Here is a 114024-nt window from a genome sequence, read left to right as displayed (position 1 = left end):
GGCACACGCGAGACTGATCTTCTTGAACCGCACAACACCGTTGAAACCATCAATGCGCTGGTTCTTTCTGGTGGTTCCGCCTTTGGTCTGGATGCCGCCTCCGGTGTACAGGCGGCTTTGCGCGAAAAGCGTATCGGCTTCAAAGTCGGTGGCCAGCGCATTCCCATCGTTCCCGCCGCCATCCTGTTCGATCTGATCAATGGCGGTGACAAGGATTGGGGGCTTTACCCGCCTTACCGCGAGCTTGGCTATGAGGCGGTGCAATCCGCGTCGCGTGATTTTGCCCTTGGCAGCGTGGGTGCGGGCACGGGTGCGCTTGTGACCGGGATGAAAGGCGGGCTTGGTTCGGCCTCATCCATCCTGCCCAGCGGCGCCACCATGGGGGCGCTTGTTGCTGTCAATGCGCTTGGGTCGGTTACTGTTGGCAAAACCCGCCATTTCTGGGCCGCGCCTTTTGAGGTCGATGATGAATTTGGCGGGCTTGGCCTGCCCCATCCACTTCCCTCCGATGCGGCGGATATCAAAACAAAATTCAAGGAAGCGGCCAAGGACACCAATACAACCATCGGCGTCATTGCGACGGACCTGCAACTCACCAAAGCACAGGCCAAGCGTCTAGCCATTGCAGCCCATGACGGTTTTACCCGCGCCATCTGGCCGTCCCATACACCATTCGATGGCGATCTGGTGTTTGCCCTTGCAACGGGAACCGCCGGACGAGCACCTGAAATCGATGAGTTCATCGAGCTTTGCGCCGCCGCTGCTTCAACCATGGCTCGTGCCGTCGCGCGCGGCGTATTTGCGGCAACATCGGCGCCCAATGACCTGTTTCCTGTGTGGAGCACGCGCGCCTGACAGGGTTTTCATTGTGCCTGCCGGATACCCATGGTAACGGGCGCGCACAAAACCTCTACCGGAGAACGCCATGAGCCGTCCCCTTGTCATCGCCCCGTCCATCCTCGCTTCGGACTTTTCCAAGCTTGGCTGGGAAGTCACCACGGTCCTTAAAGCTGGTGCTGACTGGGTGCATATCGACGTCATGGACGGCCATTTCGTCCCCAATATCACTTTCGGCCCCGAAGTGGTCAAAGCGATCCGCCCGCTCACCGATGCCGTGTTCGACACGCATCTGATGATTTCGCCCTGCGATCCCTATCTTGAAGCTTTCGCCAAGGCGGGCTCCGATATTATCACCATTCATGCCGAGGCCGGTCCGCACGTCCACCGCTCGCTGCAGGCAATCCGCGCGCTCGGCAAGAAGGCGGGTATTGCCATCAACCCCGGCACACCTGAATCCGCCATCGAATATGTTCTGAACGATATCGATCTGGTGCTCGTCATGACCGTCAACCCCGGCTTTGGCGGGCAAAAATTCATCACTGAAACCTTGGGCAAGATTCGCAAGATCAAAGCCATGATCGGCGACCGTCCGATTGATCTGGAAGTCGATGGCGGAATTACCGCTGACACCGCCGGACTGGCGACAGAAGCCGGTGCCAATGCACTTGTTGCAGGTTCCGCTGTGTTCAAGGGTGGCTCGGAAGCCAGCTACCGCGCCAATATCGATCTCATCCGCAACGCAACGCTCAAAGGCTGATATAGGCTTTCCCGCCATCAGTGGTGCGCGGGTTCGTGGTTCGTGGTTCGTGGTTCGTGGTTCGACAAGCTCACCATGAGGGAGAGTGTGGATGCAAGGATGATCGCCAGCTTTGCAGATCACAAAGGTTGCAGAGCTTGACTCCCTTTCATCACCCCTCTCCCTCATGGTGAGCTTGTCGAACCACGAACCACGAACCACGCACCACAAACCACTCCCACCCCCTACTGAACTCAGTATTTCCCACCCATGCTGAAAAAGCCGCGTTGAGTACAGCGCCATGGTCTGTTAGAGCAGGTTTCACATTCATCCGCCCATCGATTGCCAATAGGAACACACAATGATCCCGCGTTATTCGCGGCCCGAAATGGTCGCCATCTGGTCCCCGGAAACGAAATTCCGCATCTGGTTCGAAATCGAGGCCTATGCCTGCGATGCGCTGGCGGAACTTGGCGTTATCCCGAAGGAAGCTGCTGCGACCATCTGGGAAAAGGGTGGCGCTGCCACATTCGATATCGACCGCATTGATGAAATCGAGCGTGAAACCAAGCACGACGTTATCGCGTTCCTGACCCATCTGGCCGAGATCGTCGGTCCCGACGCGCGTTTCGTGCATCAGGGCATGACCTCCTCCGACGTGCTCGACACCTGTTTCAATGTACAGTTGATGCGCGCCAGCGATATTCTGCTTGCTGATCTCGACAAGCTGCTCGTTGCGCTAAAGAAGCGCGCTTTCGAGCACAAGGATACGGTCACTATCGGCCGCAGCCATGGCATTCATGCGGAGCCGACGACTTTCGGCGTCAAGCTGGCACAGGCCTATGCCGAGTTCGAGCGCTGCCGTACCCGCCTCATCGCCGCCCGCGCGGAAATCGCCACCTGCGCCATCTCAGGCGCTGTCGGCACTTTTGCCAATATCGACCCTTATGTCGAAGAACATGTGGCCAAATCGCTTGGTATGGAGCCGGAGCCGGTTTCAACGCAGGTTATCCCGCGCGACCGTCACGCCATGTATTTCGCCACGCTCGGCGTCATCGCCTCGTGCATTGAGAGGCTTTCGGTGGAAATCCGCCATTTGCAGCGCACGGAAGTTCTGGAAGCGGAAGAATATTTCTCCCCCGGCCAGAAGGGCTCGTCCGCCATGCCGCACAAGCGCAATCCGGTGCTGACTGAAAACATGACCGGCCTTGCCCGCATGGTTCGTGCCTTTGCCCTGCCCGCCATGGAAAATGTGGCGCTGTGGCATGAACGCGATATTTCGCACTCATCGGTTGAGCGCATGATCGGCCCTGACGCAACAATCACGCTTGATTTTGCTCTCGCCCGTATGACGGGCGTTATCGACAAGCTGCTGGTTTACCCTGACAACATGTTGAAAAACATGAACAAGTTCCGCGGCCTTATCCATTCCCAGCGCGTATTGCTTGCGCTCACACAGGCAGGCGTTTCGCGTGAAGATTCCTACCGCCTTGTCCAGCGCAATGCGATGAAGGTCTGGGAACACGGCAAGGATTTCCTTGAGGAACTTCTGGCCGATACGGATGTGCGCGCCGCTCTGCCCGAGGAAACCATCCGCGAAAAGTTCGACCTTGGCTATCACACCAAGCATGTCGATACGATTTTCAAGCGGGTTTTTGGCGAGGCTTGATTGCTGCGCTGCTGATTAAGCTGTGGCGGGTGTTTTCACCCCCGCCACCAATCAAACATCCAATTTATCCAAAACTTTTTCCCGGCACGATTCGCATGACATTGCCCCAGGGATCAACGATCTCGCGTTCATCCTTGGCATCAACCGAAACAAACTCCGCCCAGGCAAGACCGGAGCGATCATTATCACGCTTGCCGGCACCCCTGCTCTGCCAGGAATTGGCAGCGACATGGTGGTGATAGCCACCTGTTGACAGGAACACGGCACTGCCGCCAACCCCGGCGACGGTCTGCATGCCAAGTTCCCTGTGCCACCATTCCTCTGCTTCACCCGCATTGCCGACACGCAGATGCAGATGGCCGACCATGGCCCCATCAGGCGCGCCAGTCCATTCCGCCGTATCCGGCTTCAGCTCGCCAAGCAGATTGCCGACATCAAGCGCAGCCGTACCCATCTGAACCGATGAACCGTTCCATTTCCAGCTTTCATGCGGACGATCCGCATAAATCTCGATGCCATTGCCTTCAGGATCGGTCAGATAGATGGCCTCGCTGACAACATGATCCGACGCACCGACAATAGGCGTGCGCTGATCGATGGCGCGTTTGGCCCAGCGGGCAAGGTCAACGCGTCGCGGCAGGAGAAACGCCGTGTGATAAAGCCCGGCGCTGCTGGGATCATCGGCGCGAATGGCTGATGCCTGCTCGATTTCGAGCAGAGGCGTATCGCCAGCGCCAAGCACAACCGTCTGCCCCTTGCGGGACAGTTCGCGCAGGCCCACCACATCCGTGTAGTATTTTGAAAGCTGATCAGCGTCCTTGGCCTTGATGCCCACTTTTGACACATGAGTCGGGGCCATTGCTGCAAAAGGTAGATTGTTCATATCTGTCTCCGCGCGGGCTGGTTCTCCGCCCGCAATCGCCTGAAAGGCAAGCACCCCGGCACCACCGACAACATCTCTGCGTGTAACCTTCATGTGCATCCCCGCGATTTCATCACCTGTTTCATTGGTGATAAGGTCGGCTCTCTCAGGCCAATATACAAGCCACGCAGCGGCGAACAGCATGTTCACTATTAGTGAACCGACCAATCGTCACTGTTTACAATCTTGCCACGTTGCGATCCGGCAGATTTTTTCCTAAATGGGGGATATGAAAGTCAAAGACGCTGATATTCTCATTATCCCCGGTTACACCAATTCCGGCCCCGACCACTGGCAGTCCCGTTGGGAAGCAAAACTTTCCACCGCGCGCCGTGTCGAGCAGAAGGAATGGTCAAAGCCTGTTCTTGCCGATTGGGTGGCCGAAGTGGTCAAGTCAGTCAATGAAGCGACACAGCCGGTTGTTATTGTTGCCCATTCGCTTGGCGTGCCAACCTTTGTGCATGCGCTGCCGCAGATTGCTGACAAGATCAAAGGCGCGTTTCTGGTCACGCCGCCGGATGTATCGAATCCAAAAATACGGCCAAAGCACCTGATGACATTTGGCCCCTACCCGCGTGAGCCTTTCACATTTCCGTCGGTGGTCATTGCCAGCCGCAATGATCACTACTGCGAGTATGCAGTCGCGGAAGATCTGGCCGCCGCATGGGGCTCGCTGTTTATCGATGCGGGTGAATCGGGCCATCTCAATTCCGAATCCGGCCATGGACCATGGCCGGAGGGTTCGATGGTTTTTGCGCAGTTTATCTCAAGGTTGTAAGCGTCGCTCTACTCCCCCACAGCATCCAGCAGGCTTTTGACACCGGCCTGCAGATAGCCAGTATCGACCGCGAGTGGAACATAGGTATAGCCGAGGCTGGTGAATCTCTTGGCCAGTTCCGCATTCGCCGCATAGATGCCGCAGAGCTTGCCCGCAGCGAGGGCCTTGGCTGCGATCTCCTTCAATGGCTCAATGATAGCTTGCGATCCCGCATCCACCTCGGCTCCATTGCTCCAGCCGATGGAAAAGTCCGAGGGGCCGACGAAAACACCGTCAATACCGTCAACGGCAAGGATACCATCCAGCGCCGCAAAGGCCGCGCGGGTTTCGATCATCGCAAAAGCCAAGGTCTTGCCGTTGACTTCACTGAGATAAGCGCCGGAGCCGCCAGCGCCATAACTTGCGGGCCGTCCGCGCAATTGGCCCCATGAACGCTCGCCAATCGGCGGATATTTCATCGAAGCCGCAAACCGCTTTGCATCTTCAATGGAATTGATCATCGGGGCGATAACACCCTCCGCGCCGAAATCCAGCGCGCGGCTTGCCATGTCGAAACGGTCAACAGGAATGCGCACCACCGTGTGCTTGCCTGCATTCTGGATGATGCCGACACTTTGCAGCACCGATTGCGTATCAAACGCACCATGCTGCATATCGAGCATGAAAGTGGTGAAATCCGTACGGCACAGGGTTTCCATAACCAGCGGATAAGGCAGGTTGCACCAGGCGGAATAAACCGTTTCTCCCGCCCTCAGACGTGACGCTAGCGACATGATTTCTCTCCCTGATGCTCTGCTGATGGTCGACTCGGCCTGCAGTGAAGCAAAAACGGCGGAGGTGCGCCAACAAAAAACCGCCCGTGAAGGGCGGTTTTTACGAAGCGCGTGCAGGTGAGATCAGGAGCCCTGAATCTGCTTGATAGCTTCCTGCAGCATCTCGTCCATCGTGCGGCGGATGCGGTGATCGGATTTGTCGACGCCAGCGGCATCGAAATCAGCCCGGATCTTGCGGAAAACATCGTCGTCGCCGGCTTCCTGAAAATCTGCCTTGATGACCTCAAGCACATAGGCTTCGGCTTCCGCGCCTGTTTTACCAAGCTTTTCCGCCGCCCACTGACCGATCAGCTTGTTGCGCCGTGCCTCTGCCCGAAAGCGAACTTCCGCATCATGTGCGAATTTGTTTTCGAAGGCATTTTCGCGATCTTCCATTGTCATCCTCTCTTGCTCCCGCAAAATGAATTGGTCATTCCGGTGAAAGATGCCTCCCGGGTCTTGGCATTTTTAGGGCAAGTCCCGATCAGCATGGTTTCTGAGGTCCATATAACTATTCTGCACAAAATCTAAAGTCTGAATTGAACCTCTTCAGTCAAACATGGGTCACTTTGTCGTGGAAAGTCCATATAACCCATAATTCGGGGGATCACATACCCCATAATTCAGGGGAACTCATAAAGTATCATTGTAGAATGCTTGCTTTTACGATAGTTAGCGCGCCAACATGATGGCTATGACCAAGGCCGACCGATAACTCCAATACCAGAGACCTGCAATGAATCGTCGCCGCCGTGTCTACGAAGGCAAAGGCAAAATCCTTTACGAAGGACCAGAGCCAGGAACACTTGTTCAACATTTCAAAGACGACACCACCGTGCTGCATCCCAAGAAGCACGAAGTCATTGATGGCAAAGGTGTTCTGAACAACCGGATTTCCGAATATATATTCACCCAGCTGAACCGCATGGGTATTCCGACGCACTTTATCCGCCGCCTCAACATGCGCGAGCAGCTGATCAAGGAAGTCGAAATCATCCCGCTACAGGTGGTTGTGCGCAACATTGCCGCCGGTTCGCTGGCAAAACGCCTTGGAATCGAGGAAGGCACGGTTCTGCCGCGCTCGATCATCGAATTCTACTACAAGGCCGATGCGCTGGATGATCCGATGGTCTCCGAAGAGCACATCACAGCCTTTGGCTGGGCAGCGCCGCAGGAAATCGATGACATCATGGCTTTGGCCATTCGCGTCAACGACTTCCTGAGCGGTCTGTTCCTCGGCGTCGGCATTCAGCTTGTGGATTTCAAGATCGAATGCGGACGTTTGTGGGAAGGCGACATGATGCGTATTGTCGTCGCCGATGAGTTTTCGCCTGATTCCGCCCGCCTGTGGGATAGCCAGACCAATGAAAAGCTTGATAAGGACCGGTTCCGCCGTGATATGGGCGGCCTGATCGAAGCCTATCAGGAAGTGGCCCGGCGCCTTGGCATCATGAATGAGAATGAACAGCTGCGCCCCACCGGGCCGGTTCTGGTTAAATAAACGCTGATTGAACAATCCCGGAGAAGACAATCGATGAAGGCACGTGTCACTGTAACCTTGAAAAATGGCGTTCTTGACCCACAGGGTAAGGCGATCGTCGGCGCGCTCGGCAGTCTTGGTTTCGAGGGCGTCGCATCCGTGCGCCAGGGCAAGATTTTTGATGTCGAGGTCAACACCACAGACCGCGCAACTGCCGAAGCCAACGTCAAGGCGATGTGCGAAAAGCTGCTCGCCAACACAGTCATTGAAGATTACGCGGTGGAGCTTATCTAAATGAAATCAGCTGTCGTACTTCTCCCGGGCCTTAATCGCGACCGTGACATGATTGCGGCGCTGACGAAAATCTCCGGCCATGCACCCCAGACCGTCTGGCAGACGGACACGGAAATCCCCGATGTCGATCTGATCGTCATTCCCGGCGGCTTTTCCTATGGCGACTATCTGCGGTGCGGCGCCATTGCCGCCCGTATGCCCGTCATGCAGGCGATCCGCGAAAAGGCCGACAAGGGCGTCATGGTCATGGGCGTGTGCAACGGTTTCCAGATTTTGCAGGAAGCTGGCCTTCTGCCCGGTGCTTTGATGCGCAATGCATCGCTGAAATTCGTGTGCCGCGAAGTGAAGCTTGAAGTGACCAACGCCAACACCGCCTTCACCCGCGGTTATTCGCATGGCCAGATCATTCGCTGCCCGGTTGCACATCATGAGGGCAATTTCTTCGCTGACGAAAAGACTTTGGCCCATATCGAAGGCGAAGGTCAGGTGGTTTTCCGCTATGCGGAAGGCACCAACCCGAACGGCGCCATGAATGACATCGCCGGCATTATCAGCGAAAAAGGCAATGTTCTCGGTATGATGCCGCATCCGGAGAACCTGATTGAAGCCGCCCATGGCGGTTCCGATGGCCGCGCACTGTTTGCGGGCATTCTTGGGATTGCCGCCTGAGTAAAATTCTATACGTTTGAGAAATGCCGTTTTGATCCGCAATGGATCGGAACGGCACTCAAATGGAGGAATTGAGACATGAAACTCTACTCTCGGCCACTATCCCCCTACTCCTCAATTGTTCGCTGCATCGCCTATTACAAGAACGCACCGATCAAGGTTGTGGCCCCACCCGCAGGTTGGCCGATCCCCGAAGAGTTTCGCAGTATTTCTCCATTCAATCGCATTCCGGTTCTGATCACCGGCTCGGGCCTCACGGTCCTCGAAGCCACCGTCATTTCGGAATATCTGGAAGAACATTTCCCCGAACCTGCCCTCCTGCCTGCGGACTCGCGTGATCGCGCCGTCGTGCGCATGACGGCTCGCCTTGCCGAACTGGAAGTGCTCGTGCCGGTGATGGAGCTTTTCGAACTCGTCCACACCAAATCGAAAGACGATGCCCGCATCACCAAGCTTTTTGCCCAGCTGGAAGCCGGTCTGCGCGAGATCGAGCATCGCATTGGCCACGGGCCTTATGCCCTTGGCAACCAGATGACGATGGCCGATGCATGGCTTACGCCAATCCGTTTCCTCTTCAACCATTTCCGGGTGATGACGCGCCGCTCGCGCCTCCTGGAACCATTTCCGAAATTTGACGCCTATGAGCAACTGATTGTTCAGGATCCGGTGCTATCGCTGGTCTGGTTCGAGATGGCGGATGCTTCAAAAGTGTTCCTCGCGGAACTTGAGGCAAGTTAGACCGTAAATTCATTGGAGATAGCTGGATGCATATGAAGACGATTGGCATGGCCATGATGATTTCGCTCGTGGCACTCGCCGGATGCCAATCGCCAAGCAAGCCGGGGCCTGGTTCCCTGGCTTTTGGCTCTGACAAGGCTGCCCTTGCCACCATGGAACGGGTGGCGCTGGCCGCCAATACCTGCTGGTTCAAATCAAAGGATTCGGCCTTCAAGCCCTATCATCTGGCACCGGAACTGAATTCCTATTCGGGACGTCCGCGCATTCTGGTGGTCCCGGCTGGTAATCCCGGTGGACGCCCGCTGCTCGTCGTTCACGCGGAGGGTAACCCGGCCAAGGTTGAAGCCTTTGGACCGCTGATGGGCCATTCCATGGGAAATCGCATCTCGTCAGACGTACAGCGCTGGGCTGCAGGAACGCCATCCTGCACCGCGCGCGGCTGATCGATTACAAACAGGAGGCCGGTGCGATCCGCACCGGCTTTCAAACCTCAAGCGGACAAATAGCGATCGAGATCGGCCTCGACATGATCGCGGGTCAAAGCAAGGTCTTTCAGCCCCTCATCGCTCAACCTGCCAAGTTGCAGTCGCGTGCGCCGTTTCATCAGGGCGCTTTCCACCCATCCGGCAAATTGCGACAGGAAGTCGGGCTGTGAGGCATAGGTCAGGCCCCGGATAGCAGGCTGGTTAGGTTCTACAAAAGTCGTACCCATATGCGCCTCCCTAAAACGGTTGAATATGTAATATATATGTAAATCACAAAAAATTCATTCAATATTACTGAGCGCAGGTATCAGCTATTCTGATTAATGCCCAAACAGCATTCGCCGCGCAACAATCGGCAATTTTGCCGATTGAGCACGGGGCAATCAATCCCAGAAAAACCGTTTGGATTCATGCCAGGCCTGCGATGGCGTCATGCCGATATCCTTCAGCTGATCCTTTGTCAGTTCGCGCAGTTCGATACGGGTGCGGCGCTTGACGGCTGCCTTGCTCATCCACGCAACAATGCGGCGCAGTATTGTCCCCCTGTCATGGGGCAGTTTTGGCAAAAAGACCGCTTTTACGCCTCTTGAACTCGCACATTCTCTTTCGATTGCATCAATTGTACTCATAATCTCCATCCTACCAAGCCGAAATGACTCGAATTGTATCGTTAATTCTAATGGATTGACTCAATTTGAATCGCAATATACATAATTGTCACCATGACAAATTGGCTTCCAGAACTGAAACACGGCAAAGGCCCGCTTTATCTGCAGCTTGCGGAGCGGATTGAATCGGATATTGCCGATGGTGTGCTTGCGCCGGGCACGAAATTGCCGCCGCAGCGCAACCTGGCCTTCGATATTGGGGTGACAATTGGTACAGTTGGTCGCGCGTACAATCTCATCCGCGAGCGCGGCCTAGTCAGCGGCGAAGTCGGTCGCGGCACCTATGTGATTGATCACCGGGAAGCCAAGCTGATCGAACTCCCGACGGCCCAGAATTCGCAGCCGTTCGGCGGCACGCGCGCCCACATTATCCCGCCGGGCAATATCCGTCTCGACAGCACTGCCGCCATTGATGTGGGCCAGTCGGTGATCATGGACCGCTTTCTGCAGGATATTACCAAAAACTACCCCGCTGAAATTGCCAGCTACTCCCGCACCCTGCCCCCGTCATGGCAATTGGCAGGCAGCCGCTGGCTCGGTTCATCCGAATGGCGGCCCGACGTATCATCCATCGTGCCGACCCTTGGCGCCCATTCCGCCATTCTGGCGATTATTGCCGCCGTCACGGTTCCGGGCGACCGTATTGCCTTTGAAGATTTGAGCTATTGTTCCGCCGCGCGCAGCGCCAATTTGATGGGCCGGCGCAGCATCATCATCAATACGGAAGATGGCAGCGCCACGCCTGATGATTTTGAGCGACTTTGCGCGCAACAGCACCCGAAACTGGTGTTCCTGATGCCATCGCTGCAAAACCCGACCGCCACCACCATGCCGGAGGATCACAGGCGCGCCATCGTTGAGACAGCCCGCCGTTACAATGTCTGGATCATCGAGGACGAGATTTATGGTTCGCTCGTCGGCCTTGATCACGTCAAGCTTGCGGAACTTGCCCCTGAGCGCACTTTCCACATTGGCGGCCTGTCCAAATCCGTGACCGCAGGCGTGCGCGGTGGCTGGGTTGCCTGCCCGCCGCATCTGGCTTCGCGCGTCGTCACCGCCCACAAGATGGTAACGGGTGGTATGCCTTTCCTCATGGCGGAACTTGGCGCGCAACTGGTCAATTCAGGCGAGGCGGACGCCATTCGCATCAAGGTGCGGGAGGAAACATCCGAGCGGGAATCACTGGCACGTTCGATCTTCAGCGGCTTTGAGTTCAACTCACACCCCTATTCCCCCTTCATCTGGGTCAAACTACCCGAGCCATGGCTTTCCGCAACCTTCAAGAGCGCCGCGCTCAACGAGGGCGTGCTGATTGATGATGAGGATGAGTTCAAAGCAGGCCGGACGGAAAAAACGTTTCATCGCGTGCGGTTTGGCTATTCCGTTCCCGGCACAAAACAGGAAGTCGCCAGCGGGCTGACAATCCTGCGCAGGCTCATGGAAACCGACAATGCGAGCTATGACAGTTATTCGTGAGCTGGCTCAAACAGCCTAATCCACCCTTCTCCGTCATCGTGGATATCTCTCTTCGTTATCCCAGACGCGCCTCTTCGTTATCCTGGAAAATCTCTCTCCGTCGTCCTCGGGCACCTCTCTCCGTCGTCCTCGTGCAGCTCTCTCGGTCATCCTCGGGCTTGACCCGAGGACCCACGGCTAAGAGGATGAAATCATCTGAATGTTCAGTGCTTTTAAGATATGGGTCCTCGGGTCAAGCCCGAGGATGACGGAGAAAGGTGGAGTGATGATCCGAATATCACCCCAGCTGTTGAAGAAACGCGGCAAGCGACATTTTTTCCGCGTTTGACGGTGTATTCCCCGCACAAATTGCTCTAAGAGAACCCAAGAAAAGCGCAATGGAATTGGTATTACCGATGGCTCTCTCCAATACAATCCAGATCACCCCGGAACTCGTTGCTTCGCACGGGCTGAAGCCGGACGAATATCAACGCATTCTCGACCTGATCGGACGTGAGCCGAGCTTTACCGAGCTTGGCATTTTCTCGGCCATGTGGAACGAGCATTGCTCCTACAAATCCTCGAAGAAATGGTTGCGCACGCTGCCGACAACCGGGCCGCAGGTCATTCAGGGACCGGGCGAAAATGCTGGCGTTGTTGATATCGGCGATGGCGATTGCGTGGTTTTCAAGATGGAGAGCCACAACCACCCGTCCTATATCGAGCCCTATCAGGGCGCGGCAACCGGCGTTGGCGGCATTTTGCGCGATGTGTTCACCATGGGCGCGCGGCCGATTGCAGCCATGAATGCCCTTCGCTTTGGCGCGCCGTCCCACCCCAAGACACGCCACCTTGTATCCGGTGTAGTGGAAGGCGTTGGCGGCTATGGCAATTCCTTCGGCGTGCCTACCGTTGGCGGTGAAGTCAATTTTGACGCCCGCTATAACGGCAATATTCTGGTCAATGCCTTTGCTGCTGGCCTTGCCAAGACCAATGCGATCTTCCTGTCCGAAGCCAAGGGCGTCGGCCTTCCCGTGGTTTATCTCGGTGCCAAGACAGGCCGCGACGGTGTCGGCGGTGCGACCATGGCATCGGCGGAATTTGACGAATCGATCGAAGAAAAGCGCCCGACCGTGCAGGTTGGCGATCCCTTCACCGAAAAATGCCTGCTTGAAGCCTCGCTGGAACTGATGGCCTCGGGCGCTGTCATCGCCATTCAGGACATGGGTGCCGCTGGCCTCACCTGTTCTGCCGTTGAAATGGGTGCCAAGGGCAATCTCGGCATCCGCCTGAATCTTGACGATGTGCCGGTGCGTGAAGAGCGCATGACCGCCTATGAAATGATGCTGTCGGAAAGCCAGGAGCGTATGCTCATGGTTCTGCGTCCGGAAAAGGAAGCGGAAGCCCAGGCAATCTTCAAGAAATGGGGTCTGGATTTCGCCATTGTCGGTTACACCACCGATGATCTGCGCTTCCGCGTCATCCATCAGGGCGATGAAGTCGCCAATCTGCCCATCAAGGATCTCGGCGATCAGGCACCCGAATATGATCGTCCATGGATGGAACCCGGCAAACATGCACCGCTGCCCGCCGCAAGCGTTCCCGATGTGGATGATTATGGGGCAGCACTCTTGAAGCTGATCGGCTCGCCTGATCTTTCCTCGCGCCGCTGGGTCTACGAACAGTATGACACGCTGATCCAAGGGAATTCATTGCAGGTGCCCGGCGGCGACGCCGGTGTTGTGCGCGTTGAGGGCCACCGCTCCAAGGCACTCGCCTTCTCCTCCGACGTCACTCCGCGCTATTGCGAAGCTGATCCCTATGAAGGCGGCAAACAGGCTGTTGCCGAATGCTGGCGTAACCTGACTGCCGTGGGTGCCGAACCGCTGGCCGCCACGGACAATCTCAACTTCGGCAATCCGGAACGCCCTGAAATCATGGGCCAGCTGGTCAAAGCCATTGGCGGTATCGGCGATGCCTGCCGCGCGCTCGCCTTCCCCATCGTCTCGGGCAATGTGTCGCTCTACAACGAGACCAATGGTCAGGCGATCCTGCCGACCCCGACCATCGCAGGCGTTGGCCTGATCCCCGATTGGTCGAAGACCGCCAAGATCGGCGGCATGCATGAGAGTGATGTGCTGATCCTCATCGGCGGCGATGGCACACATCTCGGCCAATCGGTCTATCTGCGCGATCTGCATGGCCGTGCGGATGGCCCGCCCCCGCCCGTTGATCTCAACATTGAAAAGCGCAACGGCAATTTCGTCCGCTCGGCTATCCGCAACGGTCAGATAACTGCCTGTCATGACCTGTCCGATGGCGGCCTTGGTATTGCGCTGGCTGAAATGTGCATGGCCTCCGGCAAGGGTGCCACCGTCAATGTTGGCGAAGGCCCTGCCCATGCGGTGCTTTTCGGCGAAGATCAGGCGCGTTACCTGATCGCTGTTGCCCCGGATATGGCGAATTTGATTTCGCTCAATGCTGAAGGCTCCGGCGTTCCGTTCCGCAAGCTTGGAACCGTGGCCGGCAATACATTGACGATCGAGCGTCTCGCCTCCATATCAGTTGCAGACCTGACAAAAGCCCACGAATCGTGGTTCCCTGACTATATGAGCGGTCAGGACAGCGAAGAAACACAGGCTGCGTGATCGCGAGAAGATTGGGAGACAGAATATGGCTATGGACGCGCACGACATCGAGAAAATGATCAAGGACGCCATTCCTGACGCACAGGTGACCATTCGCGATCTTGCCGGTGATGGTGATCATTATGCAGCGGAAGTCGTCGCCGAGAGCTTTCGCGGCAAGTCGCGCGTTCAGCAGCACCAGATGGTCTATGACGCCTTGAAGGGTAATATGGGCGGGGTGCTGCACGCCCTCGCCCTGCAGACCAGCGCTCCCGAATAATCCCTACTTCTTCCCGAATACGGCGATAATCGGCCCCACGGGGTCGGTGCCGCCAACCAGCGTTTTGCGATCATTGGCCAATGACGAGATCGTGCCATCGAAAAACAGCGCATTGGCACAGCCAAGCCCGTCCTTGAACAGGCGGGCAAAACTCCCCAAACTGACCGGCTCGATCGATATCGCCAGCACAACAGTGTTCGCATCACGAATGCCGACACCGTTGCGGATCAGACGTGACGTGCCGTTCGGCTCAAAGCGCGGATGGACCTGTCCGTTGATAACAAGCATCGGCCCCGATTGCGTTGCGATGCGCACATCGGGAGCGGCAGCCGCAAAAGCGCCCGTTTCAAGAATACCGGGCGTTCCGTTCTTTCCGATAAAGAAAACCCCGTTCGGCTTCAGGAAAAAATTGCCTTCGCCGTCATTGGTTTCCAGTTCCGACGTCTGGTTGCCCTCTTCGACATAAAGGCCAACGGGCGAAAGGTCTTCCTCATACATGCCGGCATTCATGGCGAGAATCGGCCTGACATCCTGCGGGCGGGATTCCATGAACGCCTTGAGCGAGCCATAGGCCTCCCCATCGGCATTCGCCCGTGCCAGATCGATCCGGTGGGTGCGCAGATCAATCTCGCACACGATGGAGTCGACCCCCTCGAATGTCATCTTCCGGCAGATATCGGGCAGATCGCCATCGGAGATATTGATTGGTGGATTGGGCGCAGGTTTAGGGGGCGGTGGAGGTCGCATAAACCAGAAAATGCCGAGGATAATGACCAAAACAACGATACTGATCGCGATAATGCTACGAGATGACACAATGACCAGCCTTGTTTTGCCAGAATTGAAGCGCTATTTGTTTAGAAGAGATCAATTTGGACCAATGATGACGATTCGTCGTGCATTGGTATGAAAGGTTTGCCCGAAATGAGCGGTATCAACGAATTTATCGACAATGAGGTCAAGAGCAACGACGTTGTCCTGTTCATGAAGGGTACTCCGGGCTTTCCGCAGTGTGGCTTTTCCGGGCAGGTCGTGCAGATCCTTGATTACATCGGCGTGGATTATAAGGGTGTGAATATCCTTACATCAAATGAACTGCGTCAGGGTATCAAGGATTACTCCAACTGGCCGACCATCCCGCAACTTTACGTGAAGGGCGAGTTCGTCGGCGGTTGCGACATCATCCGCGAAATGTTCCAGGCAGGCGAATTACAGACCCTGCTCAGCGAAAAGGGCGTCGCCACAAAGGCCGCCTGATCAGAGCAAAGCTTGCTCTAACGCTATAATTTCAAGTGGTTCCGGGGAAATCCGGAATCTTTTTCTCAAGGCGTCGGGCCCTCCGACGCCTTTGTCTTTGTTTTTGCAGGTCTCATAATGGATAGCACTACACAAGCATCGGCGCCGCGCCTGATGGGGATGGGGAAAGTCGAATTTATCGGGATGATGGCCATGCTCATGGCGATCAACGCGCTGGCAATCGATATCATGCTGCCCGGTTTACAGCAGATCGGCGCGAGTCTCGGGGTGACGAACGAAAACCACAGGCAATATGTGATCTCGGCCTATCTGCTCGGTTTCTCCATATCACAACTGTTTTACGGGCCGATCTCCGATCGTTTCGGCCGCCGCAAGCCGCTGCTGTTCGGTCTGGCTGTCTATGTCATCGCGGCCACCAGCGCCGCCTTCGTGCCAAGTTTCGCCTCGCTCCTGTTCTTCCGGCTGATTCAGGGCATTGGTTCGGCAGCAACGCGCGTTATCACCGTTTCCATCGTCCGCGACGTTTATGGTGGCCGTCAGATGGCTGAAGTCATGTCGCTGATCATGATGGTGTTCATGATCGTTCCGGTTATCGCACCGGGCACGGGTCAGGCCGTCATGATCTTTGGCGACTGGCATCTGATCTTCATATTCATGGCTGTGATTGCCGCTGCCGTCACGCTCTGGATGTATATCCGCCTGCCCGAAACCTTTGATCCGGCGGACCAGCGCCCGTTCACGCTGAAATCGGTTGCTCAAGGTTTTAAGATCGTGCTGACCAATCGCGTGGCGCTGTGCTACACGCTGGCAAGCGCGTTCCTGTTCGGGGCGCTCTTCGGCTTCATCAATTCGGCCCAGCAGATCTATATCGGCATCTATGAGCTTGGCATCTGGTTCCCGGTGGCATTTGCGTCCGTCGCGATCACCATGGCGTTTTCATCCTTCATGAATTCACGCCTTGTTGGCCGCTTTGGCATGCGCCGTCTTTCCCACGGCGCACTGCTCGGCTTCCTGACCATTAGTACGATCTGGGTGCTGCTGACCATATTCGGACCGCATCCGACACCCTTCCCGCTCTATCTCGTGCTCTTTGCGCTGGCAATGTTCCAGTTCGGCTGGATCGGCTCGAACTTCAACGCACTGGCAATGGAACCGCTCGGCCATGTAGCCGGTACAGCGTCATCCGTGCTCGGATTCATGGGTACGGCGGGCGGCGGTGCTATCGGCGCACTCATCGGCCAGTCCTTTGACGGGACGACCTTGCCGCTGGTCATGGGTTTCTTCGTGGTTTCGGTGATCGGTCTGATCTTTGTGCTGATTGCCGAAAAGGGCAAGCTGTTCCATCCACATAATCCGCGGGTTTAAACCTGCGGATTACGCCTGCCAGAGTATCTCACGCAAATCCTGCCAATTCGCCTTGTCAGGCGCGATCAGCAAGCCGCCATCCAGATGCTTGGGCAGATAGGCAGAACCATCAAAGCGGGCCGCATAGCCGCCCGCTTCCTGATGGATAAGCACACCGGCAAGGTGATCCCAAGGCATCAGCTTGTTGAAGATGGCAAAATGTGCATTTCCCGATGCTATCAAACGGTATTCATGCGCCGCGCAGCGGAAGCCGAATGACGCCTTGCACTTGGCATGGTTGCGCGCCAGCGTTGAACGCAAGGGATCGCTGAGGAATTGCCAGGAAATCGCGCCCAGCATTTCATTGACCGCCGCCGGTGGTGATACGGACACTTTGTGCCTGACATCAAAAGCCGAGCGAATATGGCTACCAGCGCCTTTGACGCCGATGATCCAGTCCTTGCCAACAGGATCATGAATAATCCCGGCCACCGTTTCACCATTGACCACAACGGCCAGCATCACACCGAAAAGCGGAACACCGGTGGCAAAATTATAAGTGCCGTCAACGGGATCAATGATGAAGGCCAATGGCGCGTCTTTCAGCTTGCCGAGCAACGATGCGTCAAGCTCACAGGCTTCCTCGCCGAGTACAAATGCATCGGGGTAGCGCGCGCGCAGACGTGCCGTGATCACGCGCTCTGCACTGGTATCGGCTTCTGTCACCAGATCAAGCGCTGACGTCTTCTGCTTGATATCGGCTGTGCCAAGCTGGCGAAAGCGCGGCATGATCTCCTGAAGCGCAACTGCACTGAGCAGATCACTCAACCAATCAATATCCTGATCATTAAACAGCACTGGCTTCTGCTCCACTTGTGACAAGACCGGCAAAATCAAAGATGTTGCGGTCAAGAAGATGGCTCGGGCGGGTGTTGGCCAGCGCCCGGATCATGATTTCCTTGCGGCCCGGCATACGCTTTTCGATATCGGTCAGCATTGCCTTCATCATATTGCGCTGCAGGCCGTCCTGACTGCCGCAGAGGTCGCAGGGAATGATCGGAAACTGCATGGCGGCGGCGAACTTTTCCAGATCATCCTCGGTGCAATAGCTTAAAGGCCGCAGCACCATCACATCGCCCTCATCATTGAGCAGCTTTGGTGGCATTGCGGCGAGCCTGCCGCCATGAAAGAGGTTCATGAAAAAGGTTTCGAGAATATCCTCGCGGTGATGGCCGAGTACCAGCGCCGAACAGCCCTCTTCGCGCGCCACGCGGTAAAGATGCCCCCGCCGCAGCCGCGAACAGAGAGAGCAATAGGTCTGGTTTTCCTGCACCTTGTCGGTGACAATCGAATAGGTGTCCTTATATTCAATCCGGTGCTCGATGCCGTTCTTTTTAAGGAACTCCGGCAGGATATGTTTGGGGAAATTCGGCTGCCCCTGATCAAGATTACAGGCGAGCAGGTCCACCGGCAGCATACCACGCCATTTCAGGTCCAGCAGCAATGCCAGCAGGGCGTAAGAGTCCTTGCCGCCTGACAGTCCGATCAACCAGCGCTCGCCCTGCCTGACCATGCCGAAATCATCCAGCGCCTGACGCGTATTGCGCAAAAGCCGCTTGCGCAGCTTGTTGAATTCGACATTGGACGGCACCCCGAGAAACATCGGGTGGCAACCCGCCGCATCCGCCAGATCCTGATCGTGAATGGTCATCTTCTCACCTCTGGCGCCTTCATTGCCCCGGTGCAAGCTCCAACGCAAGCAGTGTTTCGTCGCATGATGAGCCTAAGGTTGAATTGAATGCGGTTGCCAGACATGGCACCTCTATCTCTCCCCTTGCGGGAGAGAAAGGGTTTTCTTGGATTTGGCCTCTTTGCTAAATCCTTAGAAAACCCAAGTGAGGGGATTATTGAAATTCGCACCGACGTACCGCCCAGAATGCGAAGATTTGCGCGCGAAATGCGTAAAGACGCTACTCTGCCGGAAAACCTGCTGTGGCAGGTGCTCCGCAACAAGCAGTTGAACGGTTTAAAGTTCAGGCGGCAGGTTCCATGCGATGACTACATCCTGGATTTTGTTTGTCTGGAGGCTCGCCTGATTATTGAGATTGATGGCAGCCAGCACTCATGCTCGCAATCGGATGTAGATCGCGATACCCATTTTCAGCGCCGGGGTTTCAAAACAGTTCGGTTCTGGAATGGCGATATATTGAATAATCTTGATGATGTGTGCATGCATATTCTGCATGAGGCTGGCGTCAGAAGGTAATCCCCTCTCTTGCGATTTCTAGCACTTGAGCTTTGCTGCGCTACCGCTTGCTCGCTAAGTGCTGAAATCGCTTTCTCCCCCACAAAGGGGGGAGATAAAGCGGAGCACTACTGCCCGAACACCGACCAGCCCGTCCGTTGCGCCAGAAGCTCCAAGGCGGCAGATCCCAGCAGCGAATTGCCATTCTCATTCAGCCCCGGCGACCACGCGGCAATGGAGGCCCTGCCCGGTGCGATAGCCAGAATACCTCCGCCAACACCGCTTTTCCCCGGCAGACCAACCCGATAGGCAAAATCGCCCGAGCCATCATAGTGCCCGCACATCAGCATCAGCGCGTTGATACGCCGTGCCCGGCTTGAGGACACCACACTGCCGCCACTGAGCGGATTGCGGCCCGCGGAGGCCAGATAAAGCCCCGCATGGGCCAATTGCCGGCAGGACATGGCAATGGCGCAATGGTGAAAATAAACGCCAAGCACATGTTCAGCCGGATGATTGAGATTGCCAAAGGACCGCATGAAATTGGCAAGCGCCACATTCCTGTAGCCAGTATTGGTTTCAGATCGTGCCACATTGTGATCAATGGCAATGGTCTCATCATCGGCAAGATGCCGGATGAACTGAACGATCTCGCCGATTGCCTCTTTCGGCAGATGCCCGGCCAGTACCACGTCAGCGACAGCAATTGCCCCCGCATTGATGAAGGGATTGCGCGGCTTGCCTTTCTCCTGTTCCAGCTGAACAATCGAATTAAACGCATTGCCAGAAGGCTCGCGCCCGACACGCTTCCACAACCCGTCGCCGATCTTGCCGAGCGCCAGCGTCAGGGTGAAAACCTTGGAAATGCTCTGGATGGAGAATGATGTGTCGGCGTCACCAGCCGTATGCACCTGACCATCGACGGTGCAAAGCGCCAGTCCGAACTGCTTCGGATCAACCGTGGCAAGTTCGGGAATATAATCAGCCAGCTTGCCCTCGCCGATACGGCTGGCAAGATCCTGATAGACACTGTCGACGACATCCTGAAGATCGGTCATACGCGCTCCGGCAAGATAAGAGACAAAAAAAGCCGCCCGGATTTCTCGGGGCGGCTTTTCGTAAACTCAGAACTGATTAACGCGAATAGAATTCGACAACCAGATTTGGTTCCATCTGTACAGCGTATGGCACATCGGAGAAGGCCGGAACGCGTGAGTACTTGGCAACCATCTTGTTGTGGTCAACTTCGAGATATTCAGGAACATCACGTTCAGCAAGCTGGCTGGCTTCGAGAACGAAAGCGAGCTGCTTTGACTTTTCGCGCACTTCAATCACGTCACCTGCCTTGCAGATGTAGGACTGAATGTTGACGCGGCGGCCGTTGACGTTGACGTGACCGTGGTTGACGAACTGGCGCGCAGCAAAGATCGTCGCAACGAACTTGGCGCGGTACACCACTGCATCCAGACGCGACTCGAGCAGGCCGATCAGCTGTTCGCCGGTATCGCCCTTACGACGGGAAGCTTCTTCATAGGTCTTGCGGAACTGCTTTTCCGAGATGTCGCCGTAGAAGCCCTTGAGCTTCTGCTTGGCGCGCAGCTGTACGCCGAAATCGGAAAGCTTGCTCTTACGGCGCTGACCATGCTGGCCGGGACCATATTCACGACGGTTAACCGGGGATTTTGGACGGCCCCAGATGTTTTCGCCAAGACGGCGATCAATTTTATACTTGGACGATTCGCGCTTGCTCATCGCATTTCCTTTCAACCAAACCAAATCGAAGCCTGCGCCCCGATTCAAGGAAACGCGCCCTCCTCTGCCTCCTGTTTTTGAAGACTGACAGAATGATTCACGCACGCTTTGCGAAATCACTCACGGGACACGTCAAATGAAACGCAGAGCCGTTGAGCCCTGCGCTGGGGTGGCTTCTAGTGTGAAGGTTTGTTGATGTCAAGCCAGACCGAGCATTTCACCGGTTTATAAAGTTTGAAACCGATAGCCCGCATTAGGCGTTAGGTTAGACGCTCAACAGGAGTAGAGCCGATAATGACCCTATTCTCGCAGCAGCAGCGCTGTTTGACACTCGTCCTTTTATTCCTCACAGCATGTTTTGCAACAACGGCTTTGATCAGCACTGCCGATATCGCCGAAGCGCGCCAGAGACGGCACTCCACGGCAAACCGACCCGTACTGCCGGTTGTACCGCCAGTCCCGCAAACCAAACCAGGCAGTGAAGCCGCACCCGAAGCGCCCAGGCCCGAGGAAAAGCCCGCAGAGGATATTCAGAAGGCCGATCCGGAAACAACGCCGGTTCCCGAGGAGAAACCTGCGCCCGAAGCCAAACCGGCGGAGAAACCTGATGTTAAGCCCGCAGAACAGCTCGGACCCAATCCTTCCCCTGACGGAAAAGCCGCCGATAAGAATGACACGAAGTCCGATGATGAAGACACGGCTGAGAAATCCGATCCGGCCACTTCTCCCGATCGCGTCTATCAGAATGCCTGTCCGGCGCTGATGAACGGCGATGTTCAGGGCGAAATCATTCCGCCCTTGTCCGAAGGCATGTGCGGTGAGCGCTCGCCGCTCAAAATTACCGCCATCGGCAAGGATAAGCCGGTGAAATTTGCTGCGCCCATCACCACGAACTGCACCATGGCGGGAACACTTGCCGGATGGATCGGCGATGTGGAGCAGGCAGCGCAAAAATCATTTGGTGCGGGGATTGAGAGTATTTCCACGGGTTCCGACTATCAGTGCCGCAAGGTCAATAATGGTCATAAGGGCCGCGTATCGGAACACGCCTTTGCCAATGCACTCGATATCATGTCGTTCAAGTTCACCAACGGCAAAGCCACGGAACTTGGTTCCGGCTGGAAAGGATCACCGGAAGAACAGGAATTCTGGCGGTCGGTGCAAAAAACCAGCTGCGAGAAATTCATGACCGTGATTGGCCCCGATGGTGATGCCGCCCATCAGGGCAATCTGCATCTGGATCTCGGCTGCCACGGTAAGGCGTGCAAAGCGCGCATCTGTGAATGATATCTGGGGCGTTGCAGGTTTTGCCCTGATTAGTTCAATAGAATGTGTTGCATTGCTGGTTCGTGGTTCGTGGTTCGTGGTTCGTGGTTCGTGGTTCGACAAGCTCACCATGAGGGAGAGTGTGGATGCAACGCTAATCGCCAACGTTACAGATCAAAAAGGTTGCAGAACCTAGCTCCCTTTCATCACCTCTGTCCCTCATGGTGAGCTTGTCGAACCACGAACCACACACTTATTTCTTGGGCTTCACCTTCTGGGGCAGACCCTTGCGATCAGTCTCGGCAAATTCCTCAAGCTGCTTTTCACTCATCGAATCATACATGCTCTTTGATGCGCCCTTGAGTTCGCTTTTCTTCGTCTCACCACGCTTGGCTGACAAAGCGGCGCCCGCAGCTTTCTGCTGGGCCTGAGATTTTGCAGGCATTGTCTTTCTCCCTGTCAATTTCCTACAGAGGAAAAACGCAGGGCATGCGCGAGGGTTCCCAGTAGCGTGAGAGCGTGTGGTTCGTGGTTGTTATGTCGAACCACACACCACGAACTTCGCATCACCCTTTGCAGATCACCCCTCCTGCACCTCATCAAACACCTTGCGGGCTTGACGCAGATGATCGCGGTTTTTCACTGCCCAATCCCCGAGCGCACCGACCGGAACGGCAATCGAATGGCCAATCGATGTCAGCGCATATGTAACCTCAGGTGGAGACGATGGTTTGACCGTGCGCAATACCAGGCCGTCACGCTCCAGCGAACGAAGCGTCACCGTCAGCATGCGCTGCGAAATCCCCTCGACCATCCGGCGCAGTACATTGAACCGGCGCGGCCCGCCCTGAAGATTGATGATCACCAGCAGGCTCCAGCTGTCGCCGACAATATCCAGCACCTCGCGCATCGGGCAGGCACCGGCGCCATCAGCCACCATAGCTGCCGATGTGGACAGCAGGGGCACATCGCCATCGGGTTTTGAATGAATGCTCATCTCATGGTCCTCATCATTTTCAGGGGTGGTTACTTCCATGTTCCCTGAAACGGAAAAAGTGCGTTCTTCACAGGACGCGGCTTCTAGCATAGATGGTTATTAATAGTAACCAGAAAACAATCCGTACCCTCGCATATAGGAGATCAACATGAAAATCGCACTCATCGGCGCCACAGGCTTCGTTGGCAAGGAACTTTTGAAGGAAGCGGTATCGCGCGGCCATAGCGTGACTGCGCTGGTTCGCAATGTCGACAAGGTGGAAAAACTCGATGGCGTGAAGGCAGTCAAGGTCGACGTGCTTGATGCTGCTGACCTTACCGCAAAGCTTGGTGGCAGCGACATTGTTCTGTCCGCCTATAATCCGGGCTGGGGCGTTGATGACATTCAGGCCATTCACATCAAGGCGAGCAAGGCCATCACCGAAGCCACCAAAAAGGCTGGTATCAAACGCCTGATCGTTGTGGGCGGCGCTGGCAGCTTGTTCAATGCGGAAGGCAAGCAGTTTGTCGATGGTCCTGACTTTCCTGCGGAATGGAAGGAAGGCGCGCTCGGTGCTCGTCAGGCCCTCAACGACCTGAAGACTGAGAACGGCCTCGACTGGAGTTTTGTCTCACCACCCTTCGCTCTCGTGCCCGGCCCGCGCACTGGCACCTACCGGCTGGGCAAGGACAACCCGGTGTTCAACGCCGAAGGCCACAGCACGATCAGCGCATCTGATCTTGCTGTTGCGATTCTTGATGAAGCTGAAGCTGGAAAACACATCCAGCAGCGCTTCACTGTCGGCTACTGATAGCTCTGGCACTGATCGCCGGTCCTCGGGTTAAACCCGAGGATGACGGAGGGGGTGCAAGAGAGTCAAGTTCTGCGACGTTGGTGGTCAACATTGCAACCCACCCATCTCCCTCATCCTGAAAGCTTTCACCCCCCTCTGTCCTGTCGGACATCTCCCCCACAAGGGGGGAGATCACATTGGCATGAACGCCTTTGCACAACTGGAAACGTTTCAAATTGTGCAAGATAGCAGTGATCTCCCCCCTTGTGGGGAGATGTCCGACAGGACAGAGGGGGGGGTGACTACATCCACCAACATTGCAGTTGCGGAATATCATTTCCCATTACCACGCCCGCTTTTGCGTCTGGCTATTGATGAGGTGGCAAAGACGGGCGATCCAAAGGGGAACGCGGAAGTCTTGGTATTGGTAGTGTAGTCATGCGTTCCCCGGATATTTTCCTGTTTGAGCCAAGAAAATAACCGGATCACCCGTCCCGATGACTGGTTTTACCCTTGTGAGATAAAACCGCTTCCCCTGCAGGGTTAACAGCCCCGCAGGTGAAATCACCGATCCTTTCCTGACTTCAGAAGGTTTCCGGAGCATTCCCGCCGGAAAGGACACCATCAGAATAAGTGAGCTGGGATGGTGTTGGATAAGTTGGCACAGTTTTTTGAAAATGGGTGGTTGCAGAACCATTGTCGCGCCCTTCGACAAGCTCAGGATGAGGGAGAGAGAGGATTGCAGGGAGTCAAGTTCTGCAACCTTTTGCACTGCAATCTCTGCGACTAGCATTGCAGCCAACACCATCCCTCATCCTGAGCCTGTCGAAGGGCGCGACAGTGGTTGTGCAACCCACGCATCTCCCTCGAACCACGAACCACGCACCACCAGCATTCACCCCCATAAACACCTCCCCATCCCGGTTTCCTTTTGGTGCCTTGGCAACCGGAATGTGCGTTCTTCACAAGCCCCCACCCCGTGCTTAACTAAGCGGCAACGGAAATACGAAGGTGAAGATCATGGAACTCGGCATCTATACATTTGCAGGCATGAGCCCTGACCCCACGAGCGGTGTTGCCATTGATGCGCATCAGCGCATGCTGAATCTGCTCGAGGAAATGGAACTGGCCGATCAGGTCGGTCTTGATGTTTTTGGCATTGGTGAACATCACCGGCCGGATTTCGTCATTTCAACGCCCGCTGTGGTTCTGGCCGCTGGTGCCGCACGTACGAAAAACATTCGCCTGACCAGCGCCGTCACGGTTTTAAGCTCCGAAGATCCGGTTCGCGTGTTTCAGGAATATGCGACGCTTGATCTCATCTCCTCGGGCCGCGCGGAAATCATGGCCGGGCGCGGTTCGTTCATCGAGTCCTTTCCGCTGTTCGGTTACGACCTCAATGATTATGACGAACTGTTCACCGAAAAGCTCGACCTGCTGCTGAAACTGCGGGCCAGCGAACGTGTGACGTGGAAAGGCAATCTGCGCGCGCCGATCAACAATCTCGGCGTCTATCCGCGTCCGGTGCAAAATCCCCTGCCCGTATGGATTGCTGTTGGCGGCACACCCGCTTCAGTCATTCGGGCCGGTACACTTGGTCTGCCGCTTGCGGTTGCAATCATCGGCGGTGAGCCGCATCGCTTTGCACCGCTGGTTGAACTTTACCGTGAGGCCGGCGCAAAAGCTGGCCACGCGCCTGAAGTGCTGAAGGTCAGCATCAATTCGCATGGCTATGTGGCCGAGACATCGCAGGCCGCAGCGGATGGCTATTGGCCGTCCTATGAGGTGGTAATGAACAAGATCGGGCGTGAACGTGGCTGGCCGCCGAGCAACCGGGCGCAGTTTGAAGCAGGCCGCACACCGCGCGGCGCGCTTCTGGTCGGATCACCGCAGGAGGTCATCGACAAGATCATGCTGCAGCATACCTACTTCAAGCATGACCGTTTCATGCTGCAGATCGATCTTGGCAGCCTGCCGCACAGGAACACGCTGAAGGCCATTGAGCTATACGGAACCAAGGTTGCCCCTGTCATCCGCAAGGAACTTGGTCAACCCGTGAAGGCCGAAGCAGCACTGGTATGAAAGACTGACAATGGCGGGGCTTCGGTTCCGCCATTATCACCCCATGGCAAGCCCAAAACCCTGCATCAGCCGGCGTGTTGAAAAATCGGGATTGCCCGATGTGAACACGGCAATATCGTCACCATGTTCAGGCTCGATACCCGTACCATTGGGCTTGAGCAGCGATAAAGTGCGGCGAGCAATCGCCTCAGCCGGATCGAGCCAATCCACGGGCCATGGTGCCAGTCGGCGAAACACATTGGCCAAAAACGGGTAATGCGTGCAGGCAAGCACGACAATATCGGTGCGCTTGCCATCCATCTCGACAAAACATGGGGCAATCTCAGCCAGTATGTCAGCATCATCAATATGATCGCCGCGAATATGCGCTTCGGCCATGCGTGCCAGATTCTGGCTGCCAACAAGCCGTACATGGCATTTCGTGGCAAAGGACTGGATAAGATCCCGCGTATAGGCGCGCTTCACGGTGCCGGGCGTTGCCAGCACCGAGATGAGGCCCGATGATGTGCGCTCGGCAGCCGGTTTGATCGCAGGCACTGTGCCAACGAAAGGCACTGATGGAAAGGTCAGGCGCAGATCATCCAGCACCAGTGTTGATGCGGTATTGCAGGGGATGATGACGATCTCAGGATCATATTTCGCAATAAACCCCTCGAACAGCCCGACGATGCGCTCACGCAGCGGCTCCTCATCCCAGTCACCATAGGGAAAACCGGCATCATCGGCGATATAGACAAAACGCCTGTCGGGGATGAGCACCCGCGCCTCGCGCAGCACGGTCAAACCGCCAATGCCGCTATCAAATGCAATGATTGGCCGGTCGGCTGTTTCACTCATCGCCTGATGTGTCCTCCTCGGGAGCGATAATCTTTTTCACAACCGGCTTTTCCCGCTTGCGCCCTTCAGGCGCGCCGGAACCGCGCGGCGTCTTCGGGCTGAAATAATCCAGCGAGACGACAACACCGCGCAATAGCCTCAACTCCGAGTCAGAAAATCCCGCCCGGGTCAAAACACCGCGCAGATTGTTGACCATGATTTCCTTGCGCGCCATCGGGCGGAAATAACCGCGCGCCTGCAAAGCATCTTCCAGATGATTGAAAAAGCCCTGCAGCTGTTCTTTTGGCGCAGGCTCAAGTTCGGGACCACGGAAGGCCGTGTCCGTTTCCTTCTCCAACCCGGATTTCATCCACTCATAAGACATGAGCAAAACCGCCTGTGCGATATTCAGCGACGAAAATGCCGGATTGACCGGAAATGTCACCAGCTCATCGGCAAGGCTGACTTCGTCATTATTGAGGCCGAAACGCTCGCGGCCAAAAAGAATCCCCGTCTTCTCACCCCGGTTAAAGCGCTGGCGCAATGTCTGTCCGGCTTCAACCGGTCCGCGCACCTGTTTGAACGCATCGCGCTCGCGCGCCGTGGTGGCATAGACGAAGTGCAGATCCTCGATCGCCGACGGCAGATCGTCATAGACCTTGGCAGCATCGATAATATGGTCGGCCCGGCTGGCAGCGGAGCGCGCCTTGTCATTGGGGAATTCCTCGCGTGGTTTAACGAGGCGTAGTTCCGCCAGACCGAAATTAGCCATGGCCCGCGCCACCATGCCGATATTTTCGGGCAATTGCGGCTCAACCAGTATGATTGCCGGTCCTTCGGCGATGAGCGTGCGCTGTCTGTCTGTACCTGCCATGATCAATCCATTGTGAACGCGCCCTCATACAACGCGCTTTTTCACGGGGCAATGCGGTGGTTTGATTGTGTGTGGGTGGGTGAGTGGTGGTTCGTGGTTCGTGGTTCGACAAAACAACCATGAGGGAGAGCGGAGATGCAACGATAATCGCAGAATGCGCAGAATTTAGTGCCCTCACCCTGAGCCTGTCGAAGGGCCTCATGGTGAGCTTGTCGAACCACGGACCACGAAGCCACGAACCAGCCCTCCACTTTTACCCCCCTCAAAAGCTCTCACCCGCATTATTCCGCATGGATTGCCATCAAAGCGTTAAAGCCTGTCTTTGCGTTCTCGTTTGCGAGTGCTATAGGGGCGCGAACCCTCAACGAAAACCGATGCTGGCATTCCCAGACCAGCAAAAAAGAGGCTGACTATTCATGGCAAAGATCAAGGTTGCAAACCCGGTTGTCGAGCTTGACGGCGACGAGATGACCCGCATCATCTGGCAATACATCAAAGAAAAGCTGATCCATCCCTATCTCGACATCGATCTGAAATATTACGATCTGGGCGTCGAGCACCGCGATGCAACCGATGATCAGGTGACCATCGATGCCGCCAATGCGATCAAGCAGTATGGCGTTGGCGTCAAATGCGCCACCATCACCCCGGATGAACAGCGCGTTGAGGAATTCGGCCTCAAGAAGATGTGGAAGTCGCCCAACGGCACCATCCGCAACATTCTCGGCGGCGTTATCTTCCGCGAACCGATCATTGCCAAGAACGTTCCCCGTCTTGTTCCGGGCTGGACCCAGCCGATCATCGTTGGCCGTCATGCTTTCGGCGATCAGTACCGCGCCACTGATTTCAAATTCCCCGGCAAGGGCAAGCTGTCGATCAAATTTGTCGGCGAAGATGGCAAGACGATTGAACACGAAGTTTATGACGCACCCGGCGCGGGCGTTGCCATGGCCATGTATAATCTGGATGATTCCATCCGTGATTTCGCCCATGCTTCGTTCAACTATGCCTATAATCGCGGCGTTCCCTGCTACCTCTCGACCAAGAACACCATCCTCAAGGCCTATGACGGCCGCTTCAAGGATATTTTCCAGGAAGTGTTCGATGCCGAATTCAAGGACAAGTTCGCCGAAAAGAAGATCACCTACGAGCATCGCCTGATCGATGACATGGTCGCCTCCGCATTGAAGTGGTCCGGCGGTTATGTCTGGGCCTGCAAGAACTATGACGGCGACGTCCAATCCGACATCGTGGCACAGGGCTTTGGCTCGCTCGGCCTGATGACCTCAGTGCTGATGACGCCGGATGGCAAGACGGTGGAAGCGGAAGCTGCCCACGGCACGGTGACGCGTCACTACCGCCAGCATCAGAAGGGCGAGGAAACCTCGACCAACTCCATTGCCTCCATCTTCGCCTGGACGCGTGGCCTCGCCCACCGCGCCAAGCTTGACGGCAACAAGGAACTGGAACGCTTCAGCCTGACACTGGAAAAGGTCTGCGTGGACACGGTTGAATCCGGTTTCATGACCAAGGATCTGGCACTGCTGATCGGCCCTGATCAGCCTTGGCTCTCGACAACAGGCTTCCTCGACAAGATCGATGAAAACCTGCAGAAGGCCATGGCTGCCTGATCAGGCAATCATTTCAGAACTGAAAAGCCCTGTCGAAAGATGGGGCTTTTTCTTGCTCTCCTCAAGAAACAAACAATCGCACTTTTGATCCCAACATCACATTCCCGATAGTGATCGAGTTTCGGCCCAAGCGATCGAACAGAAAAGATTTGAATGTTCAGAATGTTGCATGTGAAACGATTGTCATTTCGCAATAGGACATTTCGAGACAATGAATTCATTTCGCCACAAATCCATATATCTGGTTCGCCACGGAGAAACTGTCTGGAACAGTGTGGGACGCTTCCAAGGACAATTGAACTCTGCATTGACACAACGTGGCATTGAGCAGGCCGAACAAGTAGGAACGATTTTAGCCCAGGAAATCAAAGACTATTCGTTTCCCATCAATGTTCACATAAGTCCTTTGGGACGCGCCAGAGAAACTGCTTCTATCATTACAAGACATGTCGATTTACCCAGCCGTGAAGAACCGCGAATTTCCGAGGTAACCTTGGGGTCATGGGATGGAATGACGCACTACGAGATAGATACCGAATATCCCGGCCTGCTCACCGGCGCAGATGCTTTTGACTGGTATTTTCGATCTCCGGATGGCGAGACATTCGATTCTGCGTGCATCCGCGTGAAAGCGTGGCTGTCTGACCTATCAGTGTGCACAATTGCAATATCGCACGGGTTAACAGGACGGCTCATACGAGGCCTGTACCTTGGATTACCCATGCGCGAAATGCTTGAATTGCCTGTCCCGCAAAATGGCTTTTTCAAACTGCATGACGGCAGCGTGGAATTCATCGAATAGAAAGATTGATGGTCAAGAAGGCCATGACCGTCTGATCAGGCAATCATTTAAGAACTGAAAAGCCCTGTCGAAAGATGGGGCTCTTTCTTTGGATTGTGCTGTCTCCAAGTTCTTTGGGTTGTGCTGTCTCCAAGTCGGAGTTTTGGGCTTGGCTATTTGGCTCGGGATATCTGGCTCTGAGTATCTGGTGGCTGACAATTTGATTGGTTATTGTGATTGGGCCATTTGCCACTTCGTTTACTGCTTCCTGCGGCTTCAAACTGTTTACCACTTTGAGCTGCATTTGGGCTATCTGCTGCTGGCTGTCCGGGGCTTAAGCATTTGATATTAGCAACTTGAAATTGCCAATGGATGACATTGCCCAGGCTTGAGGTTGCCCATCCTTGCAATGAGCCATCGTTGCGATCAGCCGACTTTAACAGACATTACACCTCAACCGCCATAGTATGATGGACTTGACCGGACTAATTGCAAATGAGCCGACCGGACGCATTTCAACGATGCCCCGTCCCAGCGCGTCAGCACATCCCAATCACATTTATAGGGGAATTTCCCCCGCAGCATCAGTTTCCACCTCTCGATCAGATTCCGCCTTTGCTTGGTCAAATACCTCCTTTCCACTCGGTAGCCTGTTCGGCTTTGCCGCCGTAGAACAGGTGACCGGGCATCGTGGCAATTTCATCGTCGATTTCAGATCGAGCACCCGGCGAAAGGCATGGGCTGGTATCCGTCCGACAATTTTCCCGGCTTTCCCCGCCAGTTCAAAATCAAATCCCTTCGTAGCAGCGGCGACAAAGTCCGCTTCGTCCATCGAAACCACGCCCGTGTCTTCCCGCGTCGGTGAACACGGCAGGAGATAACAAGGCACCTTCGTGCTTAATCCCCCGGTAAACTGCAATTGCTTGCCATAACTCCATGCTTGCGAAATCATACTTTTACTCGGCCCGACATAGCGCGTCTTGAAACCATAACCCACCGTGGTCGAGTAAAATGGCTGGGCACTCAGCGACGTGAACACAGCGTAGTAAGCCATGACATCAGGTCCATAGGCCGTATCACTTGCCATATGCACGTCTTTGACCACTGTCGATGTCTGACAAGCAACAAGCATGACCGCGGCAAATAAAAGAGCAAGAACATCTTTCACAGCAGCTCACAAAATCAATAATCAAAACAGATACTCGAGATGTTAAGCAATACGCCTCTGAACCAATTTACAAACAAACCACTACGCACGCGCAACACACCTATCGCGTTATCGAAGCACTGTAAAATCATATCGAAAATAGGAGGAGATTCCAATTATACCATAGTATAATTGATAATGAATTCTGCATTCTGTATATTCAAGCTCAAGTGATGAATGAGGAAACGAGATCAGGATTCAGCCGCATTAAGATTTATACCCTCGATTGGCTCAAAACGCTCAAAACACCACTGGAAAGGGCATTACGGGAATTGGGTGCGCTTGATGCGAAATGGATAGGCCGCGCATTCGCAAAGAGATGCATATGAAAGCTGAGCGCTACATGAACTGGATTCCAGATGTCATGGCGTGGATATTCCGGATGTGTAGATGATGAAAAACTGATGTGTAGATGATGAAAAACTGATGTGTAGATAACGATGCTTAGACGATGGGCAGCGGCTTGATATCTCTATAGATAGTGACTTGAATCCCTCTTGCGGACGCTTGGTGCCTGTCGCGCACGACTGTTCCTGCGAACATCCGCGTTGCACATGAACCATCTTCTTGAGGGCGTCTGTTATCGGAGCGGATTGTCCTGCCGGATTTGCCGGAGTGGTTTTTGCGCGCGTTGGTTCGCAGCGCCACGATCCTTCGCCATAGGCCACACGCCGCCATGGGCTCGACGCCGCCAGCAAATCACAGGTTAAATCGCGCACCACCCGCGTATCGCGTATATCGTACCCACCCGCGTATATCGTACGCCACCGGTGCCAGCTCATACGTCGACAGGGTGTGCGGTGTCGCGACAATCAGCATTCGACAACAGCCGCAGTCGGCAATTCTTGGCAACTGCCGAGAGGCGGCCTACTGACAGGCGGTCTACCGACAGGTGGCTTGGGGAAGACTGAACCAGTCCAAACAAAACCAGTTCAATCTGTGGCCAATCCAATCCCGCCGCCAGTGCAATCCGACTGACGATACGAAAAGAGCCGCTCTAACAAACGAGCTGCGTTAGCCCGCCAAAGCGTCGCGCACGGCGATAATAGCAGCCTCAGCCTTGGTGCCATCGGGACCACCGGCCTGCGCCATGTCAGGACGGCCACCACCACCGGCACCGCCAAGTGCCGCAGAGGCAATCTTGACCAGGTCAACAGCGCTGAATTTGCCGACGAGATCATCAGTGACGCCAACAACAGCGCTGGCCTTGCCATCTTCCGAGACGCCGATAAAGGTCACGATGCCGGAGCCGACGGTCTTTTTGGCATCATCAGCCAACGGCTTCAGGTCGCGCGGGCTGACGCCAGTGACAACCTTGCCAATGAACCCGACGCCATTGACGGTTTCGGACTGGGCACCACCAGCATTGGAGCCACCAAGTGCCAATTGCTTGCGCGCTTCGGTCAATTCCCGTTCGAGCTTGCGGCGCTCATCCATCAGCGCAGTCACCCGCGACAATGCATCGGCGGGAGAGGATTTGAGCGCGCTGGCAATCGCCTTGACGCGTTCATCCTGCTCTTCAAGATAGCGGCGGGCCGCCTCGCCTGTCAGCGCTTCCATGCGGCGAACACCGGCAGCAACAGCGCTTTCCGAGACAATGCGGATCAGGCCGATATCGCCGGTTGCGCGCACATGCGTGCCGCCGCAAAGTTCGGTCGAATAGCTCTTGCCTGCCTTGTCGCCATGCAGCGCCGTGCCCATGGAGACAACCCGCACCTCATCGCCATATTTTTCGCCGAACAGCGCCATGGCGCCTTCCGCAATAGCATCATCCACCGCCATCAGGCGGGTGCTGACAGGTGCATTCTGCAGAACGATCTCGTTGGCAAGATCTTCGATAACAGCGAGTTCCTTGTCGGAAATCGGCTTCGGATGCGAGAAATCGAACCGCAGCCGATCCGGCGCCACCAGCGAACCCTTTTGCGCCACATGGGTGCCGAGCGTTTCGCGCAGTGCTTCGTGCAGAAGGTGCGTGGCCGAATGGTTGGAGCGGATACGCGTGCGACGTGCGCTATCAACCACCAGTTCAACCGGCGCATCCAGTTTCACTGTGCCCTTGACGACCTTGCCAAGATGCACGAACACACCATCATTCTTCTTTTGCGTATCGGTGACGACAACCGTAAAGCCATCGCCGGAAATGACGCCCGTATCGCCCTGCTGGCCACCGGATTCGCCATAAAACGGCGTCTGATTGACCACAATGGCAATGTTCTCGCCTTCCCCGGCGCTGTCGACCTGCGCGCCATCACGCACAAGCGCGGTGATGACACCTTCCGCTTTTTCCGTTTCGTAACCGAGGAATTCGGTCGCGCCGACCTTATCGCGCACCGCGAACCACACTGTTTCCGTCGCAGCATCGCCCGAACCGGACCAATGGGCGCGTGCTTCCGCCTTCTGGCGTTCCATCGCGGCAGCAAAAGCATCCGTATCAACAGCAATACCGCGCTGGCGCAATGCATCCTGTGTCAAATCAAGCGGGAAGCCGAATGTGTCATAGAGTTTGAATGCGGTCTCGCCATCAAGACGATCACCTTCGCCAAGCCCCTCTGTCGCATCGCTGAGGAGGCCAAGGCCGCGGTCGAGCGTCTTGCGGAATCGGGTTTCCTCAAGCTTCAATGTTTCCGAAATCAGAGCTTCCGCGCGGATAAGCTCCGGATAAGCCTGCCCCATTTCGCGGATCAGCGCCGGCAGCAGGCGCCACATCAGCGGCTCCTTCGCACCAAGCAACTGCGCATGGCGCATGGCGCGGCGCATGATCCGGCGCAACACATAGCCACGGCCTTCATTGGATGGCAGCACGCCGTCGGCAATGAGGAAGCTCGACGAGCGCAGATGATCGGCAATCACCCGGTGGCTGGCGCGGAATTTGCCTTCCGCCTTGACGCCGGTTGCATCTTCCGACGCACGGATCAACGCACGGAACAGATCAATGTCGTAATTGTCATGCTCACCCTGCAGCACCGCCGCAAGACGCTCCAGACCCATACCCGTATCAATCGACGGGCGTGGCAAATCAATGCGCTGTTCCTTGGTGATCTGCTCGAACTGCATGAACACCAGATTCCAGATCTCGATAAAGCGGTCGCCATCCTCATCGGCGCTGCCGGGAGGGCCGCCCCAGATATCTTCGCCGTGGTCGTAGAAAATCTCCGAGCACGGGCCGCAAGGTCCGGTATCGCCCATCGCCCAGAAATTATCACTGGTGGCAATGCGGATGATGCGATCCTCGGGAAGACCGGCAATCTTCTTCCAGAAACCAGCCGCCGCATCATCCGTATGATAGACAGTGACCAGCAGCTTATTCTTGTCGAGGCCGAATTCTTTGGTGATCAGGTTCCAGGCAAGGTTGATCGCCTCCTCCTTGAAATAATCGCCAAAGGAGAAATTGCCGAGCATTTCAAAAAAAGTGTGGTGGCGGGCTGTATAGCCGACATTATCAAGATCATTGTGCTTGCCACCGGCGCGCACGCATTTCTGCGACGTGGTGGCGCGGCTATAGGGGCGCTGCTCCAGACCGGTAAAAACATTCTTGAACTGAACCATGCCGGCATTGGTGAACATCAGCGTTGGGTCATTGCGCGGGACAAGCGGGCTCGACGCCACGATCTCATGGCCGTTCTTCTTGAAATAGTTCAGAAATGTCGACCGGATCTCGTTGACGCCACTCATGTGCATTGCCTTCTGACTTGTCTTAAACCAAAGCGGAATAACCCCTTATTGCATCAAAGGGGCAGAACGCAACGCTTGTAGCGAGGCCACCGCTGCCTGTCCAGAAAATCCGGGTGAGTTGGGGGCAAACATCAACAGGCACTCAGGGATAATAACAAATGCCACCCTTCCTCATGATGGTCGTTGTGAGGTTTTCGTGGAGTAAAATCTCTTTTGCATCGGCTATCGTGCGTGGTTGGACAAGCTCACCACGGACCACAAACACACCAGCCCTAAAAAGAAAAACCCGCATCCACAGCTGGATACGGGTTTTTACATTACAGACCAGAAACGGCCTGTCCCGGGAGATCAGCCTTCGGCGGCCTCGGGGCCGTCATTGTCTTCAATATCATCAGGGCCCTTGTCGAGCATCTGCTCGGCGATGAGACCGGCATTCTGGCGCAGGACCAGCTCGATCTCATTGGCCACTTCAGGGTTGTCCTTGAGGAAGATTTTGGCGTTGTCGCGGCCCTGCCCCAGACGCTGGGAATTGTAGGAGAACCACGAGCCGGATTTTTCAACGATGCCAGCTTTGACACCGAGATCAACCAGTTCGCCCGTCTTGGAAACGCCTTCACCATACATGATGTCGAATTCGACCTGCTTGAAGGGCGGTGCCAGCTTGTTCTTTACAACCTTGACGCGGGTCTGGTTGCCGACCACTTCGTCACGCTCTTTCAAGGCGCCGATACGGCGAATATCCAGACGAACCGAAGCATAGAACTTCAGCGCATTACCGCCTGTCGTGGTTTCAGGCGAACCGAACATCACGCCGATCTTCATGCGAATCTGGTTGATGAAGATAACCATGCAATTGGAGCGCGAAATCGAGGCGGTCAGCTTGCGCAGTGCCTGGCTCATCAGACGCGCCTGCAGGCCGGGGAGAGAATCGCCCATCTCACCTTCAATTTCCGCACGCGGGGTCAAAGCCGCCACGGAGTCAACGACCAGAACATCGATCGCACCGGAACGCACCAGCGTATCGGTGATTTCAAGCGCCTGCTCACCGGTATCGGGCTGCGAGATCAGGAGGTTTTCCAGATCCACACCCAGCTTACGGGCATAAACAGGATCGAGCGCATGTTCGGCGTCAACAAAGGCGCAGATGCCGCCCTTCTTCTGGGCTTCGGCAATCGTATGCAGCGCGAGTGTCGTCTTACCGGAACTTTCAGGCCCGTAAATCTCGACAATGCGGCCTTTCGGCAAACCACCAACGCCAAGGGCTATATCAAGCGAAAGCGATCCGGTCGAAACCGTTTCAATTTCCACAACCTGCTCATTGCGTCCAAGCCGCATGATCGAGCCCTTACCAAAGGCCCTCTCGATCTGGGACAATGCCGCATCCAGCGCTTTCGTTTTATCCACCGAATTACCCTCAACTAACCGCAAAGAATTTTGAGCCATAATACACTACCCCTGTACTATCCATGAAGTCCGGACGCTCCGGTCTATGAAGATATTTGTATCTGTTTTGTTCTCATTTTGCAATATGCATAACCAATTGAAAAATAATGATAACTCAAAAATGTTCTTAAAACGTTCTTGTAGGCAACTCCAATGCCTTGTCCACATATTCCTTGCCGCGAACCGGCGCTTACGCAGAAACAGCCCGATGAAAATTCGAATCGTTCTGATGATTGCGTAAGGCCACGGAGCAATTTAGAGAGGAACCAGACCAAGTGTCTTGCAACCGATCATTTTGTTCAGCAAAAGCCTTCACTATGACCCAGGACCAAATCCCGCTGCTTTTTGCTGTCGGCGGCGCCCATATGGACCGGCGCGGCCAGAGCAGCGTGCCCTTTATAGCGGGCGCTTCAAACCCCGGCGTGATGCGGGAGGAACCGGGCGGCGGCGTATTCAATGCGCTGCGCCTTGCCGTCAGGCGCGGCGTAAAGGCCGAGATGTTGTCGGTACGCGGCGGCGACCGGGTGGGCGATGTGATCAGTGCGGCGTTTGAAGCTGCCGGAATCAAAGACAGTTCCGCCGTGTTCATTGACCGGACAACCCCAAGTTACACGGCCATTCTGGATGAACGTGGCGATGTGGTTGCCGCCATTGCCGATATGGCGCTGTATGAACTTGCCCTGCCCCGGCAATTGCGTCGCCGCAAGGTGCGCGATTCCATTGAAGCAGCCGATGCGGTGTTCGGCGATGCCAATCTTCCTTCGGAAGGTTTGCAACGGCTGGCGGGTCTTGCCGGAGACAAGCCGCTCTATGCGCTGGCGATTTCACCGGCCAAGGCTGTGCGATTAAAACCAGTACTGGGCGATCTTGCCTGCCTGTTTCTCAACCGGCGTGAAGCGTTTGCGCTGACGGGGCTGGGCGCAGATGCAGGCCTGCCTGATCTTCATAAGGCTTTGAAAGCCGAAGGTCTGCGGGCAGCTGTTGTCAGCAATGGCGGCGAGGCTGCGCTTGTCTATACAAACGAGGATGCATTCTCGTTGCTCCCGCCTGAGATATCAGGAATTGCCGATGTAACCGGCGCGGGTGATGCGCTGGCGGGAGGCACCATTGCGGCGCTGATGCGCGGGCTTCCGCTTGAGGATGCCGTGCGCGAAGGCTTTGCCGCCTCGGCACTCACCTTGCAGACCCATTCGGCGACCCCTGTCTTCACCGCCAGAATTTTCGATACGGCACTTGCACATATCCCGGCACCAAGCCCGCTCGCATGAGCAGCTTTGCCGGATACGATCATACAAAGGAAGAACCATGAGCATTTCAGCCCTCAACCCGTTCACCGATATTGCTCCGGAAGTGCAGAAGGCGCTTGATGCCGGGCAGCCTGTCGTGGCGCTGGAAAGCACGATCATCACCCATGGCATGCCCTACCCTGACAATAGCCGCATGGCGGCGGATGTCGAAAGCATCATCCGTGAGGGTGGTGCCGTTCCTGCTACCATCGCCATCATTGATGGCCGGTTGAAGATCGGCATTTCAGCCGAGGAGCGCGAGGCATTGGCGCAGGTCAAAGGCGCCATGAAGCTGTCGCGCGCCGATCTTGCCTATGCCCTGTCGGAAGGCCGCACCGGCGGCACCACGGTTGCAGCAACTATGCTCGCTGCGCATCTCGCAGGCATCAAGGTGTTTGCAACGGGCGGCATTGGCGGCGTGCATAAGGGCGCCGAAACCAGCTTCGATATCTCAGCTGATCTCGAAGAACTGGGCCGCACGCCCGTCATCGTTGTTTCAGCCGGGGCCAAAGCGATTCTGGATATTGAAAAGACGCTGGAAGTGCTTGAAACCAAAGGCGTTCCGGTTGTGGTCTATGGCTCTGATGTTCTGCCAGCCTTCTGGTCGCGTCAGTCACCCATCAAAGCGCCGCTGCGCCTTGATACGCCTGATGCCATCGCAAAATTTCAGGCGACGCGCAGCGCCATCGGCGTCAATGGCGGCATGTTGATTGCCAATCCGATCCCAGCGGAGAGTGAAATTCCGGCTGAAATCATGGGCGGCTATATTCGCGAAGCTCTGGCGCGCGCCACAAAAAATGGCATTACGGGCAAGGCAGTAACGCCATATCTACTGTCGGAAATTCTCGATATCACCAAGGGCGAAAGCCTGAAGGCGAATATCGCGCTGGTGGAAAACAATGCGCGCCTTGCGGCACGCATTGCTGTTGCGCTGGTTAGCTAAGCGGCGAAATCTGCAGCTCGACGCGGCGGTTTTGCGACCGGCCAGCTTCCGAATTGTTGGAAGCGACAGGCTGGCTCATGCCGAAGCCGCGCACTGCAAAGCGCCGGTTGTCGATGCCCTGCTGGGTCAGATAGTTCGAAACGGAAAGCGCGCGGCGTTCAGACAGCAGCTGGTTGTACTGCTCGCCGCCGACATTGTCCGTATGGCCGTAAACATCGATGATGCTGCGGTCGAACTTGCGCAAGACAACTGCAACGGAATTGAGCGTTGCATAGAATTGCGGCTTCACCGCATCCTGATCCGTCGAGAACGTAATGTTCGATGGCATGTTCAGGATGATCTTGTCGCCAACGCGGGTCACGGATACCCCTGTACCCTGCAACTGGGCCCGCAATTCTGATTCCTGCCGGTCCATATAATTGCCGACCGCACCGCCCGCCAGCGCACCGATACCGGCACCGATCAATGCCGCGTTACGACCAGATTTGCCACCCCCGCCAACAGCAAGACCGCCCAGCGCGCCAACTGCTGCACCAATGGCAGCACCGCCAGCCGTATTCGATATTTTCTGCTCACCCGTATATGGATCGGTCGTGGTGCAACCGGCCAAGAACGTCGCGGCAAGACAGCCGATGGCAAACTTCTTGATCATAGAATCAGTACCCCGTTGGAAATGCGGGAAAATATACCAACGAATACGGCAAAATATGGAAAGAATACGGGCTAAATCGCCCGTATCCGCGCCATCGCCAGCGCATCGACAAACCGCCCATCCTTGAAGGCGTAATCGCGGTGAATTCCCTCGCGCTCAAAGCCGCATTTTTCATAGAGGCTGATGGCTCTGGAATTGTCCGTATAAACGGTCAGTTCGAGCCGCCGGATATTGAGCCAGTTATCAGCTGCATCAATCAGGGCATGCAGCAGCGCCTTGCCGATACCCCTTCCGGTGAAATCATCATGCACGCCGATGCCGATTCCAGCTGCATGGGCACGCCGTCCTGATGATGGTTGCAAGCCCGCATGGCCAACGATCTGCCCATCTATTTCAGCCGCAATGTTGATTGCACCGGGGATCGGGTTCTCCAACCATTTGCGCGTCACTTCAACGCTCTGAAATGGTAGACGCAACGTGCCAGCACGAAAGCCGGGTAAGCTGGTCAGGACATTGATCTGTTCAAAATCGCCGGGACGCGTGGCGCGGATCGACAATCCGTTGGCTTCAAGTGGTGGTGGGCTCTGGTCGTTCATGTCGCTCTCCTATTGATTGAGAAGAGCAACGGTCAGACCCTGCTCGCCTCATTGGCAGGGTCTGGTGAAAGATCGCGTCGACTTTAGCGCAATAGCTCTCCACCACCCCTGAAAAGGAGTGAGGTGGACATCACGATGGTCGAACGGTTGATCATGGGCAGCATCTTTCACCACAATATCAATGATTTCAAGAGGTCGTCGGATTCAAAACATCATCCCGGTTCAAAAATTTTGACCGATACGCCCGGCGAAATTCGTTTGCGCGCCGCCTGTTAATCAAAGATGCTCCCCAGCAGTTAAACGATAGAACAGGATTTCGCATGACCGACACTTCACAAGCACCCGTAGCAATCATCACCGGCGGCGGACGTGGCATGGGCGCAGGCATTGCCCGCGAATTGCACGCGCGTGGCTACCGCCTTGGCCTGATGTCACCTTCAGGCAGCGCTGTCGAACTGGCGGCAGAACTTGGCGCAATCGGCATCAAGGGATCAGCCGGGGAAGCCAAAGATCTGGAAACGCTGGTTGAAAAGACGGTTGAAGCCTATGGGCGCGTCGATGCGGTGGTCAACCACACGGGTCATCCGCCCAAGGGCGATCTGATCGATATCACCGATGAAAAATGGGCCATTGGCAATGATCTGATGGTGCTCAGCGTCGTGCGCATGGCGCGTCTGGTCACGCCTTACATGCTGAAACAGGGCAAAGGCTCGTGGGTCAACATCACCACGTTTGCGGCGTTTGAGCCAAGCCTCGTCTTCCCGGTATCCTGCGCCTATCGCGCTGCTGTCGGTGCCTATACGAAGCTTTATGCGGATCGCTATGCCGCCGACAATATCCGCATGAATGCGCTGCTTCCGGGTTTTATCGACAGTCTTGAGCACAAGCCCGGTACGGAAACCGGTATCCCCATGAAGCGCCTGGGAACCATGAACGAGATCGCCAAGACAACGGCATTCCTGCTTTCTGACGATGCGGGGTATATCACTGGTCAGAATATCCGCGTCGATGGCGGTATCACCAAACACGTTTAAGCGATGGATTGGGCAGCATTGGAGAGTGCTGCCCATGACTGTGCGTGTGTTGGAGCGTGTCCGTGGTTCGTGGTTCGACAAGCTCACCATGAGGGAGAGAGGTGATGCAACGATAATCGCAGAGATTACGGATCAAAAAGGCTCCAGATCACACAAATTGCAGATCATAACGGTTGCAAATCACAAAGGGTGCGGATCAAAAAGGTTGCAGCGCAGAGGGTGCAGAACCTGACTCCCTTTCATCCACACTCTCCCTCATGGTGAGCTTGTCGAACCACGAACCACGAACACGAACCACAACCACACACCACATCCCCTAACCTATATCAGATTGACACCAAGGGATTCACGCAAATGCCTCTGGCCATTGGGCGTCACTGACACCGCGCGGGTGCCCTCCACGCGTCTGATCCAGTCCTTGTCAAAACAATGGCTGCACAGCGCGGCACCAATGGCACCGGCCAGATGCGGGCGACGCTCGCTCCAGTCGAGACACGGGCGGCACAATATGCGCCCTTTTTTCCGGGTGATAGAGCCGACATCCATTCCCAGCCGGTCAAACAGCGACATGCCGCTATCCGTCAGTTCACCCGCATCAAGACCAAGGTCGAGATGGCCAGCCCCGACAAGTGCATCGGTGATGGAAACACCAAGCTTTCCCGCCAGATGATCGTAACAGGTGCGCCCTGCCCGCAAGGCTGCATCCTTTGGCCCGGTTCGTACAATTTTGGTGCTCGCAACGGGCGTTGCAACCTGCATGATGCTTTCAATCATCTGCGCAACTGCGGGTGATGCCAACCGGTGATAGCGATGCCTGCCCTGCTTTTCCACCTGTAGGAGCCCTGCTTCCGTCATACGCATCAGATGGCTGCTGGCGGTCTGTGCCGTGATACCGGCGAGATGCGCCAGTTCACTTGCCGTCAGCGCGCGGCCATCCATCAGACCGGTTAACATGCTGGCACGGCCGGGATCTCCGGCCAGCGCAGCAATTTCGGCAAATCTTGCAGTGTTTGACATGGCACTTTTCCGTGGTTGCATCCCGTTCATACTGGTGCATCCACGGCAAGAATGCTTCGAAAACGCTCGAACTATCAAGTGCTCCTGACATGGAGCAAAGCGTGCCGGTTACTCGCTTTCCAGCATCTCTTTGACCGATGTCGCCAGTTGCTTCAACGAGAACGGTTTTGGCAGGAAGCCGAACTTGGCATCCTCGGGCAGATTGCGGGCAAAGGCATCTTCCGCATAGCCGGAGACAAAGATGAACTTGATATCCCCGTATTCCTTGCGCAGCTCACGCAGCAGCGTCGGGCCGTCCATTTCAGGCATAACCACATCGGAAACAACAATATCGACCTTGCCGTCGAGTTCCTTCATGACCTCAAGCGCTTCAACGCCGCTGGAAGCCTCGTGGACCGTATAGCCGCGCGATTGCAGCGCGCGGACACCGCCCATGCGCACCGCATCCTCGTCCTCGACGAGAAGCACCGTTGCGGAACCCGAAAGATCAGTCGCCTTCTCGGCTTTCTTTTCCTTCTTCGGTGCTTCAACAGCAACAACTTCGCCCGCCTCGTTGAGGACAGGAGCTTCGACGTGGCGCGGCAGGAAGATGCGGAATGTCGTGCCCTTGCCGAGTTCGGATTCGCAATGGATCGAACCGCCAGTTTGTTTGATAATGCCATAGACCATGGAAAGGCCAAGGCCCGTGCCCTTGCCGACTTCCTTGGTGGTGAAGAACGGTTCGAAAATCTTTTCGATGACCTCGGGCGGCATACCTGTGCCGCTGTCCTTCACCTCGACCAGAACATAATCACCGGGCACAAGATCGCGGTAATTCAGCCCGGCGCTTTCGCTTTCATTCATGTTGCGCGTGCGGATCGTGAGATCGCCGCCCTCCGGCATCGCGTCGCGCGCATTGACGGTGAGATTGACCACCACCTGCTCGAACTGGCCAAGATCGGCACGCACCGGCCACAAGTCGCGGCCATGCTCGATCTTGAGGTTAACCTGCGTGCCCGCAAGCCGCGTCAGCAGCATGCGCACATCGGCAATAACGTCGGTGAGGTCAAGCACCTCAGGACGCAGCGTCTGGCGGCGCGAGAAGGCCAGCAACTGCCGCACCAGCGAGGCGGCGCGATTGGCATTCTGCTTGATGTTCATAATGTCGGCAAAAGACGGATCGGACGCCCGGTGATTGGTCAGCAACAGGTCCGATGACATGATGATGGCGGTCAGAACATTGTTGAAGTCGTGCGCGATACCGCCTGCAAGCTGGCCGACAGCCTGCATTTTCTGGCTCTGGGCCATGGTGGCTTCAAGCGCTTTCTGCTCGGTGGTTTCCACGACGGAAACAATTGCAGCCTCCTCAGCGCCCTCTTCCGAACCCGCGTCAAAGACCGGACTGATATAGAAGCGCAGATGGCGTTCCTCATGGCCGGGAATGACCGTATCGACAGGCGATATCTCGGCCTTGCCAGCAAAGGCAGCGGCAAGCGCCCGGTCGAAAGCCTCGCGGTCGCGTTCATGCACGACAGTCTCAAGCGGCGTGCGCCGATCGATGGCATCGCGGTCAACAACAGGTGAGAACAGGCCAAGGAAGCGCGCATTGGTGCGCAGGATCTTGCCCGAGGCGTCCACCGCGGCAATGGCCATGGAGGCGGAATTGAAAAAGCGGGTGAAGCGCACTTCGGCGGCGCGCAACGCAGCGGAATTGTCTTCGCCCTCAGCGCGATTCAGCACGATGGTACGGGTCGGACCGCGCTTGCCATCGCGCTGGGCCTGTACGCGGTGATAGAAGCGCACGGCGAGGCTTTGGCCGTTCGCCTTGGCAAGATCAAGATCAATGACCGTATTGCGGCTGGTGCCCGGCTCCGTCTTGACGGCATTGATCAGCGCCATGCCATTCCCGGCAACAATATCACGGACAGTCATCGAGCCCGGCGTAAACTTGGTCAGATCAACCCCGAGCCATTCGGCAAGCGTCGCATTGATGTAGATAATGCGCCCATCCGGGTCAGCCGAGAAGAAACCGGCCGGAGCATGGTCGAGGTGATCGATTGCTTCCTGAATATCCTGAAAATAGCGCTCCTGCTCGGCACGCTCGGTGGAAATATCCGCAATCTGCCAGGCAAAAACCGGCGCCGTCTGGCCCGGAATACCTGCAACCGCACGGGCTTTCACCCGGTACCAGGTTGGAACAGGCTCGCGTGCCGGATCAAGCGGACGCGACAGACGCAGCTCCTCCTGACCGGAAACACCGTCCCGCACCGCATTGGCAAGCCGGTAAATTGGATCGGAAGCTGCGCTTTCGCTGGAAAGAATATGCTCTATCGCTTGAACATCGCTTGAATTGGTAACGCCCGTCAGTTGGGCATAGGCCCGGTTGGCATAAACAATGCGGCCCTTCTGGTCGGTAACAACGGTTCCTTCAGGGAACGTATCCACAAACGCCCGTGTCAACTCATCGCTGGTGCCGCGCGGGGTAAACTGGATGACATTGATGGCCGACCCGAACAGATAAAACACGCCGGTCATGGCCAGTGTGCCGAGTAGACCGAGCAGGAATTGCTGGCCCAACTGGTCACGATAGATGAAATAGAGGATGGAAACGCCCACCAGCAGCACACCAAGGATGACAAGACGCAAGGCGGCTCTGGTCGACTTGGTATTGGCGATGATCGGCTCTGGATAAAGATCGTTGTTCGTCTCTTGAGACATGCGTCTCAAACCCCTTCTTTTCATCGCGGAAGCTGCCCGGGCAGGCCACAATATTCTGAACCGGCTGAGATCCGTATGATCAATGCCGGTTCCGATTCGTTTGGATCATATCTTTGATGTCGTATAAACCCCAAGCTTGCAGAAGTGACTATTATTCCACGATTTCGCGAAGCAATTGCGGCGTGAGATCAGCCGGGGTGAACCGATAGCCACAGGCGTGACCATGCATCAGGGTTGCAGCAAGCAAAAGCTGGCATTAGTGTCGCACAAAATTATACTCCGGGTTCCATGTCGGGGGACGTGCGTTTTGGACCGGGGTCTGTAAAGGAGAGTTCGTCATGAATAACTGGCTGGTCGGTATTGTCGGCGAAACCGCTGCCCCGATTGTCGGGTTCGTCCTGCTTTTCGCTTTGGTCATCGTCCTTTTGCTGCTGGTCTTTGCCGTCCTGCGGCGGGTAACTGGCGGAACCTTCGTGTCAGGCGGGCGCAACCGGCAGGTCCGCCTGTCTGTCACCGATGCTGCTGCTGTTGATAACCGGCGCCGGCTGGTGCTGGTGCGCCGCGATGATGTGGAACATCTGATCATGATCGGTGGCCCGAGCGATCTCGTCATCGAACAGAATATCCGGCAGTTCGCCAAGCCGCAGTCGCGTGTCGAACCGGCAGCGACCATCACTCCGGCAGAAGCAGAGCCAAAGGCCGAGACAAAGCCAGTTGAAGCGCCTCGCCCGCTGCCCGTTGCTCCCGTGCGTGTTTCACCGCCCATTACACACGCTGTCAGGCCCACCGCCCCTGCACAGGCTGCTGCACCGCATATTCCCGTTCGCCCGGCGGCTCCTGCCCAGCCTCCGGTTGCGCCGCGTGAAACACCACAGCCGGAGCAGCAGCGTCCGATTGCAGCGGCAGTGCCACTACCGCCCATTCCGCCTATGCAGCCCATCCCGCCGGTTGTTGCCGCTGCGGCGGCGGTCGTATCTGCTCCCGCCGCACAGGAACCGACAGAAGCCCCATCTCTGGGCGCACCGCAAAGAGACAATGGCTGGCAGCGCACGGCTTCACCTTCGTTTGGTACCGCCCAGCGCAGCGAACCGCACATAGATGCACTTCCCCATTTCGAAGAGACGCGCCCTGAACCAGCAGCAGCTGAAACCAGAACGACCACAGCCGCAGCTTTTCCGTTCTCCGTGCAGAACCTCAAGCCTGCTCAGGACGAGGCATCGCTGGATATCCTTGGACCAGCGAAACCGGAAGAGCCCGAGATCAATCTGGCTGACCTCAATTTCGACGATGCATTCGAATCCGATCTGGAAGGCGAATTGCATGTCACGCCCGATGAAGAGCCCCGCAAGGAGCCCGGTAATATCGAGGACGAAATGGAACGTCTGCTCGACGACCTCTCCAAGCCTGAGAAACGCTGATTGGTCATACCCCCTAAACAATAAAAAGCCCGGAATTTTCCGGGCTTTTTATTTGGTTCATTGAGATCGCATCAATCGTCGCGGTAAACTTTCTCGCGTCGCTCGTGACGTTCCTGCGCCTCAATGGAAAGTGTAGCAATTGGACGTGCGTCCAGACGCTTCAGACTGATCGGATCACCGGTCTCCTCACAAAACCCGTATGTCCCGTCGTCGATCCGCTGCAAGGCAGCATCGATCTTGGAGATCAGCTTGCGCTGGCGATCACGCGCCCGCAATTCGATGGCACGGTCAGTTTCTGACGACGCACGATCAGCGATATCTGGCAGGTTCGCATTTTCCTGCTGCAGGATTTCAAGCGTTTCGCGCGCCTCCCGCAGAATGTCATTCTTCCAGTTGATTAGTTTTTCACGAAAATAGGATTTCTGCCGATCACTCATGAAAGGCTCGTCATCCGTGGGCTTATAGTCAAGATCGATAAGTTTATTCATCTTTGAATCACCCTGCACCTATGAGACGCGAGGAGGCCTATATAGGTTGTGTCACAAGGCGGCACAACTACAAAACGACAGGCAAGAGCGGGATTCGAATAACGCCATTTTGCTTAAATAATCGGCAAATAATTTGCCAAATACAGTGTCTTTGAACCCAAAAAAGCGGAAATTGCGCCGAAATCACCGCTAATCCGCGGTTTTAATGGCCCGACCTGCATGACGCAATTTGGCTATTGCCTCACAGAAATGCAGCCCGCCCATAAATAAGACAGGCCGGTTTTGCACAATTATTTGAGAATTGCGTCATTTGTCGCAGAGGTTTATCCGTTATTTGTGTCCTAAAAGGAACAATGACACCTTGGAGTTAAAGATGAGCCAGGTCTATTTACTCCGACATGCCAAAGCAGTCTGGCCGTCTCCGGGACAGAAAGACTTTGACCGGACACTCGATTCATCAGGTGTTGAATCGGCAACTGTTCTCGGCGAAGAGATGAAGCGGGCCGGATTGAAGCCGGATATCATTATCTGCTCGACGGCGGTGCGCGCCCGTCAGACACTCGAACATATCAATTTGAAAGCGCGTCTGGTTCAGGAAGAACTGGAAAAGCTCTATTCCGGCACGGCAGACAATTACCTGATGGCCATCCGCATGGCTGGGCTAGAGCACGAAAGTGCCGGCTCTGTCATGCTGGTCGGCCACAATCCGATGATGGAAGATGTGGCCATTGCCCTTGCCGGACGCGGCGATCCCCCTGCTCACCCCACCTTTGCCGCCGGTTTTCCAACGGCTGGGCTTGCCGTGATCAATTTTGGTAGTCCATTGGCGGAAATCCGTCCGGGAACTGGTACGCTGGCGGCGTTTCTTTCGCCTTCCGAACACCTCTGAAAAAAGCCAACTTCTTGTCATTAGACGTGTGGCCCCTATATCCGGCCACAGACTTGCATTGGTAACAGAGCGAAAGCGCAGGACGATTGCCTTGGGAACACTGACCACACTGACCGACGAAGCAAAGATCGCGCTCGATACTCTGGCGGATCGCACCACAGCGCTGGTTTCCCCCTCGCTGCGGCTTGGCGTCACCGGCCTTTCCCGGGCAGGCAAGACGGTTTTCATCACGGCTCTGGTTCACAATCTCATCCATGGCGGCCGGTTGCCATTGTTCGAAGCGCAAAAGTCGGGACGCATCGCCAAAGCCTATCTTGAGGAACAGCCAGATGATGCGGTGCCGCGTTTTCAATATGAAGACCATCTGAAAGCTCTTATCGAGGATCGTGTCTGGCCTGACTCAACGCGGGCAATTTCCGAGTTGCGGCTGACCATCGAGTACGAATCGGCCTCGATGTGGAACCGCATGTTCTCCGGCGGCAAACTCTCCGTCGATATTGTCGATTATCCCGGCGAATGGCTGCTTGATCTGCCACTGCTCAATAAGAGCTTTGCTGAATTTTCCAGGGACTCATTTGATCTCGCCCGCCTTGAAAACCGGCGGGAATTGGCAAGCGAATGGCTCGCCGAGGCAGACAGTATCAATCCCGATGCGCAGGCGGATGAAGTGACGGCCCAACGCCTCGCCCGCAGCTTCACCGGTTATCTTAGAGCTGGCAAGGCAGACGAGCGCGCGCTCTCGACATTGCCACCCGGCCGCTTTCTGATGCCCGGCGATCTCGATGGCTCGCCCGCCCTCACCTTTGCACCACTGCCCGATCTTGGTTCAGCCAAACATCGTTCAGGCTCGCTCGCCGCCATGATGGAACGCCGTTACGAGGCGTACAAAACCCATGTGGTCAAACCATTCTTCCGCGAACACATTGCGCGGCTGGACCGCCAGATCGTGCTTGTTGATGCCATGCAGGCAATGAACGCCGGAACCTCGGCCATTGCCGATCTTGAACGCGCCTTGACCGAAATTCTTTCGTGCTTTCGCCCCGGAAGCACCAACTTCCTCACCGGGCTTGTCCAAAGACGCATTGGCCGCATTCTGATTGCCGCGACCAAGGCCGATCACCTGCACCATGAAAGCCATGACCGGCTGCAGGCCATCGTCCGCCGTCTGGTCGATCGCGCTGTCAGCCGTGCGGATTTCTCCGGCGCGAATGTTGATGTGCTTGCCATGGCCGCCGTGCGCACCACGCGCGAAGCGACGGTCACGCAGGGCAAGGAAATCCTGCCTGTTATCGTGGGAACACCGCTGAAAGGCGAAACCATCGACGGCGAACGCTTCGACGGCAAGACCGAAACTGCGATATTTCCCGGTGACTTACCGGAAAAACCGGACTCAATTTTCGAAGGACCGGAATCAGTTTCTGAAGACCCGGCCATTCGTTTTGTCCGCTTCCGTCCGCCAAGCCTCGAAAAAACCGCGGAAGGCTTTACACTTTCACTGCCGCATATCCGGCTTGACCGGGCGCTTCAGTTCCTGATCGGAGATCGTCTCGCATGACCGACAGCAACCCACGCAAACCCGCCGCCTTCCGCATTGATCCGCCTGTTGCAAACCAGCGCGCAAAGACCGAGACGGCACCAAAGCCCGAGGCCCGCAGGCCTACCGCCATCAAGGATATCGCCGTCATCACGCCAGCGCCAGTTGATGTGTTCGATCTCGACGCTGAGGCGGCGGGCGAACTCGACGCCTTGACCCCACCACCGGCTTTGCCACGCAAAAAACGCCTCTCCTTTGCGTCCGTGCTGACGGGCGCGCTGGGTGTCCTCGTCTCCCTTGCTGTTGGCCTTTGGGCTGACAATCTCATCCGCACATTGTTCGAGCGCGCGCCATGGCTTGGCTGGGTCGCGCTTGCCGTTGGTATTGTCGCCGCGCTCTCGCTTCTGGCTATCATTATCCGGGAGGGCCTTGCCCTGCGCCGTCTGGCATCCGTGCAGTCGTTACGCGATGAAGCGGCAAAAGCAGCTGCCGACAATGATGTCAGACAGGCCAAGGCCGCCGTGGCCCGGCTCGTGACAATCGCCGAAACCATGCCCGCCACAGCGAAGGGCCGCGCCCTGCTGCATGATTTGCGCGATGATGTGATCGACGGGCGCGATCTCATCCGCCTGACGGAAACCGAGCTGCTGCGCCCGCTCGACCGGCAGGCGCGCGAAATGATCCTTGCCGCATCGAAACGCGTTTCAGTTGTGACAGCCGTCAGCCCGCGCGCTCTGGTTGATATCGGCTATGTCGTGTTCGAATCCGCGCGCCTGATCCGCCGCCTGTCAGAACTTTACGGTGGACGCCCGGGAACGCTGGGTTTCCTCAAGCTGACGCGCAATGTGATCGCCCATCTTGCTGTTACCGGCACTGTTGCCATGGGCGACAGCATCATCCAGCAGCTTGTTGGCCATGGCCTTGCCGCAAAACTGTCGGCGCGTCTGGGTGAAGGTGTCATCAACGGCCTGATGACTGCACGCATCGGCATTTCGGCGATGGATCTGGTCCGGCCTTTCCCGTTCAATGCGGAAAAGCGTCCGGGAATTGGCGATTTTATCGGGGACCTCGCCCGCATTGGCGGTGCAAAAAAAGAATAATCCTGTGGACGGGGTTGCAATTTCGGCAGGAATGGCAACCATCCGTTAACCATTCCAACCGATGATCGGTCATCGTCATTTCAATGATTTGTGTTGAGTATATCCCCAATGAAAACACGCGCAGCTGCCGCTACCCTGTCTTTGTTCGCCTGCGCGCTCTTCGCGTTTTCAGCACAAGCCAAGGATAAAGACACAGAATTCTTCCAGACCGTGGAAGGCCAATGGGTCGGCCCCGGCGAGATTGTTGCGGGCAAGTACAAGGGTACGAAATTTACCTGTACGCTCGATGGTTCAACGCCCGGTGAAACCGCTGGGATGACGCTTGATGGCAATTGCCGCGTCGGTATTTTCAACCAGCCGATGAAAGCAACCATTGCCCGCACCGGCGGTACCTATAAGGGCGCGTTCCTCGATGGTGCAGCTGGCAAAGGTCTTGATATTACCGGCGGCAGTGTTTCCGGTGATCGCGTGGTGCTGAACATCACCCGCAAGCAATTGACCGGCGCCATGCTGGCCAAGTTTACCGGTGATAATCAGCTGAATGTCACCATTTCGGTTCGGCTTGAAGACACGCTGATCCCGGTCGTTGGCATGACCCTGAAGCGCGTCGACAACACCGCCGTCGGCAGTATCGTCAAGAACTGACTATTCAGCCCTGCTTTCAAGCCACCAGCCCGCGTCTTCGCGGGCTTTTTCTATGCCTGTACGGTCACATGATGCTGCCCATTCGGCCACGCGTTTCCCATTGACCACAAGATCAGGCGCAATATCGCTAAGCGGCACCAGCACGAAAGCACGCTCGGTCATGCGCGGATGGGGGAGTGTGAGCTTCGGGCTTTCCACGGGTTTCCAGTTTTCATAAACGAGCACATCAATATCGATGATGCGTGGTCCCCAGCGCTCAATCCGTTCACGTTTCATGTGGCGCTCAATATCGAGGCAGACAGCCAGCAAATCCTCCGGCAGCATGGATGTTTCCACCTGCGCGCAGGCATTGTGAAACCACGCCTGATCGGTTTTGCCCCATGGCGGAGTGCGATAGACAGGCGAAACAGCGGCGACACGCGTGTCATCGCGCGCATGCAGCGCCTGCAAGGCCTCCGCCATCGCCTGTATGGGTTCGCCGATATTGCCGCCAAGGCCAAGCCACGTTCTGTATCTGATGGTCATTAATCAGCGCTCCGCTGCTGGAGGATTGCGTCAGTCATGACAAGCGCATCCCGGTTCGTCTTGACGTCATGCACCCGGAAAACATCCGCTCCGGCCAGTCGCAGAATAGCCGAGGTGGCGGCGGTTGCCGCATCCCGCTCATCCGCGTCCCGTCCGGTAACTGCACCAAGAAAACGCTTGCGCGATGTGCCAGCCAGAAACGGATAACCGAAAGCCTTGAGTTCAGCGAAACGCCGGATCAGCGCCAGATTCTCTTCGGTTTCCTTGGCAAAACCAAACCCCGGATCGAGTACGATCTGGTCATGCGCCACACCCGCAAGCTTGGCGATCTCCAGTGACCGGTTGAGAAATGCGAACTGATCCACGATCACGTCGGGGTCACGTTCCCTTTCGCGGCCCGTGTGCATGATGACAAGTCCGGCGCCCGTCTTGGCGGCGAGATCCGCAATCGCCGGTTCGCGCTGCACGCCCCACACATCGTTGACGATATGCGCACCGGCAGCAACGGCCAGCCGTGCCGTTTCTTCTCGGTAGGTATCGACGGAAATCAGGACATCGGTTTCTTTTGCCAGTGCCTCGATGACGGGAAGCACCCGCGACTGTTCCGTTTTGGGATCAACCCGGGTGGCACCCGGACGGGTCGACTCACCACCGACATCGATGATCGCAGCACCCTCGGCAATCATCGCCCGTGCGCCCTCAATTGCCTTGTCGAGCGCAAGATGTACGCCGCCATCGGAAAAGGAATCCGGTGTAACGTTAAGAACACCCATAATGACGGACACTGGCCCGAGGGTCAGGGATCGTCCATGCGCCAGACGCCACTCTCTTTGCATAGGGATGCTCCTCCGATGAATGCTGAAACTGTTTTTGAACAGAACAATCGCCGCGTCAATTCATCCGCAACGTTTTTGGTCCTAGAGTGTTGTAAGCTTGATCAGGCAGGCTTGTCAGAAACGAAGGACCGATCCCCCATGAAGACTATCTTGAGAATGGCGGCTTTCGCATGCGCATGTCTGTTTGCAGTGCAAAGTGCCAGTGCAGCGGTGGTCCTGCGCAAATACGAATATTTTACCCTGTCGGGCAAAACGGCTGCTGATCTCGACCGCGAACTCAGCCGTCGCGGCCCGCAAATACACAAAACAGGGCAGCGCCACCCCGGCGCGACACAGATGCGTTTCAATACAAAGGTCAAATATGGTTCCGACGCCAAAAGCTGCCGGGTTGTCGAGGCCGATATCACCATCCATGCCCGTGTGCATCTGCCACGCTGGAAGCAGCGTGCATCGGCCAAGCCCGACCTTGCGCTGATCTGGGACACGCTTTCAGCCGATATCAAACGCCACGAGGAGAGTCATATCATTATCGCCCGCACGGCGGCATTTGATATGGAGCGGGCGCTCAAAGCCCTGCCCTGGCGCAGCAATTGTGATGAGATGAAAACGGACGCTGCAGCCCTGATGACCAAGCTGATGCTGCAGCAGGACGCAGCGCAGATTCAGTTCGACCGGGTAGAAGGCAAGAATTTTGAACGCCGTTTCGAACGGCTTCTGGTCTTCCGGATACAACGGCAAATGCAAAAGAAGTGACACCATCGTTACCACCCGGAGAACGCATGTCGCCCTTTTATGTCGTCACTGATGTGGAATTCGATGGCCCGTTACCAGGCACCCATTCGATGCTGGCATTTGCATCGGTGGCAATGTCCGCAACTGGCATTATCCTCGGCGAATTCGAAGCGGTGCTTGAGCCGCTCGATGGGGCTATAAAAGACAAGAGGACCATGGCCTTCTGGCAAGCGCATCCACAAGCATGGTTGGCCTCAACGTTGAACCCCCAGCCGCCCGAAACAATGATGCACAATTTCGTCAACTGGGTCAGCTCATTCGATGGGGAGCCGATTTTTGCCGCCCATCCGGTGGCACTGGATGGACCATGGCTCGATTATTATCTCAAGCGGTTTACCGGTCGCCCCTTATATGAGGGGCCGTGGATTCCCGACCGCCTTTTCCAACATGCTCCCCTTTGCCTCATGTCTCTGGTTTCAGGCAAAACCGGACGTGCGCACTGGGAATGTGATGTGAATCATTATCCACCGGAATGGTTGGGCTCTTTAGAACATACCCATCGGGCAATCGATGACGCACGCGGCTATGCCAATCTACTACGCGCCATGGTGCTGGGTTGAATTTTTCACACCACGACGCTTAAATCCTGTTTTCTTAATGCACGCCAAGCTTTTTCTGCAGGCTTGTGGATGAGGTCGTGTACTGGAACACCACCCGCTCACCGGGGCTGACGATCCGCTTGGCCGCTTGCGTCATCAGCGCGGCCTCATGGAAGCCCGATAGAATGAGCTTCAGCTTGCCCGGATACCAATTGATGTCGCCGATGGCAAAAATTCCCGGCTCGGATGTTTCAAATGTCTCCACATTAACCGGAACGAGATTCTCGTGCAGATTAAGCCCCCAATCGGCAATAGGCCCGAGTTTCATGGTCAATCCGAAGAATGGCAGCAGACGTGTGACGGGAATCTCGGTTTCGCCCTCGGCGGCCTTGACCGTCGCACTTGAAAGCTGACCATCCTCACCCTTCAAGCCTGAAATCTGCCCAAGCTCGAAGCGAACGCTGCCGCTTTCAACGAGTTCGAACATTTTCTTGACGCTATCGGGCGCTGCGCGAAACTCGGCACGGCGATGCACCACTGTCAGACTGCGCGCGATGGGTTGCAGATTGAGCGCCCAGTCGAGAGCCGAATCGCCGCCCCCAACAATCAGCACGTCTTCATCACGGAATTCCTCCATGCGGCGCACCGAATAGAAAACGCTCTTGCCCTCGAAAGCTTCGATGCCGGGAACCGGCGGGCGTTTTGGCTGAAATGAACCACCACCGGCGGCAATCACCACCACCTTGGTTTCAAAAATCTCGCCTTCATCCGTCTCCACATGGAATTGACCATCCGGCTGGCGTTCCAGCCGCGTCACCATGCGGTTAAAGTGAAACTGCGGTGCAAATGGCTTGATCTGCTCCATCAGCTTGTCGGTCAGTCCCTGCCCGCTGATTTCGGGCCAAGCCGGAATATCATAAATAGGTTTTTCCGGATAAAGCTCGGCACATTGGCCGCCGGGGCGATCGAGAATATCAATGAGATGGCATTTGAGATCATAAAGGCCAAGTTCAAACACGGCAAACAGGCCAACCGGCCCCGCACCAATGATCACAACATCCGTTTTCGTCATTTCACTCATCGATATTTCCTCATGACATGCCACCATACTATTCCACACCGGCTTGCGGTCGGGAATGGAGCATTTCTAATCGGTCGATGAGAAAATATCAGCCTAAATATTAGGCCTGGCGTTCCGGAACATGGACGACGAGACCATCAAGTTCATCGGAAACGCGGATCTGGCAGGACAGGCGCGAGCTGGGACGCACATCATAGGCAAAGTCGAGCATATCTTCTTCCATGGCTTCCGGCTCGCCGGTCACGTCTTTCCATGCATCATCAACATAAACGTGGCATGTGGCGCATGCGCAGGCACCGCCGCACTCGGCGTCGATGCCCGGAACCGCATTGCGGATGGCACTTTCCATCACTGTCGAACCGTTTTCGGCGTCCGTATCAAAGCGGACACCGTCGAAAGTGACAAACGTGATCTTTGCCATGAAAAAAGCCCCAAGCAGAAAAGTTACCGCTGAGATAGGGATTTGGACAGGGAAGTCAATTGCACTCCCTGACGCAGCCCAGACCTTGCTGGGGTCAGGCTGCTCGCGCGTGATCGCTGCAATCTAGCGCGTGATCGCTGCGATATAGTCCCGAACATCGATAATTTCAGGACGCAATTCGTTCACCAGCTTTGCATTGCCGGGAGATTGTTCGATTGATTCGGCAATATCGGCAACGCGGAAGGCGCCGACGGCACGCGCAGAACCCTTGAGCGATTTGGCAAGACGAACGCGTTCATCCACATTTGCCTGACCAAGCCGATCAACGATCGTGCAAATCTGCCGGGAAAACAGGCTGAGGATTTCGGTCTCAAGCGCCCTGTTGCCAAATGTTTCGCGGGTAAGGTGTACGAGATCGATAGGTCGTTTGCGTGATGGTTTGGACGTTTCGCCGCCCGGCAACGCAAATGCCATTGACGCTTGTTGTGGCAGTGCCATTATACTCTCCTGAACACAGACTCAAATGAATGCACAAGTTTAATCACTTGCCTGATATTCTGGGTTAAAGCATGGCGGCTACCCCCCGAATTGGCCTGATGTGGTGAACGAACGGTTAATTCGGGCATTCGGGCAAAATTTGGATCAGGTCTCAAAAATTAACCTTGTGTTTAAACTTTTAAGCATTTCCCGAATCCATTGTTTCTTTCCAATCCATGTGCCAGTACGATACACTTAAGGCGTAAAGAGTATGGCGCAGTCGACTCCACATGTGGTCGCTGCCCAATATTGCGAGGTAAACATGGCCACAGCCCCGAAGAACAAAGTAGCGAAAGCCGAAGATGAACTTGGCGAAGCTCTTGAAAAGGCTCTAGAAATTGATTTCGATGAGTCGACACTCGGCATGGATATGGATCTTTCGCCGATCGACGACGATCTGATCTCTTTTAACGATCTGGAAGCGCAGATATCCCAGGCAGCGCAGGAACTGGCAGCGGAAAAACACACGCCGCCGGTGGTGCCTGAACCTGTGAAACCTGTGGAAATCAAGGAAACCCTTGCCGCGCAGAACACGATTCCGCTGCCTGCGCCCAAGCCGCAGATCATGGCTGCCAACCCGATTCCCGCTGCCCCGCCCGCGCCGCCAAAGGCACCGGCTGTGCCGCCGCAGACTTTCAAGCCGGCAAATGATGATTTGCTGCAGAACACCCAATCAGCCATCCGCGCGACAGGTTCGCTTCAGGCGCCGCGCTCCTATGGTCTCGTTACGGCTATCGTCAGCATTTTATGGGCTGCCGGGGTTATCGCACTCGGTCAGGCCATTTACGGCTCGTCCCTATGGTCGATTCGCTCTTTCGCCGATTTTGCTGCCGCGCCCCACGCCATTGCGCTTGCTGTCGCGATTATCGTTCCGATCATGCTGTTCTGGGCCTTTGCCCTGATGGTCCGCCGCGCACAGGAAATGCAATACGCTGCACGCTCCATGGCGGAAGCCGCGATGCGTCTGTCCGAGCCGGAAATGCTCTCTTCCGACCGCGTGGCCTCGCTGGGTCAGGCCGTTCGCCGTGAAGTCGCCGCCATGAGCGAAGGTGTTGAACGCACCCTCGCCCGCGCCGTCGAACTGGAAACGCTTGTACAGACCGAAGTAAACCAGCTTGAGCGCGTTTATACGGACAATGAACACCGCATCCGTACCCTCGTTGACCGCCTCGGTGGTGAACGCGAATCGGTTATCGGTCATGCCGAACGGGTTCGTGCCTCGATTTCGAGCGCGCATGAGCAGTTGAAGGACGAATTGTCGCTCGCAGGCGATTCGCTGCGCGACAATCTGCTCAACGCTTCGACCAATCTCACCATGTCGATCAGCCAGTCGGGTGACTCGCTCATTGATCGTCTGACCCAGAGTGGTCACACGATTGCTGAGTCCATCGGTTCGCGTTCCGACGACATCTCGGCCAAGATTACAACTTCGGGCGAAGCCTTTGCAAATCTTCTGGAAATGCGCATTGCGGCTCTCTCCGAACAGACCGATTCGGTCACGATGAAACTGGCCGATACGCTGGATGGCCGCACCAACAGCATGCTCTCGCTGCTGGGCAACGCCACCCAGACGCTGGTCGGTGAATTTGACACGCGCCTTGCCGGATTGGACACCACGATCAACGACCGTGGCCGTTCTCTGCTGGCAGAGTTCGAAACCCGCGCCCAGTCGCTGGATGCCAGCACCGAGCGCCTGAATTCGGCTCTCGAAGCCCGCGCACGCCAGATCAACGAGCAGCTGATCGAGCGTACCCGCGACATCGCCAAGACCTTCACCGATGGCCGCGCCTCGATTGATGGTATTGTTGATGAGACGAAGGCGAAGATCGGCAACGATCTGTCGAGCCTGTCGGAATCGGTTGGAAGCCTCTTGTCAGCCAATGCTTCGACCTTTGCTGACAAACTGGCCGAAAGCCGCGATGCCCTCGCCGCCACCCTGTCGGGTGAAACAGAACGTGCCGCCTCGATCATCCGTGATCAGGCCGGACAGCTTGGCGATCATACATCGAGCCTACGTTCGGTTCTCGAAACCAGCACGGCTGCCATTGGCCAGATCATTGACGGTCATACGGCATCCATCGATGACCGTGCGGCTAGCCTGCGCTCTGCCCTTGCGGATAATGATGCCCGCATCGGTGCAACGCTTGATTCCCACGCCAAGGCCATCGAAGACCGCACATCGGGCATGCATGCCGCATTCTCCGATACGGACGAAAAGATCCGCCAGACGCTCGACGATCATGCCCGCAGCATTGATGCCCGCAGTGCAGGTGTTGAAGCAGCGATTCTGGCCAGCGATGCCCGCATCGGCCAGACGCTCGACGCCCATGCCAAGATCATCGATGACCGCACATCCGGTATGCGCGCCGCCTTTGTCGACACACATGCCAAGATTGCCCAGACTCTTGACCATCACGCCAAGAGCCTTGATGAGCGCAATCAGGACATCCAGCTGGCTCTGGCTGGCAGCGATGCGAAGCTTGATGAAACACTGGCTGCCCACACGCAGGCCATCGACGCCCGCAATGCGGAAATACAGTCGACCCTGCTCAACAGCGGTGCACGCATTGATGGCACACTCAACGGTTTCATCGAATCCGTTGATGGCCGCACAAGCCGCATCGAAAGCGCATTGACCGGCAGCGATGAGCGCATCAGCAATGTTCTGGCATCCCATGCCAGCGCCATTGAGGATCGCACAGCGGGTATCGAACAGGCACTTGCCAATAGCGATACACGCATCGGCAATACGCTCTCCTCCCATGCCTCGGCATTGGATGAGCGCACGGCAGCCATTCAGGCCGCGCTTGAAAACACCCATGCGCAAATCGGCCAGACCCTTGCCGGTCATGCCTCGGTTATCGATGAACGCACAGCGGGTATCCGCTCGGTCCTCGACGCCAGCAATGCCCAGATCGGCAGCGTGCTCACCTCGCACGTTACCGCCATTGATGAACGCGCTGCGGCACTGCGGGCAACACTCAATGACAGCAGTGCCCAGATTGGTGATACCCTCGCGTCGCATGTTGGTGCGATTGACGAACGGGCAGCGGCCGTCACGGCAGCGCTTGCCAATAGCAACGCCAAGATCGGCAATACGCTTGCTTCGCATGTCAACACGCTCGATGAGCGCGCGGCAGCAATTCAGGCAACGATTGCCGATAGCAATACCGGTATCAGCGACACGCTTGCGGCACATATCAATACAATTGATGAGCGTGCAGCGGCCATTGCAGCGACCCTTGCCGACACGGATACCCGTATTGGCGATACGCTGAACAGCCATGCCAGCGTGCTGGATGACCGTATCAGCAACATTCGCGCAGCCATGGAACAGGGCAATGCGATCATCAGCCAGACCCTCGACGGTCAGGCAGGGGCGATCACCGATCGCACTGTTGCCTTGCAGGCCGTTCTGCAGGACAGCGCCGATGTGCTTGCCAAGGCCTTTGAAAACCATGGCGGCACCATCGACGAACGCACCACAACCATGCAGAGCGCGCTCGCCATGGGTGTCGACAATGTCCGTAAGTCGCTTGAACAGAGCGCCTCGGTCGTTGCCCGCACCCTGCGTGAAAAGATCACCGAAGCCGCTTCCACCCTTACCGGTGAAGCACAGAAGGCCGGTGAAGCACTCGACGGTCATGGCGAGGCATTCAGCCTGCGCATGAACGAAAGCCTTGCTGAAACAGAAAAGCGTCTGGGTCATCGTGCAACCGAAGCTGCCGCCAATCTGGAAGCTCTGGAAGCCCGCTTCACGGCAGCCACGGATTCGACAGCATCCAAGCTTGCCGAAAGCACCCGCGAACTCAACGAAGTGCTTTCTGCCCGTTCGCAGGAAATCATCAGCATTCTCGACAACACGGCACAGCCGCTGGTTGAGAGCCTTGCTGATAATGGCCGCACTCTGGCTTCACAGCTGGTTGAAGCCACCACAGCAGCCACAGAACGCCTGCGCGTGGAAAATGCGGCCCTGATCAATGCCATTGCCAGCAGAACCGCGGAGACCATCACCGCCGTTCAGCAGGCCAAGGCAGGCCTCACCGATGACGTGAGCAACCTGATCGACCGCCTCTCCTCTTCCAACGCGAAGCTGGGCGAACTGATCGATATGGCCACCAAGAACCTCGGTGACATTGACGGGCGTCTGCTCGACACGACAACCACCTTTGCTGAAAATGCAACGCGTGCTGCCGAGTCCTTCGAATCCTCGACACGCCTCATCGATGGCAATATCGGCAAGCTCTCACAGCTGTCCAACGTGACACTTGTGGACATTGCCTCCATCGCCAAGCGTTTTGACGAACATGGCAAGATGCTGGGCGCAGCCTCCGAACTGATCAACTCGTCCCAGTCGAATCTTGCTTCGACCTTCGACGAACGTCAGTCGGCACTGCAGAATCTGGCAGCAGGTCTTGTGGAGAAATCCGAGAGCGTCGAAAAGACCATGCGGTCGTTCGAATCCCTCGTCTCCTCGGCTTTCGACCGCGCAGAAGGCCGTGCCACACAGACAACCGAACAGATCCGCAATTCGATCTCGGAAGTTGTCGAACAGGCATCGCAGAAGTTCGCCAATGCGACGGATGAAATTCGCCGCTCCTCAGCTGCCATCCGCGCGGAACTCGAAGAGACCCGTTCGGAACTGCAGCGCGGTGTGATGGACATGCCTGAAGAAGCCAAGCAGTCGACGGCACAGATGCGCAAGGCGGTTTCCGAGCAGATCAACGCCTTGAAGGAACTGTCGGAAATCGTTCAGAAATCCGGACGTCTGACAGATGTTGGCGAAGCACGGGCAGCCCGCGCGCCAGCTCCTGCCCGCGTGGCAGCGGCAGCCGCTCCGGCTCCACAGCCGCGCAGCGAACCTGTCGCCGCTCCTCGCGCAGTAGCTCCTGCTCAGGCTGCACCGGCACCGGCCATGCGTGGCAGTCTCGATGCCCGCGGCAATGCCGAACAGCCAAAGCAGGGCAATGGCTGGGTCTCTGACCTGCTCCGCCGCGCTTCCAGTGACGAAGCACCGGCTGAACCCAAGGCAAAGGCACCCGAAGCCCGCTCGCCCGGTCAGGTGGTTGAATCGCTGAACTCACTTTCAGTCGATATCACCCGTGCGATCGATCATGAGGCTTCTGTTGAACTCTGGCAGCGTTATCGTGCCGGTGAACGCAATGTGTTCACCCGCCGTCTCTACACGCTGAAGGGCCAGCAGACCTTTGACGAGATCAAGCGCAAATATCAGGCCGATGCGGAGTTCCGCCGTGCGGTTGACCGTTACATGGACGATTTCGAGCGCCTGCTGGAAGACGTTGCCCGCAACGATCGCGACAACGTTGTTACACAGAACTACCTCACATCGGATACCGGCAAGGTCTACACCATGCTGGCTCATGCGAGTAACCGCCTGCGCTGATCTGAGATTGCTCTAAATTGAAAAACGCGGCCTTCGAGCCGCGTTTTTTGTTTGTAGGAGGTGGTGGGGATGGTTCGTGGTCGACATAACAAGCATGAGGGAGAGTGAGGATGCAACGATAGTCGCAGAGATTATCGTTGCATCCTCACTCTCCCTCATGGTTGTTATGTCGAACCACGAAACCTCACCACCTCCCACAAACCACTTATCAAACCCAACCCTCAATCAGCCATCTACCGCCCAAACATCTCCCGGTAAGCAGTTGGTGTCGTGGCCAGTTGCTGGCGAAAGTGGTGCCTGAGAGTTGCGGCAGTGCCAAAACCGGTAGTTTCGGCAATCATTTCCACCGAAAGCAGGGACTGTTCAAGCAGTGCCCGCGCCTTGGCCAAACGTTCTGACAGCAACCATTTAGCCGGGGTCGTGCCTGTCGCCGCCTCGAACCGGCGCAGGAATGTGCGCGGGCTCATACCTGCCGCCTTGGCCAATGACGCGATGGAAAAATCCGTCGTAAGTTCATTGCGCATCCGTTCCAGCAGCGGCGACAGCCGAATGCCCTCATGCGCAGGCGGCACAGCGCGTTCGACAAATTGCGCCTGCCCGCCCTCGCGGTGCGGGGCCACCACAAGACGGCGGGCAACCTTGTTGGCAGCTTGCGTGCCGAAATCGCGCCGGATCAGATGCAGGCACAGATCAATCCCTGCCGCACTTCCGGCTGAGGTCAGAACACTGCCCTCATCGACATAAAGGACATTCGGCTCAACCGCGATATCGGGATAACGTTCAGCCAGAAGGTCCGCATAGCGCCAATGCGTCGTTGCCTTGCGCCCGGACAAAAGCCCCGCAGCCGCCAGCACAAACACCCCGGAGCAAATGGACAGAATGCGTGCCCCCTTTGCGTGCGCCCGCCTCAGTGCCTCCGACAACCGGTCGGGCACCGAATGCTCGACGCCGCGCCAACCGGGCATGATGATGGTTCCAGCTTGTTCGAAGAGATCGAGCCCGCCATCGGCGATGATGCGCACACCACCGGTCGCGCGCAGTTCGCCCACCTCAATACTGGCGACGGCAAACCTGTACCAATCGTCGCCCATCTCCGGGCGTGGCAGCCCGAACATTTCCACGACAAGGCCAAATTCGAAAGTGCAGAGCCCGTCATAGGCGACGGCAACAACCAGCGGATTTTCAAGGCGAGCGGCAGTCGATGCGTTTGACATGATATTGACGATATATGGCAATCTTGCCAACTACCAGTGCCGAGTTGCCTGTCCTATTGATTTGACATCAACACAGGAGAGCCCCCATGAGCTATGTCACGGAAACGCCAGCCGCCTCTGCACAGATCGCCATCGAGCATTTTTCCCGGCTTCTTTCGCTGGAAACCGATTGCGCGGATGTCGCCGCCGCTTTGAAAACAGGTGAACAGGATTTTGTGCTTCTGCATGTGGTGGGTACGCCCGCTGCCTATGAACGCCGTCACGTACCGGGTGCCATTCACTTGCCGCACCGGGAAATATCCGCCGAGCGCATGGCTAAATGGCCTGATGATACTCTGTTTATCGCCTATTGCGCCGGGCCGCATTGCAATGGCGCAGATCAAGCCGCGCTAAAGCTGGCGAGACTTGGCCGTCCGGTAAAGATTATGATCGGCGGCATAACCGGCTGGGCTGATGAAGAACTACCATTTGCCAGCGGCCCGGAAGCCGGCGCGCTCAAAAAGGTCGCGTAGACCTTAAATAACCGACAGCGTCCAGGTGACGATATCGCTTGCGGCGCTGTCAAACGCACTATCGAGTGCCTTGATATAGGCCGCATTGCCCTGCCCGCCACTTACTAGTGAAGTTGAGCGGAACACACGCGTTGCGCGTACAGTGCCGTTCTTGTCGTTGAGAATCTTGATGGCAATCTCGACGACGGCGGTTTCCTTGCCCGAGGCATCGATATCGAACGTGCGAATATTGCTGATAACCTGATAATCGATTGCCAGCCCCTCGCCGGGACGACCCACCCCGCCAAACCGGCCAGAACTTTCAAACGCCTGTACCAGCCGTGTCTGCACAATATTCGGCAGACGATCCGACCACTGCGCACCCTTCAGGAAAGAAATCGCATTGGGCCCGGAGCGGACAACGACATTCTCGCCATCAAGCGCCTTGAGCGCGGACGGAGCGGCGATCAGAATCTGGCGGCTGCCATGCTTTTTGGATGCACTGTCTGACAGGGACGGGCTGGAAAGATCAAACGTATCAAGCTTCTTGGCTCCCGCGCATGCGGAAACGGACAAGGCCATCAGCAGAGCGGCAATTGTCGTTCTTGAATTCACCAATGGTCTCTTCCCTGTCACGCAACGCTTCACGATTCATTAACCTTCATGCGATGCAGTTTTGCCAAAGTCAACGGCGTGTCCGGCCATCATATTCGGGGACATTGCCACCGCCCCCGAAAATCACCCGCTGCGGATTCTTCTCAAGGTCGCTGATCGCCCGCTCAATACGCTGTACCGACTGACGGCTCTCGGTGACGAGCGCCTGCACATCACGCAAACCCTGACCGGAGAAACGGTTGAGATTATCGGTGATGGGGCCGAGCTTCGTGTTCAGATTGTCGGCAACCGCGCGATAGGATTCCAGCGTCTGACGTGCTTCGGCAACGACACTGCCCTTATCATCGGAGACCAGCTTGTCGACCTTTGCCAGCACACCATCGACGCGAACCGATGCCGCATTCAGCCGTGTCATCATTTCACGGGCTTCGCGCACCACAGACTGCACATCTTCGGCACTCTGGCTGAACTTGTCGATCACATCGGAGTTCTTGGCCAGCGCATCGGTGAACTTCTTGGTATTGTTGACCGTATCAACCAGCGGCCCCTTCACTTCCGTGATGAAGCTCTCGATCGAACTCATCGCCGTGTTGACGCGCTCCAGAATATCCTGCGCCTTCTGCAAAAGGTTGTTCACCACGGACGGATCGGCGTCGATACGCGCAACAGCGCCATCCTTATCCGCTTCTTCAAGCAGATTGGGCTCATAGGCCTTGCCGCCCTTCAGCTCCACAAACGCCTGACCGGTCAGGCCGGTAAAGCCGAGCGTTGCCTGGGTCGAACGGGTGATTGGCGTTGTGCTGTCAATTTCGGATATCGCAATAACCGCATCAGGATTGGTCTTGTCGATATTCAACCGGCGGATGGTGCCGACCTTGATACCATTGAACAGAATCTGGCTGCCTTGGGAGAGCCCCGTCACGGAACCCGCAATGCGGATTTCCAGCGTCGTCATCTCTTGCCGGTCGCCATAACGGGCAATCCAGTACACGAAAATGAACGCAGCAAAGCACACCGCAAGCGTAAATATCCCGACCAGAACGTAATTGGCTTTGGTCTCCATCGATTATTCCACCTAACCCTGTCCCTTCAGCGCCGGTCCGGCAATTTGCTCACGATCAGGCTTTCGCCGGTTGCTGCCATTAGGCACAATCTGGCGCGCACGCTTGCCATGAAAATATTCCTGAACCCACGGGTCCTCAAACGCCAGCATGTCGTTAATGGTTCCTTCCACAAGAACCCTTTTCTGACCTAATACCGCGATTCGGTCGCAAACGGCGAACAGGCTGTCGAGATCATGCGTCACCATATACACGGTCAAACCCATCGTATCGCGCAAATTTGCGATGAGTTCATCGAAATCCGCAGCGCCGATGGGATCAAGGCCTGATGTCGGCTCATCAAGGAAAACAATCTCCGGATCAAGCGACAGGGCGCGGGCGAGAGCCGCGCGTTTGATCATGCCGCCTGAGAGTTCCGAGGGAAATTTCTCTGCCGTATCCGGCTTCAGCCCGACAAGATCAATCTTGAGACGCGCCAGTTCGTCCATAAGACTATGCGGAATATCGAGATATTCGCGCATCGGCACCTGAATATTCTCCAGAACCGTCAGGGACGAAAACAGCGCACCATGCTGGAACAGCACACCCATGCGCATGTCCACGCTAAGTTTCTCCTGATCACTCGCATGGTCGATATCATGGCCGAAAATGCTGATCTTGCCGTGCTGCTTCTGATTGAGACCAAGAATGGTCCGCATCAGAACTGACTTGCCCGTACCCGATGCCCCGACAAATCCCAGAATCTCGCCGCGATAAACATCGAGGTTCAGGTGCTCAAGCACGGGGGAGCGGCCAAAGGATACGCTCACATCCTTGACGGAAAGGAGCACATCGCCGGTTTTCTCATCGCTGTTCTGGCCGTTTTCTGTCGAATTCATTCGCCTCGGGCGTCCCTGAACTTCATTCGTCTGCGATCATCATCCCTGCTGAGATCAACAAGACGTACCATAACCACAGAAGCACTTGAATTGTTTGCTCTATCGGTCAACATCCCCAACACATATCGAGTCTCTGACTTGATGTCACTGTAGCAATTAAGGCGCATATGATGACTATTTTAGAGATAACCGTCGAACGTTGGCCCATTGCTGGAACGTTCACCATCTCACGAGGTTCCAAGACCGAAGCGGCCGTTGTGCTTTGCACATTGCGCGACGGTCTCCACACGGGACGCGGCGAATGCGTGCCCTATGCACGCTATGGCGAAAGCCTCGACTCCGTCTGCGCTGAAATCGAAAAATTGCGCGATGCCCTCGCCTCAGGCGCAACGCGCGAGGATTTGCACGGCTTGATTGGTGAAGGCGCTGCCCGCAACGCAGTTGACTGCGCGCTTTGGGATCTGGAAGCCAAACGCAGCGGCAAACGGGTGGCCGATATCATCGGACTGCCACCGCTCAAGACATTGACCACCGCTGTCACCGTTTCCTTCGGCGATGTCGAAACCATGGCTGCATCCGCCCGCGCCATGGCTGACCGCCCCGTGATCAAGGTCAAGGTTGGCGGCGAGGACGATGAGGAGCGCATTTTCGCAGTTGCCGAAGCTGCGCCCAAGAGCCGCATCATTCTTGACGCCAATGAAGGCTGGACCGACGCGAATATTGTCAGGCACATGCTGGCGGCGGCAAAAGCCGGAATTGTGCTGATCGAACAGCCTCTGCCAGCAGGAAAGGACGCCATCCTTTCCACCATCCCCCACCCGGTACCTATTTGCGCCGATGAAAGCGCGCATGGCACGGATGATCTGCACAATCTGCTTGGCCGCTACGACAGCATCAATATCAAGCTCGACAAGACAGGCGGCCTCACCGAGGCACTGCGTATGCAGAAACGCGCGCGGGATCTTGGTTTTGGTATCATGGTTGGCTGCATGGTGGGCACATCGCTGGCCATGGCGCCCGCTGTTCTGGTCGCGCAGGATGCGGACTTTGTTGACCTTGACGGTCCGCTGATCCTGAAAGAAGACCGCAGTCCCGGTCTTGTCTTTGCGGGCAGCCTGGTATCGCCGCCAGAGCCGCAACTCTGGGGCTAAACCACCTTGTGCTCGCGCTGTTCCAGCTTCAGCGAAACATTGGCGAGCACAAGCCCGACAGCTGCAAGCGCCACCATGGCATAGAACCCATATATGCCGGTGGCGCTGTAAAGCGGCCCGGAAACCATGGTGACAATGGCCAGCGACGTGCCAATGAAGAATGTCGATATGCCCTGAGCCGTGCCGCCTTTCTCCTCTGGAATGGTCATGGCAATCATCTTCTGCATGCCGAGGAATGACAGGGCAAACGAGAAGGAATGCAGGCTCTGCACCACGAAAAAGCCGATGACGCCAAGCCCAGCCGGTACGATCAGCGGGAACACCGTCCAGCGGAATATCGCAACCGCTGAGCCGATCATCAGCACTCTCGCCGGATGCAAACGCCCGAAAACTCGGCGAAAGCAGGTGAACATGATCACTTCGGCCACAACAGCGATGGACCAGAGCGCGCCGATTACCGTTTCTTCGATGCCGATGGATTTCCAGTAGATGGCCGAAAAGCTGTAGCCATAGGCATGGCTTGCCTGCGTTATCCCCGTGGCAATCAGGAAGGTTACGAAAGCAGGACGGCGCAGTGCCCTGCCCGCATTGGCCATGTCGATATCCGACAGTGGCGACAGGCGGCGCGGCTTGCCGATACGTGGTACGACAAAACTCATGCCACACGCCGCAACCAGCGCGCCAAGCAGAACCGTCGGAATGATCCATTCACCCGTATGCTGGATCAGGACACCACCGGCAAACGACGCCAGCAAAAAGGCAATCGATCCCCAGACGCGCATCTTGGCAAAATCAGCCCCATAACGACGCACGCCTGAGAGCGCAATCGTATCAGCCAGCGGCACCTGTGCCGTCCATGGCGCAGCCAGCAGCAGCGACACCATGAGAATGCCGAAAAAGTTGAATGGCAGAAAGTAAAACGCCACAACAATCACGGCCAGAATGGTGGCAATCGTCAGAATATGCGCACGATCATTCGACTGATCGGCGAGAATGGAAACGAGCGGCGCTGCAATAACCCGCACAAACAGCGGCATGGACAGAACGATTGATATTTCCGTCGGCGACAGGGAGCGAAACTCCAGCCACAGCGGAAAATATGGCAGATGCAGGCCGCTCGAGATGAATATCGCAAAATAAGCCAGTGCAAGCCGCACCTCGAAACGAGACGGATTGTCCTGAAAAGTGTCCGCTGTAGCGGCTGTCATGGAGGGACTTTCGGAGGAAAGAGGAACGGCGCACTAATATATCAACTAGCCGTCTCCCGAAATATCATGATTTGCGCCAACTGCCTAGAAATATGAGAGGTTTTCTTGTGATCAAACCGTTGCAGGGCTGATTTTAGTCTCCATCTCAAGCGCATTGCCATCCACGACTGACAAATGACGTTGATGCACAATTATATACTTTGGTCGAATTGTATTTCTTGCGTGAGCCCGTCAGGATCAAATCAATTCGATCAAGCGGGGGCAAGATCACAAATGACCGATATGCATGAAGATACTCAAACGAGACGGGCCGGTTTCTGGCGGCGCGTCTGGGCATTATTCTTCGACAGCGTCATCGTCTTCCTGCCACTGCAAATACTGGTCATCGTGCTCTACGCACAAACCAATGGCGCGATTCAGGGAACGTTCGGATTTACGACCAGTATTTGTCAGGACGTGTCTGTTCTGCCGGAGGCCTGATCCTTGATCCGCCGCTGCCCGCTGGTTTCGATACATTCAGGCAATGCAATGTTGGCGTGCTTGGTTTTAACATGGCCCGAACGTTGACAGCCGTCAAAACTGTCAAAGATGGTTCAATGACAAAGACATTCGCGTTAAGCTATCCACTCTCCCCTGAGGGACAAGGTCGATCCGCAATCTCAACGGACATTCCAGCTACATTGCTGTTATTGGCCTATCTTGTTTTCATGGAACATCGCACCGGCTCCACCTATGGAAAGCGCGCCGTAAAAATACGGTGCATCGATAGGGATAATGTTTCTCAAGCGGGCCTGCCCTTGCGTAAAGCAGTTATACGGAACTTGGCCATGTGGATTGGTTTCATACCGGCTTTGGTCGTCTGGGGTCTCATTTATGTCGAAAGCACGCGACCCGATCCCAGCGCTTCAGGATTGATCCTACCGTTGGTTATTGCCGCCATCATCAGCACTGCATGGTTTATCTGGATCACTATTTCAGTTTCCCAGAAACGCGACCCCATCTATGATCGCTTGGCCGGAACGGCAGTGATCCGAACGGGGCCTGAAGACCCTAGCGCGCAGATACCGCCCGCGTCGTCTTCGCCTGATGGCTGATCTGTTGCTTGGCGCCGACAATCGCCGTGAGGATATCCTCGAAAATATCAGCACAGGCTTCCCAGCTGAAACCTTCCAGCGTGGTGTCAGGATCGACGCGGCCCATGGCGAGAGCGCCTAGCGCTGCCTCCTGCAGATCGGTTGACAGAACTCCGGCACCCGTTGCGCCGATAACATCCTTTGGTCCGGCAACCGGATAGGCGGCAACCGGAAGCCCGCAGGCTATCGCCTCAAGCAGCACCAGACCGAATGTATCGGTGCGGCTCGGAAAGACAAAGACATCGGACCCCGCATAGTGGCGGGCAAGTTCCTCGCCTTCTTTCTTGCCGACAAAAACAGCGGCGGGAAACTTTTGTTTCAGCGCATCCATATCGGGACCATCGCCGACAATGAGCTTGGTTCCCGGCAGGTCGAGCGAAAGAAACGCTTCAAGGTTCTTTTCCGGTGCCACGCGGCCAACGCAGAGAAAGATCGGATGCGCGAGGCCCAGATCAACATCCGCTTGCGGGCGGAACAGGTCGCGATCAACCCCGCGCGTCCACACCCGCAATGTATCGAAACCGCGTTCGGTCAGTTCGTCATAGATCGATTGCGTCGGAACGAGACAGGTTTCGGCGGCATTGTGGAAGCGGCGCAGAAAACCATAGGTCCAGCCAAGCGGAATGGGCAGTCGCTCACGCAGATACTCGGGAAAGCGCGTGTGAAAGCTGGTGGTGAAGCGCCATTTGTTCTTCAGGCAGGCGCGGCGCGCCATGATACCGAGCGGGCCTTCGGTGGCGATATGCACGAAGGCGGGCTGCAATGCCTCAATCCTGGCCTTTACAGCGGCCGGATGGGTCAATGCCAGACGGATTTCCGGATAGGTCGGGCATGGTGCGGAGCGGTAGTCTGCGGGCGATATGATAGTCACCTCGACGCCGCGCGCCTCCATCTGCTCGCGCAATTTGGTCAGGGTGCGCACCACACCATTAACCTGCGGATGCCAGGCATCCGAAACGATGACGAGCCTTTTCATTGGATCAATCCCTGTGCGGAAATCCACCTAGGCTGCATTCGCCGCCTTCGGGCGCTTGTCTTCAAGTTTGACGACTGGTGCAAAGCCCGCATTCTCGCCAATCAGGTGCGTCCAGGAAATAAGCTCCATCTTGCCGTCATGATGTTCGACAATGGCCGTGCAGCTTTCAACCCAGTCGCCCGTGTTGATATATTCAATGCCGTCGATCTGTTCGATGGTTGCATGGTGGATATGGCCACAGATGACCCCATCCGCACCAATGCGCCGGGCTTCCTCGGAAACGACAGTCTGGAACGATCCGATGAAGTTGACAGCTTTCTTCACCCGGAATTTTGCCCAGGCGGAGAATGACCAATAACGCAGCCCAAGCATACGCCGGACCTTGTTCATAACAGTGTTGATCGCCAGTGCCGCATCATAGGCCCAGTCGCCAAGATAGGCGATATGGCGGGCGTTACGCACGACAACGTCAAACTGATCGCCGTGGATCACCAGAAATTTACGACCATCCGCCGTTTCGTGCATCGTGCGGTCCATGACCTCGATGCCGCCGAAATGCGTACCCTGAAAGTCACGCAGGAACTCGTCGTGGTTGCCGGCAATGTAAAGGATACGTGCGCCCTTGCGGCTCTTGCGCAAAAGCTTCTGCACGATATCATTGTGCTCTTGTGGCCAATGCCAGCTGCGGCGCAGACGCCATCCGTCGACGATATCACCGACGAGATAGATGGTGTCGGCATCGTGGTACTTCAGAAAGTCCAACAGGAAGTTCGCCTTGGCGCCTTTGGAACCAAGATGCACATCGGACAAAAAGAGCGTGCGAAACTTACGTGTCTCTGGCTCATCCATGAGGCTGATCTCCGTTCAGCACCGGTACACGAGGGTACCTTTGGCCTGACAGAAACCTGATTCATGTCACAGTCTTATGACGCCGGTAAAAAGTATATGATTTCTAAAGATAAACACTTGTAACAAAATGCACTTCATTTATGGCTCTTCATGTCATTTATGCATGCTAAAAAGATTGAATCGCAAATCCCAAGATGCGACAAGCCAATTTTCCGGAGGATATGATCTATGGCCAAGGATACCACGCCCGACCTATCTGACCTTGACGAAAGCGCCCTGTTTTACCATCGCTTTCCCCAGCCGGGTAAGTTGGAAATCCAGGCGACCAAGCCGCTTGGAAATCAGCGCGACCTGGCCCTTGCCTATTCCCCCGGTGTTGCAGCACCCTGCCTTGCCATTCATGCCGATCCGGCCACAGCCGCCGACTATACCAGCCGCGCCAATCTCGTAGCTGTTATATCCAACGGCACGGCGGTTCTTGGCCTTGGCAATATCGGCCCGCTCGCCTCCAAACCTGTCATGGAAGGCAAGGCCGTTCTCTTCAAGAAGTTCGCTGATATTGACGTGTTCGATATCGAAATCGATGCGCAGGAGATCAACAAGATCGTTGATGTCGTTGCCGCGCTTGAACCTACCTTCGGCGGTATCAACCTCGAAGACATCAAGGCACCGGAATGCTTTGATGTGGAGGAAATCCTCCGTGCCAAGATGAATATCCCTGTCTTCCATGATGATCAGCACGGCACAGCCATCATCGTTGCCGCAGCCATTCTCAACGGCATGGAACTGGCGGGCAAAGACCTGTCCAAAGTCAAGATCGTTGCATCTGGCGCGGGCGCTGCAGCGCTTGCCTGCCTCAATCTTCTCGTCAAGCTTGGTGCCGACCGCAAGAACATCTGGGTCTGCGATCTCGACGGTGTGGTCTATGAGGGCCGCAACACGCTGATGGACCGCTGGAAGTCCGTTTACACCCAGAAAACCGATGCGCGCGTGCTGGCCGACGTTATTGGCGGAGCCGACGTGTTCCTCGGGCTATCAGCCGCCGGAGTTCTGAAACCCGAACTGCTCAAGCAGATGGCGGCGAACCCGTTGATCATGGCGCTTGCCAATCCCAATCCGGAGATCATGCCCGATGAGGCGCGCGCCGCCCGCCCAGACGCGATGATCTGCACGGGACGGTCCGATTTCCCTAATCAGGTCAATAACGTCCTCTGCTTCCCCTATATTTTCCGTGGTGCGCTCGATTGCGGTGCGCGGGCGATCAACGAAGAAATGAAAATGGCGGCGGTTAAGGCCATCGCCTCGCTGGCCCGTGAAGAGCCATCAGATGTGGCGGCACGCGCCTATTCAGGCGAAACGCCAACCTTCGGCCCGAACTACCTCATCCCTTCGCCGTTTGATCCACGCCTGATCCTGCGTATCGCCCCCGCTGTCGCCAAAGCCGCGATGGAAACCGGCGTCGCTGATCGACCCATCGAGGATTTCGACGCTTATCTCGACAAGCTGAACCGCTTTGTCTTCCGCTCCGGCCTCATCATGAAGCCGATCTTTACTGCCGCACGCACTGCTGAAAAGAAGCGCGTTATCTATGCGGATGGTGAAGATGAACGCGTTTTGCGCGCCGCTCAGGTGGTGCTTGAAGAAGGCACGGCAATCCCGACACTGATCGGCCGTCCGCAGGTTATCGAGACGCGCCTGAAGCGCTACGGCCTGAAAATCAAAGTCGGCACGGATTTCGACATCATCAACCCCGAAGACGATCCGCGCTACCGCGATTATGTCGATTTGCTGGTTAACCTGACCGGTCGCCGGGGTACAACGCCGGAAGTTGCCCGCACCATGGTCCGCGCCAGCGGTACGGTGATTGCGGCACTTGCCCTCGTTCGCGGCGAAGCGGATGCGATGATCTGCGGCCTCGAAGGCCGTTTCGAGCGCCATTTGCGCAATGTCGACCAGATCATCGGTAAGCTGGAAGGCATCCGCAATTTCTCGGCTCTCAGCCTGCTAATCTCGCAGCGCGGCATTCTGTTCCTGACAGACACCTATGTCAGCATCGATCCGACAGCGGAAGAAATTGCGGAAAAGACAGTGCTTGCCGCCAATGAAATCCGCCGTTTCGGCATCGAGCCCAAGGCCGCCCTGCTCTCGCACTCCAATTTTGGCTCACGCGATTCCGACAGTGCCGCAAAGATGCGCGCCGCCTCGGAAATCCTGCGGGCGAAGGCGCCTGATCTGGAACAGGATGGCGAAATGCACGGCGACTCCGCTTTGTCGGAAATGCTGCGCGAGCGCGTTCTGCCGCATTCCCGCCTGAGCGGTGAAGCCAATCTGCTGGTTTTCCCCAATCTCGATGCGGCCAACATCACGCTCAACGTGGTAAAGTCAGTCACGGATGCGCTGCATGTCGGGCCAATCCTGCTTGGTGCGGCCAAACCGGCGCATATCCTGACGCCATCGGTGACATCACGCGGTATCGTCAACATGACGGCTCTGGCAGTGGTTGAGGCCTCGCAGCGCGTCGAATAGCGCGCTGCCGTCTTATTGCTGCCGCACGTTCATGGATGGTTCATGCGCACTCAGCCAGTTTGGCTGCGCATGATCTTTGCAGAGCAAGAGCACATATGAACCGGTTCATACATTTCGCGGCACTCGCCATCGGTGCGTTACTGCTTTCGACGCAGTTTGCGGCCGCCCAATCGGACGCTTGCGCCCGCATGGAACAGCGCCTGCGCGAGATCAACAATGATTTTGTCAGTGATGAATATGAACTCAACCTGCGGCGTGATCGCGTTGAAGCGGCGATGGATGCCAATAATTGCCCATCATCCGAAGACTATGACCGCGTCATCCGGCCACACGAACAGGAGCCCCGGCGGCGTCCTTACGAAATCCTTGGCAATGAACAGCCCGAGCAGTCCGAACCGCAGGATAGCGAAGCGCCTGTCTATGGCGGGCAATACCAGACGCTGTGCGTGCGCACATGCGACGGTTATTATTTCCCCATTTCCTATGCGACCGGCGCCGAAAACTTTGGCCGTGACGAGGCGCAATGTCAGGCACAGTGCCCCGGTGCAAAGCTGTTCTATCATTCCACACGGGGTGAAACCGTCGACCAGATGACCTCGCTGCAGGGGCAAGCCTATACGGATATGCCCTATGCTTTCAAATTCCGCAAAGTCGGCGCGAACGGGACGCCGCAATGCACCTGCCAGAGAACAGCTGGAAACTACACCACATTGGGAAATCCGAAGGACATTGCCAAGCAACCGGCCAAACCGGCACCGCAGGTGCTGACAGCGCCAACGGCTGAACCTGCACAACGCAGCGAGCCTACTCAACCGGCAGGAACCCTCGCGCCAGCCGAGCCGATCAAGCCTGTCGCCCCTGTGACGGCTGAACCACTGCCACCTGCGGGCAATACAGGCAATACGACCGAACCCGCCAAGCCGGCTGCGCCGGTACAGACAAAAGTTGAACCTGCGCAACCGGTCAAGCCAATTGAAACCAAGGTCGAACCCACTCCGGCACCGGCGGCAACGGAGAAAAAGCCGTCATCAATTATTCAGCTTGGAGAACCGGCTGTGCCGAAAGTTGAAGCGGAACAGCCAAAACCATTGACGCCGGACAAGCCAATTGACCCCAACCGCAAGGTCAGGGTCGTCGGGCCAACGTTCCTTCCCGACCAAGAAGGGGCAATAAATCTGCGAGTTCCGGGCCAGAAACCAGCCCAGTAAGGGCAATGCGCAGCGGCATGAACAAAGGCTTGCCCTTGCGCCCACTCTGCGCCTTTACGGCTTCGGTCCACTCTTTCCAGGTTTCACGGCTCCACGGTTCCTGCGGCAGGAGGTCGAACGCGGCCACGACAAAGTCGCGATCTTCTGCGGCCAGAGGCTCGTCGCCAACAGGGCCTTCCTGAACGATCTTCCACCAGAGTGCCGCATCGGCAACACGGGTAAGATTGCCGCGCACTGCCAGCCAGAAAGCTTCAGCCTTATCGCCGGTGATACCCATCTCCTGCAGACGGTCCTTTGCGACTTCAAATGGCATCGCATGGATGATTGTGCGGTTGAGCGTATCGAGTTCCGCCGGATCAAATTTCGAGGATGATTTCGACGTGGCTTTCGGATCGAATATTGCGGCAAGCGTCGCCATATCGGGCATCGCCACCACATTCTCGGACGTGCCTGTCAAAACTGCAAGGCTGACCACGGCCATCGGCTCATATCCATCGCGGCGCAGACTGCCAACCGACAAAGCGCCAGTCCGTTTGGAAAGCCCCTCGCCCGAAACGGTCGTCAGCAGATTGTGATGGCCAAGTTCGGGCGCCTTCGCGCCCAGCGCTTCGAAAATCGAAATTTGCACACCGCTATTGGTGACATGGTCATCGCCGCGGATGATGTGCGTAATACCCATATCGATATCATCGACAACCGATGTCAGCGTATAGAGATAGGTGCCATCCTCGCGGATCAGCACTGGATCGGAAAGCGACGACAGATCAACATGCTCGGGCCCGCGCACAATGTCGTCCCATTCGACAACGGTACGCACAGGCGCAAACGGATCGCTTTTGAAATTCGGCAGGAGAAAACGCCAGTGCGGGCGATGCCCCTCCGATTCCAGCTTTGCCCGGTCTTCCGCCGTCAGCTTCAGCGCATCCCGGCCATAAACAGGTGGCAAACGGCGCGCGAGGCGCAGCTTGCGCTTGCGTTCCAGCTCTTCGGCTGTCTCGTAGCAGGGGTAAAGCACACCCGACGCCTTCATCTTTTCAACAGCAGCATCGTAAAAGGCAAAGCGTTTCGACTGGTACTCGACGCGAACAGGCTTGATACCCAGCCACGCAATGTCAGCGGCTGTAGCCTCGGCATATTCAGTCTTTGAGCGCTCCACGTCGGTGTCGTCAAAACGCAGGATCAATTGGCCATTGTTCTTCAGCGCAAACAGCCAGTTGAACAGGGCTGTGCGCGTGTTGCCAATGTGAATATAGCCGGTCGGAGATGGTGCAAAACGGACGGTGATGGTCATGCCTCGGGCATATCGGAATGAGGCGTGAAGATCAATATATTCAAAATTGAATGGGGTGTTGCGTGGTTCGTGGTTCGACAAGCTCACCATGAGGGACTTGGGTGGGTGCAACACTAATCGCAAAGATTGCAGTGCAGAGATTGTAGAATTTGACCCCAGCAACCCATCCCTCTCCCTCATGGTGAGCCTGTCGAACCACCTGTTATATTCATGCAACCATCTTAACCATCATTCAGAACGAGGCCCTTGGTCAGCTCCAGAGCCTGCCGTTCGAACAGGCTGCGGTAGATACCGCCGTTCAGGCGGATCAGCGCTTCATGGTTGCCCTCTTCTGCGATCTGGCCGTGGCTGAACACCAGCAGCCGGTCGAGTGACCGCACCGTGGACAGCCGGTGAGCAATCACCAGTGTCGTCCGGCCCAGCATCAACCGTTCCATGGCCTGCTGGATCAGCACTTCCGATTCGGAATCAAGGCTCGATGTTGCCTCGTCCAGAATCAGAACCGGAGCATCCGCAAGGAAAGCCCGGGCGATGGCCACACGCTGGCGCTCACCACCGGAAAGCTTCACACCGCGTTCACCCACCAATGTGCCATACCCCTTCGGCAAAGCCGTTATGAAGTCATGCGCACTGGCCTGCCGGGCCGCTTCCTCGATCTCGCTTTGCGTGGCTGATGGCCGCGCATAGGCGATGTTCTCGGCCAGCGTCCGGTGGAACAGGATCGGCTCCTGCTGCACGATGGCAATCTGCTGGCGCAGGGATGCCTGTGTAACCGAGGCAATGTCCTGACCATCGATCAGGATTTGCCCCGCCTTCACATCGTGCAGACGCTGGATCAGCTTGACGAACGTAGTCTTGCCCGAGCCGGAATGACCGACAAGACCAACCCGCTCGCCTGCGCGGATCGTTACCGAGAACCGGTCATAAAGCGGTGCCCGATGTGCCCCATAGTGGAACGTCACATTGTCGAACACGATCTTGCCATTGGTGATCTGGATCGGCTTTGCGCCGGACCGGTCATCAATGCCAAGCGGCTGACTCTGGATATCAACCAGCTCTTCCATGTCGTTGATCGAACGCTGCAAATTGCGGATGTGCATGCCGACTTCACGCAGGTAGCCCTGCAAAATGAAGAACGATGTCAGCACGAAGGTGATATCACCCGCACTTGCCTGCCCCTTCGACCACAACCACAGGGCAAAGCCGATAACCGATGCCCGCAGAATAAGCAGCATCGAGCCCTGTGTGGTGCCGTTGCGGGTGCCGCGAATCCACGTCCGCCGCGTCCGATCCTGCCACTTGGACAGGACCTTCTGCAGACGTGCATCCTCGCGCTTTTCCGCACCGAAGCCCTTGACGACCATGTTGCAACTGACCGCATCAGCCAGCGAACCGCCAAGTTTTGTGTCCCAGCGATTGGCAAGACTTGCCATCGGCGCAACATAGCCAAGCGACATCATGACCGTGACACTGACAAAAACAAGCGACCCCAGACCAATAATGACGCCCATCATGGGCCAGTACCAGGCCATCAGCACTGTCGAGCCGACAAGCATGACCACAGACGGAAACAGCGCCAGCAGCAGCGTATCGTTGAGCAGATCAAGCGCCCACATACCGCGCGTGATCTTGCGCACGGTCGAGCCGGCAAAGCTGTTGGCGTGCCAGTCCGTCGAGAACCGCTGAACACGGAAAAACGCATCAGACGCAATGTCCGACATCATTTTCAATGTCAGTTGAACGATCGCCATGAATGTGATGTGCCGCAGGACGATCGCCCCCAGTGACAAGGCAATGAGGGTCGAGAACGCCGCCATTGCGGCATCCCAGACAACGGTTTCCGTTGCCGCGCCATTGACCACCGCGTCAACCAGCCGTCCGGAATAGAGCGGTGTCAACACGTCAGCCAGCGTCGAAAGCAACACTGCACCAAGAATAAGGGTCAGGCGCACCGGCTGTTTTTGCCAGTGAACCCAGGTGAATCCGAGAACGCTGCGGAAAGCTCCGCCGCGCAAGGCGATACGTAAAAATGCCATGACAATCGTCCGGTGCAAAACACACCGGCCTCATAATAAATTTCAGACGAGAATGCCGCGTAACGGTATCAGGGACTCAATGCGGCATATTTGGTTTGGCGACTTGCCTGAATACAGGAAAGGCCAAGGTCGGCGATGATAGTTCTTGACCGGTGAAGTCAATTGAAAAGCCACCAGGGCTTTTCATCATCACATGTCAGGAACGGACGCCGCCCCGAGGGGACATTGAAAAAGCTGCCATTCTAAACCTCCCGGGCATGATTGCCGGAACGTCGAGCTATAGGTGAATCGTGTTCGATCGCCAAGCGCCTGTTTTTTATGCAAGCATTTTTGGAGATCAGGTGCGGCGCGATTGCAACACTAGACTTTAGACTCAGTTCTTACGCTCTGAAATACGGATGCAACGAGATAGTTCGTGGTTCGACAGGCTCACCATGAGGGAGATGGGTGGATGCAATGCCAGTCACCAACGTTGCGGATCACCGTTGCATCGCAAAGAGTGCAGAACTTGACTCCCTGCAACCCACCTCTCTCCCTCATGGTGAGCCTGTCGAACCACGAACCGCGAACCACGCCCACCTTATTACACAGACTAATCGCGATCCCTGAACCTGTTGGTAATCGGATAGCGCCTGTCACGACCAAAGTTTTTGCGCGTCACCTTCACACCCGGCGCTGACTGGCGGCGTTTATACTCAGCCAGATAAAGCAGGTGTTCGATCCGCTCAACCGTTTTGCGCTCGTGTCCGCGCTTAACGATTTCATCCACGCCCATCTCATTCTCAACCAGACATTCGAGAATATCATCGAGCACCGGATAGGGCGGCAGCGAATCCTGATCCGTCTGGTTTTCCCGCAGTTCGGCTGAAGGTGCCTTGCTGATGATATTTTCCGGGATCACCACGCCGGAAGGACCAAGACCACCCGCCGGAACGTTTTTGTTGCGCCATTCGGACATGGCGTAGACCTGCATCTTGTAAATATCCTTGATCGGGTTGTAGCCACCGTTCATATCGCCATAGAGGGTGGCATAACCCACCGACATTTCCGACTTGTTACCCGTGGTGACAACCATGGAGCCGAACTTGTTGGAGATCGCCATCAGGATCGTGCCGCGCGCGCGGCTTTGCAGGTTTTCTTCGGTAATGCCTTCCTTGGTGCCCTCGAACGTCGGGCCAAGCGCTTTCAAAAAGCCCTCGACTGGCTCGAAAATCGGCACGATATCGTAGCGGCAGCCGAGCGCCTTGGCGCAATCTTCCGCATCCTTCAGCGAATCCTTCGATGTATAGGTGTACGGCATCATGACGGCACGTAAGCGCTCTTCACCCAGCGCATCGACGGCGAGAGCCGCGCAGATCGCTGAGTCGATACCGCCGGAGAGGCCGAGCACCACATCCTTAAAACCGTTCTTGTTGACATAATCGCGCAGCCCCAGCAGGCAGGCGCGATACTGCGCTTCCTCACCTTCAGGGATTTTTGACATGGGGCCTTCCGAGCAGGACCAGCCGCCCTCACCCCGCCGCCATGTGGTGACGATCAACTGTTCCTCGAACTGCGACATCTGGAAAGCGATGCTTTTATCCGCATTAAAGGCAAAGGATGCGCCGTCGAAAATCAGATCGTCCTGACAGCCCAGCTGATTGGCGAAAATCAACGGCAGGCCAGTCTCGATCACCTGACGCAGCACGACCTGATGGCGCACATCCACCTTGCCATTGTAATAGGGCGAGCCATTGGGAACGCAGAGTATTTCCGCCCCGCTCTCGGCCAGTGTCTCGCACACGCCAAGATCGCCCCAGATATCCTCGCAGATCGGAATGCCGATGCGGATGCCGCGGAAATTCACTGGTCCCGGCATTGGCCCCTGCTGGAACACGCGCTTCTCGTCAAATTCACCGTAATTTGGCAAATCAACCTTGAAGCGCTCCGCAATCACCTTGCCACCATCCAGCAGCAGAGCGGAATTGTGCAACCCGCTTTCACGCCGCAGCGGTGTGCCGATGATGACACCCGGGCCACCATCCGATGTATCAGCCGCGAATTCCTTGACGGCTTTTTCACAAGCTTCGATGAACGCCGCTTTCAGCACAAGATCTTCAGGCGGATAGCCCGAAATGAACAGTTCCGTAAACAGCACAAGATCAGCGCCCTGCCGCGCAGCATCGGCGCGCGCCTCGCGGGCTTTGGCCAGATTGCCCCTGATATCGCCCAGAACAGGATTGAGCTGGGCGATGGCGATGCGAAGAATATCGGGAGTCACAGGATTTTTGCTCATATTGAACATATATCGTTTCGCTGGATGTTAAACAAGAGCCCGGAGCAAATTTGCCGCAGAGACAAAACCTGCTCTGGCGACTCGGCTTCAGGCAATAAACACGGTCCACACCGTATAGAACCAGACGGTTGCTACAAGAACAACCGAGATCAATACGGCGAGTGAGCCGCAATCCTTGGCGATCTGGATGTCCCGCTGGAAATCCCGCGATACCGCATTGCAGGCTGCCTCAATTCCGGTGTTCAGCACCTCGATCATGATCAGGAACAGTATGGAACCGGTCAAAGCCAGAAAGGAAAGCAGCGAAGGAGCAATGGCAGCGGCGACAGGAACCGAGAGGATAAAAAGAATAAGTTCCTGCTGAACTGCCTTTTCATGCACCGCCAGATGCCTGAGCGCGCGCATGGAATTGACGAATGCCAGTAGTAGCCGCTGCATGGTCCGCTCCCGTCCTTCCCGTAAACAGCAGCTATACGGTCAGATAAAACGGCGTCAATCCTTCAGATGTGATCGGGTACGTCAATCACCGGCGACGACAACACCGCCGCCACTCGCCACATATTTCGGCAAGCCGTCCTGGATGTTGTAATAATCGCCTTTATCACCAACGAAGATATGCACTTCGCCCTGCAGATTTGTCGGCTTATCGAACGAGCCTGCCATGACGGAGATGTAATCGAGATCATGATGTTTCCAAAACATCACCGAGCCGCAATTCCTGCAGAAGCCACGCGCCGCATATTCGCTGGCCGCGTACCATTTGATGTGCTCTTCACCTGTAATGGTAATGGCGTCATTTTGAACATTGGTTGCCGCGTAAAAATGGCCTGACTGTTTGCGGCACTGCGAGCAATGGCAATAGACAATCCCGCGCAATTCCCCGCGTGTCTTGAAGCGGATAGCGCCACACAGACATGATCCACTATGCAATTCCGACATCAGGAAAGCCTCCATTCAAATCAGAAACAATCTAGGCTTGTAGCGGCGCAGCGCCTTTCGCGATCACGCCTTTGGCGACCGCCTCAGCGACACACGGAGCAGAGCTGCACCGATGACAGCCGAAAGCAGCGACCCGAGCAGCACGCCCAGCTTTGTTTCATCCTGCAACAATGGCGAATTTGCGTATGCCAGAAGACCTATGAACAGGCTCATGGTGAAACCGATGCCGCAGAGGATCGAAACGCCATAAATCTGGAACCAGCTTGCCCCGGCGGGCCGTTCCGCCAGCTTGAGCTTGATGGCAAGGAACGCAAAGGCAAAAACGCCAATCTGCTTGCCGATGAAAAGACCGGCTGCCACGCCAAGCGGCACGGGATCAGCAAGATTGGACAGTGACACACCGCTAAACGAAACACCGGCATTGGCAAAACCAAAGATCGGCACGATGGCAAAGCCAACCCATGGCTGAATGGCATGTTCCAGCTTGAGAAGCGGCGATTCGACCGCCCCACTCTCATCTTTGGCACCGCGCATTGGAATGGTCAGGGCCAGGAGCACACCGGCAATCGTCGCGTGAATGCCTGATTTGAACACCAGAATCCACAGAATGACGCCCAGAACGAGATAGGCCCAGAGCCGCACCATGCCCATACGATTCATCGCCATCAGAATGATGAACACAGCCGCCGCGCCCGCGACTGCGGCAATATTCAACCCACCCGAATAGAACAGCGCAATGATGATGACAGCACCGAGATCGTCGATAATGGCCAGCGCCGTCAGAAAAACCTTGAGCGACAAGGGAACACGCGAGCCAAGTAGCGAGAGAACGCCAAGCGAAAAGGCGATATCGGTAGCCGAAGGAATGGCCCAGCCGCGCGCCGTTTCGCCGCCGCTGTTGAAGGCAAGAAAGATCACCGCCGGCACAACCATGCCGCCAACCGCCGCAAAACCCGGCAATGCGCGGCGTGACCAGTTGGAAAGCTGGCCACTGATCATTTCACGTTTGATTTCTAGCCCCACCAGCAGGAAGAACACGGCCATCAGCGCGTCGTTCACCCAATGGAGAATGCTCAAACCGCCAATATAGGTCTTCAGAAGACCAAAATAGCCATCACTGAGGGGTGAGTTGGCGATGATCAGCGCCAATGCCGCCACCACCATCAGAATGATGCCACCAGAGGCCTCGCTCTCAATGAAGGAACGGAAAGACGATGTCAGGCGGATTCGGCGCGAAGGATTTGTGGTCATAAACCCTTGATAGAATCCATAGACACAAAATTCCAGCCAAAACGGGCGGATGTTCTGACAGATGTGTGATCAGCCCAAAGTTGTTACCCGCAAAACAAAGGGCGACCCGAAAGGCCGCCCTTTTATTTATCGATATTGTCAGCGTATCAGCCGTTGACAGCAATCTTCTGTGGATGAGCGTTGCGTTCCTTCTTGAGAAGTTCTGCAACGAGGAATGCCAGTTCCAGCGCCTGATCGGCATTGAGACGCGGATCACAATGGGTGTGATAACGGTCCGACAGGTCTTCTGCCGAAATCGCCCGCGCACCACCGGTGCATTCTGTGACGTTCTTGCCGGTCATTTCAATGTGGATGCCACCGGGATAGGTGCCTTCCGCATGATGAACTGCAAAAAATCCTTCGACCTCTTTCAGGATACGGTCGAAAGGCCGTGTCTTGTAGCCATTGGCCGTAATCGTGTTGCCATGCATCGGATCACAGGACCAGACCACATCGCGGCCTTCCTTCTGCACCGCACGGATGAGCTTGGGCAGATGATCGCCAACCTTGTCATGACCGAAACGGGCAATGAGGGTCAGACGGCCAGCTTCGTTCTCCGGATTGAGCAGGTCGATCAGCTTGATCAGATCATCAGGCTCCAATGAAGGACCGCATTTGAGACCAAGCGGGTTCTTGATGCCACGGCAATATTCCACATGGGCATGATCAGCCTGACGTGTGCGGTCGCCGATCCAGATCATGTGGCCTGACGTGCCGTACCAGTCGCCGGAGGTCGAATCCACGCGGGTCAGCGCTTCTTCATAGCCAAGCAGCAAGCCTTCATGGCTGGTGTAGAAATCCGTCTCACGCAGTGTGTGGTTGGTTTCCGAGGTGATACCAACAGCGCGCATGAAATCCATCGTGTCGGAAATCGTGCGGGCCAGGGATTCATAACGTTCACCCTGCGGGCTGTCCGAAACGAAGCCAAGCATCCACTGATGCACGTTTTCAAGGTTGGCATAGCCACCCTGAGCGAAAGCGCGTAGCAGGTTCAGCGTTGCCGCTGACTGGCGATAGACCATTTCCTGACGGCTTGGATCTGGGATGCGGGCAGCCTCGGTGAATTCCGTACCATTGATGATGTCACCGCGATAAACAGGCAGTTCGACGCCATTTATGGTTTCCATATCAGCCGAGCGTGGCTTGGCGAACTGACCGGCAATACGGCCAATCTTCACAACCGGCTGCGACGCACCAAAAGTCAGCACGACAGCCATTTGCAGAAACACACGGAAAAAGTCGCGGATATTGTCCGCGCCATGCTCGGCAAAACTCTCGGCGCAATCACCGCCCTGCAGAAGAAAGCCCTGCCCTTTGGAGACGGCTGCGAGCTGGCGCTTCAGCTTTCGCGCCTCACCTGCAAAAACGAGCGGCGGATAAGTGCGAAGACGAGCCTCGACATCGCTCACAGCTTGAGCGTCCGGATAGAAAGGAGCCTGTTTGATGGGCTTGTTTCTCCAGGAAGTCGGTGTCCAGTTCTTCGTCATTATTGCACCTGTTTTCGATTGTTCGCACTGGTTAGTGATAGTTTGCGATTTCCGGTTGCTCCGGAAGGCGCTCATATAGTGGAAATATCCCCAATATACCAGTCCCGTTAAGGTTTGAGGCTCGAACGCGAAATGGAGATTGTCGCAAGCGCCATTTTGATTTACGTTAACGTTAAAGTCAAAGTTGGAGCGTCCAATGCGCGATATCGCTTTTGAAGCCTCGGATGGCTTTCCCCTGCATGGCACCATGTTCGAGGGAAAAGGCGATGGCCCTGCGGTTCTGATCTCCTCTGCCGCCGCTGTTCCCAATACATTTTACCGCCATTTTGCTGGCGAATTGCTCGCGTCAGGTGCGTCAAAAGTGCTGACCTATGACTATCGCGGCGTAACAAAATCCAAGACGCCGAAGGGTTGGACCTCGCGCTTGGGCATGAAAGACTGGGGCGTGCTGGATTTTCCAGCGGCCATTGATGTACTCAAGCAGGCAGCCAATGGCAAACCGCTAGTGGGCATAGGCCATTCCTATGGCGGCCTTGCCCTTGGCCTCAGCAACCGCTCGTCTGATTTTGCGCGCTACACATCAATGGCTTCGCTCAACGGCTATTACCGCAACACGGCTGTACCGTTTTCCGTCTTTGCCAAGATGAACCTTATTGCCCTGCCGTTGGCGCTTTCTCTGGGACGTCTGCCGAAATGGAGTGGCATTGGCGAAGAACTTCCCGGCAGCGTGTTTCAGGACTGGGCGCGCTGGTGCCGTAGCCCCAACTTCCTCTTCGGCGATGCGAGAACACCGGAGTCAAAGTATTTTCAGTCGGTCCGCACCCCACTCCTCGCCGTTGGCATCACCGACGACCCGTGGGGAACGCCCAAAGCGGTTGACCATCTGCTGGCTCACTATGCCAATGCACCGACAACCCGGTTGTGGCTCTCGCCTGAACAATCAACCGGCGGTTCGATCGGTCATCTCGGTTTCTTCCGCAAAAATCATGTGGCCACCCTATGGCCGCCGGTGATTGACTGGCTGCTACACGAGAAAGTCCCTGATGGCGCAGTTCAACGGGAAGAAAAGCGCGTCGCCTAGGTTCGCAAACCTTTCAATTTCTAGCTCTGCCATTCAGGTGCCGGTCGCGGATTGCGCTCGACCATCGCACCCCGCCCGACGATTTCAAACGCGATATTTGCCGTCTGGGTGGACATCGTGCGCGCGGACGCATTCGTAATCAAAATAGAATCGACTTCAATGTGCGGGATGGTACCCTCACGACAAAACAATTGATGATTAGCCAGATGACGGGAGGAAAAGATGACCAAGCCGACAGAATCGCTGGCAAAAAACCTTCAGACAATCGCCTCCTATGAGGACTATGCGGAACAGTACAATACAATTGTAGGAGAGCTTCCAAACGCCAATGGCATAGAAGGCTTAAGGCGCGTTGCGGCAATCGCTGGTCCCGGCGGCCATATGCTGGAAATCGGATCTGGACCGGGCCGTGATGCGGACTTCCTTGAGACACTCGGTGTTACGATCAGGCGCACCGACGCGACGCAGCGGTTTCTCGACCTACAGGCGGCGCGCGGCAAGAAGGGTGATCTTCTGAACGTGATTACCGATGATCTTGGCGGCCCCTATGATGCAGTTGTGGCCTTGTGTGTGCTCATTCATGTACCGCGCGACCAGATCGATCAGGTTCTTGCAAAGACAACACGGTCACTGCGGCCGGAAGGCGCCTTCCTTGTATCAATGCGCGATGGCCACGGCGAGACGAATGGCAATTACCATACCATCTACTGGCCGAAAGACGAGTTCGCAGCACGCATTGAAAGCGCCGGAATGAACATTGTCTGGGACAAGTTCAATATTGGCGGTGACGGGGACGGATGGAACACGTTTCTGGCGGTGAAGCCATCCTGACCGGCGCTGGGTGCCTGCACAGCCATAACCGAAACAGGCGGCCATATAAGGCCGCCTGACAACTGCCCGGCATCAGTCGATGCGCGCGCCATCCACGACCCGATATGTAGGCTTGTACATGGTCACAAGTTCCTCAGCAGCAGTCGGGTGAACAGCCATGGTGCGGTCAAAGTCTTCCTTTGTGCAGCCGGCTTTCATGGGAATGGCCAGAAGCTGCGCCATTTCACCCGCGTCCGGCCCAAGAATATGTGCGCCAATGACTTTCCGGCTTGCCGCATCGACAACAAGCTTTATCAGCATCTTTTCGGTGCTGCCGGAAAGCGTATTGCGCATAGGACGGAAAACCGCGCGATAAACCTCGATCTCCTTGAATTTCTGCGCCGCATCCTGCTCGGTCAAACCAACCGTGCCAATTTCAGGCTGCGAGAAAACAGCCGTGGCAATCAGTTCATGATCGGGTTTTGTCGGATTGTTCCTGAAGACAGTTTCAAGGAAACACATGGCTTCGTGGATCGCGACGGGCGTCAATTGTACCCGGTTGGTGACATCGCCGACGGCCCAGATGTTCGCCTTGCTGGTTCGCGAATAGGCATCAACCTTGATTGCACCCTGCTCATCGACAGCGACACCGGCAGCTTCAAGACCAAGGGATTTCGTGTTCGGCACACGCCCGATAGCCAGCATAACCTGATCAGCGGGGATAACGTCCCCACCGGACAGATGCACCAGCTTGCGTCCATCACCGCTGCGCTCGACCTTGGTGATAATCTCCGTCACGCGAATGTGGATACCCTTCTCCACCATGGCCGCATGCAGCATATGGCGCAGGTCCTGATCGAAGCGCGAGAGTATCTCCTTGCCGCGATAGACAAGTGTCGTATCGACCCCGAGACCATGAAAAATATTGGCAAACTCCACCGCGATATAGCCACCGCCTTCAATCACGATGGCTTTCGGCAAAGTGTCGAGATGAAAGGTTTCATTGGAGCTGATGCAGAGTTCATTGCCGGGCAATGAAGGATGCGGGCTTGGATGGCCGCCGGTGGCAATCAATATCTGGTCGGCGGTTATCCGCTTACCCGTGTTCAAAATCTCGATCGTGTGATCATCGATCAGCACAGCCCGGCTTTCAAAAATCTCCACTTCGGAGTTCTCAAGTCCCTTGCGGTAGAGCCCTTCCAGACGGGCGATTTCGCGGTCCTTGTTGGCGATCAGCGTTGGCCAATCGAACCTTGTTTCGCCGACAGTCCAGCCATATCCCGCAGCCGCGTCAAAATGTTCCTGAAACTGCGACGCATAGACAAAGAGCTTTTTGGGTACGCAACCGCGGATAACGCATGTACCACCCATGCGATATTCTTCGGCCAGCCCGACCCGTTTGCCCATGGCGCCCGCCAGACGTCCGGCACGCACCCCACCAGAACCGCCGCCGATGACAAAAAGGTCATAGTCATAGGTCGCCATTCAAAACACTCCGAATCCGTTCAATTACTGATCACCATATATGGGTTCTATAGCGCGGCTTTAAAAGAACAAAGCCCGGCTGTTACACCGGGCTTTGCAATTCTTTAGAAAGGTAAAAATTATGGCTTCGGCTTGGCTGGTGCAGCTGGCTTGGCAGGTGCCTTTGCCGGCGCTTTGGCCGGAGCTGCCGGGGCTTCCGGCGCTGCGGGCGTTTCAGTGGCCGCAGGTGCCGGTGTTACAGGTGCAGTCGCAGCGGCTGCGGCAACAACTTTTTCGGCCACGGCCTGAGCCAGATCACGGGCGATGCCATTGCGCCAGATGCCGGCTGCTTTCATGACTTCGCGCGTTGCAATCGGTCCTTCAGTCAAAAGCTTCTTGCCAGCGGCTGAATTGTAGAAACCCGTGATGGCGTTCAGCTCTTCTTCTGTAAACGAAACAGCGTAAGCACGGGCAGCTTCGTTTTCGAGATCAACGCGGCGGGCGGCCAAGGCCAAAGCCTGCTCGTCAACAGCGGAACTAATGATGGACTCCAGATTGGGGTCTTTCTCGATCAGCTGAGCCTTCAGGTTCGCCGCCGCATCAGGAAGGATTCCGTCGAACGCATCGGTTGCCTTGATTGCCGCAATCGCTGCGCGTGCAGCAGCAAGATGGGATGGGGTAATTTCCTGCGCCTGTGCGGTGTAAAGACTGCCCAGCATGATTGCGACAGACAGAGGTGCAATCAAACGGCGAAAGCCAGTTGCTCGGTTCATGGATTTATTGCTCCGTTTTCTCTCAAGACTTTGCCCGTTAAGGCTGTGTTCGTGTTCGTATACCGTCTGCACCGGCCAAAATAGCCACGCGCGCCAGCCCCAGAAATAGTCCGTGCTCCACAACACCGGGTATGGCGTGCAGAGCGTTTGATAACGCTCTTGTATCCGGAATGCGGCCAAAAGATGCATCCAGGATCAAATGCCCGCCGTCTGTAACAAATGCTTCGCCTCCCGTCATCCTCAATGTAAGGGAACCGGAAAGATCAAGGGCAGAAGCAGCCTTTTCTATCGCAATTTTCGTGGCAGCAAGACCAAATCGATTGACTTCAATCGGCAAAGGGAACTTGCCAAGCGTCTCGACATTCTTCGACTCGTCCGCAATCACCACCATCTGGGCCGATGCCGCCGCGACGATTTTTTCGCGCAACAACGCACCGCCGCCGCCTTTGATCAAGGCCAGTTCGGGACCGATCTCGTCAGCGCCATCGATCGTCAAATCGAGGACAGGGGTTTCCTCCAGCGTCGTCAGCTTTACACCAAGTTCCTGGCAAAGAGCTGCAGTGCGCTCCGATGTCGGTACGCCGATGATATCAAGTCCTGCGGCAACCTTTTCCGCCAGAAGCCTGACAAACTCCTCGGCGGTCGAGCCAGTGCCTATTCCCAGACGCATACCATCCTTGACATAGGTCAACGCTTCGGCCGCTGCCTTGATCTTCAATGTCCTGGGGTCCATCCGGGTGCCTCTCCTCGCTTTGACTTGACACTTGGCTCCCTAACACGTCAGACAACCGGGTCAAGGCTCGATACTTGATTTCGTCAGATACTTGTGCGCGAGTATCAGTCCCGGCGGAGGGCGCCACGCCGGAAATACATAAATCCAAACACATAAATCCCAAGTCTCAATCCTAACGTTAGATATAGGTCCACAAATGTCCAAACCCATTGTTGTATTCGATCTTGATGGCACCCTGGTCGATACCGCGCCTGACTTGCTCGATAGTCTGAATCACTGCCTGCATGAAGCGGGGATGCAAAAAATCGATCCCGTGGCGTTGCGTCGCTACGTCGGACAAGGCGGGCGCGTGATGATCGAACGCGCTTTTGAGGCGCAGCAGAAAATGCTTAGCCCCGAACAGCTTGATTGGCTCGTAGGTCTGTTCCTCGAACATTACAGCAAGAATATGCCCGGCCACTCGGCGCTTTATGAAGGCGTTGAAGCCGTCATGGACGATCTCTCGAAGGCCGGTTATCTCCTTGCGGTCTGCACGAACAAGTTCGAAGGACTTTCCGTCAGCCTGTTGACCGCACTTGGCCAGACATCCCGCTTTGCCGCCATTTGCGGATCGGACACGTTTGCATTTCGCAAGCCTGACCCGCGCCACCTGTTTGAGACCATAGCAAAAGCCGGTGGAGACCGGGATCGCGCCTTGATGGTTGGCGACAGCCACACCGATATCGACACGGCCAAGGCCGCTGGAATCCCCGTTATTGCCGTGGACTTTGGTTATTCAGACCTGCCCGTATCGACCTATGAACCAAGCAAGGTCATTTCACACTATCGTGAACTGAATGTTCAACTTGCCGAACGCCTGATCAACGCCGTCAACGCCTGATTTTGCTGGGTCTACTGGCGCTCCGCTTTCCTCCGACACAGCCTTGTCGGGATGGAAATGGCGGAACAATTACTACAATCATGCGTTGTAGTTTTTGATCGATACTATGCCGAGTGGTGTATTATCCGACATTTCTTCACTCTTATTTGAAAGCGGAGTTTTCGAGCTTCGTGATTTCAGGAGGAAATATGAGAAAGCTTATTTCGTTATTCACAGCGGCGGCCATGTCCATAGGTATGCTTTCTGCAAGCACAGTGGCCGGTTACTCCGCTCCCATTGTGCCGCAATCGATTGAAGGCAATTCGCAGGTTCTGCAAGTCAGGGATCACGGCAATTGGCGCATGCGTCCGCTTCGCGGCGGTGATCGTGGTTGGCGCGGTGATCGTGGCTGGCGCGGCGGTGATCATTGGCGCGGCGGTGGCTGGCGCGGCGATCGCGGCTGGCGTGGTGACAGGGGCTGGCGCGGCGATCGCTGGTATAGAGGTCATCGCGGCTACCGCTACTATCGTCCGGGATACCGCTATTATGACGGCGCATGGTTCCCGCTGGCAGCATTTGCCGGAGCGCTGATTATAGGCAACTCGATCAACAATGATCGTATTGTCAGCCGCGGGTCGAGCTATCACACCCGCGCGTGCTACGCCCGGTACCGGTCTTATCGCGCCTATGACAATACCTATCAGCCCAATAACGGCCCGCGCCGTCAGTGCATTACCCGCTAGTGGATAATTGACGGAAAATGATTCCTGAACCTGGCTGCAGACGCGGCCAGGTTTCTTTTTGCCATTCATTTCAATGCTGTAAACCGCCTATGCTTTAACCGCCTGGACCCTTTGGCTTGCCTCAAACTTGGCGAGCCTGCCCATTTTTTGGGCGATTTGCAGCGTTGCAGCGTAAATAGCGGAATGTGCTTGCATTTTTTTCCCAACGCGCTTGAATGAACGTGTCTGAAGGGGATTATGAGTGAAGCCATTTGATGAGATGATCAAAACCGGCGGTCAGGTACGCCCGCCATATGAACAACTGCAATGCTGGCTTGATACCCAGAACCCGGAAAGGTTTGCGCAGAAAGCGCGCGATGCAGAAAATGTCTTTCGCAAGACCGGGATTACCTTCGCCGTTTATGGCGATGAAGAAGCGGCAGAACGCCTGATCCCATTCGATATCATCCCACGCATCATCACCGGCAATGAATGGCGACGACTGTCGCAGGGCATCGAACAGCGTGTGATGGCCCTCAATGCTTTCCTTGATGATATCTATCACCGTCAGGAAATTATCCGCGCAGGGCGTATCCCGCGGGAATTGTTCACCCACAACGATGCCTTCCTGCCCGAGATGGTGGGTTTCCGGCCACCCGGCAATGTCTATACCCACATTATCGGCGTCGATATCGTCCGGACCGAAGAAAACCAGTTCTACGTTCTTGAAGACAATGCCCGCACGCCGTCAGGTGTTTCCTATATGCTGGAAAACCGCGAAACGATGATGCAGCTGTTTCCGGAACTGTTCCAGCAGATCAAGGTCCGGCCCGTCGAAACCTATCCCAAACTGCTACGGCAATCGCTGGCCGCCGTCGCACCGCCCGGTTGCAACGGCACGCCGACGATCGCAGTTCTTACTCCCGGCATTTACAACTCGGCCTATTTCGAACACGCGTTTCTGGCCGACCAGATGGGTGTTGAACTTGTCGAGGGCAGTGATCTTAAGATCGAGAACGGCAAGGTGGTCATGCGCACCACCGAGGGCAACCGCGCCATTGATGTGCTTTACCGGCGTGTGGACGATTCCTATCTCGATCCCCTCACCTTCCGCCGCGATTCAACGCTGGGTGTCGCCGGAATCATGGATGTCTACCGTTCGGGCAATATCACCATCGCCAATGCACCCGGAACAGGCATCGCCGACGATAAGGCGCTTTATTCCTACATGCCCGAGATTGTCGAGTTCTATACGGGCCGCAAGGCGATCCTCGAGAATGTTCCGACACATCGCTGCTCCGAGCCCGATACATTGAAATATGTGCTGGAAAATCTGGCAGAGCTTGTCGTCAAGGAAGTGCATGGTTCGGGCGGCTACGGCATGCTTGTCGGCCCGGCGGCCACCAAGAAAGAGTGCGAAGATTTTGCGTTAAAACTCAAGGCCAACCCGAAGAACTACATCGCCCAGCCAACGCTCGCCCTGTCGACCACGCCAATCATGACCGAGAAAGGTCTGGCACCGCGTCACGTCGATTTGCGCCCCTTCGTGCTTGTGTCGGATCGCATCCGCATCACGCCGGGTGGCCTGACGCGCGTGGCACTGAAAGAGGGTTCGCTCGTGGTCAATTCCAGTCAGGGAGGCGGGACAAAGGACACCTGGGTTCTCGACGATTGATCGCTTTGAATGGGGAATGAGGGCTGCCACAGACGGCCCCATCAATAAATAAAAGAGGGATACAACCGAAACATGCTTCTTGGTCGCACCGCGAATGGTCTCTACTGGATGTTCCGCTATATCGAGCGGGCAGAGAATATGGCGCGTCTGATCGACGCCGGCTTGCGGATGGCTTTGACAAAAACCTCCGACGCGCCGGAGGAATGGTCTTCCGTGCTGATGAGTGCCGGCGTCAAAATCGGCTACGACGCAAAATACAGCGAGTACAATGCCAGCCTCGTTTCAGATTTCCTGCTGCGGGATCTCAGCAATCCATCAAGCGTGATGTCATGCGTTGAAACCGCCCGTTCCAACGCCCGCATGGTGCGCACGGCGCTGACCCGCGAGGCATGGGAAAGTGTCAATGAAACGTGGATGATCCTGAAATCCACCCTCGCCGCGGCCATTCCCGAAACCGATCTTCCGCGCGTGCTTGATCAGATCAAGCGTGAAACGGCCATTATCCGCGGCGCTTTTCACGGCACGATGCTGCGCAACGAGATTTTTAACTTTGCCCGGCTTGGCACCTTTATCGAGCGGGCCGATAATACGGCACGCATTCTCGACGTGAAATATTATGTGCTGCTGCCCTCAATTTCCTATGTCGGCACGACGCTCGATAATTTTCAGTGGGAGTCGATCCTGCGCTCCGTTTCGGCGCACCGCTCCTATCGCTGGGTCTATGATGTCGAATACAATCCGGTGAATATTGCGGATTATCTGATCCTCAACTCGCGCATGCCGCGTTCGCTGAATTTCTGCTATTCGAACATCGTCGATAATCTCAAATATCTTGCCAGTGATTACGGCAAGCGGCACGAGTGCCACGATATGTCGGAAAACATCATGACGCGGCTCGAGAACAACGAAATTCGCAGCATTTTCGACAATGGCCTGCACGAATTTCTGAGTGACCTGATCTATCAAACCAATGGTCTCGGCAGCAAAATCGCCGAAGCCTATAACTTTGATTGAAAATCATGCTTCTGAACATCAAGCACACCTCCCGTTATCAATATGACTATCCGGTGCAATACGCTGTCCAGCGGTTGCGTCTGCATCCGTCAAGCTCTCCGGGGCAGAAGGTCATTGACTGGAACGTGACCGTCAGCGGTGCCGAGCAGGAAGCGAGTTATCGCGACGGCTATGGCAACCGCACCCAGCTTGTGCGGCTTGATCGCGAGGTCAAGGAACTCGTCATCGAGGCGACCGGACAGGTGGAAACCGAAGACCGCTCCGGCGTACTCGGCAAGGTCTACAATTTTATGCCCATCTGGCTTTATGAGCGTGAAACGGAGCTGACGAAGCCCGGAGATGCCATAAAACAGCTGGCGGCAAGCCTTAAAGTCACGAATGACAGACTCGCGGTCATGCATGAGCTGATGACCACGCTGCACAGGGTTGTCGCCTATACGCCGGGAACCACCAATATCACCACCACGGCAGAGGAAGCCCTCACCCTTGGGACAGGCGTCTGTCAGGATCACACCCATGTTTTCCTCGCGGTTGCCCGCGTCCTGAAAATTCCCGCCCGCTACGTTTCCGGTTATCTGATGATGCTGGATAGCATCGAGCAGACAGCCACCCATGCGTGGGCGGAAGCGCATATTGATGGGCTGGGCTGGGTCGGGTTTGATGCGGCCAATGATATCTGCCCGAACGAGCACTATATCCGTATTGCCTGCGGCCTCGACTACAACGAAGCCTCGCCAATTTCCGGTATGCGCTTCGGTCCCGGCATGGAATCACTTGCCGTCGACCTCAATGTAGAGCAGTAATCGCCGAGATTTTTAGAATTCGGGATTCGCTATGACCTATTGCGTCGGGCTTAAATTGGATCGTGGGCTTGTGTTCATGTCGGACACGAGAACCAACGCCGGCGTCGACAACATCTCCACCTTCAAGAAGATGTATACATGGGCAAAGCCCGGCGACCGCGTTATTACACTGCTGTCATCAGGCAATCTTGCCACCACCCAGACGGTCATCAGCATTCTCAACGAGCGGACAAAAATCCCTTCTGAGCGCGCGCCGTCGATCTTTGACATGCCATCCATGTTCCAGACGGCAAAGCTGGTGGGCGACACGATCAAAAGTGTCATTCACGATGTGGATTCCGATGGCCAGCGTGCCGATTCCTTCGGCGCATCGATTATTCTCGGCGGCCAGATAAAGGGCGGCGAACCACGCCTGTTCCTCATCTATCCCGAGGGCAATTTCATTGAATCATCCCCGGATACGCCGTTTTTCCAGATTGGCGAGCACAAATACGGCAAGCCGATTATTGTACGCTCCTACGATCCGGCAATGACATTTGAAGAAGCAACAAAGCTGCTGTTCGTGTCCTTCGATTCCACGCTGAAATCCAATCTTTCGGTCGGACTGCCGCTGGATATGCAGTTTTATGAAGCCGACAGCCTCAAACTCGGCTTCGAAAAACGCATCGAACGTAATGACCCCTATTATGAAGCCATTTCCGAAGGCTGGTCGCAGGCTTTGAAACTCGCGTTCCAGAGCCTGCCTACGTTCAAGATTGATTAGAGCAGGCTCCGCTCTCTACAACCCACCTATCTCCGTCATCCTCGGGCTTGACCCGAGGACCCACAGCTCAGGAGATCAGATGAATCCGGATATTCACCGTTTTTAAGTTAGGGGTCCTCGGGTCAAGCCCGAGGATGACGGAGAGTTGGGTGCTTTAGGATGACAGAGAGGGATGGGTTGCAGGAAGTTAAATTCTGCAACATGGGTGACTACCGTTGCAGCACTCCACTCTACCTCCCCATTCGTTGCACAACTATTAGTGCGTGGTTCGACGGGCTCACCATGAGGGAGGGTGAGGATTGCAGGGAGTCAGGTTCTGCTACATTAGCGATGGAATGTTTGTGATTAGCATTGCATCCTCACTCTCCCTCATGGTGAGCCCGTCGAACCACGAACCCACGAACCACGACCACATACATTCAACACACCACTATGAATGCGAGCATCGGTTTTTTGATAGCTGGGGCAAACGCTCATAATCCAACGCGATCAGCGCCTGTTTCTTAACCCGCGACCAACCCTTGATCTGACGTTCCCGCGCTATCGCATCAAGGATGCGGTCATAGGTTTCTGTGAAAACCAGTTGAACAGGGCGACGGTTCTTTGTGTATCCATCGCAGATACCGGCATTGTGTTCCCAAACACGCGCTTCGATCTCCTGCTTTGTAAGCCCGGTATAATAGGACCCATCAGAGCACCGCAGTATGTAGACCGTGACTTCCATGACAGCCTCAAAGCATCGAGGCAATATTTTATAAAAGCGGACTGGGCTGACAATTCAACGAAAGTTGCATGAATAGGGTTCGTGGTTTGACATCACAACCATCAGGGGCTTGGCTGCAACGATAATCGCAACATTACATCGCTAATGTTGCAGAACTTGACTCCCTGCAACCCTCACTCTCCCTCGTGGTGAGCCTGTCGAACCATGCGCTATGCTTATGCCACTAGTCTCATATTCAAATAAATCCAACCGTGAAATTGACCAGTTGCAGACCCCGTTGTGTCGTGGTTCGACGGGCTCACCATGAGGGAGAGTGAGGGTTGCAGGGAGTCAGTTTCTGCGACTTTTGCAATCTGCAATGTTTATGACCTGAAATGTTGGGGATTAGCGTTGCACCACCACTCTCCCTCATCGTTGCAGCCACCCACGCCCCTCATGGTTGTTATGTCGAACCACGAACCACACACGGCAGAACTTGCAGTCCGTCAACAAAAAGGGGCGCTATGCGCCCCTCGTCAGGTCAATATTTCTGCAACCAACGCTTAGAGCTGGGCAGTCTGGTTGGTGACAGCCTGACGAACTGCCGTGGTCTTGACGATCGCTTTCTCCATATAAAGATCACGCTGGTAGACGTCATCGAAATACTGGATGGCGCCTGTTTTGGCATCCGGCCATGCGGTGAAGTAGGAGACATAAACCGGCAGCTGATCCTTGACCCGGACACTCTTCTCATTCTTGCCAAAGTACTGGTTCAGTTCCTCAACCGGCACGCCGAGCACGGCAGCAGCCATGTCGCGCGGGCGCTCCAGACGGATACAACCATGGCTCAGCGCGCGCATATCCTTCTTGAAATAGGATTTTGCCGGTGTGTCATGCATGTAGATGTCATGGCTGTTCGGGAACAGGATTTTCAATTCGCCCAGCGCATTGTCGAGGCTTGGCTTCTGGCGGATACCGACGCCGCCGCCACTTGATGCAACCTGCGACCAATCCACCGAACTTGACGGGATAACACGGCCCGATTTGTCATAGACCTCGTAGCCGCTATTTTCGAGATAGGATGGGTTGGCGAGAATCTTCGGCATCATTTCGTTGAGAATGATCGAGCGCGGCACACCCCAGGATGGGTTGAACACAACGGTCTCAATCGTATCGTTGAAGAAATAGGTCTGGTTGGTTGGCGAGCCGACAACGATGTTCATCGCCAGCTTTTCGGTGCTGTCATCAAAATATTGCGCCCGGAAGGCGGGCTGGTTGATGAAGACGTAACGCTTGCCGAAATCATGCGGCAGCCAGCGCAAACGTTCCATGGAATAGAGAATGCGGTCGCGCTTGGAACTGTTTGTGTCGCCCTGCAGCGAACTGATAGTGCCACGGCCAATCACACCGTCAGGCTTCTTTCCCTGACTGGTCTGGAAATCCTTGATCGCCTCGACAAGGCTCTGGTCGTAAACGGTTGCATTTTCATGCGCCTGCATCACGGCTTCGTGCTTGGCCAGAAAATCCTTCGGCGCCTTTGCCTTGATGAGCGCAACCACGTTGCGCAGCTCAGGATTGTCTTCGCCCGGACGGATCATGGTGCCGGTGGCAACACGCACTGTTGGCTCCGACCCCACATCACCACCCAGCTCATGCAGATTCTGTTTCAGCTCCGCATACCATTTGCTCTGCGGCTCAAAACCCTTGAGCAGCGCCACCGCATCATTGCTAGATGAGAGTTGTTCGATGACGGCACGCGGCTTCACCCGGTCCACGGCAAGATCGTGGAAACCACTCAGACGGTTTGGATTGATGCGGCCATCGCCCTGATCCATGGCGTAACGCAGCGCACGGGCCGACATTGTCAGTTCGAAATCGGCAAGCTCCTTGAGACGCGCCGGGATATCGGCCCGGTCATACTCGTCGCTTGGCAGCTTCACCGCATAATCCTTGGGATCAAGGCCCTCTTCGCCCGCCGCATTGAACAGGGCAGCCACAGCCTTGGCTTTGGCTGAAACATCATAAGACGACGTCCAGATGGGTTGCTGCTTGGTCGAATAGTAGGAGACAACAGCGTCAGCTATGTCCTTTTCCGCCAGAACATGGGCTTCCTTGATCTGCTCGATCTTCAGGCCAAACTGCTCCAGCGGTATCTGCGTCGCAGAATCGCTGTTGTGATTGGCCGAGGCGGTCAGCTGTGGATCAATCTTGGAAAAATCGATCCGAACCAGCGCATCGGGTTTGTAATCGTAATTTTTCGGGGCCGTTACCGTGACGCGCTTGACGGGCACTGAGCGGGACACGCTTGGCTGGGCAGGCACAACAGGCCGGGGCGGATAGACAGGCTGCGCCTGAACGCGGCGGCTTCCGAACAGAAAATCCATCAGATTGTCGGCGGCCAGTGCCGGGGACATGGAAATGGCTGTTGCTGACAACATTGCAGCTACAAAAATCGCATGCTTTTTCGAATAGGAATTCATAATGCTCGCCCAGATGGTACAGTCACGCCCGCAACGAATGCAGGCCACGAATGGTGATTCACAGCCAGTTTCGCCTCATCCTATTTACAATCTTTTAACAATAACCCGCCCCCCGATTTATATTCACCTGAGCGGCAAAAGCGCAGGGAATACGATTTTTGTTTCATTTAACCCGATTGATCACAGCTTTCATGACGATTCGCATATCGAGCCCTTGACCAAATCAATTCTTTTGCAAAACATGCAAGAATGTCACAGTTAAAGTGACTTGAAACATTGAATTGGGGGATTCGATGCATAGATGTCTCCAAGTAACTTTACTATTATTTACTATAGCAGGAATAAGTACTTTAAGCACGCCCGCAAGTGCAGGTGATAATCTTCTCAAGAAAATATTTCTTGCGGGAAAGCCGGATCGACCCGCAGGGAAATACCAGTCAGACCGTTCACCGATCCCGCGCCAATATGTCTCTTTCTCAGAGAGCTATGAGCCGGGCACCATTGTCATCAATACGCGGCAACGCAGGCTCTATCACGTTACCGGGCTTGGACGGGCTATGGCCTATGGGATTGGCGTGGGCCGCGAAGGGTTTACCTGGAGCGGGACGAAGCGCATTTCGCGCAAGGCCGAATGGCCGGGCTGGACACCGCCAACCATCATGCGGGCACGCGAAGCCAGAAAAGGCCGTATCCTGCCCGCTTATATGGCCGGCGGTCCAAGCAATCCGCTGGGTGCGCGGGCCATGTATCTTGGTTCAAGCATGTATCGCATTCACGGCACCAACCAGCCATGGACGATTGGCCACGCCATGTCCTCAGGCTGTATCCGTATGGCCAATGATGATGTGAAGGATCTCTATGATCAGGTTGGAATCGGAACGAAGGTCGTGGTGCTGCGATAGCGATCAGTGGCGATGCCTGCTCACCACAGGCTCGCGGCTCAATCCTTTTGCGGCCAGTTCGTCGAGATAGGCCTGCCAGCGTTCGTCCCGGTTACGGCCGAGATCAATGAGATAGTCCCAGCTGAAAAGACCGGTATCATGCATATCGTCAAAGGTAATGCGCACGGCGTAATTGCCAACGGGTTCCATCTTGGCAATCTCGACATTCAGCTTGCCCGGCACAGTCACCCGCTGTTCAGGCGAATGGCCCTGCACTTCTGCCGATGGCGAAGCAACGCGCAACAGTTCGGCGCTTAAGGTGTATGTTTCGCCCGTATCAAATGCGATGGTCAGCGAGCGACGATCCTTGCTCACACGCAATTCCTTGGGCCAGGCAGTGGTCATGGCGGATACTCCTTTGTGCGAACTCTTGTCTAATCGCATGGTCATAGCGTCGCAAGCGGACAATTATTGGTATACATAACACCAAATTGCCATACATAACCCGAAGGTGACTAGACAACCCGCAACCGCCACCCTATCTCTTGCAAAGGAGGTTTGCTTGGACCACATTGCATTATTCGACAAAACGATTGCACAGACACCGATGATTGATCCTTTTGGTAGGACAATCAGCTATTTACGCGTGTCTGTAACGGATCGTTGCGACTTCCGCTGCACCTATTGCATGTCCGAGCACATGACCTTTCTGCCCAAGAAAGATCTGTTGACCCTCGAAGAACTGGATCGTCTTTGCACAGCCTTCATCGAAAAGGGTGTCAAGAAGTTGCGTCTGACCGGTGGTGAGCCACTGGTCCGCAAGAATATCATGCATCTGATTGGCGAACTTTCCCGCCACTTGCGCTCAGGCGCTCTCGAAGAATTGACGCTGACCACCAATGGCTCGCAGCTTGCCCGCTATGCGGCAGAACTGGCCGACCACGGCGTCAAGCGCATCAATGTCTCGCTCGATACGCTCGATCCGGAAAAATTCCATGCCATCACCCGCTGGGGTGATTTGAACCGGGTCTTGGAGGGCATCGACGCCGCTCAGGCTGCCGGTATCCGGATCAAGCTCAATGCGGTCGCCCTCAAGGGGTTCAACGATCACGAGATTCCGGAGATGATCCGTTGGGCGCATGGCCGCGATATGGATCTGACGCTGATCGAAACCATGCCGATGGGCGAGATTGATCTGGATCGCACCGACCAGTATCTGCCGCTGTCGATGGTCCGGGCTGATCTTTCCAAGCAATTCACGCTTGACGATATTCCCTACAAAACGGGTGGCCCGGCGCGCTATTCGCACATTCGCGAAACCGGCGGCCGCATTGGCTTCATCACACCGATGACGCATAATTTCTGTGAAAGCTGTAATCGTGTTCGCCTCACCTGCACTGGTACGCTTTATATGTGCCTTGGGCAGGAAGATGCCGCTGATCTGCGTGCGCCATTGCGCGCTTCCGAGGGCAATGAACTTTTGAGCGACGCGATTGACGAAGCCATTGGCCGCAAGCCTAAGGGGCATGATTTCATCATCGATCGCAGGCACAATCGCCCTGCCGTTTCCCGCCATATGAGCGTGACAGGCGGCTAGAGCTTTTCCCAATATTCCGGATGCAAGAAGCCGTCAGGCTTGATATATCAATCCGAGCGATTCCGGGGGAGAATCGCGTGCTCTCATTCGGATGAATGCCTTGGCGCTTACGCCCAATCTTCGCGGCAGCCTGTATATGGCCATTGGTATGGCCAGCTTCACCTTCAATGACGCCACAGTAAAACTCGTTGGCGGGCACATGAATATGGGTCAGGTGATGCTGGTGCGCGGTCTGATGGCGACCACGCTCATTCTGCTCCTCGCCTGGCATCAGGGCATGCTCATACCACTGCGCCATGCCCTGCACCGCATGACCATCCTGCGTGTTGTCGGTGAAGTGGTGGGAACGGTCAGCTTTCTCATTGCCCTTGTGCATGTTCCCCTCGCCCTCACCTCGGCTATTCTGCAGGCCTTGCCTTTAGCGGTCACGCTGGGTGCCGCGATGTTTCTTGGTGAACCGGTGGGATGGCGGCGCTGGATCGCTATCGCCATTGGGTTTTGCGGCGTGCTCATTATCGTTCGCCCCGGCTATGAGGGCGTCAGCCATTATGTCCTGCTGATTGTTGTAACCGTGATCTTTGCAGCGATGCGTGATCTCGCCACGCGAAAAGTTCCAAAAACCATTCCTGTCCTGATGATATCGGCACTGACTTCAGTTGGCGTATCGCTCGCAGGTATTGGCCTGATTATCCCATTGGGCGGCTGGACACCCATGACACTCACCCACACGGGCCTGCTCTTCTTCGCCTCCTGCTGCGTAATCGTGGCCTATCATTTCATCATTCTCGCCATGCGCGAGGGCGAGATTTCCTTCGTCGCCCCGTTCCGTTACACCAGCCTTGTCTGGGCCATTCTTTTGGGCTTTCTCTTCTTCGGCGACCTGCCCGACCTCCCCATGATCATCGGTGCGCTGATCGTTATTGGCAGCGGCCTTTATACGCTCTACCGTGAGCGCGTGGTCGGACGGATAGTCCCGGTCGCAACAATAGCGGCGGCAAGCTCATCGCCCGATGGAGTGTAAACAGTGCGCATTGCAGGGATTATTCTGGCGGGTGGCCGGTCGAGCCGCATGGACGGGCATGACAAGGCATTGCTGCCCTTCGGCAAAACGCGCCTGATTGATTTCGTAACTGAACGCCTGTTGCGGCAGCTCGAAACTGTGGTCGTCAACAGCAATGGCGATCCCGCTGCCTTCGCCGATCTCCACCTCCCAATCATCGCTGATAGTGTTTCTGGCTTTGCCGGACCGCTTGCGGGCATTCTCGCGGGTATGGAATGGGCAGCGAACCAACCCGATCCATTCACCCATATACTGACTGTTGCGACGGATACCCCGCTCTTCCCGCATGATCTCAGCGCAACGCTTGGCAAGGCAATCGCGGGCTCTCCTGATCATATCGCTGTCGCTGTTTCCGATAATATGTGGCACCCGGTCTTCGGGCTTTGGCCGGTGATGCAGAAAGAGGAGCTGGACCAATGGCTGCGCGATCCGCAAAACCGCCGCGTTCGCGTCTGGATTGAAGATCACCCGCATCATCAGGTGGATTTTCCCCTCGTAACAACGCAATCGGGCGAGAGGTTCGATCCATTCTTCAATATCAACCGTCCCGATGACCTTGATCGTGCCCGGGCGATGATCGCAGAATCGCATGACTGGAAGACACACCCATGACCCACCGCATATTCGGCATCACCGGCTGGAAGAATTCAGGCAAGACCACCCTCACCGTCAAACTGGTGATCGAACTGACGCGGCGTGGCTGGAAGGTCTCAACCATCAAACATGCCCATCACGATTTTGACATCGATCATGAGGGCACGGACTCCTATCGCCACCGCAAGGCCGGTGCCGGGGAAGTGGCCATCGTTTCAGACCGTCGCTGGGCATTGATGCACGAATTAACAGACGAAAGCGAACCCTCTCTTGCCGAGATTGTCGGGCGTTTTGCCCCCTGTGACCTTGTTCTTGTGGAAGGCTATAAACGCGAGGGCCACAAAAAGATCGAGGCGCGCCGCCGTGAGGGCCGCTCAAGTGAGAGTCTGGCGCAGAATGATCCAAGCATCGTGGCAATAGCCAGCGATTTCCCCGTCGAAGGCGAACAGATTCCCGTCTTTGACCTTGATGACACGACGGGATTGGCGGACTTTATCGAACGTGAGATGGGTCTTACCCGCTAGACGGGTCACGAAATGACGTTTCGCGCAGAAGCTGCGCAACAAAAATATAATCCCGAAACAATTATGTGGTTTTGCTTTGCAGATTCGCCGGGTAGCAAAAGATTCCCGGTTGCTTTTATCAGAAAACTAGTGGGAATATCGCCGTCAGGAGCAGTAAAAAACTGCGACCTTGCCCGGAAGGCTGTCCAAAAGAACAGGGGAACAGCCGGGCCACAAAAGAGAGGTTGAATAATGCGTATCACCAAGCGTCTCGCACTCGGCGTTGCTGCCGTTGCCTTTGCATTGTCCATGGGAGCGGCCCATGCAGAGGACGCCCTGAAGCTGACCATCGCTTCAGAGGGAGCCTACCCACCCTTCAACAATCTGACGCCGGATGGCAAGCTTGAGGGCTTTGACATCGATATCGGCAAGGCGCTTTGCGAAGAGATGAAGGCACAGTGCACCTTCGTATCGCAGGATTGGGACGGCATGATTCCGGCCCTGCAGGCGGGCAAGTTCGATGCGATCATCGCATCCATGTCCATCACCGATGAACGCCTGAAGAAGGTCGACTTCTCCAAGAAGTACTACAACACACCTCCAGGCATTGCCGTACCAAAGGATTCCACACTGAAGGACGTCACTCCAGAGTCGCTCAAGGGCAAGACACTGGGTGTTCAGGCTTCGACCAGCCATTCCAATTTTGCCGAAGCCAAATATAGCGGCTCCGACATCAAGATGTACCCGACAGCTGACGAATATAAGCTCGACCTGTCGAACGGTCGTATCGATGCCGCCATGGACGACTCCGTTGTGCTCGGCCAGTGGCTCGATAGCGGTGCAGGCAAGTGCTGCAAGCTTCTCGGCACAATCACACCTGATCCAGTCATCCATGGCCCAGGCGCTGGCGTGACCGTCAAGAAGGGCAATACCGCTCTGGCTGACAAGTTCTCCGCTGCGATCCTCGCGATCCGCAAGAACGGAAAGTACAAGGAAATCAACGACAAGTACTTCAAGCTTGACGTTTATGGTGCCGAATAACTAAGACTTAAGTCTAGAATTGACCAATGATGGTTGGCGGAAATATTCCGCCAACCATTTCTGATCTTTGAATTCAAAAATGACAGGTCTGCTCGAAAATCGGGCACTGGGGAATGACCTGCAAAAGAATGAAAGAAGCCCATGGGCTCAATTGCGTTGTTGGGATTCGGTGAAGGCGGCTGGGGCATCAGCATTGCAGGCGGCATTCTCGTGACTGTCAGTCTTGCGCTGGCGACATTGCCCGTTGGACTGCTCATCGGATTTTTCGTGGCCTTGGGTAAACAGGCCGAAGAACCATCCATCAGGCTCGCGGCCAATATGTACACCACGATTTTCCGTGGCCTGCCTGAGCTTCTCACCCTCTTTCTCGTTTATTTCGGTGCCCAGATCGGCATCCAGAAGCTCGGCGTGATGCTGGGTTATTCCGGAACCATCGAAATCAATTCGTTTCTGGCCGGCATGTTCGCCATGGGCGCGGTCTTTTCATCCTATGCAAGCGAGGTCTTTCTCTCGGCATTTCGCGCCATCCCGCGCGGCCAGTATGAGGGCGGCTATGCCATCGGCCTTTCCTATGGCCAGACCATGTGGAAAGTGATCCTGCCCCAACTGATCCGGGTCGCCCTGCCCGGTCTTTCCAATCTCTGGATGATCCTGCTCAAGGATACCGCGCTTGTATCCGCCATCGGCCTTGCTGACATCCTGCGCCAGACCGGCGTTGCAGCACGCGTCACCAAACATACATTCCTGTTTTACGGCACGGCCTGCCTGATCTATCTCGTGCTCGCCATCCTCTCATCCTTCGTGATCGGCGCAATTGAAAAGCGCACCAAAGCCAGTGGAGTGAGGCGATGACCGAAAGCTTCCTCAACGCCCGCACCGCTGTGGTGGCCCGTCCGCCCGCACCACCGAAACGCTGGACCAAGGCGCGGATTATTGGCCACCTGCTTGTCGCGGTCTGGGCATCGCTGATCATCGGGATTGTCCTCGATCTCTATTTCGCCTGGGATATCGTTCTCATCCAGACCTATGGCCCCAAATACTGGCAAGGTCTCGTCACCACTTTGACAATCGTCTTCTCCGGGATTCTGTTCGGGGCAGTTCTTTCCATACCCGTCGCCTTTGGCCGAATGAGCAAGAACAGGATCGCCTCTGGGATAGCCTATGCCTATGTCTATTTCTTCCGTGGCACGCCGCTGATCGCTCAGGTCTTCCTGATGTATTACGGTATCAGTGAATTCAGAACGCAAATCGAAGCGATTGGCCTGTGGTGGTTCTTCCGCGAAGCCTGGTATTGCGGCTTTCTAGCGTTTGCCCTCAATACCGCTGCCTATCAGGCGGAGATATTGCGCGGCGCAATCCAGAGTGTACCACTCGGGCAATGGGAAGGCGCGGCGTCGCTCGGCATCTCGAAATTCGTGACATTCCGCAAGGTTATCCTGCCGCAAGCATTGATTGTTGCGCTGCGCCCCTATGGCAATGAGGTCATCCTGATGATCAAGGGCTCGGCCATCGTGGCTCTGATCACGGTGTATGACCTCATGGGCTACACCAAACTTGCCTATTCACGGACTTTCGATTTCCAGGCCTATCTGTGGGCCGCTATCATCTATCTCCTGCTCGTAGAAGTGCTACGCCACATCTGGGACTGGATGGAACGCCGTATCACCCGGCATCTGATCCGCTAATTGAAAAGAAGTAAGCCATGCTGAAAATTTGGGGTCGAGCCAACTCGACCAACGTCAAGAAGGCACTTTGGGCAGCTGAAGAGCTTGCAATACACTATGAGAACATTCCGGCGGGTGGTGCCCATGGCATTGTCAACGATCCGGCATACCGGGCCATAAATCCCAACAGCCGCGTCCCGGCCATTGAGGATGATGGGCTGGCGCTGTGGGAAAGCAACACGATTGTCCGCTATCTTGCCGCCAAATACGGAAAATCCGGCCTGTATCTCGAGGACCCAGCAGCCCGCGCCAGCGCTGAAAAGTGGATGGATTGGACGACATCAAGCATTGCCGGTCCGTTCCGTGATGTTTTCTGGAACACAGTGCGCCTCGCGCCTGATCAACAGGACCATGCGGCCAAGCAAAACGGTCTTGCAGCCTGCGGCGAGATGTTTGCCATTGCTGACGCTGCGCTTGCAGCCCAGCCTTATCTCTCCGGCAAGGCCTTCGGCATTGGCGACATTCCGCTTGGCTGCTTCGTCTATGCGTGGTTCGAAATGCCGATCAAGCGCCCTGATCATCCGCATTTGCTGGCATGGTACGAACGTCTCAAAACCCGCCCTGCCTATCAAAAGGCAGTGATGACACCTCTCACCTAGGCCTATTGCGGCTTCAACCGCCAGATGCCGAGCAGACCGTCCTGATAGACCTTCTCGTCCGTCGAGATCGTAATCGCCTGTGTATCGGCCCATTTCTGCGCAAAGTCGCGGTAGTTGGCCGAAAACACATTGCCGGATTGTCCTGTTGTCTGGATATAGGTCGACCTGTTGAGATCAGCCAGATCGAACAATCCGCGATAGCTGCTGCCATGCACCGCGCGATACGGATTACTTTCATCCATAAACAGCGACTTTGCCCGGTCAAGCGTGAATGCCCCGCCCGATGCCGGAACATTCACGTTGAAAATGCGGTCGAGCGGACTGACCTGCGCAAACGGTCGGTGCGCACCATAGGCATAATGCAAAGCGCCCCAGTTCCATTTCGAACGGTCTGAACCAAGGCGCCCATCCAGATCCTTCAGCGCATCGCCAAGTGCCAAGGCCAGCACATCGCCGCAGCTTTCCTTTTCAGGCGTACGACGATCGTCGCACCAGTCGCGTGCCGGATTGGGTCCGAGCCAGCGCAGCATGGCTGATACCCGGCCCTGCCAGTAGGCGGGAAAAGCCTCGCCAAGATCATCCTTGACAATCCGTTTGGTTGCCAAGCGCAGCCATGCATTGAACAGCAACGGCTCGATCTTGTTGCGGTCTTCCACATAGTCCCATTGGCTCAGTTGCTTGAAAGCCGCCTGATCCACATCCTTGCGCCCTTCAATGAGCTTCAGCATAACGGGGCCAAGTGCCGCATAGGCATTGGAGTAGGCATCGCCCTGTGCCTTGCGATTGGTCTCCATTGATTGCTGGTTCGCGCCATAGACAAGCGATTTGATCCGGTCCATCCGCCATGTCTCATCCCAATCAAATGTCAGGAAATGCGGATAGGTCGCATCGACCATCTTGGTGTTGGCCGTGCCGATGACATTGTCAGCAGGATTATAAGCGCGCGGCAGTTCCTCATAGGGAATATAGCCCTTCCAGTCATAGGTTGCATCCCAGCCGGGGGATGGTGCGCGGCCCATGATCTGGTTGGCCGGATCGCGGACTGGCACCCGGCCCGGTGCAATCAGGCCAATATTGCCATCGATATCGGCGACGACCATCGATTGCATTGGCGTTACGAAATCGCGCATTCCGTTCTGGAAATCGGTGACACTGGCAAAATCCCAGAGTTTCAGACCGGCGGATATGGTCTTGTCATCAGGTGCAAGCGCGGTCCATGACAGCGCAGCAACCGTATTGTCAGGCAGATAATGATCAAGCCCGCGATAATCGGCGGGCAGCACCGGACCATGCCGCGTTACTTTCCGGTCAAACGTCACATCACTCGCACCTTTGACCTTGATCGTCACCGGCTGCTTCTGGAAAGGCGCAAAACCCTCCGGCGTCTGATACTCATCCGGATTGGCCGGATTGATGCGCTCAACAAAAATGTCCTGAACGTCGGAACCCGTATTGGTGAACCCCCATGCTACCCGGTCATTACGTCCAAGCAGCACCAACGGCGCACCGGGAAGTGTCACGCCGACGAGATTCCGGCTCGTTCCATCAGCATTTTTCACTTCAAGATGTGCCAGATACCATACGGCGGGTGCGCTGAGCCCCAGATGCGGGTCATTGGAAAGGATTGGCTTGCCAGTCTCTGTCCTTGCACCACCCACGACCCAATTGTTTGAAGCCCCGGTCGACATGATTGCATTGAGCGAGGCAAATTGCTGTTCGGCTTCCAGCGCACCGGTTTTGATGGTGCCGCTGGGCAAACCCAAAAGTTGCTTCAGATCAGGCATGGGCGGCGGCGCATCATCGGCAACCGGCGGCAACAGATCTGATATTTCCGCATCCGTCATACCAAGCCGGGCAAATTTCAGACGGTTCACTTCCTGATCGATATTCGCCGCCAGCGTCACCGACATCATCTTCAATGTCACAATGACGTCTGCTGCGGTCCATTCCTCCGGCTTGTAGCCAAGAATGACAAACTCCGGCGAATATTTAGACGCGAAGGAACGCCCGCTGCTGTTGATGAATGCGTTGATGCCGCGCACATAGGCGTCAACATGCTTGCGATCTTCAGGGGCAAGTGCAGCAGCAGATGCAACAGCGGATTCATAGACGCCGAGCGAACGCAGAAAACGGTCCGTTGAAACAGTCTTGTCGCCGAACATTTCTGACAAGCGCCCCTGCCCGGCCATGCGTGTGACTTCCATCTGCCATAGGCGCTCCTGCGCATGGACAAAGCCAAGAGCCTTCAGCACATCATCGACATTGTTACCGACAATATGCGGAACAGCATTCTTGTCTCGCGTCACGGTCACAGGCGCGGAAAGATCGGCCAGCACCATTTCGCCCGTCGCCGGTGTTACTGAACGTGCGAGCCAGACATAACCAACCCCTGCTGCGATTAAAGCGATAGGGATGAGCGAGAAAACTATCCACAATAGGCCTTTGATGATCCGCCGCATTGTCCTAACCTCTCCCGCAAATCTTCGAACACATAGCCTATCTGACAGAGGAAATTACCGAATGGCAACAGTCACATTTATTGGTCTTGGTATTATGGGTTACCCGATGGCGGGTCATCTGAAGACCCGCGGGGGCCATGACGTCACCGTCTTCAACCGCAATGGCGAGAAGGCGAAGAAGTGGGCTGAACAATTTGACGGCAAACACGCGCCAACCCCCGCAGAAGCCGCTGCGGACAAGGACTTTGTCTTCTGTTGCGTCGGGAATGATGATGATTTGCGCGCTGTTACCATTGGCGAAAATGGCGCTTTTCATGCGATGAAAAAAGGCTCGATTTTCATTGATCACACCACCGCCTCGGCAGAAGTGGCGCGTGAACTCGATGCCGAAGCACGCAAGCGCGGCTTTCATTTTCTTGATGCGCCAGTCTCCGGCGGTCAGGCGGGCGCCGAAAATGGTGTCCTTACGGTCATGGTTGGCGGCGAATCGGAGGCCTTCGACAAGGCAAAACCTGTTATCGAATCCTTCGCCAAGATGGTCGGCCTGATGGGGCCGGTTGGCGCCGGGCAGTTGACCAAGATGATCAACCAGATCTGCATTGCCGGTCTGGTGCAGGGTCTGGCCGAAGGCATTCACTTCGGCAAGAAGGCGGGCCTTGATATTGAGAAGGTCATTGAAGTCATTTCCAAGGGCGCTGCGGGCTCCTGGCAAATGGAAAACCGCCATAAGACCATGAATGCCGGAAAATATGATTTCGGCTTTGCCGTGGACTGGATGCGCAAGGATCTCGGCATCTGCCTCGATGAGGCTGACCGCAACGGCGCGCAGCTGCCGGTCACTGCCCTTGTCGACCAGTTTTACAAACAGGTGCAGAACATGGGTGGAAAACGCTGGGACACATCATCCCTGTTGGCACGGCTGGAGAAATAGCCAGCCGTGATGGGTCGGGCTGAGGATATCAGCCCGATTCCTTTTCAATGCTCATATAATCAAGCGGCAGTTCCGTTGTGTACTTGATCTGCTCCATGGCGAAAGCCGAGGACACATCGCGAATGTCAATCTTGGCGATCAGGCGCTTGTAGACCGCATCGTAAGCGGCAATATCAGGCACAACAACGCGCAGGAGATAGTCAACATCGCCGCTCATGCGGTAGAACTCGACCACTTCCGGGAACTCCTGAACCACTTCGGAAAAGCGCTTCAGCCATTCATTGTTATGCGCACCGGTCCGGATCGAAACGAACACCGTCACCCGCGTATTCACGCGCACCGGATCGAGAATGGCAACACGGCGCTGGATTACGCCATCTTCTTCCAGTTTCTGGATGCGCCGCCAGCAAGGCGTCGTCGACAGCCCCACCTTCTTGGCGACATCAGCCACCGCGAGCGTTGCATCCTCCTGCAGGAGGCGAAGAATTTTTCGGTCGAGTCTGTCCATGACATTCAATCCCCTTGGAATGGGATACTTTATGGTCCGTTATTCGACCATCGTACAAGAAAATTATTCTAAACTTTGTAAACTTCGAAAAAATTTCGTCCGGAAAGCGATCAAATTAGAATCTTGACCTTCTCCCGCAGCACAGGAAGAACGTTCTCTCCGAACCATGGATTCTTCCGCAACCACCCGCTATTGCGCCAGGACGGATGCGGCAGCGCTAAAATGGCAGGCCCCGACGCAGGGTTAAAATAATCCTGCCAGTGAAAAACCGTTTCCGTCACGCTGGCCCGGCGATGCTTGCCGAGGTGATAGGCCTGCGCATATTGGCCGATTGTCAGGATCAACTCGACCTGCGGCATGGCGGCAAAAACCTGATCATGCCACGTCTCTCGGCACTCTTTACGCGGCGGCAAATCCCCGCCATGCGCATCATAGCCGGGAAAGCAGAACCCCATCGGCACAATGGCGAATTTATGCGGATCATAGAACTGATCCCTGTTAACCCCGAGCCACTCACGCAGCCGGTCCCCCGATGGGTCGTTGAACGGCAGGCCTGTGTTGTGAACACGAATGCCCGGCGCCTGTCCGCAAATGACGATACGCGCCGTCGGCGACATCACGCAGACAGGATTGGGCTCATGCGGCAAAGGGGGCAGATAGCGCGGCGCATCACGGCACAGGCGACACGCCTTGATCTGCGATGACAGGGATTGGATCTCTGGCACGTTCACGCCTTGGCGCTTGGCCGGTTTGATACCGCCTCGTGCCAGCGCCTCACATGCGTGACATAATCAGGCAGCTGAATCCGGGCCGGCTTGAAAAAATCAATCGCCACGAGCGCCGTAATATCCGCGATCGAATATTCATTGCCCGCGATGAACTCATTGGTCTCAAGCTGTTTGTCCAGAACATCCAGAAAGGCGATGGCCTTTGGCTTGTTTGCCTCGCCCCATTCAGGGATTTGCGGCACTTCCCACTCGACCATAGCCGGATGAATGTGCCGGAAGGCAGAGGCAACGGTGGCAAGGAGGTTGAACTCCACCCGCCGCTGCCACATCTCCACCAAAGCCTTGCCAAGCGCACCCCGGCCGAACAATGCAGGCTCCGGATAAAGCTCTTCAAAATAGCGGGAGATAGCCACCGACTCCGCAATCACAGTGCCATCATCAAGTTCCAGCACAGGCAGGCGCTGCAAGGGATTAAGCGCCGTAAGCTCCGCACAGCGATGTCCCATCGCACCCATATCGATGGGCACGAGCGGCACCTCGATGCCCTTTTCCGCCAGAAAAATCCTTGCCCGCCGCGGATTTGGCGCGCGTCCTCCGTCGTATAGTTTCACAAAAACTCTCCCAATTTCTGATACACCCAATCATAGGCACCATTGATAAGATCAAACAACCAGTCCAACAGCGAAGGCGGTGTTTCCACGCTGCCCTCATGCACTTTTCGCCAATCCTGCGGCCTGTCAAAGGAACCCGCCCACAGGCCCTTCCGTTCCGCCTTCGCCCGCATTTCCTCGTCATAATAGGCACCATAGGATGTCGCCTGCCCCGCCTCGACCATCATGCTGTTGAGATTGGTTTCACTGGCAAAACAGGTGCCGAGATCGCGCTTATACTTGTCCTGTCCTGTTATCTCGCACCGCACGGCCCTGCCGCTGATCAGCTTGTCCAGTGCCCGCCGCGCCACCTGCCCGCAGGGGTAATCCGCGGGCACCTCGCCGCAACGCTGGGCAAGCTCCGGCGCATCGATGCCCTTCAGGCGGATATGTTTGCCTGTCAGAACAATCGTATCACCGTCGATGACATAGGCCTTGCCCGTTATCTCCTGCTCATCACGTGGAATGGACAAGCGCGCCGCCAGAAGCGCGATAAGAGCAAAGAAAACCAGCATCAGGATAAAATCGGCAAGTTTCCGTAACAAGGAACGCGGCGGTCGGACCTGACGTTGCTGGCGATATCCTCCGAAGCGTCCACTCATCGCAAGAATACGTCCATCAAGATTGATTCTCCCCGCAGGTTTGAAGTCTTTTAATCATTTATCCATAGGCTTGCGATGCAATGCTGCCAAATGAGCAGACAAACGGCGATCTGGAACAAGGCGCATGGCATTACTCGACGCGGCAAATGATAAAAACATTGTTGACCGGCGCAAACCGCCGCGCAACAAGGATTTGTCTGTTGTCGTGCGCCGCGCCCGCGATCGCCTGATGGAACATACGGGCGTCAAGCATTTCGAGCGCGAATTACTGTTCATGCACACCCGCGCCTTGATCGTGAACGCAGCCACGCTTCCGCTTTTCATTGCGATGATTGCAGTGGCCGGTGTCTTCGCCGGGTTTGGCCGGGATATGGTGGTCTGGGCAACCATCACAATCGGCCTTTATGCGGTTCTCGGCCTTCTTGCGCGCCATCTGGATAAAATTGGCATCACCGATGAACAGGTCAAGAACTGGCAGGTCATCTATCTCGGTGGTCATTTCCTCACCAGCATGGGCTGGGCATATTTCTCCTTTTTGGGCTGTTCCACCTGCGGCATCAGCCTTTTCCCGGTCATTCAGGCGGTCGTGCTGATCCTCGCCATGGCCATCACCGCCATCATCTGCTCGGCCCTGCGCGCTGCCATTCTCGCTGCGTTCACCCTGCCTGTTATCACCTATACAATTCTTGCCACGAGCCATCTGCAAAGCCCGATACAGGCAACGATGGTGATCATGCTTTTTGCCGGGCTGGCATTTTTCTATCTGGTGGCCACACGGCTCAACCGCTCAGTTTCCGTGTCCCTCGCCCTGCAGGCGGAAAAAGACGCGCTGATTGCCGAGCTTGAAACAGCCAATGCCATGTCCGACGAAGGCCGCCGCCGCGCCGAGGAAGCCAACCTCGCCAAATCACGCTTCCTTGCCTCCATGAGCCATGAATTGCGCACACCGCTCAACGCCATTCTTGGCTTTTCCGAAGTCATGGCCAAGGAAGTGCTCGGGCCCATGGAAAACGCCACCTACCGCGAATACGCCGGTGATATCCATGCATCCGGCGATCATCTGCTCAATCTGATCAATGAAATTCTCGATCTCAGCCGTATCGAAGCCGGGCGTTACTCCATCAATGAAGAACCCCTGCTCCTCAGCGATATTGCCGATGAATGCATCCACATGATGGATTTGAAGGCCCGCAACAAGAGTATCCGGATCGTCTCCCAATTCGAAACAGGCCTGTGGCGGCTGCGTGCTGATGAGCGGTCAATCCGCCAGATCATCCTCAATCTGCTCGCCAATGCGGTAAAATTCACCCCGCAGAACGGCCGCATCGACGTCAAGGTCGGCTGGACAGCGGGCGGCGGACAATACGTCTCCGTGCGCGACAATGGCCCCGGCATTCCGCCGGAGGAAATCCCCGTTGTGCTCTCCACCTTCGGTCAGGGCTCCATTGCCATCAAGAACGCCGAACAGGGCACCGGCCTTGGTCTTCCCATCGTGCAGGCCCTCGTCCATATGCATGACGGTGAATTTCACCTGTTCTCAAAACTGCGCGAAGGCACGGAAGCACTGGCCACCTTCCCCCGCGCCCGCATCCTGCCATCAGCTGAACCGGCAGTAAAAGTCGCAAAACGTCAGAAAGTTGCCTGAAAAACTCAACTTCAATTTATTGTTATTTGCTCGTTATTTAGCACCTCTCCATTGCTGCCCTGTGTAACACGTTCACATGGGGATATTTTATGAACGCAAATGGCAACAACCGTCCGCTGATCATTCCTGCTCTTGGCGGCATCTATAATGGTCTGGCACAATTTTCTGAAACGCTTCTGCGGGTTATTGCCGGTGGAGCGCTGGTTCTGCACGGCTCCGGCAAGATCGCCAATCCGTTTGGCGCTATCGAAATGGTCGAAGGGCTGGGCTTTTATCCCGGCGTGTTCTGGTCGCCGCTTCTCGCCGCAACGGAGTTCTTTGGCGGCATTCTGCTGGTCCTTGGGCTTTTGACCCGCCCGGCGGCCTTCGCCACCACCATCGTCCTCCTCGTCACCGTCTATTTCCACTGGATCGCCAAGGGTCAGGGCTGGGACGGCTCGGAAAAATCCATCCTCTGGGCGGCCATCCTGTTCTTCTTCGTCATCCGCGGCGCCAGCAATTATTCGATTGATGCCAAGATCGGCAAGGAATTCTAGGCACTAATACTTTGCCGGCGCTTATCGGAAGTGCCGGCAAATCCACCGATCCGTTCAAAACCGCCTCATACTTATTGAGCGCTTGACTATTGCGCACATTTGCAAATTTATTAGCCGATATTCATTGCCTGCTTTTTTCTGATTTTACATTTTTAAAAAATTACAATGGGAACGATATTTCATGTCTTTTCACGCCACGGATGCGGGTTTTTCCGCATGTTCTGCCCGCCTTTCCAAATTTCGCAACCATCTGATGAGCAGCGTTTGTGCCGGGTTGATCATTACCGCTGCCGGTTTGGGTGCGCATGCGCAGCAGATGCCAGCCAAATATTTTAATGCCGATGGATCAAAGACCAGTGATCTTGAGGCGGCCGCTGCAACATGGCGGGCCGACAAGGAATTTCAGGCAAATTGGGGCGTTGGCGCCATGAA

Annotated in this window: 112 protein-coding genes (1 of these 112 only partly in view); 59 read left to right on the top strand and 53 right to left on the bottom strand. The window is 55.9% G+C overall.

The features are described 5' to 3' along the window. From FHW17_RS15210 to purB, 3 genes are all read left to right on the top strand, one after another. On the top strand, positions 1-855 hold the 3' portion of the coding sequence (locus FHW17_RS15210; protein WP_182510251.1) for a P1 family peptidase. 153 nt of this gene lie to the left of the window's left edge; 855 of the gene's 1008 nt are visible here — the last part of the coding sequence; its start codon lies beyond the left edge, outside the window; the stop codon is at positions 853-855. A gap of 70 nt (positions 856-925) precedes the next feature. Next, positions 926-1597 carry a ribulose-phosphate 3-epimerase gene (rpe, locus tag FHW17_RS15205; RefSeq protein WP_182510250.1) on the top strand — a complete coding sequence of 224 codons (672 nt, stop codon included), beginning with the start codon at positions 926-928 and terminating at the stop codon, positions 1595-1597. A 340-nt stretch (positions 1598-1937) separates the two neighbouring features. Then, positions 1938-3245 carry an adenylosuccinate lyase gene (purB, locus tag FHW17_RS15200; protein WP_091877504.1) on the top strand — a complete coding sequence of 436 codons (1308 nt, stop codon included), beginning with the start codon at positions 1938-1940 and terminating at the stop codon, positions 3243-3245. Between the two features lie 64 nt (positions 3246-3309). Here the strand turns inward: purB and FHW17_RS15195 are convergent, their stop codons facing one another. After that, the gene (locus FHW17_RS15195; protein WP_182510249.1) at positions 3310-4221 is read right to left on the bottom strand and encodes a VOC family protein; all 912 of its coding nucleotides are present in this window, start codon (positions 4219-4221) and stop codon (positions 3310-3312) included. A 175-nt stretch (positions 4222-4396) separates the two neighbouring features. Here FHW17_RS15195 and FHW17_RS15190 point away from each other — a divergent pair, with 175 nt between their 5' ends. After that, positions 4397-4945, top strand: a complete 549-nt coding sequence (locus FHW17_RS15190) for an alpha/beta hydrolase (protein WP_112528677.1) — start codon at positions 4397-4399, stop codon at positions 4943-4945. A gap of 8 nt (positions 4946-4953) precedes the next feature. On the opposite strand, the gene FHW17_RS15185 is transcribed toward FHW17_RS15190, so the two are convergent. Next, a complete protein-coding gene (locus FHW17_RS15185) occupies positions 4954-5718 on the bottom strand; it encodes an aldolase/citrate lyase family protein (protein WP_112528582.1) in 765 nt (254 codons plus the stop codon). A 123-nt stretch (positions 5719-5841) separates the two neighbouring features. Continuing rightward, positions 5842-6159 (bottom strand): DUF1476 domain-containing protein, encoded by a 318-nt coding sequence (locus FHW17_RS15180; RefSeq protein WP_091877508.1) that lies wholly within the window; start codon positions 6157-6159, stop codon positions 5842-5844. Positions 6160-6493: 334 nt separating this feature from the next. On the opposite strand from FHW17_RS15180, the gene purC reads away from it, so the two are divergent. The 5 genes from purC to FHW17_RS15155 all read left to right on the top strand — a co-directional run bounded on the left by purC (position 6494) and on the right by FHW17_RS15155 (position 9381). Next, positions 6494-7258, top strand: coding sequence for a phosphoribosylaminoimidazolesuccinocarboxamide synthase (gene purC, locus FHW17_RS15175; protein WP_091877510.1), 765 nt, complete (start codon positions 6494-6496; stop codon positions 7256-7258). Between the two features lie 33 nt (positions 7259-7291). Beyond that, a complete protein-coding gene (gene purS / locus FHW17_RS15170) occupies positions 7292-7531 on the top strand; it encodes a phosphoribosylformylglycinamidine synthase subunit PurS (RefSeq protein WP_091877513.1) in 240 nt (79 codons plus the stop codon). Further along, positions 7532-8200 (top strand): phosphoribosylformylglycinamidine synthase subunit PurQ, encoded by a 669-nt coding sequence (gene purQ, locus FHW17_RS15165; protein ID WP_182510248.1) that lies wholly within the window; start codon positions 7532-7534, stop codon positions 8198-8200. A gap of 78 nt (positions 8201-8278) precedes the next feature. After that, a complete protein-coding gene (locus FHW17_RS15160; RefSeq protein ID WP_112528578.1) occupies positions 8279-8938 on the top strand; it encodes a glutathione S-transferase family protein in 660 nt (219 codons plus the stop codon). Between the two features lie 26 nt (positions 8939-8964). Then, a complete protein-coding gene (locus FHW17_RS15155) occupies positions 8965-9381 on the top strand; it encodes a hypothetical protein (protein WP_091877519.1) in 417 nt (138 codons plus the stop codon). Positions 9382-9428: 47 nt separating this feature from the next. On the opposite strand, the gene FHW17_RS15150 is transcribed toward FHW17_RS15155, so the two are convergent. Both FHW17_RS15150 and FHW17_RS25215 read right to left on the bottom strand, forming a co-directional pair. Continuing rightward, a complete protein-coding gene (locus tag FHW17_RS15150; protein WP_112528574.1) occupies positions 9429-9650 on the bottom strand; it encodes a DUF1127 domain-containing protein in 222 nt (73 codons plus the stop codon). A 156-nt stretch (positions 9651-9806) separates the two neighbouring features. Next, positions 9807-10052 carry a DUF1127 domain-containing protein gene (locus tag FHW17_RS25215; RefSeq protein WP_246706854.1) on the bottom strand — a complete coding sequence of 82 codons (246 nt, stop codon included), beginning with the start codon at positions 10050-10052 and terminating at the stop codon, positions 9807-9809. 93 nt (positions 10053-10145) lie between these two features. Here FHW17_RS25215 and FHW17_RS15140 point away from each other — a divergent pair, with 93 nt between their 5' ends. The 3 genes from FHW17_RS15140 (at position 10146) to FHW17_RS15130 (ending at position 14453) form a co-directional block, all read left to right on the top strand. Further along, complete coding sequence (locus FHW17_RS15140; protein WP_113097285.1) at positions 10146-11567, top strand: PLP-dependent aminotransferase family protein; 1422 nt, start codon at positions 10146-10148, stop codon at positions 11565-11567. A gap of 395 nt (positions 11568-11962) precedes the next feature. Then, positions 11963-14194 carry a phosphoribosylformylglycinamidine synthase subunit PurL gene (purL, locus tag FHW17_RS15135; RefSeq protein ID WP_182510366.1) on the top strand — a complete coding sequence of 744 codons (2232 nt, stop codon included), beginning with the start codon at positions 11963-11965 and terminating at the stop codon, positions 14192-14194. A gap of 25 nt (positions 14195-14219) precedes the next feature. Further along, positions 14220-14453 carry a BolA family transcriptional regulator gene (locus FHW17_RS15130; protein WP_091877529.1) on the top strand — a complete coding sequence of 78 codons (234 nt, stop codon included), beginning with the start codon at positions 14220-14222 and terminating at the stop codon, positions 14451-14453. Positions 14454-14456: 3 nt separating this feature from the next. On the opposite strand, the gene FHW17_RS15125 is transcribed toward FHW17_RS15130, so the two are convergent. Continuing rightward, the gene (locus tag FHW17_RS15125) at positions 14457-15269 is read right to left on the bottom strand and encodes a phosphodiester glycosidase family protein (RefSeq protein WP_113097284.1); all 813 of its coding nucleotides are present in this window, start codon (positions 15267-15269) and stop codon (positions 14457-14459) included. A 108-nt stretch (positions 15270-15377) separates the two neighbouring features. Between FHW17_RS15125 and grxD the strand changes: the two genes are divergently transcribed. Further along, the gene (gene grxD, locus FHW17_RS15120) at positions 15378-15710 is read left to right on the top strand and encodes a Grx4 family monothiol glutaredoxin (RefSeq protein ID WP_091878419.1); all 333 of its coding nucleotides are present in this window, start codon (positions 15378-15380) and stop codon (positions 15708-15710) included. Between the two features lie 159 nt (positions 15711-15869). Next, positions 15870-17075: a multidrug effflux MFS transporter gene (locus FHW17_RS15115; RefSeq protein ID WP_112528673.1), complete on the top strand. Its 1206-nt coding sequence runs from the start codon at positions 15870-15872 to the stop codon at positions 17073-17075. 9 nt (positions 17076-17084) lie between these two features. Here the strand turns inward: FHW17_RS15115 and FHW17_RS15110 are convergent, their stop codons facing one another. Together FHW17_RS15110 and ttcA are read right to left on the bottom strand one after the other, a co-directional pair. Continuing rightward, positions 17085-17912, bottom strand: coding sequence for an inositol monophosphatase family protein (locus FHW17_RS15110; protein ID WP_182510247.1), 828 nt, complete (start codon positions 17910-17912; stop codon positions 17085-17087). Continuing rightward, entirely contained in the window at positions 17902-18765 is an 864-nt protein-coding gene (gene ttcA / locus FHW17_RS15105) for a tRNA 2-thiocytidine(32) synthetase TtcA (RefSeq protein ID WP_182510246.1), read from the bottom strand. The genes FHW17_RS15110 and ttcA overlap by 11 nt, the downstream gene beginning before the upstream one ends. A gap of 87 nt (positions 18766-18852) precedes the next feature. On the opposite strand from ttcA, the gene FHW17_RS15100 reads away from it, so the two are divergent. Beyond that, entirely contained in the window at positions 18853-19320 is a 468-nt protein-coding gene (locus FHW17_RS15100; RefSeq protein ID WP_348643742.1) for a DUF559 domain-containing protein, read from the top strand. 107 nt (positions 19321-19427) lie between these two features. On the opposite strand, the gene FHW17_RS15095 is transcribed toward FHW17_RS15100, so the two are convergent. Together FHW17_RS15095 and rpsD are read right to left on the bottom strand one after the other, a co-directional pair. After that, complete coding sequence (locus FHW17_RS15095) at positions 19428-20357, bottom strand: glutaminase (RefSeq protein ID WP_091877539.1); 930 nt, start codon at positions 20355-20357, stop codon at positions 19428-19430. 76 nt (positions 20358-20433) lie between these two features. Beyond that, positions 20434-21051 (bottom strand): 30S ribosomal protein S4, encoded by a 618-nt coding sequence (rpsD, locus tag FHW17_RS15090; RefSeq protein ID WP_091877541.1) that lies wholly within the window; start codon positions 21049-21051, stop codon positions 20434-20436. Positions 21052-21345: 294 nt separating this feature from the next. On the opposite strand from rpsD, the gene FHW17_RS15085 reads away from it, so the two are divergent. Next, complete coding sequence (locus FHW17_RS15085) at positions 21346-22338, top strand: extensin family protein (RefSeq protein ID WP_182510245.1); 993 nt, start codon at positions 21346-21348, stop codon at positions 22336-22338. Between the two features lie 232 nt (positions 22339-22570). Here the strand turns inward: FHW17_RS15085 and FHW17_RS15080 are convergent, their stop codons facing one another. Further along, positions 22571-22762 carry a DUF3008 family protein gene (locus FHW17_RS15080; RefSeq protein WP_112528560.1) on the bottom strand — a complete coding sequence of 64 codons (192 nt, stop codon included), beginning with the start codon at positions 22760-22762 and terminating at the stop codon, positions 22571-22573. Positions 22763-22897: 135 nt separating this feature from the next. Further along, positions 22898-23314 (bottom strand): helix-turn-helix domain-containing protein, encoded by a 417-nt coding sequence (locus FHW17_RS15075; RefSeq protein WP_182510244.1) that lies wholly within the window; start codon positions 23312-23314, stop codon positions 22898-22900. 148 nt (positions 23315-23462) lie between these two features. On the opposite strand from FHW17_RS15075, the gene FHW17_RS15070 reads away from it, so the two are divergent. Together FHW17_RS15070 and FHW17_RS15065 are read left to right on the top strand one after the other, a co-directional pair. After that, the gene (locus FHW17_RS15070; protein ID WP_112528558.1) at positions 23463-24104 is read left to right on the top strand and encodes an NAD(P)-dependent oxidoreductase; all 642 of its coding nucleotides are present in this window, start codon (positions 23463-23465) and stop codon (positions 24102-24104) included. Positions 24105-24288: 184 nt separating this feature from the next. Beyond that, positions 24289-24522 (top strand): hypothetical protein, encoded by a 234-nt coding sequence (locus tag FHW17_RS15065; RefSeq protein WP_182510243.1) that lies wholly within the window; start codon positions 24289-24291, stop codon positions 24520-24522. Here FHW17_RS15065 and FHW17_RS15060 read toward each other — a convergent pair whose 3' ends face one another. Beyond that, on the bottom strand, positions 24523-24894 hold the full coding sequence (locus tag FHW17_RS15060) for a hypothetical protein (protein ID WP_182510242.1): 372 nt from the start codon (positions 24892-24894) through the stop codon (positions 24523-24525). It lies immediately after the preceding gene. A gap of 212 nt (positions 24895-25106) precedes the next feature. Between FHW17_RS15060 and FHW17_RS15055 the strand changes: the two genes are divergently transcribed. Next, the gene (locus tag FHW17_RS15055) at positions 25107-26168 is read left to right on the top strand and encodes an LLM class flavin-dependent oxidoreductase (RefSeq protein WP_113095687.1); all 1062 of its coding nucleotides are present in this window, start codon (positions 25107-25109) and stop codon (positions 26166-26168) included. Between the two features lie 36 nt (positions 26169-26204). On the opposite strand, the gene murI is transcribed toward FHW17_RS15055, so the two are convergent. Together murI and FHW17_RS15045 are read right to left on the bottom strand one after the other, a co-directional pair. Beyond that, entirely contained in the window at positions 26205-27005 is an 801-nt protein-coding gene (gene murI / locus FHW17_RS15050) for a glutamate racemase (protein ID WP_112525127.1), read from the bottom strand. After that, on the bottom strand, positions 26998-27858 hold the full coding sequence (locus FHW17_RS15045) for an RNA methyltransferase (protein ID WP_112525247.1): 861 nt from the start codon (positions 27856-27858) through the stop codon (positions 26998-27000). The genes murI and FHW17_RS15045 overlap by 8 nt, the downstream gene beginning before the upstream one ends. Before the next feature lie 416 nt (positions 27859-28274). Here FHW17_RS15045 and FHW17_RS15040 point away from each other — a divergent pair, with 416 nt between their 5' ends. After that, entirely contained in the window at positions 28275-29489 is a 1215-nt protein-coding gene (locus tag FHW17_RS15040; protein WP_091877553.1) for an NADP-dependent isocitrate dehydrogenase, read from the top strand. A 211-nt stretch (positions 29490-29700) separates the two neighbouring features. Next, positions 29701-30291: a histidine phosphatase family protein gene (locus tag FHW17_RS15035; protein WP_112525129.1), complete on the top strand. Its 591-nt coding sequence runs from the start codon at positions 29701-29703 to the stop codon at positions 30289-30291. Positions 30292-30829: 538 nt separating this feature from the next. Here FHW17_RS15035 and FHW17_RS15030 read toward each other — a convergent pair. The 3 genes from FHW17_RS15030 to recA form a co-directional block, all read right to left on the bottom strand. Beyond that, positions 30830-31438 carry a hypothetical protein gene (locus tag FHW17_RS15030; protein ID WP_182510241.1) on the bottom strand — a complete coding sequence of 203 codons (609 nt, stop codon included), beginning with the start codon at positions 31436-31438 and terminating at the stop codon, positions 30830-30832. A gap of 1053 nt (positions 31439-32491) precedes the next feature. After that, the gene (gene alaS / locus FHW17_RS15025; protein WP_182510240.1) at positions 32492-35149 is read right to left on the bottom strand and encodes an alanine--tRNA ligase; all 2658 of its coding nucleotides are present in this window, start codon (positions 35147-35149) and stop codon (positions 32492-32494) included. A 348-nt stretch (positions 35150-35497) separates the two neighbouring features. Beyond that, complete coding sequence (gene recA, locus FHW17_RS15020) at positions 35498-36592, bottom strand: recombinase RecA (protein WP_112525135.1); 1095 nt, start codon at positions 36590-36592, stop codon at positions 35498-35500. A 317-nt stretch (positions 36593-36909) separates the two neighbouring features. Here recA and FHW17_RS15015 point away from each other — a divergent pair, with 317 nt between their 5' ends. Beyond that, complete coding sequence (locus tag FHW17_RS15015) at positions 36910-37860, top strand: carbohydrate kinase family protein (protein WP_182510239.1); 951 nt, start codon at positions 36910-36912, stop codon at positions 37858-37860. Positions 37861-37897: 37 nt separating this feature from the next. Further along, positions 37898-38821, top strand: coding sequence for a pseudouridine-5'-phosphate glycosidase (locus FHW17_RS15010; protein WP_182510238.1), 924 nt, complete (start codon positions 37898-37900; stop codon positions 38819-38821). On the opposite strand, the gene FHW17_RS15005 is transcribed toward FHW17_RS15010, so the two are convergent. Continuing rightward, the gene (locus FHW17_RS15005; RefSeq protein ID WP_091877567.1) at positions 38814-39473 is read right to left on the bottom strand and encodes an OmpA family protein; all 660 of its coding nucleotides are present in this window, start codon (positions 39471-39473) and stop codon (positions 38814-38816) included. The two genes, FHW17_RS15010 and FHW17_RS15005, sit on opposite strands and share 8 nt — an antisense overlap. A gap of 71 nt (positions 39474-39544) precedes the next feature. Next, the gene (locus FHW17_RS15000; RefSeq protein WP_113095660.1) at positions 39545-40069 is read right to left on the bottom strand and encodes a GNAT family N-acetyltransferase; all 525 of its coding nucleotides are present in this window, start codon (positions 40067-40069) and stop codon (positions 39545-39547) included. Between the two features lie 320 nt (positions 40070-40389). Between FHW17_RS15000 and FHW17_RS14995 the strand changes: the two genes are divergently transcribed. After that, a complete protein-coding gene (locus FHW17_RS14995; protein ID WP_112525143.1) occupies positions 40390-41103 on the top strand; it encodes an SDR family oxidoreductase in 714 nt (237 codons plus the stop codon). A gap of 321 nt (positions 41104-41424) precedes the next feature. Here the strand turns inward: FHW17_RS14995 and FHW17_RS14990 are convergent, their stop codons facing one another. Both FHW17_RS14990 and FHW17_RS14985 read right to left on the bottom strand, forming a co-directional pair. Continuing rightward, positions 41425-42120 (bottom strand): winged helix-turn-helix domain-containing protein, encoded by a 696-nt coding sequence (locus tag FHW17_RS14990; RefSeq protein WP_182510237.1) that lies wholly within the window; start codon positions 42118-42120, stop codon positions 41425-41427. Between the two features lie 108 nt (positions 42121-42228). After that, positions 42229-44817: a PAS domain-containing sensor histidine kinase gene (locus FHW17_RS14985; RefSeq protein ID WP_182510236.1), complete on the bottom strand. Its 2589-nt coding sequence runs from the start codon at positions 44815-44817 to the stop codon at positions 42229-42231. Between the two features lie 338 nt (positions 44818-45155). On the opposite strand from FHW17_RS14985, the gene FHW17_RS25365 reads away from it, so the two are divergent. Continuing rightward, positions 45156-46235, top strand: a complete 1080-nt coding sequence (locus FHW17_RS25365) for a flagellar biosynthetic protein FliO (protein WP_182510235.1) — start codon at positions 45156-45158, stop codon at positions 46233-46235. 71 nt (positions 46236-46306) lie between these two features. Here the strand turns inward: FHW17_RS25365 and dksA are convergent, their stop codons facing one another. Continuing rightward, positions 46307-46723 (bottom strand): RNA polymerase-binding protein DksA, encoded by a 417-nt coding sequence (dksA, locus tag FHW17_RS14975; protein ID WP_091877580.1) that lies wholly within the window; start codon positions 46721-46723, stop codon positions 46307-46309. Positions 46724-47096: 373 nt separating this feature from the next. Here dksA and FHW17_RS14970 point away from each other — a divergent pair, with 373 nt between their 5' ends. From FHW17_RS14970 to FHW17_RS14955, 4 genes are all read left to right on the top strand, one after another. Further along, positions 47097-47612 (top strand): histidine phosphatase family protein, encoded by a 516-nt coding sequence (locus FHW17_RS14970; protein ID WP_182510234.1) that lies wholly within the window; start codon positions 47097-47099, stop codon positions 47610-47612. Between the two features lie 91 nt (positions 47613-47703). Beyond that, positions 47704-49167 (top strand): YcjX family protein, encoded by a 1464-nt coding sequence (locus tag FHW17_RS14965; RefSeq protein WP_112525153.1) that lies wholly within the window; start codon positions 47704-47706, stop codon positions 49165-49167. Further along, positions 49164-50246 carry a TIGR01620 family protein gene (locus tag FHW17_RS14960; RefSeq protein WP_182510233.1) on the top strand — a complete coding sequence of 361 codons (1083 nt, stop codon included), beginning with the start codon at positions 49164-49166 and terminating at the stop codon, positions 50244-50246. Before FHW17_RS14965 ends, FHW17_RS14960 begins: the two co-directional genes overlap by 4 nt. 108 nt (positions 50247-50354) lie before the next feature. Beyond that, entirely contained in the window at positions 50355-50891 is a 537-nt protein-coding gene (locus FHW17_RS14955; RefSeq protein ID WP_112525157.1) for a hypothetical protein, read from the top strand. Here FHW17_RS14955 and folK read toward each other — a convergent pair whose 3' ends face one another. Then, positions 50892-51416 carry a 2-amino-4-hydroxy-6-hydroxymethyldihydropteridine diphosphokinase gene (folK, locus tag FHW17_RS14950; protein WP_182510232.1) on the bottom strand — a complete coding sequence of 175 codons (525 nt, stop codon included), beginning with the start codon at positions 51414-51416 and terminating at the stop codon, positions 50892-50894. It abuts the gene before it with no gap. Continuing rightward, a complete protein-coding gene (gene folP / locus FHW17_RS14945; RefSeq protein ID WP_182510231.1) occupies positions 51416-52252 on the bottom strand; it encodes a dihydropteroate synthase in 837 nt (278 codons plus the stop codon). Before folP ends, folK begins: the two co-directional genes overlap by 1 nt. A gap of 138 nt (positions 52253-52390) precedes the next feature. Between folP and FHW17_RS14940 the strand changes: the two genes are divergently transcribed. Continuing rightward, on the top strand, positions 52391-53005 hold the full coding sequence (locus FHW17_RS14940) for a DUF922 domain-containing protein (protein ID WP_112525251.1): 615 nt from the start codon (positions 52391-52393) through the stop codon (positions 53003-53005). A gap of 26 nt (positions 53006-53031) precedes the next feature. Beyond that, on the top strand, positions 53032-53604 hold the full coding sequence (locus tag FHW17_RS14935; protein ID WP_182510230.1) for a DNA polymerase III subunit epsilon: 573 nt from the start codon (positions 53032-53034) through the stop codon (positions 53602-53604). 34 nt (positions 53605-53638) lie between these two features. Here the strand turns inward: FHW17_RS14935 and FHW17_RS14930 are convergent, their stop codons facing one another. The 3 genes from FHW17_RS14930 to FHW17_RS14920 form a co-directional block, all read right to left on the bottom strand. Continuing rightward, positions 53639-54664 (bottom strand): NAD(P)/FAD-dependent oxidoreductase, encoded by a 1026-nt coding sequence (locus FHW17_RS14930; RefSeq protein WP_112525163.1) that lies wholly within the window; start codon positions 54662-54664, stop codon positions 53639-53641. A 100-nt stretch (positions 54665-54764) separates the two neighbouring features. Next, positions 54765-55085, bottom strand: a complete 321-nt coding sequence (locus FHW17_RS14925; protein ID WP_112525165.1) for a 2Fe-2S iron-sulfur cluster-binding protein — start codon at positions 55083-55085, stop codon at positions 54765-54767. 123 nt (positions 55086-55208) lie between these two features. Further along, positions 55209-55583, bottom strand: a complete 375-nt coding sequence (locus FHW17_RS14920; RefSeq protein WP_227986384.1) for an Hpt domain-containing protein — start codon at positions 55581-55583, stop codon at positions 55209-55211. Positions 55584-55884: 301 nt separating this feature from the next. On the opposite strand from FHW17_RS14920, the gene FHW17_RS14915 reads away from it, so the two are divergent. Next, on the top strand, positions 55885-61026 hold the full coding sequence (locus FHW17_RS14915; protein ID WP_182510229.1) for a kinesin: 5142 nt from the start codon (positions 55885-55887) through the stop codon (positions 61024-61026). Between the two features lie 233 nt (positions 61027-61259). Here FHW17_RS14915 and ftrA read toward each other — a convergent pair whose 3' ends face one another. Further along, a complete protein-coding gene (ftrA, locus tag FHW17_RS14910; RefSeq protein ID WP_182510228.1) occupies positions 61260-62240 on the bottom strand; it encodes a transcriptional regulator FtrA in 981 nt (326 codons plus the stop codon). Positions 62241-62326: 86 nt separating this feature from the next. On the opposite strand from ftrA, the gene FHW17_RS14905 reads away from it, so the two are divergent. Continuing rightward, the gene (locus FHW17_RS14905) at positions 62327-62752 is read left to right on the top strand and encodes a rhodanese-like domain-containing protein (protein ID WP_182510227.1); all 426 of its coding nucleotides are present in this window, start codon (positions 62327-62329) and stop codon (positions 62750-62752) included. A gap of 3 nt (positions 62753-62755) precedes the next feature. Here FHW17_RS14905 and FHW17_RS14900 read toward each other — a convergent pair whose 3' ends face one another. The 3 genes from FHW17_RS14900 to FHW17_RS14890 form a co-directional block, all read right to left on the bottom strand. Then, entirely contained in the window at positions 62756-63313 is a 558-nt protein-coding gene (locus tag FHW17_RS14900; protein WP_182510364.1) for an ABC-type transport auxiliary lipoprotein family protein, read from the bottom strand. A gap of 103 nt (positions 63314-63416) precedes the next feature. Continuing rightward, positions 63417-64409, bottom strand: a complete 993-nt coding sequence (locus tag FHW17_RS14895) for an MlaD family protein (protein ID WP_112525171.1) — start codon at positions 64407-64409, stop codon at positions 63417-63419. Positions 64410-64421: 12 nt separating this feature from the next. Further along, on the bottom strand, positions 64422-65285 hold the full coding sequence (locus tag FHW17_RS14890; RefSeq protein ID WP_112525173.1) for an ABC transporter ATP-binding protein: 864 nt from the start codon (positions 65283-65285) through the stop codon (positions 64422-64424). A gap of 167 nt (positions 65286-65452) precedes the next feature. Between FHW17_RS14890 and dgcA the strand changes: the two genes are divergently transcribed. Then, on the top strand, positions 65453-66436 hold the full coding sequence (gene dgcA, locus FHW17_RS14885) for an N-acetyl-D-Glu racemase DgcA (RefSeq protein ID WP_182510226.1): 984 nt from the start codon (positions 65453-65455) through the stop codon (positions 66434-66436). Here the strand turns inward: dgcA and FHW17_RS14880 are convergent. Next, a complete protein-coding gene (locus FHW17_RS14880) occupies positions 66433-67644 on the bottom strand; it encodes an MFS transporter (RefSeq protein ID WP_182510225.1) in 1212 nt (403 codons plus the stop codon). The two genes, dgcA and FHW17_RS14880, sit on opposite strands and share 4 nt — an antisense overlap. Before the next feature lie 273 nt (positions 67645-67917). On the opposite strand from FHW17_RS14880, the gene FHW17_RS14875 reads away from it, so the two are divergent. Then, positions 67918-68124 carry an RDD family protein gene (locus FHW17_RS14875; RefSeq protein ID WP_182510224.1) on the top strand — a complete coding sequence of 69 codons (207 nt, stop codon included), beginning with the start codon at positions 67918-67920 and terminating at the stop codon, positions 68122-68124. A 116-nt stretch (positions 68125-68240) separates the two neighbouring features. Beyond that, positions 68241-68738, top strand: a complete 498-nt coding sequence (locus tag FHW17_RS14870; RefSeq protein WP_182510223.1) for an RDD family protein — start codon at positions 68241-68243, stop codon at positions 68736-68738. Here the strand turns inward: FHW17_RS14870 and FHW17_RS14865 are convergent. Together FHW17_RS14865 and FHW17_RS14860 are read right to left on the bottom strand one after the other, a co-directional pair. Beyond that, positions 68695-69753 (bottom strand): glycosyltransferase family 1 protein, encoded by a 1059-nt coding sequence (locus FHW17_RS14865; RefSeq protein ID WP_112525257.1) that lies wholly within the window; start codon positions 69751-69753, stop codon positions 68695-68697. The genes FHW17_RS14870 and FHW17_RS14865 overlap by 44 nt on opposite strands. A gap of 27 nt (positions 69754-69780) precedes the next feature. Next, positions 69781-70602, bottom strand: coding sequence for a UDP-2,3-diacylglucosamine diphosphatase (locus FHW17_RS14860; RefSeq protein ID WP_112525181.1), 822 nt, complete (start codon positions 70600-70602; stop codon positions 69781-69783). 228 nt (positions 70603-70830) lie between these two features. Between FHW17_RS14860 and FHW17_RS14855 the strand changes: the two genes are divergently transcribed. Beyond that, positions 70831-73128, top strand: coding sequence for an NADP-dependent malic enzyme (locus FHW17_RS14855; protein ID WP_112525183.1), 2298 nt, complete (start codon positions 70831-70833; stop codon positions 73126-73128). A gap of 95 nt (positions 73129-73223) precedes the next feature. Beyond that, positions 73224-74336: a DUF2865 domain-containing protein gene (locus FHW17_RS14850; RefSeq protein WP_162700246.1), complete on the top strand. Its 1113-nt coding sequence runs from the start codon at positions 73224-73226 to the stop codon at positions 74334-74336. On the opposite strand, the gene gltX is transcribed toward FHW17_RS14850, so the two are convergent. The 7 genes from gltX to FHW17_RS14815 form a co-directional block, all read right to left on the bottom strand. Further along, positions 74254-75627 carry a glutamate--tRNA ligase gene (gene gltX / locus FHW17_RS14845; RefSeq protein WP_112525259.1) on the bottom strand — a complete coding sequence of 458 codons (1374 nt, stop codon included), beginning with the start codon at positions 75625-75627 and terminating at the stop codon, positions 74254-74256. The two genes, FHW17_RS14850 and gltX, sit on opposite strands and share 83 nt — an antisense overlap. A 221-nt stretch (positions 75628-75848) precedes the next feature. Further along, entirely contained in the window at positions 75849-77663 is a 1815-nt protein-coding gene (locus FHW17_RS14840; RefSeq protein ID WP_112525187.1) for an ABC transporter ATP-binding protein, read from the bottom strand. 592 nt (positions 77664-78255) lie between these two features. After that, positions 78256-79938, bottom strand: coding sequence for an NAD+ synthase (locus tag FHW17_RS14835; RefSeq protein WP_182510222.1), 1683 nt, complete (start codon positions 79936-79938; stop codon positions 78256-78258). Between the two features lie 87 nt (positions 79939-80025). Then, positions 80026-80376 carry a diacylglycerol kinase gene (locus FHW17_RS14830; RefSeq protein ID WP_112525189.1) on the bottom strand — a complete coding sequence of 117 codons (351 nt, stop codon included), beginning with the start codon at positions 80374-80376 and terminating at the stop codon, positions 80026-80028. Positions 80377-80457: 81 nt separating this feature from the next. Then, positions 80458-80877, bottom strand: coding sequence for a GFA family protein (locus tag FHW17_RS14825; RefSeq protein WP_182510221.1), 420 nt, complete (start codon positions 80875-80877; stop codon positions 80458-80460). A gap of 63 nt (positions 80878-80940) precedes the next feature. Next, complete coding sequence (gene nhaA / locus FHW17_RS14820) at positions 80941-82128, bottom strand: Na+/H+ antiporter NhaA (protein ID WP_112525193.1); 1188 nt, start codon at positions 82126-82128, stop codon at positions 80941-80943. A 146-nt stretch (positions 82129-82274) separates the two neighbouring features. Continuing rightward, positions 82275-83654: a 3-deoxy-7-phosphoheptulonate synthase class II gene (locus FHW17_RS14815; RefSeq protein ID WP_112525195.1), complete on the bottom strand. Its 1380-nt coding sequence runs from the start codon at positions 83652-83654 to the stop codon at positions 82275-82277. A gap of 196 nt (positions 83655-83850) precedes the next feature. Between FHW17_RS14815 and FHW17_RS14810 the strand changes: the two genes are divergently transcribed. Both FHW17_RS14810 and FHW17_RS14805 read left to right on the top strand, forming a co-directional pair. After that, positions 83851-84735, top strand: coding sequence for an alpha/beta fold hydrolase (locus tag FHW17_RS14810; RefSeq protein WP_182510220.1), 885 nt, complete (start codon positions 83851-83853; stop codon positions 84733-84735). A 222-nt stretch (positions 84736-84957) separates the two neighbouring features. Beyond that, positions 84958-85566: a class I SAM-dependent methyltransferase gene (locus FHW17_RS14805; RefSeq protein WP_182510219.1), complete on the top strand. Its 609-nt coding sequence runs from the start codon at positions 84958-84960 to the stop codon at positions 85564-85566. A 72-nt stretch (positions 85567-85638) separates the two neighbouring features. Here the strand turns inward: FHW17_RS14805 and gor are convergent, their stop codons facing one another. The 3 genes from gor to rpiA all read right to left on the bottom strand — a co-directional run bounded on the left by gor (position 85639) and on the right by rpiA (position 88515). After that, positions 85639-87030 (bottom strand): glutathione-disulfide reductase, encoded by a 1392-nt coding sequence (gene gor / locus FHW17_RS14800; protein ID WP_182510218.1) that lies wholly within the window; start codon positions 87028-87030, stop codon positions 85639-85641. Between the two features lie 119 nt (positions 87031-87149). Beyond that, positions 87150-87782 carry a DUF2059 domain-containing protein gene (locus FHW17_RS14795; RefSeq protein ID WP_113095682.1) on the bottom strand — a complete coding sequence of 211 codons (633 nt, stop codon included), beginning with the start codon at positions 87780-87782 and terminating at the stop codon, positions 87150-87152. Between the two features lie 37 nt (positions 87783-87819). After that, on the bottom strand, positions 87820-88515 hold the full coding sequence (gene rpiA, locus FHW17_RS14790; RefSeq protein WP_113095683.1) for a ribose-5-phosphate isomerase RpiA: 696 nt from the start codon (positions 88513-88515) through the stop codon (positions 87820-87822). Between the two features lie 196 nt (positions 88516-88711). Here rpiA and FHW17_RS14785 point away from each other — a divergent pair, with 196 nt between their 5' ends. From FHW17_RS14785 to FHW17_RS14760, 6 genes are all read left to right on the top strand, one after another. Next, complete coding sequence (locus FHW17_RS14785; RefSeq protein ID WP_112525207.1) at positions 88712-89395, top strand: phosphoglycolate phosphatase; 684 nt, start codon at positions 88712-88714, stop codon at positions 89393-89395. A 188-nt stretch (positions 89396-89583) separates the two neighbouring features. Continuing rightward, positions 89584-90117 (top strand): BA14K family protein, encoded by a 534-nt coding sequence (locus FHW17_RS14780; protein ID WP_182510217.1) that lies wholly within the window; start codon positions 89584-89586, stop codon positions 90115-90117. A gap of 241 nt (positions 90118-90358) precedes the next feature. Further along, positions 90359-91771 (top strand): circularly permuted type 2 ATP-grasp protein, encoded by a 1413-nt coding sequence (locus tag FHW17_RS14775; protein WP_091877639.1) that lies wholly within the window; start codon positions 90359-90361, stop codon positions 91769-91771. Between the two features lie 72 nt (positions 91772-91843). Continuing rightward, positions 91844-92785 (top strand): alpha-E domain-containing protein, encoded by a 942-nt coding sequence (locus tag FHW17_RS14770; protein WP_112525209.1) that lies wholly within the window; start codon positions 91844-91846, stop codon positions 92783-92785. A gap of 5 nt (positions 92786-92790) precedes the next feature. Further along, entirely contained in the window at positions 92791-93588 is a 798-nt protein-coding gene (locus tag FHW17_RS14765) for a transglutaminase family protein (protein ID WP_112525265.1), read from the top strand. 31 nt (positions 93589-93619) lie between these two features. After that, entirely contained in the window at positions 93620-94351 is a 732-nt protein-coding gene (locus tag FHW17_RS14760; protein ID WP_112525211.1) for a proteasome-type protease, read from the top strand. Positions 94352-94781: 430 nt separating this feature from the next. On the opposite strand, the gene FHW17_RS14755 is transcribed toward FHW17_RS14760, so the two are convergent. Together FHW17_RS14755 and FHW17_RS14750 are read right to left on the bottom strand one after the other, a co-directional pair. Continuing rightward, complete coding sequence (locus FHW17_RS14755; RefSeq protein ID WP_182510216.1) at positions 94782-95075, bottom strand: GIY-YIG nuclease family protein; 294 nt, start codon at positions 95073-95075, stop codon at positions 94782-94784. A 542-nt stretch (positions 95076-95617) separates the two neighbouring features. Further along, on the bottom strand, positions 95618-97534 hold the full coding sequence (locus FHW17_RS14750; protein ID WP_182510215.1) for a L,D-transpeptidase family protein: 1917 nt from the start codon (positions 97532-97534) through the stop codon (positions 95618-95620). 293 nt (positions 97535-97827) lie between these two features. On the opposite strand from FHW17_RS14750, the gene FHW17_RS14745 reads away from it, so the two are divergent. Next, complete coding sequence (locus tag FHW17_RS14745; RefSeq protein WP_182510214.1) at positions 97828-98436, top strand: L,D-transpeptidase; 609 nt, start codon at positions 97828-97830, stop codon at positions 98434-98436. A gap of 3 nt (positions 98437-98439) precedes the next feature. Here FHW17_RS14745 and FHW17_RS14740 read toward each other — a convergent pair whose 3' ends face one another. Further along, a complete protein-coding gene (locus FHW17_RS14740) occupies positions 98440-98820 on the bottom strand; it encodes a DUF971 domain-containing protein (protein WP_112525219.1) in 381 nt (126 codons plus the stop codon). A 202-nt stretch (positions 98821-99022) separates the two neighbouring features. On the opposite strand from FHW17_RS14740, the gene moaA reads away from it, so the two are divergent. The 8 genes from moaA (at position 99023) to FHW17_RS14700 (ending at position 105533) form a co-directional block, all read left to right on the top strand. Next, positions 99023-100012: a GTP 3',8-cyclase MoaA gene (gene moaA, locus FHW17_RS14735; RefSeq protein WP_246706868.1), complete on the top strand. Its 990-nt coding sequence runs from the start codon at positions 99023-99025 to the stop codon at positions 100010-100012. A 100-nt stretch (positions 100013-100112) separates the two neighbouring features. After that, positions 100113-101033 carry a DMT family transporter gene (locus FHW17_RS14730; RefSeq protein ID WP_246706853.1) on the top strand — a complete coding sequence of 307 codons (921 nt, stop codon included), beginning with the start codon at positions 100113-100115 and terminating at the stop codon, positions 101031-101033. Between the two features lie 3 nt (positions 101034-101036). After that, a complete protein-coding gene (gene mobA, locus FHW17_RS14725; RefSeq protein WP_348643741.1) occupies positions 101037-101684 on the top strand; it encodes a molybdenum cofactor guanylyltransferase MobA in 648 nt (215 codons plus the stop codon). Continuing rightward, on the top strand, positions 101681-102190 hold the full coding sequence (gene mobB / locus FHW17_RS14720; RefSeq protein WP_113094831.1) for a molybdopterin-guanine dinucleotide biosynthesis protein B: 510 nt from the start codon (positions 101681-101683) through the stop codon (positions 102188-102190). Before mobA ends, mobB begins: the two co-directional genes overlap by 4 nt. Positions 102191-102421: 231 nt before the next feature. Then, on the top strand, positions 102422-103210 hold the full coding sequence (locus tag FHW17_RS14715) for an ABC transporter substrate-binding protein (RefSeq protein WP_182510213.1): 789 nt from the start codon (positions 102422-102424) through the stop codon (positions 103208-103210). Between the two features lie 141 nt (positions 103211-103351). After that, positions 103352-104062, top strand: a complete 711-nt coding sequence (locus FHW17_RS14710) for an ABC transporter permease (RefSeq protein ID WP_112525227.1) — start codon at positions 103352-103354, stop codon at positions 104060-104062. Continuing rightward, positions 104059-104895, top strand: coding sequence for an ABC transporter permease (locus tag FHW17_RS14705; RefSeq protein WP_112525229.1), 837 nt, complete (start codon positions 104059-104061; stop codon positions 104893-104895). The genes FHW17_RS14710 and FHW17_RS14705 overlap by 4 nt, the downstream gene beginning before the upstream one ends. Positions 104896-104912: 17 nt before the next feature. Further along, positions 104913-105533: a glutathione S-transferase gene (locus tag FHW17_RS14700; RefSeq protein WP_182510212.1), complete on the top strand. Its 621-nt coding sequence runs from the start codon at positions 104913-104915 to the stop codon at positions 105531-105533. Positions 105534-105535: 2 nt separating this feature from the next. Here the strand turns inward: FHW17_RS14700 and FHW17_RS14695 are convergent, their stop codons facing one another. Continuing rightward, positions 105536-107992 (bottom strand): penicillin acylase family protein, encoded by a 2457-nt coding sequence (locus tag FHW17_RS14695; RefSeq protein ID WP_182510211.1) that lies wholly within the window; start codon positions 107990-107992, stop codon positions 105536-105538. A 61-nt stretch (positions 107993-108053) separates the two neighbouring features. On the opposite strand from FHW17_RS14695, the gene FHW17_RS14690 reads away from it, so the two are divergent. Then, the gene (locus tag FHW17_RS14690) at positions 108054-108923 is read left to right on the top strand and encodes an NAD(P)-dependent oxidoreductase (protein WP_112525235.1); all 870 of its coding nucleotides are present in this window, start codon (positions 108054-108056) and stop codon (positions 108921-108923) included. Between the two features lie 28 nt (positions 108924-108951). Here FHW17_RS14690 and FHW17_RS14685 read toward each other — a convergent pair whose 3' ends face one another. From FHW17_RS14685 to FHW17_RS14670, 4 genes are all read right to left on the bottom strand, one after another. Continuing rightward, the gene (locus FHW17_RS14685; RefSeq protein ID WP_091877656.1) at positions 108952-109431 is read right to left on the bottom strand and encodes an Lrp/AsnC family transcriptional regulator; all 480 of its coding nucleotides are present in this window, start codon (positions 109429-109431) and stop codon (positions 108952-108954) included. 110 nt (positions 109432-109541) lie between these two features. Continuing rightward, positions 109542-110156, bottom strand: a complete 615-nt coding sequence (locus tag FHW17_RS14680) for a uracil-DNA glycosylase family protein (RefSeq protein ID WP_348643740.1) — start codon at positions 110154-110156, stop codon at positions 109542-109544. 2 nt (positions 110157-110158) lie between these two features. Further along, positions 110159-110770: a glutathione S-transferase gene (locus FHW17_RS14675; protein WP_112525237.1), complete on the bottom strand. Its 612-nt coding sequence runs from the start codon at positions 110768-110770 to the stop codon at positions 110159-110161. Beyond that, entirely contained in the window at positions 110767-111411 is a 645-nt protein-coding gene (locus FHW17_RS14670; RefSeq protein ID WP_182510210.1) for a thermonuclease family protein, read from the bottom strand. The genes FHW17_RS14675 and FHW17_RS14670 overlap by 4 nt, the downstream gene beginning before the upstream one ends. 124 nt (positions 111412-111535) lie before the next feature. On the opposite strand from FHW17_RS14670, the gene FHW17_RS14665 reads away from it, so the two are divergent. The 3 genes from FHW17_RS14665 to FHW17_RS14655 all read left to right on the top strand — a co-directional run. Continuing rightward, positions 111536-113056, top strand: a complete 1521-nt coding sequence (locus FHW17_RS14665) for a HAMP domain-containing sensor histidine kinase (RefSeq protein WP_182510209.1) — start codon at positions 111536-111538, stop codon at positions 113054-113056. Between the two features lie 89 nt (positions 113057-113145). Further along, positions 113146-113592, top strand: coding sequence for a DoxX family protein (locus tag FHW17_RS14660; protein ID WP_112525243.1), 447 nt, complete (start codon positions 113146-113148; stop codon positions 113590-113592). Between the two features lie 181 nt (positions 113593-113773). Further along, on the top strand, positions 113774-114024 hold a 251-nt coding region (locus FHW17_RS14655; RefSeq protein ID WP_182510208.1), incomplete at its 3' end, for a hypothetical protein.

The sequence above is a fragment of the Phyllobacterium sp. P30BS-XVII genome (assembly GCF_014138335.1).
Lineage (GTDB): Bacteria > Pseudomonadota > Alphaproteobacteria > Rhizobiales > Rhizobiaceae > Phyllobacterium > Phyllobacterium meliloti.
Note: the sequence above shows the minus strand (reverse complement) of the source record. Positions and strands in the feature narration are given on the sequence as shown.

Bases quoted from the DNA above. Each gene is read 5' to 3' on its own strand.
- FHW17_RS15095 (WP_091877539.1), bottom strand. From the start codon at position 20,357: ATGACCGATCTTCAGGATGTCGTCGACAGTGTCTATCAGGATCTTGCC.
- dksA (WP_091877580.1), bottom strand. From the start codon at position 46,723: ATGAATAAACTTATCGATCTTGACTATAAGCCCACGGATGACGAGCCT.
- FHW17_RS14715 (WP_182510213.1), top strand. From the start codon at position 102,422: ATGCGTATCACCAAGCGTCTCGCACTCGGCGTTGCTGCCGTTGCCTTT.
- FHW17_RS14870 (WP_182510223.1), top strand. From the start codon at position 68,241: ATGACAAAGACATTCGCGTTAAGCTATCCACTCTCCCCTGAGGGACAA.
- FHW17_RS14995 (WP_112525143.1), top strand. From the start codon at position 40,390: ATGACCGACACTTCACAAGCACCCGTAGCAATCATCACCGGCGGCGGA.
- FHW17_RS15180 (WP_091877508.1), bottom strand. From the start codon at position 6,159: ATGACAATGGAAGATCGCGAAAATGCCTTCGAAAACAAATTCGCACAT.
- FHW17_RS14780 (WP_182510217.1), top strand. From the start codon at position 89,584: ATGAGAAAGCTTATTTCGTTATTCACAGCGGCGGCCATGTCCATAGGT.
- FHW17_RS15010 (WP_182510238.1), top strand. From the start codon at position 37,898: ATGAGCATTTCAGCCCTCAACCCGTTCACCGATATTGCTCCGGAAGTG.
- FHW17_RS14955 (WP_112525157.1), top strand. From the start codon at position 50,355: ATGAAAACACGCGCAGCTGCCGCTACCCTGTCTTTGTTCGCCTGCGCG.
- FHW17_RS14765 (WP_112525265.1), top strand. From the start codon at position 92,791: ATGCTTCTGAACATCAAGCACACCTCCCGTTATCAATATGACTATCCG.
- FHW17_RS14935 (WP_182510230.1), top strand. From the start codon at position 53,032: ATGTCGCCCTTTTATGTCGTCACTGATGTGGAATTCGATGGCCCGTTA.
- FHW17_RS14865 (WP_112525257.1), bottom strand. From the start codon at position 69,753: ATGAAAAGGCTCGTCATCGTTTCGGATGCCTGGCATCCGCAGGTTAAT.
- FHW17_RS14915 (WP_182510229.1), top strand. From the start codon at position 55,885: ATGGCCACAGCCCCGAAGAACAAAGTAGCGAAAGCCGAAGATGAACTT.
- FHW17_RS15130 (WP_091877529.1), top strand. From the start codon at position 14,220: ATGGCTATGGACGCGCACGACATCGAGAAAATGATCAAGGACGCCATT.
- FHW17_RS15040 (WP_091877553.1), top strand. From the start codon at position 28,275: ATGGCAAAGATCAAGGTTGCAAACCCGGTTGTCGAGCTTGACGGCGAC.
- purC (WP_091877510.1), top strand. From the start codon at position 6,494: ATGAATCGTCGCCGCCGTGTCTACGAAGGCAAAGGCAAAATCCTTTAC.
- FHW17_RS14750 (WP_182510215.1), bottom strand. From the start codon at position 97,534: ATGAATTCCTATTCGAAAAAGCATGCGATTTTTGTAGCTGCAATGTTG.
- FHW17_RS15150 (WP_112528574.1), bottom strand. From the start codon at position 9,650: ATGGGTACGACTTTTGTAGAACCTAACCAGCCTGCTATCCGGGGCCTG.
- FHW17_RS14755 (WP_182510216.1), bottom strand. From the start codon at position 95,075: ATGGAAGTCACGGTCTACATACTGCGGTGCTCTGATGGGTCCTATTAT.
- ttcA (WP_182510246.1), bottom strand. From the start codon at position 18,765: ATGACCATTCACGATCAGGATCTGGCGGATGCGGCGGGTTGCCACCCG.
- FHW17_RS15185 (WP_112528582.1), bottom strand. From the start codon at position 5,718: ATGTCGCTAGCGTCACGTCTGAGGGCGGGAGAAACGGTTTATTCCGCC.
- FHW17_RS14860 (WP_112525181.1), bottom strand. From the start codon at position 70,602: ATGGATGAGCCAGAGACACGTAAGTTTCGCACGCTCTTTTTGTCCGAT.
- FHW17_RS15060 (WP_182510242.1), bottom strand. From the start codon at position 24,894: ATGGTGTTGGCTGCAATGCTAGTCGCAGAGATTGCAGTGCAAAAGGTT.
- FHW17_RS14740 (WP_112525219.1), bottom strand. From the start codon at position 98,820: ATGACCACTGCCTGGCCCAAGGAATTGCGTGTGAGCAAGGATCGTCGC.
- FHW17_RS14660 (WP_112525243.1), top strand. From the start codon at position 113,146: ATGAACGCAAATGGCAACAACCGTCCGCTGATCATTCCTGCTCTTGGC.
- FHW17_RS15155 (WP_091877519.1), top strand. From the start codon at position 8,965: ATGCATATGAAGACGATTGGCATGGCCATGATGATTTCGCTCGTGGCA.
- murI (WP_112525127.1), bottom strand. From the start codon at position 27,005: ATGAGTGAAACAGCCGACCGGCCAATCATTGCATTTGATAGCGGCATT.
- FHW17_RS14930 (WP_112525163.1), bottom strand. From the start codon at position 54,664: ATGAGTGAAATGACGAAAACGGATGTTGTGATCATTGGTGCGGGGCCG.
- FHW17_RS14795 (WP_113095682.1), bottom strand. From the start codon at position 87,782: ATGAACCGAGCAACTGGCTTTCGCCGTTTGATTGCACCTCTGTCTGTC.
- grxD (WP_091878419.1), top strand. From the start codon at position 15,378: ATGAGCGGTATCAACGAATTTATCGACAATGAGGTCAAGAGCAACGAC.
- FHW17_RS25365 (WP_182510235.1), top strand. From the start codon at position 45,156: ATGAATAACTGGCTGGTCGGTATTGTCGGCGAAACCGCTGCCCCGATT.
- purS (WP_091877513.1), top strand. From the start codon at position 7,292: ATGAAGGCACGTGTCACTGTAACCTTGAAAAATGGCGTTCTTGACCCA.
- rpsD (WP_091877541.1), bottom strand. From the start codon at position 21,051: ATGAGCAAGCGCGAATCGTCCAAGTATAAAATTGATCGCCGTCTTGGC.
- FHW17_RS15100 (WP_348643742.1), top strand. From the start codon at position 18,853: ATGCGGTTGCCAGACATGGCACCTCTATCTCTCCCCTTGCGGGAGAGA.
- FHW17_RS15055 (WP_113095687.1), top strand. From the start codon at position 25,107: ATGGAACTCGGCATCTATACATTTGCAGGCATGAGCCCTGACCCCACG.
- FHW17_RS14705 (WP_112525229.1), top strand. From the start codon at position 104,059: ATGACCGAAAGCTTCCTCAACGCCCGCACCGCTGTGGTGGCCCGTCCG.
- FHW17_RS15115 (WP_112528673.1), top strand. From the start codon at position 15,870: ATGGGGAAAGTCGAATTTATCGGGATGATGGCCATGCTCATGGCGATC.
- FHW17_RS14905 (WP_182510227.1), top strand. From the start codon at position 62,327: ATGAGCTATGTCACGGAAACGCCAGCCGCCTCTGCACAGATCGCCATC.
- FHW17_RS14920 (WP_227986384.1), bottom strand. From the start codon at position 55,583: ATGGCACTGCCACAACAAGCGTCAATGGCATTTGCGTTGCCGGGCGGC.
- FHW17_RS15005 (WP_091877567.1), bottom strand. From the start codon at position 39,473: ATGATCAAGAAGTTTGCCATCGGCTGTCTTGCCGCGACGTTCTTGGCC.
- FHW17_RS15075 (WP_182510244.1), bottom strand. From the start codon at position 23,314: ATGAGCATTCATTCAAAACCCGATGGCGATGTGCCCCTGCTGTCCACA.
- purB (WP_091877504.1), top strand. From the start codon at position 1,938: ATGATCCCGCGTTATTCGCGGCCCGAAATGGTCGCCATCTGGTCCCCG.
- FHW17_RS14810 (WP_182510220.1), top strand. From the start codon at position 83,851: ATGCGCGATATCGCTTTTGAAGCCTCGGATGGCTTTCCCCTGCATGGC.
- FHW17_RS14960 (WP_182510233.1), top strand. From the start codon at position 49,164: ATGACCGACAGCAACCCACGCAAACCCGCCGCCTTCCGCATTGATCCG.
- FHW17_RS15015 (WP_182510239.1), top strand. From the start codon at position 36,910: ATGACCCAGGACCAAATCCCGCTGCTTTTTGCTGTCGGCGGCGCCCAT.
- FHW17_RS14665 (WP_182510209.1), top strand. From the start codon at position 111,536: ATGGCATTACTCGACGCGGCAAATGATAAAAACATTGTTGACCGGCGC.
- FHW17_RS15085 (WP_182510245.1), top strand. From the start codon at position 21,346: ATGACCCTATTCTCGCAGCAGCAGCGCTGTTTGACACTCGTCCTTTTA.
- nhaA (WP_112525193.1), bottom strand. From the start codon at position 82,128: ATGACCACAAATCCTTCGCGCCGAATCCGCCTGACATCGTCTTTCCGT.
- FHW17_RS14940 (WP_112525251.1), top strand. From the start codon at position 52,391: ATGAAGACTATCTTGAGAATGGCGGCTTTCGCATGCGCATGTCTGTTT.
- FHW17_RS14815 (WP_112525195.1), bottom strand. From the start codon at position 83,654: ATGACGAAGAACTGGACACCGACTTCCTGGAGAAACAAGCCCATCAAA.
- FHW17_RS15000 (WP_113095660.1), bottom strand. From the start codon at position 40,069: ATGAACGACCAGAGCCCACCACCACTTGAAGCCAACGGATTGTCGATC.
- ftrA (WP_182510228.1), bottom strand. From the start codon at position 62,240: ATGTCAAACGCATCGACTGCCGCTCGCCTTGAAAATCCGCTGGTTGTT.
- FHW17_RS14690 (WP_112525235.1), top strand. From the start codon at position 108,054: ATGGCAACAGTCACATTTATTGGTCTTGGTATTATGGGTTACCCGATG.
- FHW17_RS14695 (WP_182510211.1), bottom strand. From the start codon at position 107,992: ATGCGGCGGATCATCAAAGGCCTATTGTGGATAGTTTTCTCGCTCATC.
- FHW17_RS14805 (WP_182510219.1), top strand. From the start codon at position 84,958: ATGACCAAGCCGACAGAATCGCTGGCAAAAAACCTTCAGACAATCGCC.
- FHW17_RS14990 (WP_182510237.1), bottom strand. From the start codon at position 42,120: ATGTCAAACACTGCAAGATTTGCCGAAATTGCTGCGCTGGCCGGAGAT.
- FHW17_RS14970 (WP_182510234.1), top strand. From the start codon at position 47,097: ATGAGCCAGGTCTATTTACTCCGACATGCCAAAGCAGTCTGGCCGTCT.
- FHW17_RS14835 (WP_182510222.1), bottom strand. From the start codon at position 79,938: ATGAGCAAAAATCCTGTGACTCCCGATATTCTTCGCATCGCCATCGCC.
- FHW17_RS14875 (WP_182510224.1), top strand. From the start codon at position 67,918: ATGACCGATATGCATGAAGATACTCAAACGAGACGGGCCGGTTTCTGG.
- FHW17_RS15195 (WP_182510249.1), bottom strand. From the start codon at position 4,221: ATGAAGGTTACACGCAGAGATGTTGTCGGTGGTGCCGGGGTGCTTGCC.
- FHW17_RS25215 (WP_246706854.1), bottom strand. From the start codon at position 10,052: ATGAGTACAATTGATGCAATCGAAAGAGAATGTGCGAGTTCAAGAGGC.
- FHW17_RS14880 (WP_182510225.1), bottom strand. From the start codon at position 67,644: ATGACAGCCGCTACAGCGGACACTTTTCAGGACAATCCGTCTCGTTTC.
- FHW17_RS15045 (WP_112525247.1), bottom strand. From the start codon at position 27,858: ATGGCAGGTACAGACAGACAGCGCACGCTCATCGCCGAAGGACCGGCA.
- recA (WP_112525135.1), bottom strand. From the start codon at position 36,592: ATGGCTCAAAATTCTTTGCGGTTAGTTGAGGGTAATTCGGTGGATAAA.
- dgcA (WP_182510226.1), top strand. From the start codon at position 65,453: ATGATGACTATTTTAGAGATAACCGTCGAACGTTGGCCCATTGCTGGA.
- FHW17_RS14825 (WP_182510221.1), bottom strand. From the start codon at position 80,877: ATGTCGGAATTGCATAGTGGATCATGTCTGTGTGGCGCTATCCGCTTC.
- FHW17_RS15080 (WP_112528560.1), bottom strand. From the start codon at position 22,762: ATGCCTGCAAAATCTCAGGCCCAGCAGAAAGCTGCGGGCGCCGCTTTG.
- purQ (WP_182510248.1), top strand. From the start codon at position 7,532: ATGAAATCAGCTGTCGTACTTCTCCCGGGCCTTAATCGCGACCGTGAC.
- FHW17_RS15140 (WP_113097285.1), top strand. From the start codon at position 10,146: ATGACAAATTGGCTTCCAGAACTGAAACACGGCAAAGGCCCGCTTTAT.
- FHW17_RS14830 (WP_112525189.1), bottom strand. From the start codon at position 80,376: ATGCAGCGGCTACTACTGGCATTCGTCAATTCCATGCGCGCGCTCAGG.
- FHW17_RS14700 (WP_182510212.1), top strand. From the start codon at position 104,913: ATGCTGAAAATTTGGGGTCGAGCCAACTCGACCAACGTCAAGAAGGCA.
- rpe (WP_182510250.1), top strand. From the start codon at position 926: ATGAGCCGTCCCCTTGTCATCGCCCCGTCCATCCTCGCTTCGGACTTT.
- moaA (WP_246706868.1), top strand. From the start codon at position 99,023: ATGATTGATCCTTTTGGTAGGACAATCAGCTATTTACGCGTGTCTGTA.
- FHW17_RS14710 (WP_112525227.1), top strand. From the start codon at position 103,352: ATGGGCTCAATTGCGTTGTTGGGATTCGGTGAAGGCGGCTGGGGCATC.
- FHW17_RS14855 (WP_112525183.1), top strand. From the start codon at position 70,831: ATGGCCAAGGATACCACGCCCGACCTATCTGACCTTGACGAAAGCGCC.
- purL (WP_182510366.1), top strand. From the start codon at position 11,963: ATGGCTCTCTCCAATACAATCCAGATCACCCCGGAACTCGTTGCTTCG.
- gltX (WP_112525259.1), bottom strand. From the start codon at position 75,627: ATGACCATCACCGTCCGTTTTGCACCATCTCCGACCGGCTATATTCAC.
- FHW17_RS15070 (WP_112528558.1), top strand. From the start codon at position 23,463: ATGAAAATCGCACTCATCGGCGCCACAGGCTTCGTTGGCAAGGAACTT.
- folK (WP_182510232.1), bottom strand. From the start codon at position 51,416: ATGACCATCAGATACAGAACGTGGCTTGGCCTTGGCGGCAATATCGGC.
- FHW17_RS14685 (WP_091877656.1), bottom strand. From the start codon at position 109,431: ATGGACAGACTCGACCGAAAAATTCTTCGCCTCCTGCAGGAGGATGCA.
- FHW17_RS14890 (WP_112525173.1), bottom strand. From the start codon at position 65,285: ATGAATTCGACAGAAAACGGCCAGAACAGCGATGAGAAAACCGGCGAT.
- FHW17_RS14840 (WP_112525187.1), bottom strand. From the start codon at position 77,663: ATGGCATTTTTACGTATCGCCTTGCGCGGCGGAGCTTTCCGCAGCGTT.
- alaS (WP_182510240.1), bottom strand. From the start codon at position 35,149: ATGAGTGGCGTCAACGAGATCCGGTCGACATTTCTGAACTATTTCAAG.
- FHW17_RS15190 (WP_112528677.1), top strand. From the start codon at position 4,397: ATGAAAGTCAAAGACGCTGATATTCTCATTATCCCCGGTTACACCAAT.
- FHW17_RS14760 (WP_112525211.1), top strand. From the start codon at position 93,620: ATGACCTATTGCGTCGGGCTTAAATTGGATCGTGGGCTTGTGTTCATG.
- FHW17_RS15065 (WP_182510243.1), top strand. From the start codon at position 24,289: ATGAACGCCTTTGCACAACTGGAAACGTTTCAAATTGTGCAAGATAGC.
- FHW17_RS15035 (WP_112525129.1), top strand. From the start codon at position 29,701: ATGAATTCATTTCGCCACAAATCCATATATCTGGTTCGCCACGGAGAA.
- FHW17_RS14985 (WP_182510236.1), bottom strand. From the start codon at position 44,817: ATGTCTCAAGAGACGAACAACGATCTTTATCCAGAGCCGATCATCGCC.
- FHW17_RS14895 (WP_112525171.1), bottom strand. From the start codon at position 64,409: ATGGAGACCAAAGCCAATTACGTTCTGGTCGGGATATTTACGCTTGCG.
- FHW17_RS14770 (WP_112525209.1), top strand. From the start codon at position 91,844: ATGCTTCTTGGTCGCACCGCGAATGGTCTCTACTGGATGTTCCGCTAT.
- FHW17_RS14925 (WP_112525165.1), bottom strand. From the start codon at position 55,085: ATGGCAAAGATCACGTTTGTCACTTTCGACGGTGTCCGCTTTGATACG.
- FHW17_RS14850 (WP_162700246.1), top strand. From the start codon at position 73,224: ATGAACCGGTTCATACATTTCGCGGCACTCGCCATCGGTGCGTTACTG.
- FHW17_RS14670 (WP_182510210.1), bottom strand. From the start codon at position 111,411: ATGAGTGGACGCTTCGGAGGATATCGCCAGCAACGTCAGGTCCGACCG.
- rpiA (WP_113095683.1), bottom strand. From the start codon at position 88,515: ATGGACCCCAGGACATTGAAGATCAAGGCAGCGGCCGAAGCGTTGACC.
- FHW17_RS15160 (WP_112528578.1), top strand. From the start codon at position 8,279: ATGAAACTCTACTCTCGGCCACTATCCCCCTACTCCTCAATTGTTCGC.
- FHW17_RS14745 (WP_182510214.1), top strand. From the start codon at position 97,828: ATGCATAGATGTCTCCAAGTAACTTTACTATTATTTACTATAGCAGGA.
- gor (WP_182510218.1), bottom strand. From the start codon at position 87,030: ATGGCGACCTATGACTATGACCTTTTTGTCATCGGCGGCGGTTCTGGT.
- FHW17_RS14785 (WP_112525207.1), top strand. From the start codon at position 88,712: ATGTCCAAACCCATTGTTGTATTCGATCTTGATGGCACCCTGGTCGAT.
- folP (WP_182510231.1), bottom strand. From the start codon at position 52,252: ATGCAAAGAGAGTGGCGTCTGGCGCATGGACGATCCCTGACCCTCGGG.
- FHW17_RS14900 (WP_182510364.1), bottom strand. From the start codon at position 63,313: ATGGCCTTGTCCGTTTCCGCATGCGCGGGAGCCAAGAAGCTTGATACG.
- mobB (WP_113094831.1), top strand. From the start codon at position 101,681: ATGACCCACCGCATATTCGGCATCACCGGCTGGAAGAATTCAGGCAAG.